The sequence below is a fragment of the Mesorhizobium sp. M0998 genome (genome assembly GCF_040318885.1).
GTDB lineage: Bacteria > Pseudomonadota > Alphaproteobacteria > Rhizobiales > Rhizobiaceae > Mesorhizobium.
The window spans coordinates 113681-210641 of sequence record NZ_JAMYND010000007.1 but is presented as its reverse complement, the minus strand read 5'-3'; the positions used below and the strand labels follow the sequence as shown (position 1 = coordinate 210641).

The 96961-nt window shown below is 62.9% G+C and carries 95 protein-coding genes and 3 tRNA genes (1 of these 98 only partly in view); 43 read left to right on the top strand and 55 right to left on the bottom strand.

Features of this window, described 5'->3' with window-relative positions; all coding sequences use genetic code 11:
• Nucleotides 1-599: 599 nt before the first annotated feature.
• The 10 genes from NKH59_RS09770 to NKH59_RS09725 all read left to right on the top strand — a co-directional run bounded on the left by NKH59_RS09770 (nt 600) and on the right by NKH59_RS09725 (nt 8371).
• Nucleotides 600-956 carry an SPW repeat protein gene (locus tag NKH59_RS09770; protein WP_352451366.1) on the top strand — a complete coding sequence of 119 codons (357 nt, stop codon included), beginning with the start codon at nt 600-602 and terminating at the stop codon, nt 954-956.
• A gap of 131 nt (nt 957-1087) precedes the next feature.
• Nucleotides 1088-1537, top strand: coding sequence for a DUF2231 domain-containing protein (locus tag NKH59_RS09765; RefSeq protein WP_353021636.1), 450 nt, complete (start codon nt 1088-1090; stop codon nt 1535-1537).
• Nucleotides 1537-2883 (top strand): PQQ-dependent sugar dehydrogenase, encoded by a 1347-nt coding sequence (locus tag NKH59_RS09760; RefSeq protein WP_352539755.1) that lies wholly within the window; start codon nt 1537-1539, stop codon nt 2881-2883. The genes NKH59_RS09765 and NKH59_RS09760 overlap by 1 nt, the downstream gene beginning before the upstream one ends.
• Nucleotides 2884-2976: 93 nt before the next feature.
• Nucleotides 2977-3165 (top strand): hypothetical protein, encoded by a 189-nt coding sequence (locus NKH59_RS09755; RefSeq protein WP_352539754.1) that lies wholly within the window; start codon nt 2977-2979, stop codon nt 3163-3165.
• Between the two features lie 59 nt (nt 3166-3224).
• A complete protein-coding gene (gene coxB / locus NKH59_RS09750; protein WP_352500857.1) occupies nt 3225-4040 on the top strand; it encodes a cytochrome c oxidase subunit II in 816 nt (271 codons plus the stop codon).
• A gap of 91 nt (nt 4041-4131) precedes the next feature.
• Nucleotides 4132-5901, top strand: a complete 1770-nt coding sequence (gene ctaD, locus NKH59_RS09745) for a cytochrome c oxidase subunit I (RefSeq protein WP_352470447.1) — start codon at nt 4132-4134, stop codon at nt 5899-5901.
• On the top strand, nt 5898-6602 hold the full coding sequence (locus NKH59_RS09740) for a cytochrome c oxidase subunit 3 (RefSeq protein ID WP_353021634.1): 705 nt from the start codon (nt 5898-5900) through the stop codon (nt 6600-6602). Before ctaD ends, NKH59_RS09740 begins: the two co-directional genes overlap by 4 nt.
• Before the next feature lie 13 nt (nt 6603-6615).
• Nucleotides 6616-7338 carry a heme-copper oxidase subunit III family protein gene (locus tag NKH59_RS09735; protein WP_023678903.1) on the top strand — a complete coding sequence of 241 codons (723 nt, stop codon included), beginning with the start codon at nt 6616-6618 and terminating at the stop codon, nt 7336-7338.
• Nucleotides 7339-7348: 10 nt separating this feature from the next.
• The gene (locus tag NKH59_RS09730) at nt 7349-7753 is read left to right on the top strand and encodes a cytochrome C oxidase subunit IV family protein (protein WP_352470444.1); all 405 of its coding nucleotides are present in this window, start codon (nt 7349-7351) and stop codon (nt 7751-7753) included.
• Between the two features lie 144 nt (nt 7754-7897).
• The gene (locus NKH59_RS09725; protein WP_352470443.1) at nt 7898-8371 is read left to right on the top strand and encodes an aminoacyl-tRNA deacylase; all 474 of its coding nucleotides are present in this window, start codon (nt 7898-7900) and stop codon (nt 8369-8371) included.
• A gap of 64 nt (nt 8372-8435) precedes the next feature.
• Here NKH59_RS09725 and NKH59_RS09720 read toward each other — a convergent pair whose 3' ends face one another.
• The 5 genes from NKH59_RS09720 to tig all read right to left on the bottom strand — a co-directional run bounded on the left by NKH59_RS09720 (nt 8436) and on the right by tig (nt 13368).
• A complete protein-coding gene (locus NKH59_RS09720; protein WP_352539752.1) occupies nt 8436-9248 on the bottom strand; it encodes a DUF2189 domain-containing protein in 813 nt (270 codons plus the stop codon).
• 316 nt (nt 9249-9564) lie between these two features.
• Nucleotides 9565-10497 carry a heme o synthase gene (locus NKH59_RS09715; RefSeq protein WP_352470441.1) on the bottom strand — a complete coding sequence of 311 codons (933 nt, stop codon included), beginning with the start codon at nt 10495-10497 and terminating at the stop codon, nt 9565-9567.
• Nucleotides 10498-10644: 147 nt separating this feature from the next.
• Entirely contained in the window at nt 10645-10998 is a 354-nt protein-coding gene (locus NKH59_RS09710) for a c-type cytochrome (protein WP_502899547.1), read from the bottom strand.
• Between the two features lie 212 nt (nt 10999-11210).
• Entirely contained in the window at nt 11211-11732 is a 522-nt protein-coding gene (locus tag NKH59_RS09705) for a hypothetical protein (protein ID WP_353021631.1), read from the bottom strand.
• A gap of 160 nt (nt 11733-11892) precedes the next feature.
• The gene (gene tig, locus NKH59_RS09700; RefSeq protein ID WP_352539768.1) at nt 11893-13368 is read right to left on the bottom strand and encodes a trigger factor; all 1476 of its coding nucleotides are present in this window, start codon (nt 13366-13368) and stop codon (nt 11893-11895) included.
• Nucleotides 13369-13711: 343 nt separating this feature from the next.
• Between tig and NKH59_RS09695 the strand changes: the two genes are divergently transcribed.
• A tRNA-Leu gene (locus NKH59_RS09695) sits at nt 13712-13796 on the top strand.
• A 91-nt stretch (nt 13797-13887) separates the two neighbouring features.
• On the opposite strand, the gene NKH59_RS09690 is transcribed toward NKH59_RS09695, so the two are convergent.
• A complete protein-coding gene (locus NKH59_RS09690; protein WP_352539750.1) occupies nt 13888-14472 on the bottom strand; it encodes a GDYXXLXY domain-containing protein in 585 nt (194 codons plus the stop codon).
• Complete coding sequence (locus tag NKH59_RS09685; RefSeq protein ID WP_352539749.1) at nt 14469-15587, bottom strand: DUF2157 domain-containing protein; 1119 nt, start codon at nt 15585-15587, stop codon at nt 14469-14471. Before NKH59_RS09685 ends, NKH59_RS09690 begins: the two co-directional genes overlap by 4 nt.
• A gap of 222 nt (nt 15588-15809) precedes the next feature.
• On the opposite strand from NKH59_RS09685, the gene NKH59_RS09680 reads away from it, so the two are divergent.
• The 3 genes from NKH59_RS09680 to trmFO all read left to right on the top strand — a co-directional run bounded on the left by NKH59_RS09680 (nt 15810) and on the right by trmFO (nt 17912).
• Entirely contained in the window at nt 15810-15950 is a 141-nt protein-coding gene (locus NKH59_RS09680) for a DUF1127 domain-containing protein (protein WP_091596947.1), read from the top strand.
• Nucleotides 15951-15998: 48 nt separating this feature from the next.
• Nucleotides 15999-16139 (top strand): DUF1127 domain-containing protein, encoded by a 141-nt coding sequence (locus tag NKH59_RS09675; protein WP_023678914.1) that lies wholly within the window; start codon nt 15999-16001, stop codon nt 16137-16139.
• Between the two features lie 363 nt (nt 16140-16502).
• Nucleotides 16503-17912 carry a methylenetetrahydrofolate--tRNA-(uracil(54)-C(5))-methyltransferase (FADH(2)-oxidizing) TrmFO gene (gene trmFO, locus NKH59_RS09670; protein WP_352539748.1) on the top strand — a complete coding sequence of 470 codons (1410 nt, stop codon included), beginning with the start codon at nt 16503-16505 and terminating at the stop codon, nt 17910-17912.
• Between the two features lie 26 nt (nt 17913-17938).
• On the opposite strand, the gene NKH59_RS09665 is transcribed toward trmFO, so the two are convergent.
• From NKH59_RS09665 to yajC, 4 genes are read right to left on the bottom strand one after another with little or no spacing between them, the layout of a single operon-like run.
• Nucleotides 17939-18766 (bottom strand): phytoene/squalene synthase family protein, encoded by an 828-nt coding sequence (locus tag NKH59_RS09665; RefSeq protein ID WP_502908686.1) that lies wholly within the window; start codon nt 18764-18766, stop codon nt 17939-17941.
• 25 nt (nt 18767-18791) lie between these two features.
• Nucleotides 18792-19181 carry an Mth938-like domain-containing protein gene (locus NKH59_RS09660; RefSeq protein WP_352539746.1) on the bottom strand — a complete coding sequence of 130 codons (390 nt, stop codon included), beginning with the start codon at nt 19179-19181 and terminating at the stop codon, nt 18792-18794.
• 15 nt (nt 19182-19196) lie between these two features.
• Nucleotides 19197-21749 (bottom strand): protein translocase subunit SecDF, encoded by a 2553-nt coding sequence (gene secDF / locus NKH59_RS09655; RefSeq protein ID WP_352470433.1) that lies wholly within the window; start codon nt 21747-21749, stop codon nt 19197-19199.
• Between the two features lie 52 nt (nt 21750-21801).
• Nucleotides 21802-22143 carry a preprotein translocase subunit YajC gene (gene yajC / locus NKH59_RS09650; protein WP_352451381.1) on the bottom strand — a complete coding sequence of 114 codons (342 nt, stop codon included), beginning with the start codon at nt 22141-22143 and terminating at the stop codon, nt 21802-21804.
• Nucleotides 22144-22436: 293 nt separating this feature from the next.
• On the opposite strand from yajC, the gene NKH59_RS09645 reads away from it, so the two are divergent.
• The gene (locus NKH59_RS09645; protein WP_352539745.1) at nt 22437-23312 is read left to right on the top strand and encodes an ATP-binding protein; all 876 of its coding nucleotides are present in this window, start codon (nt 22437-22439) and stop codon (nt 23310-23312) included.
• 96 nt (nt 23313-23408) lie between these two features.
• On the opposite strand, the gene NKH59_RS09640 is transcribed toward NKH59_RS09645, so the two are convergent.
• The 13 genes from NKH59_RS09640 to NKH59_RS09580 form a co-directional block, all read right to left on the bottom strand.
• The gene (locus NKH59_RS09640; protein WP_352539744.1) at nt 23409-24941 is read right to left on the bottom strand and encodes a peptidoglycan DD-metalloendopeptidase family protein; all 1533 of its coding nucleotides are present in this window, start codon (nt 24939-24941) and stop codon (nt 23409-23411) included.
• 189 nt (nt 24942-25130) lie between these two features.
• Entirely contained in the window at nt 25131-25796 is a 666-nt protein-coding gene (locus tag NKH59_RS09635; RefSeq protein WP_352500868.1) for a protein-L-isoaspartate(D-aspartate) O-methyltransferase, read from the bottom strand.
• A complete protein-coding gene (gene surE, locus NKH59_RS09630) occupies nt 25793-26551 on the bottom strand; it encodes a 5'/3'-nucleotidase SurE (RefSeq protein WP_352539743.1) in 759 nt (252 codons plus the stop codon). The genes NKH59_RS09635 and surE overlap by 4 nt, the downstream gene beginning before the upstream one ends.
• Nucleotides 26551-27855, bottom strand: coding sequence for a serine--tRNA ligase (gene serS / locus NKH59_RS09625; RefSeq protein WP_352539742.1), 1305 nt, complete (start codon nt 27853-27855; stop codon nt 26551-26553). The genes surE and serS overlap by 1 nt, the downstream gene beginning before the upstream one ends.
• A gap of 293 nt (nt 27856-28148) precedes the next feature.
• Nucleotides 28149-29012 carry a twin-arginine translocase subunit TatC gene (gene tatC / locus NKH59_RS09620; protein WP_352539741.1) on the bottom strand — a complete coding sequence of 288 codons (864 nt, stop codon included), beginning with the start codon at nt 29010-29012 and terminating at the stop codon, nt 28149-28151.
• Nucleotides 29009-29695, bottom strand: a complete 687-nt coding sequence (gene tatB, locus NKH59_RS09615; protein ID WP_352539740.1) for a Sec-independent protein translocase protein TatB — start codon at nt 29693-29695, stop codon at nt 29009-29011. The genes tatC and tatB overlap by 4 nt, the downstream gene beginning before the upstream one ends.
• A gap of 45 nt (nt 29696-29740) precedes the next feature.
• On the bottom strand, nt 29741-29962 hold the full coding sequence (locus NKH59_RS09610; protein WP_023678929.1) for a twin-arginine translocase TatA/TatE family subunit: 222 nt from the start codon (nt 29960-29962) through the stop codon (nt 29741-29743).
• A gap of 178 nt (nt 29963-30140) precedes the next feature.
• Entirely contained in the window at nt 30141-30920 is a 780-nt protein-coding gene (gene scpB, locus NKH59_RS09605; protein ID WP_352470421.1) for an SMC-Scp complex subunit ScpB, read from the bottom strand.
• Nucleotides 30917-31717 carry a segregation and condensation protein A gene (locus NKH59_RS09600; RefSeq protein WP_023678931.1) on the bottom strand — a complete coding sequence of 267 codons (801 nt, stop codon included), beginning with the start codon at nt 31715-31717 and terminating at the stop codon, nt 30917-30919. Before NKH59_RS09600 ends, scpB begins: the two co-directional genes overlap by 4 nt.
• 58 nt (nt 31718-31775) lie before the next feature.
• Nucleotides 31776-32795 carry a beta-N-acetylhexosaminidase gene (gene nagZ / locus NKH59_RS09595; protein WP_352539739.1) on the bottom strand — a complete coding sequence of 340 codons (1020 nt, stop codon included), beginning with the start codon at nt 32793-32795 and terminating at the stop codon, nt 31776-31778.
• A 116-nt stretch (nt 32796-32911) separates the two neighbouring features.
• Nucleotides 32912-36598: an SPOR domain-containing protein gene (locus NKH59_RS09590; RefSeq protein WP_352539738.1), complete on the bottom strand. Its 3687-nt coding sequence runs from the start codon at nt 36596-36598 to the stop codon at nt 32912-32914.
• A 103-nt stretch (nt 36599-36701) separates the two neighbouring features.
• The gene (gene argS, locus NKH59_RS09585) at nt 36702-38459 is read right to left on the bottom strand and encodes an arginine--tRNA ligase (RefSeq protein ID WP_352539737.1); all 1758 of its coding nucleotides are present in this window, start codon (nt 38457-38459) and stop codon (nt 36702-36704) included.
• A 61-nt stretch (nt 38460-38520) separates the two neighbouring features.
• A complete protein-coding gene (locus NKH59_RS09580) occupies nt 38521-39735 on the bottom strand; it encodes a deoxyguanosinetriphosphate triphosphohydrolase (RefSeq protein WP_352539736.1) in 1215 nt (404 codons plus the stop codon).
• Between the two features lie 73 nt (nt 39736-39808).
• On the opposite strand from NKH59_RS09580, the gene erpA reads away from it, so the two are divergent.
• The 5 genes from erpA to NKH59_RS09555 all read left to right on the top strand — a co-directional run bounded on the left by erpA (nt 39809) and on the right by NKH59_RS09555 (nt 42285).
• Nucleotides 39809-40156: an iron-sulfur cluster insertion protein ErpA gene (gene erpA / locus NKH59_RS09575; RefSeq protein WP_352539735.1), complete on the top strand. Its 348-nt coding sequence runs from the start codon at nt 39809-39811 to the stop codon at nt 40154-40156.
• A gap of 37 nt (nt 40157-40193) precedes the next feature.
• Nucleotides 40194-40673: a hypothetical protein gene (locus tag NKH59_RS09570; RefSeq protein ID WP_353021622.1), complete on the top strand. Its 480-nt coding sequence runs from the start codon at nt 40194-40196 to the stop codon at nt 40671-40673.
• 2 nt (nt 40674-40675) lie between these two features.
• Complete coding sequence (locus NKH59_RS09565) at nt 40676-41065, top strand: VOC family protein (RefSeq protein ID WP_352454660.1); 390 nt, start codon at nt 40676-40678, stop codon at nt 41063-41065.
• Between the two features lie 30 nt (nt 41066-41095).
• Nucleotides 41096-41890 carry an exodeoxyribonuclease III gene (gene xth / locus NKH59_RS09560; RefSeq protein WP_352500877.1) on the top strand — a complete coding sequence of 265 codons (795 nt, stop codon included), beginning with the start codon at nt 41096-41098 and terminating at the stop codon, nt 41888-41890.
• 77 nt (nt 41891-41967) lie between these two features.
• The gene (locus NKH59_RS09555) at nt 41968-42285 is read left to right on the top strand and encodes a hypothetical protein (protein WP_023678938.1); all 318 of its coding nucleotides are present in this window, start codon (nt 41968-41970) and stop codon (nt 42283-42285) included.
• Between the two features lie 25 nt (nt 42286-42310).
• On the opposite strand, the gene NKH59_RS09550 is transcribed toward NKH59_RS09555, so the two are convergent.
• The 9 genes from NKH59_RS09550 to NKH59_RS09510 form a co-directional block, all read right to left on the bottom strand.
• Entirely contained in the window at nt 42311-43147 is an 837-nt protein-coding gene (locus NKH59_RS09550; protein WP_023678939.1) for a tetratricopeptide repeat protein, read from the bottom strand.
• Nucleotides 43134-44858: a dihydroxy-acid dehydratase gene (gene ilvD, locus NKH59_RS09545; RefSeq protein ID WP_353021619.1), complete on the bottom strand. Its 1725-nt coding sequence runs from the start codon at nt 44856-44858 to the stop codon at nt 43134-43136. Before ilvD ends, NKH59_RS09550 begins: the two co-directional genes overlap by 14 nt.
• 280 nt (nt 44859-45138) lie before the next feature.
• Nucleotides 45139-46359, bottom strand: coding sequence for an OmpP1/FadL family transporter (locus NKH59_RS09540; protein WP_353021617.1), 1221 nt, complete (start codon nt 46357-46359; stop codon nt 45139-45141).
• Nucleotides 46360-46784: 425 nt separating this feature from the next.
• Entirely contained in the window at nt 46785-49568 is a 2784-nt protein-coding gene (locus NKH59_RS09535; protein WP_353021615.1) for a valine--tRNA ligase, read from the bottom strand.
• A gap of 321 nt (nt 49569-49889) precedes the next feature.
• Nucleotides 49890-50819, bottom strand: a complete 930-nt coding sequence (locus NKH59_RS09530; RefSeq protein ID WP_352903969.1) for an IS110 family RNA-guided transposase — start codon at nt 50817-50819, stop codon at nt 49890-49892.
• 261 nt (nt 50820-51080) lie between these two features.
• Nucleotides 51081-51941 (bottom strand): DUF2497 domain-containing protein, encoded by an 861-nt coding sequence (locus tag NKH59_RS09525; protein ID WP_353021612.1) that lies wholly within the window; start codon nt 51939-51941, stop codon nt 51081-51083.
• 199 nt (nt 51942-52140) lie between these two features.
• A complete protein-coding gene (locus NKH59_RS09520) occupies nt 52141-53532 on the bottom strand; it encodes a TolC family outer membrane protein (RefSeq protein WP_353021611.1) in 1392 nt (463 codons plus the stop codon).
• A gap of 187 nt (nt 53533-53719) precedes the next feature.
• Nucleotides 53720-54388, bottom strand: coding sequence for a protein-L-isoaspartate O-methyltransferase family protein (locus NKH59_RS09515; protein ID WP_352470404.1), 669 nt, complete (start codon nt 54386-54388; stop codon nt 53720-53722).
• Between the two features lie 89 nt (nt 54389-54477).
• Nucleotides 54478-54551, bottom strand: a tRNA-Cys gene (locus NKH59_RS09510).
• A gap of 217 nt (nt 54552-54768) precedes the next feature.
• Here NKH59_RS09510 and NKH59_RS09505 point away from each other — a divergent pair.
• Nucleotides 54769-54969, top strand: coding sequence for a hypothetical protein (locus NKH59_RS09505; protein ID WP_352816856.1), 201 nt, complete (start codon nt 54769-54771; stop codon nt 54967-54969).
• Between the two features lie 64 nt (nt 54970-55033).
• Here NKH59_RS09505 and NKH59_RS09500 read toward each other — a convergent pair whose 3' ends face one another.
• Nucleotides 55034-55294, bottom strand: a complete 261-nt coding sequence (locus tag NKH59_RS09500; RefSeq protein ID WP_023676401.1) for a hypothetical protein — start codon at nt 55292-55294, stop codon at nt 55034-55036.
• A 220-nt stretch (nt 55295-55514) separates the two neighbouring features.
• Between NKH59_RS09500 and NKH59_RS09495 the strand changes: the two genes are divergently transcribed.
• Nucleotides 55515-55589, top strand: a tRNA-Asn gene (locus tag NKH59_RS09495).
• 257 nt (nt 55590-55846) lie between these two features.
• Here NKH59_RS09495 and NKH59_RS09490 read toward each other — a convergent pair.
• Complete coding sequence (locus NKH59_RS09490; protein WP_352539727.1) at nt 55847-56752, bottom strand: LysR family transcriptional regulator; 906 nt, start codon at nt 56750-56752, stop codon at nt 55847-55849.
• A gap of 186 nt (nt 56753-56938) precedes the next feature.
• On the opposite strand from NKH59_RS09490, the gene NKH59_RS09485 reads away from it, so the two are divergent.
• The 6 genes from NKH59_RS09485 to NKH59_RS09460 all read left to right on the top strand — a co-directional run bounded on the left by NKH59_RS09485 (nt 56939) and on the right by NKH59_RS09460 (nt 63142).
• A complete protein-coding gene (locus NKH59_RS09485; RefSeq protein WP_352470377.1) occupies nt 56939-57166 on the top strand; it encodes a hypothetical protein in 228 nt (75 codons plus the stop codon).
• Between the two features lie 50 nt (nt 57167-57216).
• On the top strand, nt 57217-58263 hold the full coding sequence (locus tag NKH59_RS09480) for an alpha/beta hydrolase (RefSeq protein ID WP_352614028.1): 1047 nt from the start codon (nt 57217-57219) through the stop codon (nt 58261-58263).
• Between the two features lie 66 nt (nt 58264-58329).
• Nucleotides 58330-58533, top strand: a complete 204-nt coding sequence (locus tag NKH59_RS09475; protein WP_352470375.1) for a cyclophilin-like fold protein — start codon at nt 58330-58332, stop codon at nt 58531-58533.
• An 879-nt stretch (nt 58534-59412) separates the two neighbouring features.
• A complete protein-coding gene (locus tag NKH59_RS09470; protein ID WP_352539766.1) occupies nt 59413-59898 on the top strand; it encodes a (2Fe-2S)-binding protein in 486 nt (161 codons plus the stop codon).
• A complete protein-coding gene (locus NKH59_RS09465; RefSeq protein ID WP_352539725.1) occupies nt 59895-60884 on the top strand; it encodes an FAD binding domain-containing protein in 990 nt (329 codons plus the stop codon). Before NKH59_RS09470 ends, NKH59_RS09465 begins: the two co-directional genes overlap by 4 nt.
• The gene (locus NKH59_RS09460; protein WP_352470372.1) at nt 60881-63142 is read left to right on the top strand and encodes a xanthine dehydrogenase family protein molybdopterin-binding subunit; all 2262 of its coding nucleotides are present in this window, start codon (nt 60881-60883) and stop codon (nt 63140-63142) included. The genes NKH59_RS09465 and NKH59_RS09460 overlap by 4 nt, the downstream gene beginning before the upstream one ends.
• Here the strand turns inward: NKH59_RS09460 and NKH59_RS09455 are convergent.
• Nucleotides 63081-64280, bottom strand: a complete 1200-nt coding sequence (locus NKH59_RS09455) for an amidohydrolase (RefSeq protein ID WP_352539724.1) — start codon at nt 64278-64280, stop codon at nt 63081-63083. The genes NKH59_RS09460 and NKH59_RS09455 overlap by 62 nt on opposite strands.
• 89 nt (nt 64281-64369) lie before the next feature.
• Between NKH59_RS09455 and NKH59_RS09450 the strand changes: the two genes are divergently transcribed.
• Nucleotides 64370-65200: an AraC family transcriptional regulator gene (locus tag NKH59_RS09450; RefSeq protein WP_352539723.1), complete on the top strand. Its 831-nt coding sequence runs from the start codon at nt 64370-64372 to the stop codon at nt 65198-65200.
• Nucleotides 65201-65269: 69 nt separating this feature from the next.
• Complete coding sequence (locus NKH59_RS09445; RefSeq protein ID WP_352539722.1) at nt 65270-65701, top strand: cupin domain-containing protein; 432 nt, start codon at nt 65270-65272, stop codon at nt 65699-65701.
• Between the two features lie 55 nt (nt 65702-65756).
• Here the strand turns inward: NKH59_RS09445 and NKH59_RS09440 are convergent, their stop codons facing one another.
• From NKH59_RS09440 to NKH59_RS09430, 3 genes are all read right to left on the bottom strand, one after another.
• The gene (locus tag NKH59_RS09440) at nt 65757-66203 is read right to left on the bottom strand and encodes a nuclear transport factor 2 family protein (RefSeq protein ID WP_352539721.1); all 447 of its coding nucleotides are present in this window, start codon (nt 66201-66203) and stop codon (nt 65757-65759) included.
• 147 nt (nt 66204-66350) lie between these two features.
• Nucleotides 66351-66692: a nuclear transport factor 2 family protein gene (locus NKH59_RS09435; protein WP_352539720.1), complete on the bottom strand. Its 342-nt coding sequence runs from the start codon at nt 66690-66692 to the stop codon at nt 66351-66353.
• Nucleotides 66693-66830: 138 nt separating this feature from the next.
• Nucleotides 66831-67739: a LysR family transcriptional regulator gene (locus NKH59_RS09430; RefSeq protein WP_352539719.1), complete on the bottom strand. Its 909-nt coding sequence runs from the start codon at nt 67737-67739 to the stop codon at nt 66831-66833.
• 169 nt (nt 67740-67908) lie between these two features.
• On the opposite strand from NKH59_RS09430, the gene NKH59_RS09425 reads away from it, so the two are divergent.
• Complete coding sequence (locus NKH59_RS09425) at nt 67909-68607, top strand: type 1 glutamine amidotransferase domain-containing protein (RefSeq protein WP_352539718.1); 699 nt, start codon at nt 67909-67911, stop codon at nt 68605-68607.
• A gap of 237 nt (nt 68608-68844) precedes the next feature.
• On the opposite strand, the gene NKH59_RS09420 is transcribed toward NKH59_RS09425, so the two are convergent.
• The 3 genes from NKH59_RS09420 to NKH59_RS09410 are packed head-to-tail and all read right to left on the bottom strand — an operon-like array spanning nt 68845 to nt 70942.
• Complete coding sequence (locus NKH59_RS09420; RefSeq protein ID WP_352539717.1) at nt 68845-69399, bottom strand: nuclear transport factor 2 family protein; 555 nt, start codon at nt 69397-69399, stop codon at nt 68845-68847.
• Nucleotides 69396-70379: an alpha/beta hydrolase gene (locus NKH59_RS09415; RefSeq protein WP_352539716.1), complete on the bottom strand. Its 984-nt coding sequence runs from the start codon at nt 70377-70379 to the stop codon at nt 69396-69398. Before NKH59_RS09415 ends, NKH59_RS09420 begins: the two co-directional genes overlap by 4 nt.
• Nucleotides 70380-70438: 59 nt before the next feature.
• Nucleotides 70439-70942: a nuclear transport factor 2 family protein gene (locus tag NKH59_RS09410; RefSeq protein WP_352539715.1), complete on the bottom strand. Its 504-nt coding sequence runs from the start codon at nt 70940-70942 to the stop codon at nt 70439-70441.
• A gap of 128 nt (nt 70943-71070) precedes the next feature.
• Between NKH59_RS09410 and NKH59_RS09405 the strand changes: the two genes are divergently transcribed.
• Complete coding sequence (locus tag NKH59_RS09405; RefSeq protein ID WP_352539714.1) at nt 71071-71979, top strand: LysR family transcriptional regulator; 909 nt, start codon at nt 71071-71073, stop codon at nt 71977-71979.
• A 27-nt stretch (nt 71980-72006) separates the two neighbouring features.
• On the opposite strand, the gene NKH59_RS09400 is transcribed toward NKH59_RS09405, so the two are convergent.
• On the bottom strand, nt 72007-72462 hold the full coding sequence (locus NKH59_RS09400; protein ID WP_352470362.1) for a carboxymuconolactone decarboxylase family protein: 456 nt from the start codon (nt 72460-72462) through the stop codon (nt 72007-72009).
• A 241-nt stretch (nt 72463-72703) separates the two neighbouring features.
• Here NKH59_RS09400 and NKH59_RS09395 point away from each other — a divergent pair, with 241 nt between their 5' ends.
• Together NKH59_RS09395 and NKH59_RS09390 are read left to right on the top strand one after the other, a co-directional pair.
• Nucleotides 72704-73468, top strand: a complete 765-nt coding sequence (locus tag NKH59_RS09395; protein WP_352539713.1) for a copper homeostasis protein CutC — start codon at nt 72704-72706, stop codon at nt 73466-73468.
• Between the two features lie 19 nt (nt 73469-73487).
• Nucleotides 73488-73985, top strand: coding sequence for a GNAT family N-acetyltransferase (locus tag NKH59_RS09390; RefSeq protein ID WP_352470358.1), 498 nt, complete (start codon nt 73488-73490; stop codon nt 73983-73985).
• A 19-nt stretch (nt 73986-74004) separates the two neighbouring features.
• Here NKH59_RS09390 and NKH59_RS09385 read toward each other — a convergent pair whose 3' ends face one another.
• Complete coding sequence (locus NKH59_RS09385; protein WP_352470357.1) at nt 74005-75027, bottom strand: acyltransferase family protein; 1023 nt, start codon at nt 75025-75027, stop codon at nt 74005-74007.
• Between the two features lie 369 nt (nt 75028-75396).
• Here NKH59_RS09385 and NKH59_RS09380 point away from each other — a divergent pair, with 369 nt between their 5' ends.
• The 3 genes from NKH59_RS09380 to NKH59_RS09370 are packed head-to-tail and all read left to right on the top strand — an operon-like array spanning nt 75397 to nt 77828.
• Nucleotides 75397-76107, top strand: a complete 711-nt coding sequence (locus NKH59_RS09380) for a fumarylacetoacetate hydrolase family protein (RefSeq protein WP_352470356.1) — start codon at nt 75397-75399, stop codon at nt 76105-76107.
• On the top strand, nt 76104-76754 hold the full coding sequence (gene maiA, locus NKH59_RS09375; RefSeq protein WP_352500892.1) for a maleylacetoacetate isomerase: 651 nt from the start codon (nt 76104-76106) through the stop codon (nt 76752-76754). Before NKH59_RS09380 ends, maiA begins: the two co-directional genes overlap by 4 nt.
• 33 nt (nt 76755-76787) lie before the next feature.
• Nucleotides 76788-77828 carry a zinc-dependent alcohol dehydrogenase family protein gene (locus NKH59_RS09370; RefSeq protein ID WP_353021604.1) on the top strand — a complete coding sequence of 347 codons (1041 nt, stop codon included), beginning with the start codon at nt 76788-76790 and terminating at the stop codon, nt 77826-77828.
• Between the two features lie 19 nt (nt 77829-77847).
• Here NKH59_RS09370 and NKH59_RS09365 read toward each other — a convergent pair whose 3' ends face one another.
• The gene (locus NKH59_RS09365) at nt 77848-78741 is read right to left on the bottom strand and encodes a LysR family transcriptional regulator (protein ID WP_352470466.1); all 894 of its coding nucleotides are present in this window, start codon (nt 78739-78741) and stop codon (nt 77848-77850) included.
• A 139-nt stretch (nt 78742-78880) separates the two neighbouring features.
• Here NKH59_RS09365 and NKH59_RS09360 point away from each other — a divergent pair, with 139 nt between their 5' ends.
• Nucleotides 78881-80329 carry an MFS transporter gene (locus NKH59_RS09360; RefSeq protein WP_352539712.1) on the top strand — a complete coding sequence of 483 codons (1449 nt, stop codon included), beginning with the start codon at nt 78881-78883 and terminating at the stop codon, nt 80327-80329.
• Between the two features lie 43 nt (nt 80330-80372).
• Here the strand turns inward: NKH59_RS09360 and NKH59_RS09355 are convergent, their stop codons facing one another.
• Nucleotides 80373-81266 (bottom strand): DMT family transporter, encoded by an 894-nt coding sequence (locus NKH59_RS09355; protein WP_352539711.1) that lies wholly within the window; start codon nt 81264-81266, stop codon nt 80373-80375.
• 104 nt (nt 81267-81370) lie between these two features.
• Here NKH59_RS09355 and NKH59_RS09350 point away from each other — a divergent pair, with 104 nt between their 5' ends.
• The gene (locus NKH59_RS09350; protein WP_352539710.1) at nt 81371-82774 is read left to right on the top strand and encodes an aminotransferase-like domain-containing protein; all 1404 of its coding nucleotides are present in this window, start codon (nt 81371-81373) and stop codon (nt 82772-82774) included.
• Between the two features lie 30 nt (nt 82775-82804).
• Here NKH59_RS09350 and NKH59_RS09345 read toward each other — a convergent pair whose 3' ends face one another.
• The 3 genes from NKH59_RS09345 to NKH59_RS09335 all read right to left on the bottom strand — a co-directional run bounded on the left by NKH59_RS09345 (nt 82805) and on the right by NKH59_RS09335 (nt 85257).
• The gene (locus tag NKH59_RS09345; RefSeq protein ID WP_023676428.1) at nt 82805-83302 is read right to left on the bottom strand and encodes a MaoC family dehydratase; all 498 of its coding nucleotides are present in this window, start codon (nt 83300-83302) and stop codon (nt 82805-82807) included.
• Between the two features lie 138 nt (nt 83303-83440).
• Nucleotides 83441-83869: a phasin family protein gene (locus tag NKH59_RS09340; RefSeq protein WP_352500896.1), complete on the bottom strand. Its 429-nt coding sequence runs from the start codon at nt 83867-83869 to the stop codon at nt 83441-83443.
• An 83-nt stretch (nt 83870-83952) separates the two neighbouring features.
• Nucleotides 83953-85257: a DUF445 domain-containing protein gene (locus NKH59_RS09335; protein WP_352500897.1), complete on the bottom strand. Its 1305-nt coding sequence runs from the start codon at nt 85255-85257 to the stop codon at nt 83953-83955.
• 191 nt (nt 85258-85448) lie between these two features.
• On the opposite strand from NKH59_RS09335, the gene rirA reads away from it, so the two are divergent.
• On the top strand, nt 85449-85910 hold the full coding sequence (gene rirA, locus NKH59_RS09330; RefSeq protein ID WP_023676431.1) for an iron-responsive transcriptional regulator RirA: 462 nt from the start codon (nt 85449-85451) through the stop codon (nt 85908-85910).
• Between the two features lie 244 nt (nt 85911-86154).
• Here rirA and NKH59_RS09325 read toward each other — a convergent pair whose 3' ends face one another.
• Genes NKH59_RS09325 through hemP form a run of 5 tightly spaced genes read right to left on the bottom strand, consistent with a single transcriptional unit; the run spans nt 86155 to nt 90257 of the window.
• Complete coding sequence (locus NKH59_RS09325; protein ID WP_352539709.1) at nt 86155-86943, bottom strand: heme ABC transporter ATP-binding protein; 789 nt, start codon at nt 86941-86943, stop codon at nt 86155-86157.
• A gap of 10 nt (nt 86944-86953) precedes the next feature.
• Nucleotides 86954-88057: a FecCD family ABC transporter permease gene (locus NKH59_RS09320; protein WP_352539708.1), complete on the bottom strand. Its 1104-nt coding sequence runs from the start codon at nt 88055-88057 to the stop codon at nt 86954-86956.
• A gap of 5 nt (nt 88058-88062) precedes the next feature.
• Nucleotides 88063-88971: a heme/hemin ABC transporter substrate-binding protein gene (locus tag NKH59_RS09315; RefSeq protein WP_352539707.1), complete on the bottom strand. Its 909-nt coding sequence runs from the start codon at nt 88969-88971 to the stop codon at nt 88063-88065.
• Between the two features lie 11 nt (nt 88972-88982).
• The gene (locus NKH59_RS09310) at nt 88983-90041 is read right to left on the bottom strand and encodes a hemin-degrading factor (protein ID WP_352539706.1); all 1059 of its coding nucleotides are present in this window, start codon (nt 90039-90041) and stop codon (nt 88983-88985) included.
• Nucleotides 90042-90050: 9 nt separating this feature from the next.
• Nucleotides 90051-90257 carry a hemin uptake protein HemP gene (gene hemP / locus NKH59_RS09305; RefSeq protein WP_352451949.1) on the bottom strand — a complete coding sequence of 69 codons (207 nt, stop codon included), beginning with the start codon at nt 90255-90257 and terminating at the stop codon, nt 90051-90053.
• A gap of 201 nt (nt 90258-90458) precedes the next feature.
• Here hemP and NKH59_RS09300 point away from each other — a divergent pair, with 201 nt between their 5' ends.
• Genes NKH59_RS09300 through NKH59_RS09290 form a run of 3 tightly spaced genes read left to right on the top strand, consistent with a single transcriptional unit; the run spans nt 90459 to nt 94437 of the window.
• Nucleotides 90459-92672 (top strand): TonB-dependent hemoglobin/transferrin/lactoferrin family receptor, encoded by a 2214-nt coding sequence (locus NKH59_RS09300; protein WP_502904269.1) that lies wholly within the window; start codon nt 90459-90461, stop codon nt 92670-92672.
• A gap of 4 nt (nt 92673-92676) precedes the next feature.
• Nucleotides 92677-93108 carry a hypothetical protein gene (locus tag NKH59_RS09295; RefSeq protein WP_352451951.1) on the top strand — a complete coding sequence of 144 codons (432 nt, stop codon included), beginning with the start codon at nt 92677-92679 and terminating at the stop codon, nt 93106-93108.
• A gap of 36 nt (nt 93109-93144) precedes the next feature.
• Nucleotides 93145-94437 (top strand): TonB family protein, encoded by a 1293-nt coding sequence (locus tag NKH59_RS09290; protein WP_352539704.1) that lies wholly within the window; start codon nt 93145-93147, stop codon nt 94435-94437.
• A 69-nt stretch (nt 94438-94506) separates the two neighbouring features.
• On the opposite strand, the gene putA is transcribed toward NKH59_RS09290, so the two are convergent.
• Nucleotides 94507-96961: the 3' portion of a bifunctional proline dehydrogenase/L-glutamate gamma-semialdehyde dehydrogenase PutA gene (gene putA, locus NKH59_RS09285; RefSeq protein ID WP_353021596.1), read on the bottom strand. The gene runs 1157 nt beyond the window's last position; the window shows 2455 of its 3612 coding nt (coding positions 1158-3612); its start codon lies off the right edge, out of view; it ends in the stop codon at nt 94507-94509.

Here is a 96961-nt window from a genome sequence, read left to right as displayed (position 1 = left end):
CCTGTCGGACAAGTTCTTCGGTCAGATACGAAACAATTCGCTCGGTTCCACCGTAGGTTCGGGGCGGCACGGATTCGGTTAGCGGCGCGATCTGGGCTATTTTCATTTAGAAAATCTTTTCGGCGGCGACCGCCGTCTTTCAAACAAGCTTCGGCGGCAACCAAGACAAGCGAGAGCTTCTCGTTGCGAAGTATTCTATGCAGAGTGTATTTATAGTTGTGCCGTCCGTGCTCCTCCCGTGCAATCAGGTTTCCCTTATTCAACTCCTCTGCATCCAAGAACTGCGATCCACGAGAAATGTTTCACCGGCTCGATAAAAAGACAGAATGAGCTACGCGCCGCCGCCCCGCCGCCCCTGACAGGCAGCTTTGGATCGCTCGATCACCACCAATTGATCCAGGCGTGCCGGTGCCGAATGGAACATAAAGCCCGGAATTCAGTTAGATAGCTGGATTTGGCTGGAGTACCGCCAGATGCGGAATTCCAGCCGGGCAGGGCACTACCGTGACACGGAGTGAGCGGCTTCGGGCGCATCTCGCCGAACTCAGGCACCACCTTGCCGAACTCAGGAGCCATAAACGCTCCTTATGGAGGATGCCATGAACCAGTGGACAAACGCCAGGCTCTGTGACGTAGCCAACCTGATCCTTGGGGCAATTCTGTTCTTCTCCCCCTGGATCTTCACCTTTGCGGCAGGCCCGCAGACGCAGAACGCCCTCGGCAGCGGAATCTTGATTGTCGTGCTTTCGGTTGCCGCCCTCGCAGCATTTGCCGTGTGGGAAGAGTGGGTGAACCTGGTCGTCGGACTGTGGGTTCTCGCATCGCCCTGGGTGCTTGGATTCCAGGCGACCACGGCGATGACCGTGCATGTCGTGATCGGCATTCTGGTCGCCGTGCTGGCGGCGATCGAGCTCTGGATGATGTATCAGAACCCGCCGACCCAGTCCGCCGCCTAACAGGCGCAGCCAGCCAGCGCCCTTTTTTGGGCCTGACGGATCTATCGGTCGTCTGCCGGTCTCTCGGCAACAGCCGCCGGAGGCCGGGCACGCGGCGTTTGTTTGGACGAGAATAGGAAGGATGGCGCATTATGGTCGGTGGCAATCCGCGTTCGACGGCCAGGATTGCGGGACATCCTATTCATCCGATGCTCGTGCCATTTCCGATCGCCTGCTTCGTCGGCACCCTGCTGACGGATCTAGCCTATTGGCGAACAGCGGAGATGATGTGGGCTGACTTCTCCGCTTGGCTGGTTACCGTCGGCGTGATCATGGGCTGCCTAGCAGCGATCGCGGGGCTGATCGATTTCCTGGCCAATCCGCTGATAAGGGCACAGCCCCCCGCCTCGCCGCACGTGCTCGGCAATCTTCTGGCGCTGGCGTTATCCATCATCAACATGCTCGTGCACACCCGCGATGCATGGACCTCCATCGTTCCTACAGGCTTGATCCTCTCGGCGGTTGTCGTGCTCGTCCTCATCTTCACTGGTTGGCTGGGCTGGTCCATGGTGTACAGGCATCACGTCGGAGTGGCGGATTGATGCGCATAGCAAGCTCCATCGGTCATGCCAGGCGCATCGCGGTGTCCGTCCTCGTTTGCACTGCGGCGATCACTCTTGCAGCGTGCAGCGGCAACGACCCGGACCCCAGCAGTCAGATAGGGCCGAATCCAAAACTGCCGGACCCGATCCAATATTTCTTCCCGGCCATGCATCTCGCTTCCGTGGTCGGATGGAAGAGCGACGAGAAGCCGACAGTCGCGCAGGGGCTGCAGATCCAGGTTTTTGCCCACGGCTTGCAGCATCCGCGGTCGCTTTATGTGCTGCCCAATGGCGACGTGCTGGTGGTCGAGTCCAAGGCGCCGGGTGGCGAACCGATCAAACGGCCCAAGGATTTGGTGATGGGCTGGATCGAATCCTGGGTCACCTCGGGCGGCGACAGCGGCCCAAGCAACCGCATTACGCTGCTGCGCGACGCCGATGGCGATGGCAAGCCGGAGCTGACCAGCGTATTCCTCGACCACCTGAGCTCCCCCTTTGGCGTGGCGCTGGTGGGAAGCGATCTCTACGTCGCCAATACCGACTCCATCGTCCGCTATCCCTACAACACCGGTGACACAAAGATCACCGCGCCCGGGACGCCGCTAACCGCCCTGCCCGGCGGCCCGATCGACCACCATTGGACGAAGAGCCTGGTGGCAAGCCCCGACGGCTCGCTGCTCTATGTCGGCATCGGCTCGAACAGCAACGTCGCCGAAAACGGCATCGAGGCGGAGAAGAACCGCGCCGCCATCTGGCAGGTAGACAGGGCCACCGGCCGGTCGCGCATTTTCGCCAGCGGTTTGCGCAATCCAAACGGCCTGAGCTGGGAGCCGCAGACCGGGGCGCTCTGGGCAGTGATCAATGAGCGCGACGAGCTCGGCCCCAATCTCGTGCCGGATTATCTGACCTCGGTAAAGGATGGCGGCTTCTACGGATGGCCATACAGCTATTACGGCCAGCATCTCGATCCCCGCGTCATGCCGCAACGTCCGGACCTGGTCGCAAAAGCGATCGTTCCGGATTATGCACTGAGTTCCCACGTCGCCCCTCTGGGACTGGCCTTCTATACGGCAACCAGCCTTCCCGAGGCATATCGCGGCGGCGCCTTCGTTGGCGAGCATGGCAGCTGGAACCGCACGCGCTTCAATGGCTACAAGGTAGTGTTCGTACCATTCAGCGGCGGCCGTCCGAGCGGCGTCGCTACCGACGTGGTGACTGACTTCCTGGACAAGGACAACAAGGCGCGCGGCCGGCCGGTCGGCCTGGCTGTCGACAAAACCGGGGCCCTGCTCATCGCCGACGACGTCGGCAACACAGTTTGGCGGGTGACATCTGCCGGCCAATAAAGTGGCTCCACTCTCTTCGTCGAGCTGTCGGTCGAGCAGGTGGAGGGATCCCCGACGATCGCCGTTCCGGTGGTTCTGCTAGGCGCATTCGGCGTGCCCGCCATTGCCGGCTACTCCACGCTGACGATGTTTGCCGCGTGGCCGCATCGGGCGGGTGAGCTGGAAATAGATGAGGGCCTGCCGCTGATCACCGCCGAACCGAAGGACCGCCAGCGCGGCGAAATGGTATTTTTGCCCTTCCCACAGCCGGCTCTAGAATTTTCATCGCAAATCAAGTTATGATGCACTTGGTATTTCCCGGGACGGCTTGCGCCGCTTGGAATACCGGGAGGAACCGGGACATGGCCGTTGCGCTTGTACTCGTTCTGATAGTCGTGGGCTCGGTGTTGTTCCACTTCCTGAGCCCATGGTGGTGGACGCCGATTGCCTCGAACTGGGACTATATCGACAACACCATCATCATAACTTTCTGGATCACCGGTGTCGTCTTCGCCGCCGTGGTTCTTTTCATGGCCTATTGCGTCTTCCGCTTCCGTCATCGGGAAGGCAATCAGGCGGCATACGAACCTGAGAACAGGCGGCTCGAATCCTGGCTGACGGTCGTCACCGCGGTCGGTGTCACCGCTTTGCTCGTTCCAGGCCTGTTCGTCTGGAGCCGGTTCGTTACCGTTCCAAGCGACGCAACCGAGGTCGAAGTCGTCGGCCAGCAGTGGCAATGGAGTTTCCGCCTCCCCGGCAAGGACGGCAAGCTCGGCACATCCGACACTCGCGACGTCAACGCTGAAAATCCACTCGGCGTCATCGCCACCGATGCCAACGGTCAGGACGATGTCGTAGTGGAAGCGGCCGACCTGCACCTCCCGGTAGGCAAACCGGTCAAGATGCTGCTCCGCTCGATCGATGTGCTGCACGATTTCTACGTGCCGGAATTCCGCGCCAAGATGGACATGATCCCGGGCTCGGTCACCTATTTCTGGTTCACTCCGACCAAGACCGGAACCTTCCAGGTCCTGTGTGCCGAACTCTGCGGCCAGGGACATCCGATGATGCATGGCGTGGTCATGGTCGATACTCAGGAAGACTATCTGGCGTGGCTTGGCCAGCAGCAGACTTTTGCGCAGCTGTCCGCGCCCCAGCAGATGGGCTCGGCAGAGTAGGAAACCGGAACGACGGCCCGCCGTCGGGATTGAAGTTAATGCGGCAAGTCCGAACTGTCGGGCTGGCCGAGAAGGGCACGGAGGTGTTCCTATGGTCGATATCACACCTGCAGATGCGGTACCGCCGGCCGAAGTCGCGGAAATGGAACTCTACCATCCGCACAGCTGGTGGACGAAATACGTTTTCTCGCAGGACGCCAAGGTCATCGCCATCCAGTATTCGGCGACGGCGACAGCGATCGGCATGGTCGCGCTGGTGCTATCCTGGCTGATGCGGCTGCAACTCGGCTTCCCCGGCACATTCGACTTCATCACCCCGGAAGCCTACTACCAGTTCATCACCATGCACGGCATGATCATGGTGATCTACCTGCTCACGGCACTCTTCCTGGGCGGCTTCGGCAACTATCTGATCCCGTTGATGGTTGGTGCTCGCGACATGGTCTTTCCCTATGTCAACATGCTGAGCTACTGGATCTATCTGCTCGCCGTGCTGGTCCTGGTGTCGAGCTTCTTTGCGCCCGGCGGACCGACGGGTGCCGGCTGGACGCTCTATCCGCCGCAGGCGATCATGACCGGTACGCCAGGCGGCCAGGACTGGGGCATCATCCTGATGCTTGTCTCGCTGATCCTGTTCATCGTCGGCTTTACCATGGGCGGCTTGAACTATGTCGTGACGGTGCTGCAGGGGCGCACGCGCGGCATGACGCTGATGCGCCTTCCGCTTACTGTCTGGGGTATTTTCACCGCCACCGTCATGGCGCTGCTCGCCTTCCCGGCGCTGTTCGTTGCTTGCGTGATGATGCTGCTCGACCGGGCGCTCGGCACCAGCTTCTTCATGCCGGCGATTGTCGAGATGGGCGAACAGTTGCAGCACGGCGGCGGCAGCCCGATCCTGTTCCAGCATCTGTTCTGGTTCTTCGGCCATCCGGAAGTCTACATCGTGGCGCTTCCGGCCTTCGGCATCGTATCCGACCTGATCAGCACCCATGCGCGCAAGAACATCTTCGGCTACCGCATGATGGTCTGGGCCATCGTCGGCATCGGCGCGCTGAGCTTCGTGGTCTGGGCGCACCACATGTATGTCAGTGGCATGCATCCCTATTTCGGCTTTTTCTTCGCCACAACGACATTGATCATCGCTGTCCCAACAGCCATCAAGGTCTACAATTGGGTGCTGACGCTGTGGCGCGGCGACATCCACCTCACCATACCGATGCTTTTTGCCTTGGCCTTCATCGTCACCTTCGTCAATGGCGGGTTGACTGGGCTATTTCTTGGCAATGTCGTCGTCGACGTTCCGCTGTCGGACACGATGTTCGTCGTCGCCCATTTCCATATGGTCATGGGGGTTGCCCCGATCATCGTAATCTTCGGCGCGATCTATCACTGGTATCCGAAGGTCACCGGCCGGATGCTGAACGAGACACTGGGCCGGTTCCATTTCTGGGTCACCTTCCTCGGCGCCTATCTGATCTTCTTTCCCATGCACTATCTCGGCTTGATGGGCGTGCCGCGGCGGTACAACGAATTGACCGACATGACGATCATGACGGAATCGGCCCACCACCTGAACTCGTTTATCAGCATCATGGCTTTTATAGTCGGTTTTGCTCAGATTGTGTTTCTGTTCAATCTCATCTGGAGCATCCGCCATGGCCGTGAGGCTGGCGGCAATCCGTGGCGGGCAACGACGCTCGAGTGGCAGACGCCCGAAACACCGCCCGCCCACGGCAATTTCGGCAAGGATCTGCCGATCGTCTATCGCTGGGCCTATGACTACAGCGTACCGGGAGCCAAGGAGGACTTCATACCGCAAAACGTTCCGGGCTCCTTCGCGCCCTCCAGGGAGCCGGCATGAGCGTAATCCTGGTCTTCCTGCTCGTGATCGCCGGTATTGCCGGGTGGTGGCTTTCCCATCAGCGGCTAATGACGAAGCCGTGGCTCGAGCAAGGTATGACCGGGGATTTTGTCGCTCTGGACCGATCGGCGCTGCCGACCGCAAAGATCGGTCTCGGCGTCTTCCTTGCCGTCGTCGGCTGCCTGTTCGCGCTGTTCACCAGTGCTTACTTCATGCGCATGGCGCTGTCGGATTGGCGGCCGCTGCCCATCCCGCCCCTGCTCTGGCTTAACACCGGCGTACTGGTCTTGAGCAGCATCGCGATACAGTGCGCTTCGCTCGCGGCGCGCAAGGGTCAAGTGGACATGGTCAGGCTCGGCCTCGCCACCGCTGGACTCACGGCGCTCGTCTTCCTGATTGGACAGCTTGTGGCATGGCGGGAACTGAGTGCGGATGGCTATTTTCTGGCATCCAATCCGGCCAACAGCTTCTTCTACCTGCTAACGGGAATGCATGGCCTGCATATACTGGGAGGACTGGTCGGGCTGGGCAGAACGAGCGTCGGCGCCTGGAACGGAGCGCAGCCGCAGCGGCTTCGCCTCAGTGTCGAGCTGTGCGCCATGTACTGGCATTTCCTGCTTTTCGTCTGGCTCGCCATCTTTGCGCTTCTGGCCGGCTGGGCTTCGACTTTAATCTACATTTGCCGAGGGTTGCTGACCTAGGAGGAACGGGCGGATGGCAGAGACGACACTGGCCCACATCGGCCGAACAGAGCCGCGGCCCGCAGGCTGGCAAGGCATCGCCGCCGACTGGTCCTCGGATCAGCGGGCGTTCAAAAACGTGTCCTGGGGCAAGGCCATGATGTGGATCTTCCTGCTCAGCGACACGTTCATCTTCGGCTGCTTCCTGCTCTCCTACATGACCGCGCGTATCTCAACACGTGTGCCGTGGCCCAATCCGAGCGAGGTCTTCGCCCTGCGCATCGGTGGCTCCGACATTCCACTGATCCTTATCGCCATCATGACCTTCGTGCTGATCTCGAGCAGCGGAACGATGGCCATGGCGGTCAATTTCGGCTACCGCCGCGACCGCCGCAAAACGGCAGTGCTGATGCTCTTGACCGCAGCACTCGGCGCGACCTTTGTCGGCATGCAGGCCTTCGAATGGACCAAGCTGATCACCGAGGGCGTGCGGCCTTGGGGCAATCCCTGGGGCGCTGCCCAGTTCGGCGCATCCTTTTTCATGATCACCGGCTTCCACGGCACGCACGTGACGATCGGGGTGATCTTCCTGATCATCGTGGCGCGAAAGGTCTGGCGCGGGGATTACGATGTCGGACGGCCCGGCTTCTTCACCAGCCGAAGGGGCCGCTACGAGAACGTCGAAATCATGGGGCTTTACTGGCATTTCGTCGACCTGGTCTGGGTGTTCATTTTCGCATTTTTCTATCTTTGGTGAGAGGCAGGACATGGCTGAAGCAACCGCAAACGGCCTGGGACAACACGCACTGGACAGCGCCCGTACCCATGATGCGACGACGACCGGCGTTACCCCGGCGGAGGTTCATCAGGAGCACCCGATCAAGCTCTATCTGGTGGTCTGGGCGTGGTTGTTCATCCTCAGCACCTGCTCCTATCTGGTCGACTATTTCGGTCTCCACGGCTATCTCAGATGGTCGCTGATCCTGATCTTCATGATCCTCAAGGCAGGACTGATCGTCGCCATCTTCATGCACATGGCCTGGGAACGGCTGGCACTGGCATATGCAATTATTCTGCCGCCGGTGCTGGTTCTGGTGTTCGTGACGATGATGGTCTTCGAAGCGGACTACACGCTTCTCACCCGAATGGCGTTTTTCGGGGCCGGGCCCTGACATGCAATCCGGATCCGGGCCGTCCGGTCCTGGAGCCTTCGCCTTGAAACAATCCACGGCTGGTCCATTTCTGTTGGTATCGGAAACGACAGGCGATGCCGGCGTTTCCACATGCGTCGCGAACACCAGCAAGGGGCGCCCAAGATGACCATCGCAACCAGACTGAAGGACTTCATCGATAGGAAAGGAATTTCCTACGACACCGTCGAGCATCACCGCACGGCGACAAGCAGACAATCCGCCATTGCGGCACATGTGCCTGGCAGCATAATGGCCAAATCGGTGGTCGTTCACCACGACCGTGGCTACGCGCTCGCCGTGGTTCCAAGCACGCACAGGATAGAACTCGCGACATTGCAGGATGTCATGGAGAAGCCTCTTGGACTTGCCTCCGAAGACGAGGTGGTCTCGTTGTTCGGCGATTGCGATGTCGGCGCTGTGCCACCGATCGGCGCTGCCTATGATGTGCCAGTGGTCCTCGATGAAAGCCTCGGCGACGCTCCCGAAATCTATTTCGAGGGCGGTGATCATAGGACGCTGGTGCATGTGAGCGGCAGAGATTTTCGCGACCTGACAAAGGACGCGCGCCAGGCCCGTTTCAGCCACCCGGCCTATTGAAAGCTCTGCCCCACCTGCCCGCACCGGCACTTTCACCGGTGCGCGCAGGGCTGGTTTTTTCAGCTCACGGTCTGGAGGCCGGCGGCGATTCCACAACTTTCCGATAGACATGCCAGGTCGCATGACCAAGGATCGGCAGCACGACTGCCAACCCGGCGAACACTGGCAGCGAGCCGACGATCAGGGCGACGGCGACGATAAGGCCCCACACGGCCATCACGATCGGGTTGGCCAGGACAACGCGCACCGAGGTGTGGATGGCTTCGTAGGCGCCGACATCGCGGTCGAGCAACAACGGGAATGCGACGACCGTGGTGCACAACACAACCGCGGCGAACACGAAGCCGATGGCGTGACCCAGGATGATGAGCGTCCAGCCGCGTCCCGTGGCAAATATTTCACTGATGAAACTGGACAGCGATTGCGGCGGCGCCGGGCCGAACAGGGTCTGGTAGAATATCTGGGCCGTCAAAAGCCAGGCGATGAAGATCGCAAGCAGCATGACGCCGACCGCTGCAATAGCCGGCAGTGCTGGAGAACTCCTGACCTCAAAGGCGTGCCTCCACGAGGCGTCGAGCCCGGCTTCCCGTCGCCGGCTGATCTCATAGAGGCCGATCGCCGCGAACGGACCAATCAGTGCAAAGCCGGACACAAGCGGAAACAGCAATGGCAGCGTGTTGTTACCTGATGTCCAGACAGCAAGCACGACACCCGCAATCGGATAGATCAGGCAGAGAAAAACGATGTGCGACGGCTTGACCATGAAATCATCGACGCCACGCCTGAGCGCATCAAAAAGATCGGAGACACCGATTTTTCGAATTCTGGTGTGTTCCAGCGTCTCGCCGGCGCCTGCTATTACGTGAAAGCTTGCCATGACCATTCCTCCAGACCAGGTCCGGTAAGGTCGCGTTTTACGGTGCTGCCGTTCCGCATGATTGGCCCACGCAAACCGCGACCTGCACCATGATCAATATACTCTCATGCGGGGGACTTGTCGCGCTTTGTAGGAAGGCCCGGGAGTAAGAGGTCCCGGGTAGCCTGACTAGCTACGGACGCCGTTCTCCGATATGCTCTTCTAGTCGAAGGTGAAGGTCATGGACGGAAGGACAGTTCTCATACTCGGCCTTGGCGTCGTTATTCTGCTGTTGCTGGGATTTTGTGCTCTGCCAATGTGATATTTTGAGCCGGGGTCAATAGTCGGCTGAAGCGATCACTCGCATTACAATGGTGTCGGCAAGCAACGCTGCAAATATTGCGAAAAGATAGACAATCGAATACGCAAACAGCGCCTTTGCCGGCTTCATCTCCTTGTCGGCGACGAGAACCTTCCAGGCCTGCCAAATGAAACCTGCACCCAACGCGGCTGAAGCAGTGCCGTAATATCCGCTCGCGAAGCCGAAACCCCAAGGGAGCACGCCGATTGGCGCCAAGAGCAGTGAATAGGCGAAGATTTGTTTTCTGGTCGAGTGCTGGCCGGCCACATTCGGCATCATCGGGACCCCAGCCGCGGCATAGTCACCGACCTTGAAAAGGGCCAGCGCCCAGAAATGAGGCGGCGTCCAGAGGAAAATGATCAGAAACAGGATGAGACTTTCAATGCCGATTGCGCCGGTTGCAGCAACCCACCCGATCACCGGAGGAAGGGCGCCTGCCGCGCCGCCTATGACGATATTCTGTGGCGTCGAGCGCTTCAGCCACATCGTGTAGATAACGACATAGAAAAAGATGGTGAACGCCAACAACGATGCGGCGAGCCACCCCACCAGCACGCCGAGCGTCATGACCGACAGTGCGGAAAGCACCAGACCGAAGCTGAGAGCTTCGCCAGGCGTGACGCGACCGGACGGAATTGGTCGCTTGGACGTGCGAGACATCAAGGCGTCTATGTCTGCGTCGTACCACATATTGAGCGCGCCGGCGGCTCCCGCTCCAACCGCGATTGCGCCGATGGCAATTAAGGCGATAACTGGATTCATCACGCCGGGCGCCATCATCAGGCCGACGAAGGCAGTAAACACGGCGAGCGCCATGACGCGTGGTTTCAAAAGCGCAAAGAAATCACCCGCCGTCGCCTCCGAGAGGCGGATGCCGGTATCCTTGAGACGGCTTTCTTCAGTCGACATTCAGACGACCACCGATGGGAATGGCAGCCTAGCCGGCCAATGTCTTTTTTGCAACGAGTCGCCCTCCCCACCGACACTGCCGGCAGATTGCGGCCGAGGCTATGCCTCGACCTGTTTGCTATACCAAGATCCGGCGGAAGAGCCGGGCTATTTGGAGAATTGCTTCAGATAAGCAATGACATTGGCGACGTCCTCGTCCTTCTTGAGGCCGGGGAATGCCATCTTCGTTCCTTTGACCATCGCCTTGGGATCGTGAAGGTAGGTCGTCAGCGTGGCTTCGTCCCATTTAACGCCGGATTTGCCGGCCTCGGTCATAGCCTTGGAATAGCTGAACCCTGGATGCGTGCCGGCCGTTCGGCCGATGACGCCATTCAAGGACGGACCGATCTTGTTCTGATCCTTGTCCGCGATATGGCAGACCTTGCATTTGGCGAAGACCTTCTCACCCGCCGCGGCATCCTGTGCCCGCGAGGGGCCGGCAATGACGGTGGCGACGGACATGATGACAAAAAACACAAAGGCACGCATGGCATTTCCTCCCTGATCGCCAATTTGCCCTGGCTGACCTGCACAGGCCGACATTTAGTCCGCTGGCATGCGCTCTTGAATGGCAGAACGGATATCCACTGCCCGGGGTTGCGGCACCTACATACCACGGAACCCGGCCGGCAGATAGAGTTCGGCCGTGCCAAGGTTTAATGCGGACAATCTGCTCAAGGCAATTTGGTGTTGCAGCTGGCGGCGATCCGGCCGATCGCCTCTTCAACTCCGGTGAGGTCAAACTCGGCTTTGCCGCGCCCCGACAGCAGCCCGAACCGCCAGGACAGCAGCAGCCGGTCCGCGGTAATCAGTCGCCTGATGCCGTCGGCACCGTCGCGGACCAGCATCCTGCTGCGCGGGCCGACCGACCAGCTTTCGTTGAGCTTGCCGGATTGGCCGACAGTCACCGACATGGCGATGGTTCGGCTGGCGGAAACGGTGTCGCTCAGCTGCAGCCATTCGCTCCAACGCGGTTCGCCGGCGGTCCGGCACGCGATCGTCAAAACCGGGCTGTAGCTCAATGCGCCGCCGCCGGTGATGAGCTTGTTGGTCGCATAAAGCGAGGCGGTGACAAGGCCATCGCTGCTCTTGTCGAACCGCCAGTTGTCGAGAACCGTATCAGCCTGGGCAATGCCACAGACCGACGCAAGCAGGAACGCCGCCGCCACGCTTCCGATACCGAAGAACTGTCTCAACGATGCCTCCAACAACCGCTGCGGTCAGCAACCCAGCGCAGATAATCATCAAAGCTTCATATCGCTACCTCGACCGCCAGATGCGTGAAATCCGTTGCGTCTGTGCCACAACGAAAAAGGCCGCCTCGAGAAGGCGGCCTTTCGGAATTCAGCAGGGACGTTATTCAGCGTCCTTGGCGGCCTTCTTCTTCGGCGCGGCCTTTTTCTTCGGCTCTTCAGCGTCGTCGTCGGCCCTCTTGGTGTCCGCTTTTTTCGCAGCCGCCTTCTTCGCCGGCTTGGCCTTGGTTGTATCCGTATCCTCCTCGTCGGCCAGCAGCTCTTCCTTGCTGACCTTGACGTCGGTGACCGAAATCTGGCCGAGCAGATGGTCGACCACCTTCTCTTCGAACATCGGCGCGCGCAACGTGTTCAGCGCTTCGGGATTGTTGCGATAGAATTCGAAGGCCTCCTGCTGCTGGTTGGCCGGATAGCGACGCACCTGCTCGAACAGGCCGCGCTGCAATTCCTCGTCCGTCACCGTGACGCCGGCCTTCTCGCCGATTTCGGCGAGAACCAGACCGAGACGCACACGGCGCTCGGCAAGCCGCATATATTCTGCACGCGCTTCTTCTTCAGTCGTCTCTTCGTCGGCAAAGGTGCGCCCGGCAGCTTCGAGATCGCGATTGACCTGGTTCCAGATGTTATTGAACTCGGCCTCGACTAGCTTGGACGGCGCCTCGAACGAGTAGGCAGCGTCGAGCTGGTCGAGCAACTGCCGCTTGACTTTCTGGCGCGTTATCGAGCCGAACTGGTTCTCGATCTGACCGCGCACCACCTCGCGCAGGCGCTCCAGCGATTCAAGGCCGAGATTTTTGGCCATCTCGTCGTTGATCTCAAGCGCGCCGGGCTTCGACACTTCCTTGACCGTCACGTCAAAAGTGGCTTCCTTGCCGGCCAGATGCGCCCCCTGGTAGTTTTCCGGGAAGGTAACCGTGACCTGCTTCTCGTCGCCGGCCTTGCTGCCGACCAGCTGGTCCTCGAAGCCGGGGATGAATTCCTTCGAGCCGAGCACCAGCGGCTGATCGGTGCCGGCGCCGCCGCCGAAGGCTTCGCCGTCGATCTTGCCGACATAATCGATGGTCACACGGTCGCCCTCGGCGGCCTTGCCGGTCTTCGGCTCGTAAGTGCGGGCGGATTCAGCGACACGCTTGACCTGCTCGTCGATCTCTTCATCCGGCACGTCGAACACCTGGCGCGTCACCTTGATGTCGGAGAAATCCTTGATCTCGATCGGCGGAATAACCTCATAGTTCAGACGGAACTCGAAATCGGCACCGCCTGCCAGGATCTTCTCGGCTTCCTTCTCGTCCTCGGTCATGATCACTTCGGGCTGCATGGCGGCCTTTTCGCCGCGCCCGGTGATGATCGAACGGGTCGAATCATTGAGGATCTCGTTGACCACTTCGGCCATGAACGACTTGCCGTAGACCTTGCGCAGATGCTGCACCGGCACCTTGCCGGGGCGGAAGCCGTTGATGCGGACCTTGTTCCTGGCATCGGAGAGCCGCGCCATCAGCTTGGCTTCCATGTCACCGGCCGGCACGGTGATCTTGATCTCGCGCTTGAGACCGGAGTTGAGCGTTTCGGTGACCTGCATCATAAAACCTTTGTTTCCACCAATGAGGCCGTCAAACGGCCCCTGCCGTTTACAGCCTGCCGGTATGATCTTGCCGGGAATGGCTTTTGGTGCGGGACTTGGCGATCTGTCCGCTCAACGCGGCACAAATCCTCCAGAAATACGCTCCAAAATGTGAATAAGTCTTTGTTTTTCCTACTTCTTATCACATTCTGCAGAAGCGGATCGTCGCGTCCCGTCACATTCGACACGCCTTTTGTCACAGGCGACGCTGATTTTCAACCATCTTTGCATTCCGGCCAATGATGCCGATGTGGGCTCTGACATTGACAGAATGATGGCTACATGGGATTGGCCGGGCAATGCGGATGTGGCGGAATTGGTAGACGCCCTGGATTTAGGTTCCAGTGCCGAAAGGCGTGGGGGTTCGAGTCCCTTCATCCGCACCACCCTTCGCTCTTCGAGCTTCGGGTGGCAGGCCACTCGAAGCTCCTCCGAAGCCTTGGCGAAGGAGGATCATTGCCAAGGCCGTGGCGCGATCTAATAAAGCGGCTCCTCGAACAGTGTCTTGTCGCCATCCACCAGCGCCTTGATCTGCGCCGTGCCGTTGGCCGCAATCGCCACCCGGATGCCGAACGGCCGCACCCGCATATCGTTCTGGATCGCCATCCCCTCGCCTTCCGGCAGATAGAAGCGCTCGATGCCGTAATCCGGCGCGATCGTCGTTGCTCCCTGGCCGATATTCCAGCCCTCGGAGACGTGTCCGACGATATCGGCTTCATCGGATGCTGCCGGCGCCGGCGCTTGCCCGAACCAGGCCGCGGTCGGGCCCCAATAGCCATCGGCGCCCTGCTTCAGCCTGACCACGATCGACGTTTCCTCGCTGGAAAGCTTGCCGGCCGGAATGTTGCCGATCAGTTTCACCGGTATGCGTGAAATGTCGTAGCCGAGCAGAATGTAGTCACCGCGCAAGAGATCGCGCGGATCGATCGGCTCGACCTTGAGCAGGACCTGCTTGCCATCGCGCAGGATCGCCGCGCGTCCGGCGATGATCCAGCTCAGAAAGCCGATCTGGACGAGCGCCAGGACCAGCGCCGAGATGATCAGTCTTTTGCCGGTCATCATGCCGCCGCTCCTGTCATGTTCGAGGCGTTCATGCGCCTTTCTATGCGGATGATAATGAAAGCAAGAACGGCGAGCAGCACCGCCGCCGCAAGGAAGAAGCCTGCCGTGTCGAGCATTGATTGCAGCATCACCACATAGATGATGGCGAGTTCGAAGGCGAAGCCCGCATAGGCAACCCAGCGCAGTCCCCGGCTCTCGCGGCCGCCCAGCACGATCGCCGCGATGATGCCGGCCAGCGCAACAGCCGAGGCAATGGCAAAGCCGCCATTGTAGCTGCTTTCATCCGCCAGTTCGAATTGGATCATCGCCAGGCCGGTGAGAAAGCCGATCAGCGCGTGCAAGGGCAACCTGCCGCCGAGTTGCAAAACCCTCTCGACCGGCCCGGCAGCAAAGATCGCAGCGGTAAAAAGCAGCACCGACGCGGCAACGAGCGGGATGGCGACTTGCAGCGTGTCGTATTCCATGGCCAACAGCACGAGGTAGAAAAGGACCGACAGGATGATCAGGTGGCGCGCCGCCTGGCTGCGCGTCCAGAACGAAACGGCGAACAGTATTAGCGCCATGACCACGAAGAGATGCGGAAATTCCGTGCGCCGGAAGTAGTCGAACCCTCTCAGGAACAGCCAGGCATCGGCGATGCCGACGGCAGCGACGGTCAGTGGGTTTGAGCGCAGCGCCACCGCCGCCAGCGTCGTGCCGGCGCCCCAGGTGATCAAGGCCGAGGCCTCGTCGCCCGACAAATGATACATCTGGCCGATCAGCGCGATCGAACCGCCGAATGCCGCAGCCGCGACGATCCACAGTGCTTCGCCGATCGCCGCATGGTCGCGCATCTTCAACATCGCGCCGCCGACATAGCCGGCAAGGATAACGGCAAAAAGTGCCGCGACCCGCACCAGCCGCGGGATGACTTCCCAGTTGGCGGCGATGAAGATCAGGATAGCCGCGCCGAACAGCAGCGCCGCCATCATCGCCAGGATCGAGCCGAAACTCAGCGATTTGCGTTCGTTTGCCTCGACGTCGCGCGTTAGAGCCTCGGCTGTCGGCGCGTCGATCAGGCCGGCCTGCTGCCATCGCGCGATATCCGACCTGACCCGTGACGAATAGCTCGCCATGCCCCTCCCCCTTTCCTTGGTTCTTTTAGCTCGTCCGGCCAAGCGTTTGACCTAACGGCATTTTCCGATCTGGGCGGAAAACTGGACGCGCGTTAATGCTGCATTGCACAATTTGCATTGCTGCCATGCACCAATAGCGCTTTTAAATCGATATGACCCCACCTATTTTCACGGTGCACACAAAGACGGAATGATCCGAAAGAAAGACGAAACGAGACTACCATGAACCTGATCCGCAACTATCGCAACTGGCGCCGCTATAGGGACACCGTGTCCGAGCTGAGCCGCCTGAGCACCCGTGAACTGACCGATCTCGGCATCAGCCGCAGCGACATTCACTACGTCGCCCGCAAGGCGGTCTAATCCTTCGGGCCGCAAATGGCCCGAACCAGTTTTGAAAAGAGAACGACAATGAACCTGATCCGCAACTATCGTAACTGGCGCGTCTACCGCGAGACGGTTACCGAGCTGGGTCGCCTGTCGAACCGCCAGCTCAACGATCTCGGCATCGTCCGCGACGAGATCAAGATGGTCGCTCGCAGGGCGATCTAACCACAAGAATTTCGCCAGGGTCGACCTCCTCCCCGACCCTGACGGATACGGTCAGCCTTCACCTCCTCCCGAGGGTTGACCACAAAAACGGCGCCCGCCGGACCTCCTCCCCCGGCGGGCGCTGTTTCTAAAAAGGGTTTCGCACCCTTTCAAATGGCGAAAGGAATTTCGTCAAAGCCGACCTCCTCCCCGGCGATGACGAATACGGTCGATCTTCACCTCCTCCCGAGGATCGACCAACAAAACGACACCCGCCGGACCTCCTCCCCCGGCGGGTGTTGTTGTTTTGGGGCGGCTTCCCCCGTCAGCCATTCTCCCGCGTGGCAATTGCAATCCTTGCGCCAAGCGACTATTTCGGCGCTCATGGACAAGAACCCCATTCACGTTATCGGCGGCGGTCTCGCCGGCTCCGAAGCCGCCTGGCAGGCGGCCGAAGCCGGCATTCCCGTTGTCCTGCATGAAATGCGTCCCGTCCGCGGTACCGACGCGCACAAGACCGACGGGCTGGCCGAACTCGTCTGTTCCAACTCCTTCCGCTCCGACGATGCGCAAACCAATGCCGTCGGCCTGCTGCACGCCGAAATGCGGCTGGCCGGTTCGCTGATCATGAGCGCCGGCGACGCGCATCAGGTGCCGGCCGGCGGAGCGCTGGCCGTCGACCGCGACGGATTTTCCGAAGCGGTCACCAGAAAGCTCGAAGCGCACCCGCTCATCACCATTCGTCGCGAGGAAGTGCCCGGCCTGCCGTCGGCGGAGTGGGACCAGGCGATCGTTGCCACCGGCCCGCTGACGGCGCCTTCGCTCGCCCAATCGATCGCCGAAGTGACCGGCGCCGACGCGCTCGCCTTCTTCGATGCCATCGCGCCGATCGTCCATTTCGACACGATCGACATGGATATCTGCTGGTTCCAGTCGCGCTACGACAAGGTCGGTCCCGGCGGCACCGGCAAGGATTACATCAACTGCCCGATGGACAAGGAGCAGTACCTTGCCTTCGTGCAGGCGCTGGTCGACGGCCAGAAGACCGAATTCAAGCAATGGGAAGGCACGCCCTATTTCGACGGCTGCCTGCCGATTGAGGTGATGGCCGAGCGCGGCGTCGAGACATTGCGCTACGGGCCGATGAAGCCGATGGGGCTGACCAATGCGCATGATCCGTCTGTAAAGGCGTATGCCGTCGTCCAGCTCCGGCAGGACAACGCGCTGGGTACGCTCTACAATATGGTCGGCTTCCAGACCAAGCTGAAGCACGCCGAGCAGGTGCGCATATTCCGCACCATCCCCGGGCTGGAAAACGCCGAGTTCGCCCGCCTCGGCGGCCTGCACCGCAACACCTACATCAATTCGCCGACTCTGCTCGACGCGTCGCTGCAGTTGAAGTCGCGACCCGGCCTGCGCTTTGCCGGCCAGATCACTGGCTGCGAGGGCTACGTCGAGAGCGCCGCCATCGGCCTGCTCGCCGGGCGCTTTGCAGCCGCCGAAAGGCTTGGCCATGCGCCGTCGCTGCCGCCCTTGACCACCGCCTTCGGCGCCTTGCTCAACCACATCACCGGCGGCCATATTGTCTCCGACGATGAGCCGGGAAAGCGCTCCTTCCAGCCGATGAACGTCAATTTCGGCCTGTTCCCGCCGGTGGACGCGCCGAAGATCGAAGGCAAGCGTCTGCGTGGCAAGGACAAGACGGTCGCCAAGCGGCACGCGGTGACATCGCGCGCGCTCGCCGACTGCCGCGAATGGCTGGGGCTGCCTTTTCGGGCGGAAGCGGCGGAATAACGATCGGGTTGGCTACGCGGCAGCCTCTATGCGACTGGCCAGCCCCGCGTCACGCGCCGGAACAAGAGCCAATGCCGGCGCACGACAGAGAGCCGCGCCACCTCCTTGACAGGCGAGCGACGGGCGCGCTCCATCTTGTCGAGATAGGCGCCCGAAAGAGCCAGCGGCAGAAACGCCGGGCGCAATGAAACCGGCAAAACGGACGCCCCCTGCTCGAAGGCGGAAAGATGTTCCCGTGCCAGCGCGATCATCGCGGCAACGGCGCGTTCCGCGCCCGGGCCGCCGTCACCTGTAACAAACTCTTGCGGCGACGATCCCGCCGCCGCCAAAATATCGGCCGGGACAAAGCACTGTCCCCGCTTGCGATGCAGCGGCAGCAGAAGCAGGAGACCGGTCATCGCCTGCGCACAACCTGCCCTGCCGGCAAGTTCGGCAAAGCGTGGTGCTTGGACCGGATCGAGCACGATCGCCGCAAGCTGGATGAGCGCGGCGGCAGTCTCGCCGCAATAGCCTTCGAGGTCGGTGCGCGACGGCATCGGGTCGTCATAGAGATCGAAGATGCGCGTTTCGAGCATGTTGTCGAAAGCGGCCTTGGGCAGATGGTGGGCGGAAATAGTCGCCTTCAGCGCGTCCGCCACGGGATGGCCGACCTCAGCCCCATCCTCTTCGGCTGCGATAACGTCTCGCCACCATTGCAGCCGCACCTCGCCCGGCAGCGCCTCGTGGATGCGGTCGCGTATGCCGGCAATTTCGGCGTTGAAGGCATAGAGCGAAAACAGCGCGTCCCGCTTGTCTTCGGGCGCGTAGAGCGCGGTCAGGTAGCGGTCATGATCAGCGGCGCGCACCGTCTCCATGACGAGTTTGGTGTTTTCGGCCACGTCAGTCGACGGCGATGAGTGCTGCGGCCACCGCGCGGTCTTCAGCCAGCAGCACATTGTAGGTCCGCACAGCCGCCCCGGTCGACATCGGATCGGCGGAAATGCCGGCATCCTTCAGCGCGGCACGCAGCGCGGCCGGCAACGGCCTCAGATCCTTGCCGCTGCCGACCAGCAGGATCTCGACCTTGTCGGCCTCGTTGAACAGCTTGGCGAAATCCGCTGCCGTGAGCGCCAGCGGATCGGCCGGCTCCCAGCCATAGATGCCCGAAGGCAGGCACAGCAGCGAGCCGCGATGCGACATGTCGGCAAAACGGAAGCCGCCGTTGCCGTAAGCCTCGATCGGTGCGCGGCCGGGGAAATGCGCCTCGCGGATGACGATGCCCTTGACCACTTTTGAGGCAAGCCGTCAGGTGGCTATGGCTTTGCCGCCGCCCACCGGCTTTTCCTCGTCCGACGCTGTGGCCTGCGGTCGCAGCTTGAACAGGATAAGCAGTGGCGCGGCGATAAAGATCGACGAATAGGTGCCGAACACGACGCCGAACAGCATGGCCATGGTGAACGAGCGGATCACCTCGCCGCCGAACAGCACCAGCGCCAGCAGCGCCAGGATCGTCGTCACCGAGGTCAGCGTCGTCCTCGACAGCGTCTCGTTGATGGCGTTGTTCAGCAATTGCGGCAGCGGCATTCGCTTGTATTTTCGCAGATCCTCGCGAACGCGGTCATAGACGACAATCGTATCGTTGAGCGAATAACCGATGATGGTAAGGATCGCCGCCAGCGACGACTGGTTGAATTCGAGGCCGGTGAGGACGAAGAAGCCGATCGTCATGACCACGTCGTGAACGGTCGCAACGATGGCGCCGACCGCGAACTGCCATTCGAAGCGGAACCAGACATAGATCAGGATGCCGAGCAGCGCGACCAGCATGGCAATGGTGCCTTGCTTGGCAAGCTCGCCCGAGACCGTCGGCCCGACCACTTCGACGCGGCGAAAATCATACTGGTCCTGCAGCTCGCCGCGCACCTTGTCGATGACGGTCTGCTCGGCATTCTCGCCGCCCTCCTGGGTACCGACGCGGATCAGCACGTCGTTCGGCTCGCCGAATTGCTGAACCTGCACCTCGCCGATATTGAGTTCCGTCAGCCTGCCGCGGATGTCGGCCAGATCGGCATTGCCGGCCTTCGACTGCACCTCGATCAGCGAGCCGCCCTTGAAATCGATGCCGTAATTGATGTCGATGGTCATGAAGCCGATGACCGACAGCACCGAAAGCACGCTCGACAGTGTGAACGTCCAGCGGCGGATGCCCATGAACGGAATTTTCGTTCCCGGCGGAATGAAGGTCACCGGCGCGCGTGGCAACTCCTTCGGACGGGCCCGGCGAAGCCAGATCGACACCAGCAGGCGGGTGAAGGTGAAGGCGGTGAAGACCGTGGTCAGGATGCCGATGGCATAGGTGACGGCAAAACCCTTCACCGGCCCGGTGCCGAGGTAGAACAGGACCACGGTGGCAATCAGCGAAGTGACGTTGGAATCGACGATGGTCGCCAGCGCCTTGCTGAAGCCGGTATCGATCGCCTGGATCACCGAGCGGCCGGCACGTCGCTCCTCGCGAATACGCTCATAGATCAGCACGTTCGAATCGACCGCCATGCCGATGGTCAGCACGATACCGGCGATACCCGGCAAGGTCAGCGTCGCGCCAAGCAGCGACAGCAGCCCGACGATCATCGCGACATGCACCGCCAGCGCGATGTTGGCGAGGAAGCCGAGGAAACCGTAGGCGACGAACATGAACGCCACGACCAGGATCGAGCCGATGATGCCGGCGACCTTGCCGGCATGGATGGAGTCCTGGCCGAGGCCAGGGCCAACCGTGCGCTCCTCGATCACGGTGAGCGTCGCCGGCAAGGCGCCGGCGCGCAGCAGCACGGCGAGATCGTTGGCGCTCTCGGCAGTGAAATTCCCCGATATCTGACCGGAACCGCCAGGGATCGGTTCGTTGATCCGCGGCGCCGAAATCACCTGATTGTCGAGGATGATGGCAAACAGCTTGCCGACATTCTGCGCTGTCGCCTGGCCGAACCGCTGCGCCCCCTTGGAATCGAAGCGGAACGAAACCACCGGCTCATTGGTCTGCGAGTTGAACGTCGCCTGGGCATCGACGAGGTTTTCACCCGAAACGATGACGCGGTTCTCGATCAGATACGGAACCGGCGGATCGTCCTGCGAATACAGCACCGAGGATCCCGGCGGCGGACGGCCGTTCAGCGCATCCTGCACCGGCATCGATTGGTCGACCATCTGGAAGGTCAGCTTGGCGGTCTGGCCGAGAATTTCCTTCAGCCGTTGCGGGTCCTGCAAACCAGGCACCTGCACAAGGATGCGGTCGTCGCCTTGCCGCTGCACGATCGGCTCGGTCGTTCCCAGTTCGTTGACACGACGGCTGACAACCTCGATCGACTGGGTCAGCGCCGTCGACGTACGGTATTTGATGCCGGCATCGGTGACGGTGAATTTAAGCAGGCCGGCCTCGGAATCATCCAGGGTCATCTCCTGGATGGACCCGCCGCTGAACAGGCCGGCCGCCACCGGATTGGTCAACGGCTTCAGTGCGTTCTTGGCGGCGTCGATCTGTGCGGGATCGGTGATGCGGACCTGCACCGTGCGCCCCGACCCGGCAAGGCCGGTATAGCCGATCTTGGCATCGCGCAGCAGCGTCCTGATTTCGTCGCGCGTCGTCTCAAGCCGATCCTTGATCAGATCGTTCGGATCCATCCTGAGCAGGATGTGCGAGCCGCCCTGCAGGTCGAGGCCGAGCGTCATCTGCCGCTTCGGCACCCAACTGGGCAGTTGGGCCAACGTGCTTGCCGAGAAAAGATTGGGCGCAGCGAGGACCACCGTGGCGGCTACGGCCAGCCAGATCAGGATCATCTTGAAGCGCGAGAAATAGAGCATTGGTTATCGTCCGTTCAGGCGTACAAGCGGCTGCGTTCCGCCTTCAATTCGGTTATTTCTTGGCGTTCTGGTTTGCCACCGGCTCGCCCTTGACGCGCACGTCGGCGATCGTCGAGCGCAGCGCCGTCACCTTGGTGCCGCCGCCAAGGTCGATCTCCAGCTCGTTATCGTCGATCACCTTGGTCACCTTGCCGACCAAGCCGCCGCCGGTGACAACGGTATCGCCGCGACGAACCGCCGCCAGCATCTCGCCGCGCTTCTTCAGCTGCGTGCGCTGCGGCCGGATGATCAGAAAATACATGATCACGAAAATCAGAGCAAACGGCACGATCTGGATAAACATTGCGGACGAGTCCCCGCCGATGCCTTGGGCGTATGCCGGTGTCACGAACATCGAGGTACTCCTGAATTTTAAAAACAGCCGCCTTAACCGTTCTGGGAATTTGACGGCCCCGCCAAATTTGGCCGGAATATAGTCCGTAACGTTGCCAATGCAACTGCGCCGCCGGGCAAATCGGCTGCTTTTCCAGCCTGGTGAGCCGTGTTAGAGGGTGATCCCCAAAAGCGACGCTCGGTTTCCGCAAAAGATCATGCCCGAACAAATGCTTGGGACGAGTTTCGAAACCGCTGAAATCAGGTAGGTTGGCCTGCCGCACCATCCTGAACGCGAGACAAAAAAGACAAGAGATGACCGACAGCACCATCGATACCCTGAGCCAGAAGCTCGACCGCCTGATCGAGGCGGTCGCCCGCCTCGCCCCGCCGCCGGTGCCGCAAACCGACCTGGGCGAGGCCGATTGCTTCGTCTGGCAGGCCGATCCCGGCTATCTGGAGCCGGTGCTCAAGGTCAACCGCGTCGACATCGGCCTGATCCGCGGGGTCGACCGCGTCCGCGACATATTGGTCGACAACACCGAGCGCTTCGCGTCAGGCTATGCCGCCAACAACGTGCTGTTGTGGGGCGCGCGCGGCATGGGCAAATCGTCGCTGGTCAAGGCGGTGCACGCCGCGGTCAACGCTTCGGCCAAGCTCGATCTGCCGCTCAAGCTTATCGAGATCCATCGCGAAGACATCGACACGCTGCCGAAGCTGATGGGCCTGCTGAAGGCAGCACCCTTCCGCTTCATCCTGTTCTGCGACGACCTGTCATTCGACCATGACGACACGTCCTATAAATCGCTGAAGGCAGCGCTTGAGGGCGGCGTCGAGGGCCGCCCGGCCAACGTCATCTTCTACGCCACCTCGAACCGGCGGCATCTGTTGCCGCGCGACATGATCGACAATGAGCGCTCGACGGCGATCAATCCGTCCGAAGCGGTCGAGGAAAAGGTTTCGCTGTCGGACCGTTTCGGCCTGTGGCTTGGCTTCCACAAATGTTCGCAGGACGAATATCTCGATATGATCGACGGCTATGTCCGCCATCACGATCTCGCCATCGATCCCGAGATGCTGCGCGCCGAGGCGCTGGAATGGGCGACGACGCGCGGCAGCCGTTCGGGCCGCGTCGCCTGGCAGTTCACCCAGGATCTGGCAGGCCGGCTCGGCAAGCCGCTCAAGGATTAGCCGCTCAACGACTAACAACAGAAGAAGCCCGCACCTTGCGGAGCGGACTTCCTCGCCGGGCTGAAGGTCAGGTGGCCCGCAAATCGCTTTCGTCGTCTATTCGAGATAGGTCGAAGGATCGACCGGCGCCGAGTTCTTGCGCACTTCGAAATGCAGTTTCGGCGAGTCGGTGGTGCCGCTCATGCCGGACAGGGCGATTTCCTGGCCGCGCTTGACCTTCTGGCCGCGCTGCACCTCGATCGAGCTGGTGTGGCCGTAGACGGTGACCAGACCGTTTTCGTGCCGCACCAGCACCGTGTTGCCGAATTCCTTGAGGCCGTCACCGGCATAGATGACGACGCCGTTTTCAGCTGCCTTGACCGGCGTCCCCTCGGGCACGGCAATGTCGACGCCGTCCTTGCCGCCGCCGAAGCTTGAGATCACGCGACCGCGCACCGGCCAGCGCATCTTGCCGATGCCCGTTGCGTCCGGCGCCACCGCATCGTCGTCCTCGGCCTGCTGGATGACTTTCGCGTCCTTCTTTGGCGGCGTGTAGGAGGCGAGCGTCTGCGTCGGCGTGGCCTTGGCAGGCGGCTGGGTGGTGGCCGTCGTCACCGGATCGACCTTTGCCGGCTTCGCACCGGCGACAACAGCGGTTCCGCCTGCCGGCACTTTCAGGGTCTGGCCGATCTTGAGCAGTCCATCCTGCATGCCGTTCGCCTGCTTCAACGCGACGACGCCGACGCCGGTCTTTCTGGCGATGGCCGACAGCGTATCGCCTTGCTGAACCGTGTAGGTGCCGCCGGCACCGGCTGGCTTGGCCGTCGCCGAAGCCACTTTGGGCGCGGCCTTTCCATCCTTCGGCTGGCTCGCGGCAGCCGAGGCGTCCACCTGCGCGGCAGACTTGCCTTCCCTGAGCTTCGGTTGCTGCGGCAGCACGGCCACCTTCTCCGGCGCGTCGGCCGGCTGGTCGTGCCTGGTGCCGTTCGCGGGCTTGGCGTCGGCGACTTTCGGCGTGGCGCCGTTGCTCGAATACGCATAGGCCGGGATGACGAGCTTCTGGCCGGTCTTCAGCCCCTTGGTCGCGCTCAGCCCGTTGACTTTCATGATGGCATCGGCCGGCACGCCGTAGCGCCGAGACAGGCCGGAAATGGTCTCGCCGTCCTTGACGACGATCTCGGTTGCATGCGGTGCGCCGGCGGCCGTCGCCATGCGCGGCGCGTCGGGCTCGGCGTTCTTGAACGGCCTTGCCGCCGGAGCGACGGTGCCGGTTGCCGTCCTGTCGACACGAGGAGCGGCAGGCGCCATCGCCGGCGCGGCAGCGGTACGCACCGGGCGGGCGGCGGGTGCCAGGGCGGGAGCCGGCGGTGGCAACTGCTGCGCCGTAACCGGTTCGAGGCTTGAGCGGCTGACCGACTGGGTGTGGCTGCCGTCGACCGGCGCGGCCGCAACATCGCCCGGATAGGGCTGGGCAGCATCCTGCTTGTCGATGATGGCGCGCTGGTTGTTGGTCGAGGCGGTGAACACGTCATCGACGCTGTTGAACCGCGCCACCTGGGAACTACACCCCGTCGCAGCGCCTGCGATCATGAGGACGGCGCAGCCACGCGCCAGATTGCGTCCGTTTGCCTTCAAAACACTGAATTGCATCGCACTAACCCGCACAGACCCGGTACAACTGAGTGTGATTAAAGCGCGTTAATGTTACCGGTCGGTTAAACCTGTAGAATCAGACGCAAATTTTCTTAAAATATTCGAGGAAGGCTCTCAACTTCGTCGTCCTAGGATGACGAAACGACAGGCTTCGGCTGATCCCCAAGCGGCGCGATGTACCCGGAATCAGATCACCGCGGCGACACCGTGCAGGATCGGCTGCAGGCGCACCAGGCCGATATCCTCGCGTTCGAAGCGGCTGCCGACCTTGGTCAGCTTGGCCAGCACCTGCTCGCCTTCGTCGGGTCCGATCGGCGCGATGACGATGCCGCCGCTCGACAATTGGTCGAGCAGGAAGCGCGGTAGGCTGTCGAAGGCCGCCCAGGCGACGATGCGGTCGAACGGCGCTTCGTTGGCCAGCCCGTTGGAACCGTCCGCCTGGCGCACGATGACATTGCCGATGGCGAGCGCCTCGAGCCGCTGCCGGGCTTGTTCGGCCAGCGTCTTGTAACGGTCGATGGTGACGATCCGCGCGGCAAGCCGCGACATCACCGCCGCCGTGTAGCCGGACCCGGTGCCGATCTCGAGCACCCGGTTGCCCGGCTCGATGGCAAGTGCCGCGATCACCGCCGCCTGCAGGTCGGCGCCTTCGATGGCCTCGCCGCATTCGATCGGCAGCATACGGTCCGACCAGGCTATCGAGTGGAAATGCGGAGACAGAAAGCCGCGCCGCGGCGTCGCCTCGAAGGCGGCGATAAGCGCCTTCGGCACCGTCCCCCTGCCGCGCAGGCGAAGCAGGAAGGCAGCGAAACCTTCGCGCTCGTCGACCGTTGCAGCGTGGTTCAAGTTCATGCGAGCGCCTTGGCCAGTTGATCGCGGATTTCATGCGCGGTGAGATCGAGCTGCAGCGGCGTCACCGACACCAGCCGATTGCGCAAGGCATTGAGGTCGGTGCCTTGCTTGCCCTCGACTGGCTCGCGGCCGAAGCGCAGCCAGTAGTAAGGCAGGCCGCGCCCGTCGCGCCGCTCGTCGACCCACAGGCTGTGGACCAGCTTGCCCTGCGAAGTGACTACAGTTCCGGCGATCTCTTCCGGCGCACAGTTCGGAAAATTGACGTTGAGCAGCACGCCGTCCGGCAACGGCATGGCGACGAGCTTTTCGAGCAGGGCCGGCGCCAGCGCTTCGGTGGTCTCGTAGGGAACGACGCGGTCCTCGCCGACATAGGAATAGGCCTGGCTGATGGCGATCGATCGCACGCCGAGCAGCGCGCCTTCCATGGCGCCGGCGACCGTGCCCGAATAGGTGACGTCGTCGGCGATGTTGGCGCCGGAATTGACGCCGGACAGGATCAGGTCAGGCGCTGCGGGCAGGATCTTCTTCACGCCCATGATGACACAGTCGGTCGGCGTTCCGCGCACCGCAAAGTGCTTTTCGCCGATTTTCCTGAGCCGCAGCGGCTCCGAGATCGACAGCGAATGCGCATAGCCGGACTGATCCTGTTCCGGTGCCACCACCCAGACGTCGTCCGACAGCGTGCGCGCGATGCGTTCGAGTGATGCAAGGCCCTCGGCATGGATGCCGTCGTCGTTGGTCAGAAGGATGCGCATTATTTCGATTCGATCTTTTCCAGACCGCCCATGTAAGGCCGAAGCGCTTCAGGAATGGTTACGCTGCCGTCCTCGTTCTGATAATTTTCGATGACGGCAATGAGCGCACGGCCGACGGCGGTGCCCGAACCGTTCAGCGTGTGGACGAAGCGGTTGCCCTTGCCGTCCTTGTCCTTGTAGCGGGCGTCCATGCGCCGCGCCTGGAAATCGCCGCATACCGAGCACGACGATATCTCGCGATAGGCATTCTGGCCGGGCAGCCAGACCTCGATGTCGTAGGTCTTGCGCGCGCCAAAGCCCATGTCGCCGGTGCACAGCGTCATGGTGCGGAACGGCAGGCCGAGCCGCTTCAGCACCTCCTCGGCGCATTCGGTCATGCGCTCATGCTCGGCAACCGAAGTCTCCTGGTCGGTGATCGACACCAGCTCGACCTTGTAGAACTGGTGCTGGCGCAGCATGCCGCGCGTGTCGCGCCCGGCCGAGCCCGCCTCGGAGCGGAAGCACGGCGTCAGCGCCGTATAGCGCAGCGGCAGTTGTTCGTGCGGCGTGATCTCGTCGCGAACGAGATTGGTGAGCGGCACTTCGGCGGTTGGGATTAGGCCAAGCCTGCCGTCCCCGTGCCGAACGAAGAACAAATCCTCCTCGAATTTCGGCAGTTGCCCGGTCCCGAAAAGCACCTCGTCGCGCACCATCAACGGCGGCTGGATCTCTACATAGCCGTGCTCGGTGGTGTGCAGATCCAGCATGAACTGGCCGAGCGCGCGTTCCATCCGCGCCAGGCCGCTTTTGAGCACGATGAAGCGCGAGCCGGAAAGCCGTGCTGCCCGCTCGAAATCCATCATGCCGAGCGCTTCGCCGATCTCGAAATGCTCCTTCACCCAATTCGGCCGCGTCGGCACCTCGCCGACGACGCGTTTGACGACGTTGTCGTGCTCGTCCTTGCCGACCGGCACATCGTCGAACGGCACGTTTGGCAGCACTGCCAACGCATCGTTCAGCGCCTTGTCGAGCTCGCGCTCGCGCGCCTCGCCATTCTGGATGAAGGCCTTGATCTCGCCGACCTCGGCCTTCAGCCTTTCGGCAAGAGCTGCATCGCCCGAGCGCATGGCATTGCCGATCTCCTTCGATGCGGCGTTGCGGCGTTCCTGCCTGGTCTGCAGCTCGGTCAGATGCTCGCGCCGCGCCTCATCCGCGGCGATCAGGTCGTCGACCGTGGACTGCGCATCCCCGGCCGACCACGAGCGCTTCTGGAGCGCTTCGACAAGGGCCCTCGGGTTGTCGCGAATCCATTTGATGTCAAGCATGGTCTGTTCGTCCTCGGCACGGCGGTTTCGGGGCAAGGAAATGCCCAAAACAAAGACCAGAGGGCGTAAACCGCATCGATACAAGACGTCAAGGCAGAGTTCCTTCGCGCCGACCTCAGGTAGGCAGCACGCGCAACGTTCGATCGAAAGAACCCTGGAAACAAAAACCCGCCTCGAGAGGCGGGTTTTTGGAGCCAATTGGCACCATACCTAAATTAGTAGCATAGCTGCCGGCACAAAGCAAGAACAAAGTTGCTATGGCCGGCAAAAAATGCTGCCCGTTTCAACCGAACCTATGTCGAAGACGCGTCCGCCGGCTTTTCGGCCACCTCTTCGGTGGCGTCCTGCTTTTCGCGGGCCACACGGTCGCGCTCCTTGCTGCGTTCGATCAGCCGGGCCGACCAGATCGAGACCTCGTAGAGCAGGATCGTCGGAATGGCGAGGCCGATCTGGCTCATCGGGTCGGGCGGCGTCAGCACCGCCGCCACGACGAAGGCGATGACGATCGCCCATTTGCGCTTCTCGGCCAGGGCCGTGGACGACAGCATGCCGACCCGCGTCATCAGGCTTGTCACCACCGGCAGCTGGAACACCAGGCCGAAGGAGAAGATCAGCGTCATGATCAGGCTGAGATATTCGGACACTTTCGGCAGCAGCGAAATCTGCACCTGGTCGTTGGTGCCGGTCTGCTGCATGGCGAGGAAGAACCACATCACCATCGGCGTGAAGAAGAAATAGACCAGCGATGCGCCCATCAGGAACAGGATCGGCGAGGCGATCAGGAACGGCAGGAAGGCGTTGCGCTCGTTTTTGTAGAGGCCGGGCGCGATGAATTTGTAGATCTGCGTGGCGATCAGCGGAAAGGCGATGACCATACCGCCGAACATAGCGAGCTTGACCTGGGTAAAGAAGAACTCCTGTGGCGCCGTATAGATCAGCTCGACCTTGTGCGGGTCGAGCCCGGCCCATTGGGTCGCCCATCTGAACGGAACGACCAGAAGGTTGAACAGCCGCTTGGCGAAAAAGAAGCAGACCAGGAAGGCAACAAAAAAACCGCCGATCGACCAGATCAGCCGCCGGCGCAACTCGATCAGGTGCTCCATCAGCGGAGCCGACGATTTTTCTATCTCGTCCTTTTCCTTGTCCGAAACGCTCACTTGGCGGCTCCCGCCGTTTTCCTGGCGGCCGGCTTCTTCGCTGCTGACGCAGGCTTCTTCGCTGCTGACGACTGCGCTTTTTGCTCAGCTTTTGCGGCAGCCTTTGGCGCAGCAGTCTTTGCCGGCTTGGCCGGCGCGGCGGCCGCGGCTTTTGCGGGCGCTGGCTTCTTCTTTGCCGCAGGTGCTTTTTTCGGCACGGCCGCTGCAGCCGTTTGCGCCTGCACTGCCGGCGCTACGACGGACTCGTCCGTCATCGCCGGAAAGATCGGCGTGGCCGGCGTCGGCTCCGGCGGGCTGACGCCCGGCATCGTCGTTGCGCCGTTCTTAAGCGGCTCGGCCGCCTGCTCCGTCGAAGCGGCGGCATCGACGGCCGGCTTGGGTTTCATCACTGCGTCGACGCCGGAACGGACGTCGGCGGCGGCCTGCTCGAATGGATTGAGCTGCTTCCTGATCTCGGCTGCCGGATTGAGGCTTCTCAGCGAATCGACCGACTTCTTGACGTCGTCGAGCTCGGCTTCCTTCAACGCTTCGTTGAACTGCCGCTGGAAATCGGACGCCATGGCGCGCAGCTTCGCCGTCGTGCGGCCGAAGGTGCGCAGCATGTTGGGCAAATCCTTGGGCCCGACGACCACGATCATGACGATCGCGATCACCAGCATCTCGGTCCAGCCGACTTCGAACATGGCTATACGTTCCGACTCAAGTTTTGGCCGACTAAAGTTTTGGGCTCAGCTTTTGCTGGCCTTTTCCTTCGGTACCGAAACGGTTTCGTCGGAACGGTGTTCGACGGTACGCTTGTCCTCGGCAGTCTCGTCGTCCGCCATGCCCTTCTTGAAGCTCTTGATGCCCTTGGCCATGTCGCCCATCAACTCGGGGATCTTGCCGCGGCCGAACACCAGCAGCACGATCACCAGAACGATCATCCAGTGCCAAATCGAAAATGAACCCATAGCAAATCTCTCTCGAACGGTTTCCCAGACGCTGATCTATGCGCTTTCGGGTTCGGATTCAAACAGAACTGCGACAGAGTTCATGAATGAGTCGCCGAAGTCACGCACTTTCGGCACGGTGGCCCGCTACCAATCGGCGCAGTTCCATCCTGCCTGTGGCTTTAAGATGGCGCTCGGCTCAATCTTCCGTGACGCGCGGCGTCAAAAGGCCGAGTTCTTCGAGGTCGATGTCGGTCAGCGGATCCTCGTCGTCGGTAAGCGCATCGGGGTCGGCCGGCGGCAGCGGCACCGAGAAATTCGACGGCATGCGGCCGGACAGCAGCCCGGCACCCTTCAATTCCTCCATGCCGGGGAGATCGCGTATCTCCTCCAGTGCGAAATGGTCGAGGAAAATGTCGGTCGTGCCGTAAGTGACGGGACGGCCGGGCGTGCGACGCCGGCCGCGCATCCTCACCCATTCGGTCTCCATCAGCGTGTCGAGCGTCCCCTTTGACGTCTCGACGCCGCGGATGTCCTCGATCTCGGCGCGCGTTACCGGCTGGTGGTAGGCGATGATCGCCAGCACTTCGAGGGCGGCGCGGGACAGCTTGCGCTGCTGCACCGTGTCACGGCTCATCAGGAAGGCGAGGTCGCCGGCGGTGCGAAACGCCCAGGCATCGCCGACGCGCACCAGATTGACGCCGCGCCGCGCATAGATCTGCTGCAGTTCGGCCATTGCCGCGGCAATGTTGATGCCGTCGGGCAGTCGCGAAGTGAGCTGTTTTTCGCTGACCGGCTCGGCGCTGGCGAATACGATCGCCTCGGCCATCCGTACGGCCTCCGCCATATGCAGCCGCTCGCCGGGATTCCGCGACAAATTCTGCCCCTGATTTTGTGCCGGGTTTTCGGCGACCGCGCCTTGCTCGGCGTCGTCGTCGACCTTGAACGGAATGACCGAAGCGTTGGCGCGTTCGTTCATGGTGTTACCTCGACTATCTTGATGGCCTGGGCGCGGCCGCGCAGATAAAGCGGCGCGAACACCTGGTCCTGCCGCATTTCCATCTTGCCTTCGCGCACCAGTTCCAGCGTCGCCGCAAACGAGCTGGCAACCGCGGTGCGCCGCTCTTCCGGGCCGGCCAGATATTCGACCAGGAAACTGTCGAGCGCCGTCCAGTCGCGCAGCGACCCGATCAGCCTGGTCAGCACGTCGCGCGCATCCTTGAGCGACCACACGCCGCGCCTGGCGATCGTCACATTGGTTATTGCCTGCTTCTGGCGCTGCTGGGCATAGGCGGTCAACAGGTCGTAGAGCGAGGCCGAATAGGCATTGCGCTTCTCGACGATGACCATCTCCGGCATGCCGCGTGCAAACACGTCGCGTCCGAGCCGGTTGCGGTTGACCAGCCGTGCCGCCGCGTCGCGCATCGCCTCCAGCCGCTTCAGCCGGAACTGCAGCACCGCCGCCAGTTCCTCGCCGCTTTCGCCTTCGTCGCCGGGCTGCTTGGGGATCAGGAGCTTCGACTTGAGAAACGCCAGCCACGCCGCCATCACCAGATAGTCGGCGGCAAGCTCCAGTCTCAGCGCCCTCACCTTCTCGACGAAGGCCAGATACTGTTCGGCCAGCGCCAGGATCGAGATGCGCGACAGGTCGACCTTCTGATTGCGGGCAAGATGCAGCAGAAGATCGAGAGGACCTTCGAAGCCGGCCACATCGACGACCAACGCCGGATCGCCGGTCAGCCGGGAATCGTCGTTCTCGGCCCACAAGCGGTCCATCGGTGCGGCCTTGCCGGCCTTCAGGTCCAATGTTTCCGCCACTTCGCTTCCTTTGATGCTAGGCCACCGCGTCGAAATAACTGGCAAATTCGGTCCGAATCTCGGTCTCGTCCGCCACGTCACGGTTCCTGATATAGGTCAGCGCCCGCTCCGCGCGTTCAAACGACTTGCCTTCCAGCCCGGTCGTGCGCGATGCAATGCCGGCCATCTCCTCGAACACGCCGTTGCAGTGAAGGACCAGATCGCAGCCCGCCGCAAGGATAGCGGCCGCCTTTGACGGGAAATCCCCAGAAAGTGCCTTCATCGAGGTGTCGTCGCTCATCAACAGCCCGTCGAAGCCGATTTCGTCGCGGATGATCTTTTCGATGACCTTGCCGGATGTGGTGGCCGGGTTCTTCGGGTCGATCGCGCTATAGACGACATGCGCCGTCATCGCCATCGGCAAATGGTTGAGCTCCCTGAACGGGGCAAAATCATGCCGCTGCAAGTCGCCGATCGAGGCGTCGACGGTCGGCAGTTCGAAATGCGTATCGGCGAAGGCCCTTCCATGACCGGGAATATGCTTCATCACCGGCAGCACGCCGCCCGCCATCAGGCCTTCCGCCGCGGCGCGACCCAATTCGATGACGGCGCGCGGCTCCTTTCCATAGGCGCGCGCGCCGATGACGTCGCTGGCGCCCTCGATCGGCACGTCGAGCACCGGCAGGCAATCCGCCGTGATTCCGTAGCGCAGCAGGTCGAAGGCATGCAGCCGCGCCATCAGCCATGCGGCACGGGTGCCGGCGTCATGGTCGTCGCGCCACAAGGCGCCGAGTGCACCGGCAGCCGGATAGTTCGGCGCCAGCGGCGGCCGCAGGCGCTGCACCCGGCCGCCCTCCTGGTCGATGAACACCGGCGCATCCGCACGCCCGACGCAGTCGCGCATCGCGGCGACCAGATCGCGGATCTGCTCGGTCTCGCCGATATTGCGCGCAAACAGGATGAAGCCCCACGGGCATTCGTTGCGATAGAAACGGATCTCGTCGCGGGTCAGTGATTTCCCGGCGCAGCCGAGGATCATGGATTTTGATTCGGTCATGCGGAACAGTTTAGAGCTTCGCGCCGACAAAGGGAATCGCCCGCAATTGCCTTCAGAGGTTTCCGTTCACGCAAAAAAGCCGGCGCGGACGCCGGCTTTTCGAGAGGTTTTGGTGCCTAGTGGGACACGAAGCAATTGCCGCCGGCAGCCTTGTAGCTGGTGCACAGTTTGATCGCCTCGTTGCGAGACTGCGCCGGAACGCGGACGCGGTAGAAGGTGCCCTTGCCGGCAATCTCGGCCTTGACGATGTTGGCGGTGCGGCCGGAAAGCACGCTGCCGTAGCGGCGCTGCAGATCCTGGTAAGTCGCCTGGGCGCTTTCGACTGTCGGCTGCGAAGCGATCTGTATCGACCACGAACCAGCCCCGGCCGCGGCCGGATCGATGGAAGCGACCTGATCGGGCTTGACCTCGCCGACCACGTCGACCGGCTGGTCGGACGGGCGCTGCGGCGCCACCGGAACCGTGGCCGGGGTGCTGGCGGACTGCTTGCTGGCTGACGGCTTGGCTTCAGCCTTTGTGTCGGGCTTGGGCGCCGGCTGCAGCTTGGAGGTTTCGGCCTGATCGCCGCTCGCCTGATCGCCGCTCGCCTGATCGCCACTCGGCTGGTCGCCAATCTTCGGATCACTTGTGATTTGGTCGATCAGGGGCACGGTGCCGGTCTGCGCGGCGGCGTCGGCCTGGGCCGACGGAGCGACGTGCTGCGGCGCCGGATCGGCCGGCTCGGCAGCAGCCATCTGCGGGGCGGCAGGCGCCGGATCCTCGCGCGCCACCAGCGAACCGTCAGGTTTCACGACCATGGTCCGTACCTTGCGCGGCGCAACGGCGACGATCTCGGGGGTTGCACCCTTCTCGGCCTCCTGCAGAACCTGCGCGATGCGATCCTCGGACTTGGGCGCCGGTGCGGCGGCGGTTTCGGCAGCGCCAGCCGCACTGGCGCCAAGCGTGCTGGAGTCAGACGCGCTGGTGCCGGGCGCATTGGTGCCAGCCCCGTCGGTGTCGGACGCCGCGGTGCCGGGCGCGTCGATATCGTCCGCGGCATCGGGGTCATTGGGCGAAAGATCGACGACGCGGCTCTCCGGTTCGTTGGCCTTCAGGTCCACAGGCTCTTCGGTGTTGGTGACCAGCTTCTGCTGAACCGGCTCGGCGGGCTTGGTGCCCTTGACCACAGCGTCATAAACCTTGTTGTCCTGGTTCGGCACGACGGTGCCGCCTGGATTTTCCGGCTTGATCTTGATCGGCCTGTTGTCGGCCTTGACGATAACCGGCGCATCGCCGCCGCTCTTGCCGCCGAGGGTCAACGCAAAGGCGCCAAGGCCTCCGGCAATCGCCACGGCGCCGACCACCGCTCCTATCAGCAGCCCGCGCCTGCGCGGCTGCCTTTCGGCCCCGCGTTCGGCAAGGCCCGGAACCGACATCTCCTCGTCCAGTTCGGGATCGTAGTCGAGCTCATCGAAGGTGAAATCGTCGGCCTGCGAAACCGGCTGGCCACCGGGCAATGGGCCCAGATCGAAACCGTCCGCTGCATCGGCATAGGAAGCAGCCGCCGCGCTGACGGGGGCTTCCGCAGGCTTGGCGCCATAGGCGCGCGTCTCGCTACGATCTTGCTTGTAGCCAGACGCGAAGCCGGCATCGTATTCATCGTCATAGCCAGCACTGCGCACCGGGGCAGGCGCTATATCCGTTGCATTCATTTCGGTGAGAAGGCTGGCAAAATCGGCATCGAGATCGTCGTAGGCGGGCGCCACCGGCTCGTCATCGTCGAAGTTGAGCTCCGGAATGTCGAGATCGTCCGCCAGCGCCACGACGCGCTCGGGCACGTCGACCGTCTCGACATCGGGCATCTCGTCATAGGCGGAAGGCTGTTGACGCGAAGTTGGTGCAGCTTCCGTGTAGGCGGGCCGATCTTCATAGGACGGCCTCTCTTCACGGGATGCCTGGCTTTCATAGGACGGCCTCTCTTCGACCGGTGCGGCCCGATAGGACGGCGTTGCAGCCGGCTGCGGCGGTGGTGCCGAACGCGCCGAAGCCATCGGCTGGCTTGCAAAAGCGGGCTGAGGCTGTGCGACCGGTGTCACGCGGCTCCACGAGCGGGCCGGCTCGGGCGGTGTGGCGCGTGTCGTCAGCCAGTTCAGCGCATCGAGCGGGTCTTCCTCGGCAGCAGCTGCCGCACTCTTGTCGGCCGAGTCATGATCCAGGCCGATATTCCTGGCGAAGTCGGCATCGAGTGCATCGCTGTCGAGATCATCCGCGGGTCCGGCAGCGGCTTCAACAGCGAAATCCTCGCCTTCAAGCTCATCGAGGAGGACACTGCCAAGATCGGCGTCATCGGCGGCACTGGACTGCTGCGGCTCAGCGGGCTCGTGCTCGTCGAGTTCCCAATCCAGCTCGTCGACAGCATGCACCGGTTCGTTGGCGACGTCTTTGACCGCCGCCATTGGCTGTTCAGCGGCCACTGCTGGCTTCTGAATTACCGGCGCGATAGGCTGCTGAACAGCCATCACGGGCTTCTGGGCAGGCTGCTGGGCAGTCTGCGGGCTTGTCTGAGGTTCGTTGACCGCTTGTGCCGGCCGTGTGCTCATCGCACCGAGCAGCGCGTTCAGTTCGTCTTCCAGGCTGCGTTCCTCAGCCACTGGGGCCGTCGGGACGACAGCGGCCGGCGCCGCTGGTTCGGCCGCAACCTGCGCCACGGGTTCTTCGGCTTCCTCGGCAGGCGCATCGTCGAAGCTCAGATCGAAATCGTCGTCGAACGCCGCTTCAGCGGCCGTGCCGGAAAGCCGGGCGGCCTCTGGCTCTTCGATCGACTGCTCTTCGATAAACTCTGGTTCTTCGATTTCGGCAGGCCCGTCCGAGCGAACGTCGAAGTCCATGTCGACATCGGCCATGGCATCATCGAAATGGCCGGCAAGATCCTCATCGGCCGAAACCGCCTCAACCGGCGATGCCGGGGCGGCGACGTTTTCCGCCGGCTCATGCTCATCGAACATCAGCTCGTCTTCGAGCGAACTTGCCACGGCATCGTCGAACTCGTCATCGAACGCAGGCGCGGCCGCTTGCGCAGCGGTTTCAACGGCGACGGTCTGCTCCATCGGCTCATGCTCTTCGAGCATCATCTCGTCTTCGAGCGAGCTTGCAACGGCATCGTCGAACTCATCGTCGAAGGCGGGCTCGTCGACCGGCTCGATCGCCTCGGCTGCGGCCCTGGGTTCATCCTCACCGGTCACCGCGATCTTGGCCGTCACATCGTCGTCGTGCCGAAAATCCTGGTCGAGCGAGGCGGCAAGTTTGTCGTCACTCGAAAGGTCGTCCTCGAATGGCGACACGTCTTCGAGCGAGCCGGCGACGGCGTTATCGAAATCGTCGTCGAGCTCCGGCTCGACGGCGGGAGCGAACGCCCTTTCGGGGGCGGAGGCAATTTCGTCGGCGGCAACAGAAGTGGCTGCAACAGGAGCAGCATCATCCGCCGCACTGTCGTTGAACGCGAAATCCTGTTCGAACGAGGCAGCAAGCGCGTCCTCCATTTCGTCGGCGGCGGCCGGTTCGGGTGTCGGCTCGCGAAGCTTGGCAGGGGAAGCATTGTTATTGGCGTCGGCGCCGAATTCGCCCATCAACTCCTTCTCGAGATCGATCTCGAAATCGCCCTCGTCCAGCGACGGTTCGGCGGCAGCGGTTTTCGGCTGGGCCGGCGTTTGCGGTTTGACCGGCTGGCGCGGGTCGAACCCCATGATCCTGGTCAGTTCCGCGAACGGATCATCGTTGGCGATGTCGTTGTGGTCGGCTGCTCTCAGCTGGGTTCTGTCTGCCATTATTGTTCCCGAACTCGCACTCATTCGGACGCCATGGACGTCGCGTAGGGTTGGCCCTTACCAGCGCAATGTGGGCAAAAGGTGACAGGTTTTTTACTCAAACCTAACGCATTTCGGTGGGCGCATTGGCTCCGATCAGCGTCAGGCCGGACGTCAAAACGTCCGAAACAGCCTGCACCAGCCCTAGTCTGGCATGCGTCAATTGTCGGTCGTTAACCTTAACAAAACGTAAGTCGGGATTATCGGTGCCCCGGTTCCAGTGTCCGTGGAAGCTGGAAGCGAGTTCGTAAAGGTAAAATGCCAGCCGGTGGGGCTCGAGCGCGAGCGCCGCGGCTTCGATCAGCCGAGGATATTCGGCGAGCTTCCTGATCAGGCCGATCTCGCCCTCGTCGGTCAGCAAAGCCACTTCGGCGGCCAGCTGGTTGCGGTCGAACATGGCCTCGCCCAATTGCTCGCTCGCCTGCCGGAACACCGAATGGCAGCGCGCCGAGGCGTACTGCACGTAGAACACCGGATTGTCCTTCGACTGCTCGGTCACCTTGGCGAAATCGAAGTCGAGCGGCGCGTCGTTCTTGCGGTAGAGCATCATGAAGCGGATCGGGTCGCGGCCAACCTCCTCGACCACTTCGCGCAAGGTCACGAACTCGCCGGACCGCTTCGACATGCGCACCGGCTCGCCGGCGCGAAACAGCCTGACCAGCTGGCAAAGCAGCACGGTAAGCTTGACCTCGTCCCCGGCAATCGCCCGGGCAAGCGCTTCCAGCCGCTTCACGTAGCCGCCATGATCGGCGCCAAGCACATAGATCAGGTCGACGAAACCGCGATCGACCTTGTCCTTGAGGTAGGCGACATCGGCGGCGAAATAGGTAAAGGTGCCGTCCGACTTGACCAGCGCCCGGTCCATGTCGTCGCCGACCGCGGTCGAGCGGAACAGCGTCTGCTCGCGGTCCTCCCAGTCGTCCGGCTTCTCGCCCTTGGGCGGCGGCAGCTTGCCCTTGTAGATGTGGCCCTTCAGCGTCAGGTCGCTGATCGCCGAGCGGATCTTCTTGGCATTGTTGGCATGCAGCGTCCGCTCGGAGAAGAAGACGTCGTGATGCACGTTGAGCAGCGCCAGATCCTCGCGGATCATCGCCATCATCGCATCGATCGTCCTGTCCTTGACGATGGCAAGCGCCTCTTCGTCCGGCATCTGCAGCAGGGAGCGGCCGAATTCGCTGGCCAGCGCCTGACCAACGGGGATCAGATAGTCGCCTGGATAAAGCCCGGCCGGAATGTCGCCGATCTCATCGCCGAGCGCTTCGCGGTAGCGCAGCATGACTGAGCGTCCGAGCACGTCGATCTGCGAACCGGCATCGTTGATGACGTATTCCTTGGTCACGTCGTAACCGGCGAAGGCCATCAGATTGGCCAGCGCGTCGCCGACCACAGCACCCCGGCAATGGCCGACATGCATCGGGCCGGTCGGGTTGGCCGAGACATACTCGACATTGGTTTTCTTGCCGCCGCCGACAGTCGAGCGGCCGTAATTGCGGCCTTCGCCGAGCAGCGCCGTCAGATGCGCCTGCCAGAAGCCGTCCTTGAGCCTGAGATTGACGAAGCCCGGGCCGGCGATCTCGGCGGCCGCGATATCCTCGTCGGCGCGCAGCGCCTCGGCCAGCCTTTCGGCCAGCGCACGCGGGCTCTGGCCGGTCGGCTTGGCCAACACCATGGCAGCGTTGGTCGCGAGGTCGCCATGGCTGGCATCGCGCGGCGGCTCGACGGCGATGCGCGACAGGTCCGGCGACGCGCCATCCTTGTCTTTCAAATCAAGCGCTTCGACGGCCTTTATGATTCGCGCGTTGAAATCGGCGAAGATGTTCATTGCTATGGCTCTGACGGTTTTGCATGGATCCGGCGCGTTGGCCGGCAAAATCGCGCCCGCCCTAGCTCAAATCCGGCGTATGGTCAAACAAACGCCTGTGTTCCTTGAGCGCATAAGTGTCCGTCATGCCGGCCAGGAAATCGGCAACACTGCGCGCCTTGACGCGGTCCTCTGCCCGGTCGAGCCCTTCGCGCCAGCCATCCGGCATGGCGCGCGGATCGGCGAAATAGACGTCGAACAGGTCCCTGACGATCTGGTCGGCATCGGCGCGCACCCGCATGACCTCCGCATGCCGGTAGAGGTGCTTGTAGAGAAAGGCCTTCAGCTCCTTTTCCGATACGGCCGTCTCGGCGGAGAAGCTCACCATCGTCTCGCCGGCCGCCCTTACCGCTTCGGCGCTGTCGGGCTGGATGCGCGCCAGATTGGCCGTCGTCGAGACGATCACGTCCTCGACCATGATGGTGATCTGCCGGCGCATCAGCTCGTGGCCGGTGCGTACGTCATCGAGCGCCGGATAGCGCTGACGCACGCCCTTGAGGATCGACCCCGGCAGCGAGACGCCCTCCAGCATATCGAGCGTCAACAGCCCTGCCCTCAAGCCGTCATCGATGTCGTGGGTGTTGTAGGCAATGTCGTCGGCAATCGCCGCGCACTGCGCCTCGATACCGGCGAAGCGGTCGAGCTCGAGGTCGTGCAGTTCGGAATAGTCGCGGATAGCCTGCGGCACCGGCCCCTTCAGCCCTTTCCCCTTGGCATCGGTCAGCGGGCCATTGTGCTTGACCAGCCCCTCCAGCGTTTCCCAGGTGAGGTTCAGCCCATCGAACTCGGCATAGCGCCGCTCCAGCCGCGTCACCACACGCAGCGACTGCGCATTGTGGTCGAAGCCGCCCCAGGCGGCCATCTTCTCATTCAGCGCGTCCTCGCCGGTATGGCCGAAGGGCGTGTGGCCGAAGTCGTGCACCAGGGCCACCGCCTCGGCCAGGTCCTCGTCGCCGCGCAGCGCCCGCGCCAGAGCGCGTGCGATTTGCGCCACCTCGATCGAATGCGTCAGCCTCGTGCGGTAATGGTCGCCTTCGTGCGCGACGAACACTTGCGTCTTGTGCTTCAGCCGGCGGAACGCCGTCGAATGGATGATGCGGTCGCGGTCGCGCTGGAACGGCGTGCGCGTCGGGCTTTCCACCTCGTCGAACAGCCGCCCGCGCGACTTCGCCGGGTCGCTGGCATAGGCCGCGCGCGGCCGATAGCCGAATCCGATGTCGCCCAACTCGTTGGTCATAGCGTATGCCGCAGTTGACTTGCCCCGTCGCGCTTCATACCTATCATACAAAACCGAAAGCAAGGTGACGCCCATGGGCGCTGATGCCAAGACCGCCATGAAAGTCGAGATGACCGACGCCGCCGCCAGGCGGATCGCCAAGATTGTGGCGAGCGAAGCCGGCAAGACGGCGCTGCGCGTTTCGGTCGAGGGCGGCGGCTGTTCCGGCTTCTCCTACAAGTTCGACCTGGTCGATGGGCGCAATGACGACGACGTCGCCATCGAGAAGGACGGCGCCACCGTGCTGATCGACGACCTGTCGCTGGTCTATATGGGCGGCTCGGTGATCGATTTCGTCGACGATCTGATGGGCCAGTCGTTCCAGATCAGAAACCCCAATGCGGTCGCCTCCTGCGGCTGCGGCACCAGCTTCAGTATTTGAAAATATGAAGCCGCTCCTCGAGGGCCTTGAGGATCCGATGACGGTCCTTGTCGCCCGCGAGATAGAAGCAATTTCCGATGTCGATATCGTTGGTTGGGCCAACCGTCACAAGGCAGCTCGGGTCTACGCAGACGACGCTGACTATGTGCAGCTCGTGCGGTGCAATCCGCGGAATGCCGTTAATCTTGCGAAAGCTCACGGCCATTTGAGGTCGCTGATCGCACGGTGTTTTCCCGATTTCAACGACAAGTCCGATGAAGCCAAGGAAATAGCACGTAAGCTGTTCCTTCGACGCATTCGGACTTACCTTGACGGCGACCTGGAACCCTTTCAGGTCTGCGGTATGGTATCGCCGATTGAGGACAAATACGATTGTCCACACTGGCTTGGAGACCTTTACAACGGCTGTGATTGGATGGACGAGAATGCAACGCGCGAGCAGGCATCGCACCTGCGATGGATGATAGAGCAAATACTCGCGGAAAATGCCGAACCCCAACCTTTCGGGAGTGAATGAGCATGCGCCGTGTCGGCGCGGTCCGTCAGGTCGCGCTTTCCGCCGGGCGCGACCTCGATGCGACGCTGGCGTTCTGGCGCGAGGTGCTCGGCATGAACCTGCATGCGCGTTTCGATCCGCCGGGCATCGCCTTTATCATGGCCGGTGACGTGCGCCTGCTTTTCACCGACGGCCTGCCTGCCGGCACCGTCTATCTCGACATATCGGGCCTCGACGAGTTCCACGCTTCGGCAAGGGCCGCGGGTGTTCCCTTCACCGCGCCGCCGGCGCTCGTCCATCGCGACACCGAAGGCCTGTTCGGCCAGGCGGGGGAAAGCGAATGGATGGCCTTCCTAAAGGACCCGGCAGGCAATACGATCGGCCTTGTCGAACGTCATCCACCGGATCGCTAGTCTCCGGACCACCAGCCTATCGAGGCCGTCATGAAAATCGTCACCTGGAACATCAACGGCGTTCGCGCCCGCATCGGCAATTTGACCCATTGGCTGACGGAAAGCGCGCCCGACATCGCCTGCCTGCAGGAGATCAAGACGGTCGACGAGCAGTTTCCCCGCGCCGAGATCGAGGCGCTCGGCTACAATGTCGAGACTTACGGCCAAAAAGGCTTCAACGGCGTCGCCATCCTGTCGAAGCTGCGTTTCGACGAGGTCAATCGCGGTTTGCCGGGCGACGATGCCGACGAGCAGGCGCGTTTCATCGAGGGCGTGTTCTCGACCGACAAGGGCGCCTTGCGCGTTGCCTCGATCTATCTGCCGAACGGCAACCCGATCGACGACGAGAAGAAGTTCTCCTACAAGCTTTCCTGGATGGCGCGACTTGAGCGCTGGGCCGAGGAGCGGCTTGCTCTGGAAGAGCCGCTGGTCCTGGCCGGCGACTACAATGTCATTCCCGAGCCGATCGACGCGAAGTATCCGGAAAACTGGCTAAGCGATGCACTGTTCCAGCCCGCGACGCGGCAAGCGTTCCGGCGGCTGAAGAATCTCGGCTTCACCGAAGCCGTGCGTGCCGTCACCGACGCCTCGGACATTTTTACGTTCTGGGACTATCAGGCCGGCGCCTGGCAGAAGAACAACGGCATCCGCATTGACCACCTGCTTCTGTCGCCCGAAGCCGCCAACTGGTTTTCCTCGGCTTCGATCGAAAAACAGGTGCGCGCCTGGGAAAAACCCTCCGACCACGTGCCGGTGGCGATCGATCTGGCGCTGCAGCCGGCCTGACCGGAGCTGCTGTCCGGCGGCACATTGATAAGTTGACCTCTTATCGCCACAAATCGCGCGCTTAATGAGAAATCATCATGGTGGCTGGGGTTCCCATGACTACTCGATTTGCACTTTGCCCGATCGGCTGCGCGCTTGCGATGGCGGTGGCGACGCCGGCTTTTGCCGATGCAGAGTGCCTGGCTAACGGCAAATCATTCCAGATCGGCCGGGTCGCCTGCCTGACGCTTGCCGGCCAAAGCTACCTCGCCCGTTGCGAGATGGTGCTCAACAACACATCCTGGACAAAGCAGCGGGATGGCTGCCCGGAGAACACGCTGGCCCCACATCTGCAGGGCACGCCGATCTCAACACCGGCGCCCAGCGGCATGCCGGCGGAACCGACCGACAATTGATCTCAAAAACGGAAATTCTGCCGACCTATTGGTCGCCGCCACCCTTGGTGAGGATGTCGTCGGCCAGCGAGATCGCGGTGCGGCGGTCGGCTTCGCCGGCGGCCGCAAACGCTTCTTCCTGCATGCCGCGGATCCATGGCTGGTCGGCGGGTGAGGCCCGTTCGAGCGCCGCGGTCATCATCGCCAGCCCCCGCACGATCTTGCCGCTTTGGAAAAGCAGGTTGCCGAGCGTCGCCTGCGCGCCCGCATGGCCCTTTTCGGCCGCCAGCTGGAACCAGCGTCCGGCCTGCTTGACGCTGGCCTTGACGCCGCCCTCACCCTTGAGGAACATCTGGCCCATCTCGAACTGGGCGTTCGGGTTGCGGTAGTTGGCGGCGGCGCGCATGTAATATTCCTGGGCCGCCACCTCGTTCTCCTCGACGGGGCTGCCGGGAATGCCCTTCCTCAGATAGTCGCCAAGCGCCACCAGCGCGTCCGAAACATAGCTTTCCTCGGGCGAACCGGGCTCGACATCCTGGTCGACGATCTCGCTGAAGAACTTGAACGCCGCGTAGTCGTCTCGCGCCACGCCATCGCCTTCGGCATACATGCGCGCAAGCTTCCAGGTGGCGCCGATCTGGCCGTTCTCGGCGGCATATTTATAGGCTTCCGCGGCCTGCTCCTTATGGCCGTTCTTGTAGGCGGAAAAGCCGAACTGGAACACCGCCCACGGGCTCGACTGCGGCTTCACGCCGGTCTTGTCGTCGAACACCTTGTCGTCGAAGGCCATGGCCTGACCGACGGCGCCCAAGGTCGCGCCAAACGTGGCGAGCGCAACCAGTGCCGAAAGGACAGACGACCTCAACAACTCAGATGTCCGCATAGCAGTGTGTTTCTTTGGCACCGCCGGGATGGGTGACCGCGCCGTCGCGGGCAGATCCGACCGTCTGTGCGTATTTCCAGATCGCGCCCGACTGATAGTCGGTCGTGCGCGCCTTCCATGCCTTTGCCCTCGCAGCCAGTTCGGCTTTGGACAATGCAACCTCGATCGTGCCGTTCACCGCGTCGATCGAGATCAAGTCGCCGTCTTTCAGCAGCCCGATCGGGCCGCCGACAGCCGCTTCCGGCCCGACATGGCCGATGCAGAAACCGCGCGTTGCGCCCGAAAAACGCCCGTCGGTGATGAGCGCCACCTTGCCGCCCATGCCCTGGCCGTAGAGAGCCGCCGTCGTCGACAGCATTTCGCGCATGCCCGGGCCGCCGCGCGGACCCTCGTAACGGATGACGAGAACCTCGCCTTCGCTATAGTTACGGTGCGTAACAGCCTCGAAACATTCCTCTTCCGAATCGAAGCAGCGTGCCGGACCCGAGAATTTGAGTTCCGCCATGCCTGCGACCTTCACGATCGCGCCTTCGGGCGCAAGGTTACCCTTCAAGCCCACGACCCCGCCGGTCTGGGTAATCGGCCTATTGGCGGGACGGACCACATCCTGGCTGTCATTCCAGGAAACATGTTCCATATTTTCGGCCAAAGTGCGGCCGGTCACCGTCAGGCAATCGCCGTGAAGATAGCCATGGTCGAGCAGCGTCTTCATCAAGAGCGGAATGCCGCCGGCCTCGAACATGTCCTTGGCGACGTATTTGCCGCCCGGCTTGAGGTCGGCGATATAGGGTGTTTTCTCGAATATCCTGGCCACGTCGAAAAGATCGAACTTTATCCCGGCCTCGTGCGCGATCGCCGGCAGATGCAGCGCCGCGTTGGTCGAGCCGCCGGTGGCCGAGACCACGGTCGCGGCATTTTCCAACGCTTCTATAGTAACGATGTCGCGCGGGCGGATGTTCCTTGCGATCAGCTCCATGATCTTTTCGCCGGAAGCGAAATTGAAGCGGTCTCGCATCTCGTAGGGTGCCGGCGCGCCGCAGGAATAGGGCAGCGCCAGGCCGATCGCCTCAGCGACGGTGGCCATGGTATTGGCGGTGAACTGGGCGCCGCAGGAGCCGGCCGACGGACAGGCGGCTTGCTCGATCTCGAGCAGCTCGGCGTCGCCGATCGTGCCGACCGAATGCTGGCCGACCGCCTCGAACACGTCCTGCACGGTGATCTGCCGGCCACGGTAGCTGCCGGGCAGTATCGAGCCGCCATAGATGAAGATCGACGGTACGTTGAGGCGCACCATGGCCATCATCATGCCGGGCAGCGACTTGTCGCAACCGGCCAATCCAACCAGCGCATCGTAGCAATGGCCGCGCATGGTGAGCTCGACCGAGTCGGCGATGACCTCGCGCGACACCAGCGACGACTTCATGCCCTGATGACCCATGGCGATGCCGTCGGTGACGGTGATGGTGCAGAATTCGCGTGGCGTGCCGTTGGCGGCCGCCACGCCCTTCTTGACCACTTGCGCCTGGCGCATCAGCGAGATGTTGCAGGGCGCGGCCTCGTTCCAGCAGCTGGCGACACCGACCAGAGGCTGCGCGATCTCGGCCGCCGACAGCCCCATAGCATAAAGGTAGGAGCGATGCGGCGCCCGCTCGGGACCAACGGTCACGTGGCGGCTCGGCAGCTTGGCCTTGGAGATCGCTCTGGCGTCCATACTCGTCCTTGCCGCGGGCGGTGCGGCCTGCCTCTTCGCCTAGCCTTTTGGCGCATGTCCCGAGACAGGTTCGAGGTGCGCCGGGTTTATGGCGGGAAATAGGCAATGTTCCCGGGCGGCCGGGTGGCGCGAGGGTTGTTCAGAAACTGTTGCCAAAACGTCACAATTATCGGAGCGAACATCATGGGGGGCAATTTGTTGCATTGGCCGAATGCCGGATGACGCACCGAACAAAACGGCCGGGCAGCGCCCGGCCGTTTTGTCGTTTAAAATTCAATAGTTAGAACTTGATCTTGACGGAAGCCGAACCAGCGAGAAGCAGGTCGTTGCCGTAGGTGTAGGTAACGGCATTTGCCACGTCGCCGACACCGCTGAAAGTCGATGAGCCGCTCGTCAGCACACCGATCGAGCCGCCGAGCCTGACCTCGACCTGGTCGTTCGGCGAATAGGAGACGCCGCTGGCGACGGCCCAGGTATCCGACTGATAGCCGGAGGTCGTCGAGGTGCCGCGATCCCAGGTCAGCGAAACCACGCCCGACAATTGATCGGTGAACTTGTGCCCGATACCGCCCGTGACCGTCCAGCCGTCGCGATAAAGCAGGTCGAATGAAACGGGCGAGGGCAAACCGGTTACCGGACTGCGCACGCCATTGATGGCAATGACGCCAAGCTTGCTCCACTCCTGCCAGCGGATGGAACCAAAGGCCAGCCAGCCAGGAGCTATGCCGCTCTGCAGCTTGAATTCCAGAGCCTGAGGTATCTCAGCCGACGCCGAGACTGGGTACACGCCGGTAGAGCCGGGAATCAGATCCGCTGGAAAGGCGCCCCTGAAGCCGGTCGTGTCGACGGTTCCCGACAGCCCGTCATATTTGTAGCTCGAAGAGTACATCAGGCTGGCGCGCAGAGCGATCTCGGGGATCTCATAGGCTGCGCCCGCACGCCAACCCCATGCCTCGTCGGATAGCTTGAAGACACCGAGGCCGGTATTGCCGAAGGCGAGCAGTGTCTGACGGGAAAGAAACGCGTCTACCTGCTGGTAGGAGACACCGCCGATGAATCGTACGGAGCCCTTGCCGACGTTCACCTTATAGGAGCAGGTGAGACCGAAATCGTCTGTGTCGACGGCGTATTTGACCGCTGTCGGCGAATAGGCGTTGTTCATGCCGAAATTCGCGTCCGCACCATACGGTCTCGTATAGGTGGCAAGACAGTCTACGGGCTCAAAGATGTTGGCCTTGATGCCGACATGCGGCACCGCATAATCGCCACCAACGTCCACCGCCGATGTCGACAAACCCGAGCCATCGAGACGCTGCACATTCTTGAGTTTGCGCTGTGGCGAAACATAGGTGACGCCTGCGTCGAACGAATATGGCGCCGCGTCGAACAGCTGGTCGATATTGACGCCGCCCCGGTCAAAGCCCCCGGCTTGCACCGTCCCAGCCAAAGCCAGCCAAAAAGCCCCCGCGCCCAGCAGCACTTTCAGACGCGAATAACACATGAATCTCCTCCCCGAAATGTCCTTGCATCAAGCTAGAACCAATTCAGGTTAACGGCGCAACAACGAATTCGCCGTGCGTACATGTACAGCTTGGCTGAACGCATTTCCGACAAGGTGTCGGCCTTCTTACCGAGGCGGGAAAATGGCCGCCACAATACAGATCGACGAGAAAACTCGGGAAAAACCCCTAAATCACTACAAAACAGGGCATTTTGCGTGCCCAGTCAGCCATTGTTACATTACGGCAACAATGGGGCAAAAACATTCAGTTTGCCTCAAGATTTACGCTGCGGAATGCCCGTTTTCGTGGCAGGCGGCCTGTCTGGAAGGCAGATTCGTGACCGGCGAATCTATTGCGGCCAGCAGGCCCAATTTGTTTGATCAGCCGGCCCAATCTGTTCGATCAACCGGCCCAATCTATTCGATCAACCGGCATCGCGCACCCGCGCCAATGCCACCGAAAGCTTCTCTTGCGCCTCGCGATATTCGGCGAGTTTTTCACGCTCGGCCTCCACCACCTCTTCCGGCGCGTTGGCGACGAATTTCTCGTTGGACAGCTTCTTGTAGAGCCGCGCTATTTCCTCGGTCACCTTCGCAAGCTCCTTGTGCAGGCGCGCTGCCTCGGCGGCAAGGTCGATCAGGCTGCCGAGCGGCAGGCAGATCGTCGCCTCGTTGACGACGATCTGGGCGGATCCCCTGGGTGGCGCCTCGGCGAGCGAGATGTCGCCGACCCGCGCCAGACGCTTGATAGCCGAGCCCTGACGCTCGAGCCTTTCGTGTGTCGCGTCGTTGGCGCCGATCACCACGAGCGGTGCGATAGCCGCCGGCGGCACGTTCATCTCCGAACGCACCGAGCGGATGCCGGAGACAAGGTCGATCAGCCAGTTGATATCGGCGGCGGCCGCCTCGTCCTCGAAGTCGGGCGACGGCCATGCCGCATGACAAAGCAGCGATTGCCGTTGCCTGCCCTCGCCGGCGGTTTCGGCCCACAGTTCCTCGGTCATGAACGGCATCATCGGATGCAGCAGCTTGTAGATCTCGTCGAGTACGAAGGCGACGCATGCCCTGCTCTCGGCCTTGGCGGCCTCGTCGGCGCCCATGAACACCGGCTTCAGCAGTTCCAGGTACCAGTCGCAGAACTGGTTCCAGACGAACCGGTAGGCGGCACCCGCCGCCTCGTTGAAGCGGTATGAGGTGATGCCGTCCGTTATGTCGCGCGCGGCTCGCGTCAGCTCCGTCAGGATCCAGCGGTTGACCGCCAGCTTGGCGTCCCGCAGCCAGAAATCGTCGTCGCGCGCCACTTCGTTCATCTCGGCGAAGCGCGTCGCGTTCCATAGCTTGGTGCCGAAATTGCGATAACCGGCAATGCGCGCCGGATCGAGCTTAACGTCGCGCCCTTGCGCTGCCATCACCGTCAAGGTGAAGCGCAGCGCATCGGCGCCGTATTCGTCGATGAGCTCGAGCGGATCGATGACGTTGCCTTTCGACTTCGACATCTTCTGCCCGTTCTTATCGCGAACCAGCGCGTGGACATAGACCGTATGGAACGGCTCCTGGTCCATGAAATGCAAGCCCATCATCATCATGCGGGCGACCCAGAAGAAGATGATGTCGAAACCGGTCACCAGCACGTCGGTCGGGTAATAGGTCTTCAGCTCCGGCGTCTGGTCCGGCCAGCCAAGCGTCGAGAACGGCCACAGCGCCGACGAGAACCATGTATCGAGCACGTCCTCGTCGCGGGTCAGGATCTCGCCAGGCTGGAAATTCTCAAGCTTGTCCTCGACCCAGGCCTTCCACGGCCCTTCCAGCGCCAGATAGTATTCGACGGCGGCACCGAGCGCCTCTTCCTCGGTCTTTTCGACAAAGACATGCCCGTCCGGCCCGTACCAGGCCGGGATCTGGTGGCCCCACCAGAGCTGGCGCGAAATGCACCAGGGCTGGATGTTCTCCATCCAGTCGAAATAGGTCTTTTCCCAGTTTTTGGGCACGAAATTGGTGCGGCCATCGCGCACCGACGCGATCGCCGGCTTGGCCAGTTCCGCCGCATTGACATACCACTGGTCGGTCAGAAACGGCTCGATCGGCACGCCGCCGCGGTCGCCGTGCGGCACCGTGTGGCGATGCGGCTCGACCTTTTCGAGAAAGCCGCCCGCCTGCATCAGCTCGACGATCTTCCTGCGCGCATCGAAACGGTCGAGGCCGTCGAGGCCGTCCCAGACGGCCTGGCGCTCGGGCGTCACTTCCAGTCCGGCGAGAAAGTCCTCATTGTCCTTGAGGCTCACCGCCGCATTGACGGTGAGGATGTTGACCGCCGGCAGCCGGTGGCGCTTGCCGACCTCGAAATCATTGAAGTCATGCGCCGGCGTGATCTTGACCGCACCACTGCCTTTTTCGGGATCGGAATACTCGTCCGCCACCACCGGGATCCTGCGGCCGACGATCGGCAGGATGAGGTTCTTGCCGACAAGATGCCGGAAACGCTCGTCGTCGGGGTGGACGGCGACAGCCGTATCACCCAGCATCGTCTCCGGGCGGGTCGTCGCAACGGTAATGAAGGTCTTCGGATTTTCCGGATCGAAGGTCATGCCTTCGACCGGATAGCGGAAGTGCCAGAGGTTGCCGTTGACTTCCTGCTGCTCGACCTCGAGATCCGAGATGGCGGTCAACAGCTTCGGGTCCCAGTTCACAAGGCGCTTGTCCTTGTAGATCAGCCCTTCCTTGTAGAGCGTCACGAACACTTCGAGCACGGCCTTGGACAGGCCCTCGTCCATGGTGAAGCGCTCCCGGCTCCAGTCGGCCGAGGCCCCGAGCCGCTTCAGCTGGTTGAGGATGGCGCCGCCGGATTCGGCCTTCCATTCCCACACCTTGTCGATGAACTCATCGCGGGTCAGGTCGCGGCGGTGAATCTGCTTTTCTATCAGCTGGCGCTCGACCACCATCTGCGTGGCGATGCCGGCATGGTCCATGCCTGGTTGCCAAAGAACGTTCTTGCCGCGCATGCGCTCGAAGCGCACCAGAATGTCCTGCAGCGTGTTGTTGAGCGCATGACCCATATGCAGCGAGCCGGTGACATTCGGCGGCGGGATGACGATGGTGAAGGCTTCAGCCCCCTCCTCGGCCCCGGCACCGGCCCGAAACGCGTCGGCCTCTTCCCAGATCCTGGCAATCTTCGGCTCGACGGCTTTGGCGTCGTAGGTCTTTTCGAGCATGGGAAAACGGTCCGCGCTGTCCGGAATTTGTGGTCCGGTGTAAATCGGAAGGTTGTTGCCAAGTCAACCGCAAGGGCGGCATGGCCAATAGATAGCGCCGGGATGGTTCGGTGCAACTCGCGGGACTGAATGTTGCAAGGCAATCGCTTCAGGTTTGCGCTGCCCCTCATTGCCCTGCCGGGCATTTCTCCCCGTATAGTGACGGGGAGAAAAACGCCTGACTGAAGCTTTCGCCAGTCACGAACGTTGCGGAAAAGGCGCCTAAATTGCGGTCAACCCCTTCTCCCCGTCACTATACGGGGAGAGCGACTGTCTTGGCTGTCAAGTTGTTTGCCACGGTTTTTGATCCCGGACGATAGCGTTGAGAATGGTGAGAAGCTTGCGCATTGTGGCGACGACGGCGACGATCTTCGGCTTGCCGGCCTCGACCAGGCGGTCGCGGAAAGCCTTGAGCACGGGGTTGTGCCTGATGGCGACGAGGGCGGCCATGAAGAGGGCGGCGCGCACGTGGCTCCTGCCACCGCCGATGAAGCTCTTGCCACGCCATTTTCCGGACTGCCTCGTCCATGGCGCAAGGCCGGCGAGCGCGGCGATCTGGCGGCGGTCGAGGCTGCCCAGTTCCGGCATTTCGGCGATCAGGCTGCGGGCAACGACAGGACCGACACCCGGCACGGAGGAAAGCAGCTTTTCGTTGACCCGCCAGACTGGGGACTTGCGGATATGATCGTCCATGCCCGCATCGAGGCTTGCCAGCTCACGCCGAAGCGCGACGAGCAGCCGGTGGATGCTCTTTTGCGCCTGTTTCGCGATGACCGTGCGAGCACGGTTCTCCTCCGCCACGATCATCTGCACGATCTGACGCCGGCGGGCGACGAGCTCGGCCAGGGCCTCGGTTTCGGCGTCGCGCAATGGCCGCAATTGCGGCTTGGTCGCAGCGATGAAAGCGGCAATGACGGCGGCATCGATCGGGTCGGTCTTGGCCCGCTTGCCGAGTGCATTGGCATAGGCGCGCACCTGCGCCGGATTGACCACGACAATCGCCAGGCCGGCGCCTGCCAAGGCGGCGACCGCCAGTCTCTCGAAGCTGCCTGTCGACTCCAATCCGACAACGGCCGGCGAAAGGGCTGCCAGCCGCCGAACCAGATCCTCCACCCCGGCGTGGTCATTCTCCACCGAGAACGCCTCGCCCGACGGCAAAACATGCACGTCGAGCCGATCCTTGGAAACGTCGATGCCAACAATGATTTCCATCCTGTCCCATCCTTGCCTAATCGGGCTTCGCTTGCGGCCCAGGCGACTGTTCGGGTTCGATGGAACGGCGGACGAAGACCCTTGCTCTCCCACGGGCTCGATCACCCAAAGATGCTCCGGTCTCCCGTCCGCCACCGCACCTGCCTTCATAGCAGAGTCGGCAAGAAACAAGTTACAAAGGTGCCGGCAGGCGGATGAGGGGCAGCGCCGACTTCGACAATTCGCCGGTCGAGCGCCGCCCATTGGCGGCTCTCCGAATTGCTACTGCGCGCCGCGCGCGACGCGCTCGATTTCCCCGCGCACCAGCCGCTCGACCAGCGTCGGCAGGTTGTTGTCCAGCCAGTCCTGCAGCATGGGCCGCAGCATCTCCTCGGCCATCTCGTCGAAAGTCTTCTTGCTGCGGCTGGCAAACGCGTCTGAAAGCTCACCGAAGGCGGCGGCAACCTGCCGGCCCGTATGCTCCGAAAGGATCGCCGGCCGAAGGGACGGCGCCTCGCTGGCCGCCGGACGCGCCAATCCGATTCTAGAAGATTCCGGGCCGATTTTAGAACGTTCCGGGCCGCTTTCCGAAGGCTCCGGCCCAATTTCCGAAGGCTCCGGCACAGGTTCAGCAGTCGCCTCGTTCTCGAAAACCTCGGCTTTCGGCTCGGCGTCCGGCGTCCGGCGTGGCTCGGCGCGCTCCGGCTTGGCCATCGCGTCGCCGACCGCCGCGATCTCGCGCCGCCAATCGGCGATGATGGTGTCGGTCGTCTCGGCAGCCTTGGCTGTCGCAGGCCGATCCGGCTTTGCGGGAGCGGTGTTCACCTCAGCCAGCGTCACCGCTGCCTTTTCCGGGCCGGCGCGCAGCGGCGTTTCCAGGGGCTCAATGACCGGCGCGGCCGTTGGCTGCACCTCGGCGCGCGTGGCCGGCTTGGCGATCTCCAGTCCGCCGCGCAGTTCGGAGCGGAACGCATCCCCCTCCGCTGCCAGTCCGGCTGCCGGCGCCGGTTGCAGATCCTGGCGCAGCTCGTCGGCGTCGCCCGGCTGCTTGCGGCCGGTATCGCTGTCCTCGATGATCCTTCTGATGGAAGCTAGTATTTCTTCCATGGAAGGTTCGCGCTGTACGCTGCTTGCCGTCGCCATCGTCACATCCGCCGCCCTTGTGACTCGTTCTCAGATTTCCTGTCCGGCAATGCCGGATTCGAATCATGGCAACAGCGTAACCGACGGAACGGCTTGCGAGAATCCCCAATCTGGCGACATCTCGGATTTCAACAGATTAGGGTCGGGAGTTGAAAGCCCGCGCGTCGTTCGAGCGCGGGCTGAAAACACGGCCTGGCGATCAGCGGCCGTCCGGCGTGCGCAGACCGATCCACTTGTCCTTGACGGCGTTGTAATGCTCTTCGGGCCTGTACTTCGTCACGTTGAGCGCAAGGCGGTCTGCCGACAAATGGCCAACCGCCGAGAGGATGGCATAGCTCGCCACCACCACGTCGCGTTCGGCGCTGACAAGATTGATCTTGGCGGTGATGAGGGTCGCCTGCGCGTTGAGCACGTCGAGCGTGGTGCGCTGGCCGACATTGCGCTCTTCGATGACGCCGTTCAGGGCAAGCTGCGCGGCGGCGACCACCTGCCGGTTGGCCGTGACGCTTTGCTGCGCGGCGGTGTATTGCGACCATGCCGAGGTCACCGCCTGGCGCACGGTGTCGCGGCTGACATCGACCTCGATACGGGCCTGGCTAAGTGATTCCTTTGATTGGCGAACCAATGCCGAGGTCCGGCCGCCGGAATAGATCGGTATCGTCAATGTCGCGCCGATGTTCGCCGAATTGGTTACGCCATCCTGTGTCGAGGAGAGCGAGCCGGGCGCGGTGCCGCGATAGGCGCTCGAAACACCCGCCGACGCCGAGAGTTGCGGCAGCAGCGCGCCTTCGGCAGACTTCACCGAAAACGCCGCCGCGTCGACCAGATGCGCGGTGGCGAGGATGGCCGGATGCTCGGCCGATGCGATCGCGATCGCTGCATCGAGGCTCGACGGCAACAGCTTCGACACCGGCGAAGCCGGCCTGAGCCTGCCCGGCTCGTCGCCGACGATCTGGCGATAGGTCGCGGCGCTTGCCAGCGCCGGGGCGCGGGCGGCGCTCAACTGCGCCACCGCGGAGGCACGCTGGGCGTCGGCTTGCGCGACGTCGGTGCGGGTACCTTCGCCGACCTCGAAGCGCGAACGCGCCGCACGCGCCTGCTCGGTCAGGAATTGCAGGTTCTGTTCGGTCAGCACGGCGACCTGACGGTCGCGGATGACGTCCATATAGGCGCTTGCCGCGTTGAAAAGAGTGTTTTCTTCGGCGTTGCGCAGGCTTTCGAACGAAGCGCGGACCCGCGATTCGGCGGCCGCCACATTGTTCCTGGTCTGAAAACCGTCAAACAGCGTCTGGTCGATCTCGACGCCAAAGTTGCCGGTGGTCAACGAGATGTTTCGGTGCAACAGGTTGCTGTGGCTGGCGGTATAATCAATACTTCCGGAACCGGTGATGGTCGGGCGCCAGCCGGACTTGGCGATGGCAACGCCCTCGTCGGTGACGCGAACGCCGGCGCGTGAAGAATTGAGAGAGGAATTGTTCTGATAGGCCTTTGAAAGTGCCCCGAGAATGGTTTCGGCCGAGGCGGCCATTGGAGAAAGCGCGGTCGCCGAAACGAGGACAGCGGTAAAAAGCAACTTGCGTACAGACGGCACGTTATATTCCCTCATTCGTTTTGCACGGGAACTGCGCCACGCTGGCTTCTCCTTCTGATCAGCCGGCGCCGCGTTTTTTATCGTTCCCCCGCTGAAAGCCCCCAAGAAACACCCGGTTATGCAGATCAGCAACGATTGTTCAAACGCAAGCGATCATGACAGCGCCTTCGCTGCAAGGCAAAATCACTCAGAATTCGAAGGCGGGAATGCGTTCGAATCCCGGTAGTGGCTTAATTGCCGCATTAAATGCGCGTCTTCCCGTTACAACCCCTCCAGTCTTAAAAAAAAGCCGGGCTACGCCCGAATTGCCCTGCCCTTCAACGGCGACGAGTCGGCCGCCTTCGGCAAGCTGGTCGAACAGCGCCGCTGGCACCTCGCCGACGCTGCCGCCGATCAGGATGACGTCGTAAGGCGACTTCTCTGCGTGGCCTTGCGGCAGCGGCCCGTGGACCACCGTGACATTGCCGCAACCCAGCGCCGCAAGCGTCGAAGTGGCGGTCTCGGCCAGCGCCGGATCGCTTTCCAGCGCCACCACGGACCTTGCCAGCCGCGACAGGATCGCCGCCGCATAGCCGGTGCCGCAGCCGACATCGAGTGCCGAATCGCTTGGGCCGATATCGGCCAGCTGCATCAGCTTGGCCAATGGCGACGGTTCCATCAGATAGCGCGGACCGTCGGCCGTATCGGCGATGCGGATGTCCTCGTCGATATAGGCAAGGTCACGCTGGCCGGCGCCGACAAAGGCCTCGCGCGGCACGACAAGCATCGCCTCGAGCAGCGGTGCGCTGGTCACGTCGGTGGTGCGGATCTGGCCGTCGACCATCTTCACCCGGCGTTCGGCAAAATCAGCGCTCATGTTCCAACCATCCGCTTGCCGCGCAAAGGCCGCGGCTGTTTCGACCGGAACTGAAGCCCCCTGGCGCTGACGCGCGGGAGCTCGGGCATTGGAGGCCTCGCCCGGAATCGAACCGGGGTGCAAGGATTTGCAGTCCTCTGCGTAACCACTCCGCCACGAGGCCTCATTGCTCCCGGCGTTCCACCCGGCTCCAATAGGTTGCGGCGAAAATGCCGTCAAGCGGCCACCATGCATTCCCAACGGTTCCTCGACCTTCCATGCCCTGCCTTATCAACGCAATGCCCATCTTAGCAATAACATATTAGCTTATCGTTAAGCATGATTCTGGGCGACGGGAACCCGAAACCGGCGGCCACGTTGGGCAAAGAGGAGGCTCCGCCATGCGTCGAGCAGCTACGAAGGACAGCACGTCGCGCGGATTGTCGCAGTCTGCAGAGCTTGTGCGCTATGCCATCGACCGCCTCAGCATAGAAGGCGCAAACACCCTGCCGCCGCGCGACCGGGCGCGGCTGGCATCGGCTACCGCCGTTCTCAAGGAGCTTTGCGAACGTCTGGAGAGCTGCTTCGACCAACCTCGGTAAACGTATGGGCGGACGACGCCGCTCGCCGACATATGGCAGGCTGGCGGCCGTCAGCGGGGCAATCTCAGTCAGGCCGGCGCCGTCGCTCCCACCAGACGACGAAGCGGCGCCGATGACGACGCACCAGGGCAAATTCGTAGGAGAGCACCAGCAGTCCGATCGGTACCATCCAGAAACCCAGGATCGGCAGGAAGCCGAGAATGCCGCCGATGATCAGCACAACGCCGATCGCAATCCTGAGGCCGCGCGAGCGCGGCATGGTGAACTGGCGGCCGAAGACCGAGATTTTCCGGGCCGGTGGCTGTTCGTCGCTCATTGCCGTCATGTGAAATGTCGATCCGTTTGCATCAGTAGCACCATCAGCCGGAGAAAGCCGCAACGGCCTTTTCTGTTCCTTGACATGCGAGAGACAGCTCATATGAGGGCGCTCGCCGGCCATTGCCAGCAAGCCTCGCGCCAAAAAGCATCGAAAAAATGCGAAATGCTTCTTTGCAAAGCCGAAACGGGTTTGCTATAGGCTGCCCCACTCACGCAAGAGCCTCTGTTCCCCGGTAGCTCAGTGGTAGAGCAACCGGCTGTTAACCGGTTGGTCGCTGGTTCGAATCCGGCCCGGGGAGCCAACATCTACGCTGCGGTGCGATGCGGCCGCGGACCTATTCAATTTCCCTGTAGGATCATGCGCTTCGCTCCAGCCGGCGCGATGGGGAAGAAAGTTGTGGCCAACCTTCGCGCAAGCATCGACGCGATGTTCTGGTTATAACTAACGCTTCGAGTTGGATACCGGACCTCGACCTATGCCTTTCCTGCTGCGCCTATCGAGATTCAGGAATGAGCCGCTATCGACCACGCCCCTGAGTACAATATGACGAAGGGAACATCACGATCCCGACGGATCCCGATGCCGCAACGCGTCGACAATGATCTTGAACGCAGGAAGGTTTTGGCGGCGGCTCGGATAATAGAGAAAATAGCCATCGAAGAAGGGTGACCAGTTGTCGAGGACCTTCACCAGCAATCCTGAGACGACGTGCCGCTCCACGATGTTCTCGGGAACATAGGCGATGCCATAGCCACTCACTGCAGCGTCGATCATGGCGTAGGAGTTGTTGAAGGTAAGTTGACCGTCCACACGGACACGCAGCGCCTGTCCATCCTTCTCGAACTCCCATGCGTACAGACCACCGGCGGTTTCGTGACGCATGTTGATGCAGACGTGCCGGACCAGATCCTGCGGATGCACAGGCACGCTGTGCGCCGCGAAGTATCGCGGCGAAGCCACGGCGACTAAGCGCCAGTCCGGGCCGATGCGGACCGCGATCATGTCTTTCTCGACGCTCTCTCCAAGCCGGACACCGGCATCAAAACCTTCCTCGACAATGTTGCGGAAGGTGCTGTCCAGGATCAGTTCGACGCCGATGTCGGGATAGCCGCTGAGGACCGGCTTAAGCTTCGGCCAGACGACGCTTTCGAGCGCGTGGTCGGACAGGGTCAACCTGATCGAGCCTGACGGCTTTTCGCGGAGCGCCATCAGCGCTGTGATCTCGTCTTCGATTTCACCAATGCGCGGGGTGATCGTCTGTAGCAGCCTTTCGCCCGCAAAGGTCGTCGCGACATTACGCGTCGTGCGGGTCAGAAGGCGTATGCCCATGCGTGTTTCGAGCTGCTTGATCGTGTGACTGAGCGTCGATTGCGCGACGCCGAGCTTTGCCGCCGCCTTGGTGAAGCTGCGCTCTTCTGCGACAGCCTGAAACCACGTCAATTGGTTGAGATCGGTTCTGGCCATGACGTTTCTCTCTCCGTCGCTTGCAGCGGATTATTCGATATGGTCGATAGGTTCATGCCGATTTATAGGGGTAATCGCTTTATGGCAAAACCATTAGGTTTGCACTGCAACAATGCATTACCGCGATGTCGGTGATTTGGATGACATGGATGTCGCAAAATGCGGCCGAGGCCGCCGGCAGGCCTGATGGTCGCGGCGATCCAGGCTTCGATCCTTCTGGGCGCGGTAGTCGGAGGGGTGCTGCTGTATGGTCTGACGATCTCCGCGATCTTCATCGGCAGCTTGGTTCTGGCCGGCTTCGCAATCGCGCTGATCGGCAACGGTCGGCGTCTGCTCAAACTCGAAGAGGACTGGCCAAAGTGGCGAGTGGTTCAATTCCAACCCAAACTTACAGGAGATCGGAAATGCCTTTGAATACCCCTGATACGAAAATACCAGCGCGTGAAATCCACCGGCGGGAGCTTTTGAAGCTGACCGGCTCCGGCATCGCCGCCTTCAGTGGGGCGTCACTCTTCAACTTTCCCTTCGCAAAGGCTCAAGACATGTCAAACGGTGCAAACAATTTCTATACAAGCGGTCAGGTGACGCTGGAGAAAGTGACCTTCAAAAGCCAATACCAGATGAATATTGCGGGAAATCTGCTCGTTCCCAAGAACCTCGACCGCAATGCACGTCATCCGGCCATCGTCGTCGGCCATCCAATGGGCGCGGTGAAAGAGCAAAGCGCGACCCTCTATGCCACCAAGATGGCCGAGCAGGGCTTCATCGCCATGGCGATCGACCTGCCATTCTGGGGCGAGAGCGGGGGCGAAGCCCGACAGATCGTTTCGCCGGATGTCTATGCCGAGGCGTTCAGCGCGGCGGTGGACTTCCTCGGGACACACGCGTTCGTGGACCGCAACCGCATTGGCGCGATTGGTGTCTGCGGCAGCGGCAGCTTCGTCATCAGCGCCGCCAAGATCGACCCGCGCATGCGCGCCATCGCCACGGTCAGCATGTATGACATGGGCGCGGCGAACCGAAACGCACTCAATCACTCGCTAAGCGTCGAGCAACGGAAGCAGATCATCGCGGCGGCCGCCGAACAGCGCTACTCCGAGTTCGAAGGCGGCCAAATCCAGTATACGGGCGGCACTGATCTCGAACTGACCGCGTCGACGCATCCCATCCAGCGCGAGTTCTACGATTTCTATCGGACACCCCGCGGAGAGTTTACCCCGGCGGGTGTCTCCGACCAGATAACGACTAAGCCGACGCTGACCAGCAACGTCAAATTCATGAACTTCTACCCGTTCAATGACATCGAGACGATCTCGCCGCGCCCAATGCTGTTCATCAGCGGCGATCAGGCGCATTCGAGGGAATTCAGCGAGGAAGCCTACAGACTGGCAGCCGAGCCCAAGGAACTGGTTTGGGTCCAGGGCGCCGGTCACGTCGATCTCTACGACCGTGTGGACCTGATTCCGTTCGACAGGCTTACCAGCTTCTTCAATCAGCACCTCTCCGCGTGACTGACGAGATGGAGCCTGTGTTTGCTGGGGCGGGCTCCATCTGCCTAGAAAACGGAGGAATGACCCGTGCTGAAATCACTGCTGAGCGCTGGCGTTATCGCATTTGGAATGGTTGGACCCAGGATGGCTCAAGAACGTATTCGCATTTCATCAGACTGGGGCGAGGTCACGGCCGATCTTGCCGATAACGAAGCCGCAAAATCTCTTGCTCAGATGTTGCCGCTTACCATTGAGATGAGCGACCACCTTCGCCAGGAAGAAGACCGGTAAATCTACCGGCTCCATTTCCGGAACAGACACGGCAGCGCGACTTCTCGGTCGGCACGCTCGGGCTGTGGAGTTCCGATCATTTCGTGATCTGCTATCGGAATGGTCGCGTCCCGTCGCCCGGCATCGTGTGCTCGGGAAGGTCGCCGGCGATGTTTCGAGCTTTGATCGTCCCGGTTCCGTCACGGTGAGAATTGAACGTGCTGGCTGAGGCGTGTGCAGCGCGGTGGCATCACGGGAAACAGCGGCATAAGCCGGGTGCGGATTTCGACAGCGCCTGCCCTGCGGTCACAGACGCCATGACCGGCATGGAGCACCTCCTTGCCACCGCGGCGATCCGCTCCCTGATTTCCCTCGTGATCGTACTGATCCCCAGGCCGCGTTCAACACTGCCGCGCGATACCGTCCCTAGCCGACCTTCACGAGCAATCCTCCTCGGCCCGCCGGCAACGAGTAGCGCCTCAGTGCGATCACGGTCACGTTTCGTTTCCTGTGCGCTTGCGGCGAATCCTGGCGTCGTCCGATCGCGAACTCGTAGTTCTCAGCTTCATCTTTCATTTGCCGGACGACATTGCCAGTCGCAAGGCCGCCCTGCCCTGGAAAGCCGCCTGCCCTAGATTGGACAGCGGCGCGGCAATGTTCCCAATGTAGGCCGCCCAAGCCAACCTGAATGACGGGAATTACGGAATTACGGTGACACTTTTTGCGGCGGCATTCAGGGCGTTTCCGCCGCAAATCTCAAATGCGCGTTTTTTAGCCTTCCCTGACCGGCAGCGCCTTTTCACCGGAATTGACCGCCCTATTTCGCCTCGACAGGTGGGTGGCTGCTTGCTGGACGAGTCCCTTGCGGCGAGTACGGCATGTGCTTCGAGGTACCCCCACATGAACTTCCACGATCGGCACCTATTGAGGTTGCGGGTGAACGGAGAGGATCACAGCCTTTCCGATCTCGATCCCCGCGTCACGCTGCTCGACCTGCTGCGCGAGCGGCTTCATCTGACCGGAACGAAAAAGGGATGCAATTTCGGCGAGTGCGGCGCCTGCACCGTGCATCTCGACGAACGGCGTGTGAATGCCTGCATGATACTTGCCGTGTCCTGCGAGGGACGCGAGGTCACGACGATCGAAGGGCTGGCAGACGGCGACGCGCTTCATCCCGTGCAGCAGGCGTTCATCGATCATGATGGTTTCCAGTGCGGATTCTGCACGCCCGGCCAGGTGATGTCGGCGGCGGCGCTGATCGAGGAGGGACATACCGGCTCCGATGCCGAGATCCGCGAATGGATGAGCGGCAATCTGTGCCGCTGCTCCGCCTATCCGCAAATCGCCGAGGCGGTGCGCGCGGCGGCCGGGAGGGTGAGCCAATGACCCCATTCGTCTACGCGCGCGCCGACAGCCTGGGCGACACGATCGCGGCCGGTGCCGCGCCGGACAGCGCCTTTCTCGCCGGCGGCACCGAATTGCTCAATTGGCTGCGCCTTGGAATTGCCGGGCCGGCGCGGATCATCGATATCTCCCGCCTCGATGGGCTGGATCAGATCGAGGCACTGCCCGGCGGCGGCTTGACGATCGGCGCGCTGACGCATCTCAACGATGTCGCGCAGCATCCGCTGGTGATGCGCGATTATCCCGTATTGAGCCAGGCGATCCTCAACGCGGCGTCGCCGCAACTGAGAAATCTCGCAACGATAGGCGGCAATCTGCTGCAGAAGACGCGCTGCGCCTATTTCCGTGCCGAAGAGCAGCTGCCATGCAACAAGCGTCAGCTCGGCTCCGGCTGCTCGGCATTGCATGGCATCAACGACAATCACGCAATCTTCGGCTGGACCGAGGATTGCGTCGCCACCCAGCCATCCGACCCGGCGGTGGCGCTGGCAGCACTTGATGCGGTCATCGTCACCGCGCACCGCAGCGGCGGCCGGCGCATTCCGGCAACGGAATTCCACCTGCTTCCCGACACGCGGCCCGAGGCGGACAATGTGTTGCAGCAAGGCGAACTGATTACGGCAATCGAGCTGCCGGCGCCGGCGCCGCGATCTGCCTACCTCAAGGTGCGCGAGCGCGAATCCTACGAATACGCCATCGTCTCCGCCGCCGCTGTACTGGAGATGGACGGCCAAACCATTCGTCGGGCTGCCCTGGCGCTGGGGTCCGTCGCGCTGCGGCCGTGGCGGCTGAGCGCCGCCGAGGAGCAGCTCGCCGGCGCCGAAATCGGCGATCGCGAGGCGTTGAGCACCGCTATCGAGCAATCCTTCGCCGAAGCGCGTCCCTTGTCGCAGAACGCCTACAAGATCGAACTGGCCAAGACCGCCGCTTTGCGGGCGATCGAAAGAGCAGCGAGGATGCCGTCATGATGATCAGCCAGCCTGTTGCCCGCCCTGACGGCGGCGCCAAGGTGACCGGCCGCGCCCGCTATGCGGCCGACTATTTCGCCCCCGACCTGCTCTATGCGGTACTCGTGACCGCGCCCGTTCCGGCCGGCCGCGTGACGTCGATCATGGTCGACGACGCGCTCGCCGAGAAGGGCGTCGTGCGTGTGCTCACGCATGAGGACATGCCCAAATTCGGCCGGTTCGCATCGCCGAGGGCCGAGCCCGATACGCAGATGCAGCAGGCCGAAGGCCCGCCGGCCGCGCAGAGCTTCATGCCCATGCAGGGCGACGAGATACGTCACGAGGGTCAGCCGCTTGCCATTGTGCTGGGCGAGACGCTGGAGGCGGCGGAGGCCGGCGCCCGCCGCGTCGCATTGCGCTACGAGTTCGCCGAGCCGGAATTGCCGGCACCGCCGGAGTGGACCGCCATCGACAAGGCTGCGGTCGTGCCGAGGGAGAGCGGCTTCCTGTTCCTGGAGCCGACGTTTACGAAGGGCGAGGTCGACCGCGGGCTTAGCGACGCCGCCGCCACGGTCGAAGCCGTCTATTTGCAGCCGTCGCGCCATCACAACGCCATGGAGCCCTCGGCGACGCTCGCTGAGTGGAATGACGGAGAGCTGACGCTGCACGATGCCACGCAGCACGTCTACGGTGTCCGCCAGGTGCTTGCCGCCCGCATGAATGTCCCGGCCGAGAAGGTCCGCGTGATTTCCCGCCATACCGGCGGCGGCTTCGGCGGCAAGGGCTGGATCTGGCCGCATCAGGTGCTGGCCGCCGCCGCCGCGCGCATCATGCAGCGCCCGGTCAGGCTGGCGCTAAGCCGCGCCAACGCCTATTCCTGTCTCGGCTATCAGCCGCGCATGGCGCAGAAGATCGTGCTGGCGGCGGACAGCTCGGGCAAGCTGACCGCCGTGCAACAGGACGTGATCAACCTGACCACCGTGAGCGACGATTTCGTCGAGTTCGCCACCGAAGCCTCGAAGGGTCTCTACGCCACGCCGGCGATGCGTCTCAGCCAGCGCGTCGAGCGCGCGAACGTCGCCATGCCGACGGCGCTGCGCGCGCCGGTCGAGGGTCCAGGCACGTGGGCCCTCGAAAGCGCGATGGACGAGCTCGCCCACCGCCTGGGCGTCGATCCGCTCGACCTGCGTCTGATCAACCATGCGGACACGGATCCGGCCACCGGCCAGCCCTGGTCATCGAAGAAGCTGCGCGAGGCCTATGAGGAAGGCGCCCGCCTGTTCGGCTGGCGCGAGCGCCCGCGCAAGCCGCAACGCGACGGCGATTGGCTGATCGGCTACGGCATGGCGACCTGTACCATGGGTTGTTTCCGCCACCCGACGCCTGCAGCCGAGGTCAGGCTGCACAGGGACGGCACGGTGCTCATCCGCACCGGCACGCAGGACATAGGGACCGGAACACTCACCATCTTTCCGCAGATCGCAGCCGACGTGCTGGGCCTGCCGATGGAGAAGATCGAGTTGGAAATGGGCGATACGCAGCTGCCGGAGGCGGGACCGACCTATGGCTCGTCATCGACCATGGGGGTGGGCGCGGCGGTGCTTGCCGCAGCCGAAGATGCGCGTTCGCAGCTTGCCCGTCTTGCCAATCTGCTGCCGGACGAGGTGGAGATGCAGGACGGCAAGATTCGCCGCAGGGGCGCTGCCGGCGGTCAGACGATCGCCGATGTGATGAGCCATACCGACATCGGCGAGATCGTCGGCTCCGGCTCGTTCGATCCGGCGCAGCATGGCAAAGGCCTCGCCATGCGCACTTTCGGCGCGATTTTCATGGAGGTCGGCGTCGATCCGGGGCTCGGCCTGCTCAGGCTCCGTCGCGCCGTCGGCAGCTACAGCGCCGGCCGCATCGTCAATCCCCGCACCGCACGCAGCCAGATGACGGGCGGCATCATCTGGGGCTGGGGCATGGCGGCCATGGAGCAGAGCAGGCACGAACCGGTGCTTGGGCGGTTCCTGTCGAAGAACCTTTCCGGGGTCGCCATTCCGGTCAACGCCGACATTCCCGGCGACATCATAATCCACTTCGTCGATGAGGTGGACGAGCATGCCAGCCCGATCGGCGGCAAAGGCATCGGCGAACTCGGCGCCACCGGCGTTGCCGCTGCTGTTGCCAACGCCGTCTTCGACGCCACAGGCAAGCGGATCCGGGAGTTGCCGATCACGCCGGAAAAACTGCTGTCGAAGGATCGGCCCGCGGAAGCGTCTGCTCGACCAGGTTGACGTAATAGCGCATCACCGTCGGCACGATCTCGTCGTTGAAAACGTAGCGGTCGCCATGCAGGCCTTTGCCCGGGCCAGCCTCGCCGGCGCCGATCCAGGCATAGCAGCCGCCGGCGTCGCGGATCATGAAAGCGAAATCCTCGCAGCCGAGACTGGGGCTGAACTCGGTCAAGACATTCTCCCGGCCGACGACGGGGGCGGCGGCCTCGACGGCGCGGGCCGTCGCATCCGCCGTATTGATCAGCGGCGGATAGCCCTTCCTGTAGTCGAGCCTGGCCTTGAGCGAATGCGCGGCGGCAATACCTTGTGCGATCTCGCCGATCAGCCTCTCGCAATGGTCGGAAAGGCCTTGCTCGAAGAAGCGGCAGGTGCCTTGCAGCCAGACCTTGCCCGGCACGATGTTGCCGACATTGCCGCCATGGATCTGCGTGATGCTGACGACAAGCGCGCTCTGCGGGTCGACCGAGCGGCTGACGATGCGCTGGACGGCTTGCACGAAGGCGCTGGCGGCCAGGATCGGGTCGTCGCCGAGCTGCGGCATCGCGGCATGCGCGCCAAGACCCTCGAAGGTCAGCTCGAAATTATCGACGGCCGCCATTTGCGGCCCGACGCGGGCGGCGATCGTCCCCAGCCTGAAGCCCGGCCAGTTGTGGACCGCATAGACCGCCTTGACCGGAAAGCGCTTGAACAGGCCGTCCTCGATCATGCGCATGCTGCCTCCCTCGTTTTCCTCGGCTGGCTGGAAGATGAAAGTGACGGCGCCGTCGAAGGCGCGCGACTCGCTAAGCAATTTGGCGGCGCCGAGCAGCATCGCGGCGTGGCCGTCATGGCCGCAGGCGTGCATCACGCCCTCTTGCCTCGAAGCATAGGACAGGCCGGTTTTCTCCAGCACCGGAAGCGCGTCGAGCTCGGCGCGAAGGCCGATAGCGCACGTTCCAGCGCCGCTGCGCAGGACACCGACGACGCCGGTGCCGCCGATCCCTTCATGCACCTCATCGACGCCGAAGGAGCGCAGCTTCTCTGCAACGAAACGCGCCGTTTCGTATTCATTGAATCCGAGCTCCGGATTGGCATGGATATGGTGCCGCCAGCCTATGACCTCTGGTGTCAGCGCGGCGATGGGGTCATTATGCAGCATGATGCCTCCTTTCACGCCGGCAAGGCGGCGCGGTTTGATCCTGCCAGCCATAGAAGGCCGGACGAGAAGCGTCTTGAACCGGATTGACCATGGCAAGGACAAACGAAGCGGCAGAGACCGGGAAATTCTGGCGCCATCCGTGCTTCCCCGACCTTGGTCTGTTTAAGGCGCGCTTCACCCGGCACCGTTACGACCTGCACACGCACCCGACCTATGTGGTCGCCCTGATCACCTCCGGCTGCGAACGCATTCGCATCGGCCGCCAAAGCGTTCTCGCTCCGGCAGGCACCATTGCCGTCGTCAATCCCGAGGAGTGGCATGACGGCGAACGCGGCGCGGACGAAGGCTGGGCTTACCGGACGTTTTATCCTTCGGTGCCGCTGATGACCGCGCTTGCCCGCGAACTCGGCCGGGACGGCGCTCCAATGTTTTCGCGCGCGACGATCGAAGACAGCAGTCTCGCCGCGGCATTGATGGCAGCACACCAGGGCTCGACATCCCCGGAAACAATGACGGCCGAGACGTCCCTGCTCGTGGCGCTGCGACGGCTGATCGTTCGGCATGGCGGCTCGAGCGGACAGGCCGAAGAGATCGAAAGCTCAGGATCGCAGCGGAGGTTTTCGCTCTGTCGCGACCTTATCGAAAGCGAACTTGGCTCGCAGCTCGACCTCAAGCGGCTTGCCGGCGTGGCAGGCGTGACCCGGTTCCAGGTCATCCGCGACTTCAACAAGGCGATCGGCCTGACGCCGGCGGCCTATATCCGGGACCGGCGATTGCGCCGGGCGAGCGCGCTGATCGAACAGGGATCTGGCCTCGCCGACGCCGCTATCGCAGCAGGTTTCGCGGACCAGAGCCATCTGTCCCGTACATTCCGGGCTATGCATGGCATGACGCCAGGCATGTTCAGAAGAGCGGGATAAGGCGCTCCCCAACAGACAAGCTTGCGCACCAATGCGTGCTGCGCGATGCTGACGCAGCCTGGGGGAATCATGCGAAAAATCTTGGCGCCGACGCTGCTGCTCGCGGCTGCACTGTTTGCAAACAACGCCCAGGCGCTGGATGCCGGCGGGACGCCGGTTGTCGTGACCCCGCTTGCCTCTCGCACCGAGACCGCGTCCGGCCAGCCGATCACGCTGCCGCAGAACAACGTCCAGGTCCTGGTCTCGGCCTATCAGATCGCGCCGGGCGCGACCTTGCCGGTCCACAAGCATCCGTTTCCGCGCTATGCCTATGTCGAGGCCGGCACGCTTCAGGTCACCAATGTCGAGACCGGCAAGAGCAACACCTATCAAACAGGTGATTTCATCATCGAGATGATCGGGCAATGGCATCAGGCGACCAATGTCGGCGCCGACCCGGTCAAGCTGCTGGTCATCGACCAGGTCGAAGAAGGCACCAAGAACACCGTGTTGCGCCAGTAGCTGCCAGGTCTGAGAACGGCGTCCGGGGCGGATCCAGCACAGCGCGTAACAGACGTCAGAACGCGAACCCCTCCGGCAAATTGTGATTCCAATAGCCTTCCTCGACCAGTTCACTTATGCGCCAGCCCTCGGACGTGCGTACGACGCGGTCTCGATACCAAAGCCCCTGGAAGAAGACCTGCCTTTTGCCTTCGCCGAGGTCTACCACCATCGGGCATGAACAATGCACGCGCGCGCTGGCCTCGTCCCCTCGGAGATCCAGAAGGATTGTCGAAATGGCGTGCTGCGAGATCAATATCTTGGAAAGGGCGCCTTTCATGTAAGCAACATGCTCATCCACACCGCTCCTGATTCCACCTGTTACAGTGTCGTCAAGCAAGGCATCGGGTGTGAATATTTTGCGATAGGCTTCCCAGTCGCGATCGTCCACCGCATAGCAATAGCGAACAAGCAGCTGTTCGATCTCAAGCCTATCGGAAACCTCCTGCAATGAAAGGGTCATGTCCTGTCTCCGCGGTTGGCGGCACTAATGCCGCATGCGCCAAGCCTGCCCCGACATTTCGATCAATATTCACGTTGCCGATGCTCCGAGCAACCTCGCCGCGCGATTGGGCCTGCGCAAACCCGAACACTCATTTGGCCTTCGCCTTTACCCGGTCGGCCGCAGCGGCCAGAACGGCGCGATCCCCCTCTTCGTACAAGCGGCGGATGGAGATTGCCTTGACGCGCCAGCCTTCCGGCGTCCGCACCAGCCGGTGGAGATACTGCCGCCGACCGTCCAGAACCTGGCACCGATCCAGTGGGCTGCGCGGACATGGCTGCGTGCAACCGCGTCATTGCCCGCGCCTTCGACAATGATGTTGGTGATGAGGTGCTGGGTGGCGTCGAAGCCCGGCAGCAGCCCTTGCCACTGCGCGATCAGCGCGTCGCTGCCGCTGGTCGCGGCTTCGCCGCCGAAGAGGCTGGTATAGTCGGTCGTGACGGACAGCACTTAGTTGGCGGCATGGTGCGACCCTAGCTGCCGCTTGCTGATAGCTCGGGCAAGTCCGGATCTGGTGCTCGGCATACGGCACGATGAATGGCCCGGTTTGGCCTTTGCGGACATCAACGCGAATACAAGAAAGCCGTCTTAGGTCTCCGACGTCATTTCTTTTGCCAATTCGCCGATCATCGAACGCAACCACATGTGGGCTGGGTCGTGGCGGTAGCGAATGTGCCAAGCCATCTGCACTGGAAAAGTGCCGAGGTCGACGGGCGCCGGTAGTATCTTCAGGCGCGGATCCCTCTCAAGGCTGCGGCAGATCAGTCTCGGCAGCGTTGCGCAGTAATCCGTGACGGCAAGCATCTCTGGTACGGCCAGGAAGTGCGTGACAGAAAGGGCAATCTCTCGCTTGAGGTTTTGTTGCTCCAATGCCTGGAAGAGGCCCGCCCGCAGCCGGCCCGGCGGGAGCACGTTCACGTGCTTGAGCCTTTCATACTGTTCTCGGGAAATATGGTCTCGAACGTCGGGATGATCCTTGCGCACCGCGCAGGCGAGCCCATCGTCCATAAGATGCTGGACGACAAGATTGCCCGGCGGATCGACGATCCGGCCAATCACCATGGCCGTGGTACCGGAAATGACGCCGGTCTCGGCGAGATCGTTGCCAAATGCTGTCATGCGGAGCTTGATACCAGGCGCCAGCTCACGCGTCCTCGCGACGAGGGCCGGCATCAACACAAGCTCCACGTAACTGTTGGGGGCAAGCGTGAACAGCCGTTCGGCCTTTGCTGGCTGAAACTCCTGCTGGTTCAAAATGAGATCGTCCAGTTGCGCCAGCGCTGCTTCGATCGTCGGAGCGATCTCCTCGGCCAATTGCGTCGGCTTTATGCCATACCTTTCCCGGATGAATAGCGGATCCCGGAGGGTGTCGCGCAGGCGGTTCAACGAATTGGACAGCGCCGGCTGGGTGATGCCCAGTCGCGCTGCTGCCCGTGTCACGCTCCGCTCTTCCATCAGGGCCAAGAAAACCGGGAGCAGGTTCAGATCGTATCTCATCGAGATATAATCTCGACATGAATATATAAAATAAATGAAATAAATTTCTGAAATACATGGGCAGGTGCCATTATCCGTGCATCGACAGGCCGACGCGGCCGATTGAGCTCCAAATCAACCAACTACGACGCCTCATCGGCGCGGCATCACCTGAGAAAAGGATCCGACAATGAAAGTCCTGATGGTACTCACCTCCCACGACACTCTCGGTAACACCGGCAAGAAGACCGGCTTCTGGCTCGAGGAACTGGCAGCCCCCTACTACGTCTTCAAGGACGCCGGCGCCGAGATCACCCTCGCCTCGCCGAAGGGCGGCCAGCCGCCTCTCGATCCGAAAAGCGACGAGCCTATGTTCCAGACCGACCTTACACGGCGCTTCAGTGCTGACGAGGTTGCCAGGGCGCAGCTCGCAGAAACCGTGCGCCTGGACAGTGTCGACCAGAAGGACTTCGACACGGTCTTCTACCCCGGCGGCCACGGCCCGCTGTGGGATTTGGCCGAAGATCCGAATTCGATCAAGCTGATCGGATCCTTCATCGCGGCCGGCAAGCCGATCGCCCTCGTTTGCCACGCACCGGGCGTTCTGCATCGCGTGACCAGTCCCGACGGCACGCCGTTTGTGCAGGGACGCTACGTCACCGGCTTCACCAATAGCGAGGAGGAGACCGTAGGTCTCACGAATGTCGTGCCGTTCTTGGTCGAGGACGAGCTGATCAGCCTCGGCGCGGTTTTCTCCAAGGTCAAGGACTGGGGCGTCCACACAGTCGTCGATGGCCAGCTTATCACGGGTCAGAACCCAGCATCATCGAGCGAGGCAGCTGAGGCGCTGCTAGGCGCTTTGAGCCAGAGGAAGAGCAAGACCGCCTGAGCGGTCTGGAACAACCGTGATCTGCCGACGGCTCGCGTCGGCGGATCAACTTCAGAACCCGCTACAGTCTCAAGCCTATCGGAAACCTCCTGCAATGAAAGGGTCATGTCCTGTCTCCGCGGTTGGCGGCACTAATGCCGCATGCGCCAAGCCTGCCCCGACATTTCGATCAATATTCACGTTGCCGATGCTCCGAGCAACCTCGCCGCGCGACTGGGCCTGCGCAAACCCGAACACTCATTTGGCCTCCGCCTTTACCCGGCCGGCAGCGGCGGCCAGAACGGCGCGATCCCCCTCTTCGTACAAGCGGCGGATGGAGATTGCCTTGACGCGCCAACCTTCCGGCGTCCGCACCAGCCGGTGGAGGTAGCTGCCACCGACCGTCCAGAACCGCCCGCCGATCCAGTGGGTTGCGCGGACATGGCTGCGTGCGACCGCGTCATTGCCCGCGCCCTCGACGGTGATGTTGGTTATGAGGTGCTGGGTGGCGTCGAAGCCCGGCAGCAGCCCTTGCCACTGCGCGATCAACGCGTCGCGGCCGCTAGTCGTGACCTTGCCGCCGAAGAGGCTGGTGTAGTCGGTCGTGACACGGGCTGCGAGATAGGATCTGACCCGGTTCCATTCACGCAGATCGGCATAGAGGCCGATCCCGGCAATCGCCTCGGCGATTGCGATCCTGTCTTTGACCGTCAGCGCATCTCCCGGAGCGCTCGAGGCGGGCGCCGAGACGGCGGAAATCATCGCAGCGGAAACCGCCGAGGCCAGGACATGCCGGCGCGTGACGAGGCTCATTGTCCCGCCTCCCCCGCACTGCCCAGCGTCGCGCGGAAGTGCGCGGCGACGGCATCGCTTGCGGCCTCCACCGGCGCGGCACGATCGTAGAAATCGAATTGGGTGACGTTGTCGAGCCACAGCTCCCGCCTGGAACTGTTCAGCCGCGTGTAGAATTTGTGCGCCCCCTGCGGAATGGCAGCCGCCTCGCTGTGCACCATCAAAAAAGGCTGGCGCAGGCGCGGAGCAGCCTGGATGGCGTCGAACGTCAGCCAGCCGCGCCAGAACGCCGGATCGGCCTCGTTGCGCCAGGCCGGGATCATGCCGCGATCGGGTTCGGTGTAGTAAGGCACCTTGAACATGATCGCGCGCTCGTCGGTCAGGCTCGCGGCCGGAAGGAATGCCTGTCTGCCGGTGCGGCGATATTCCGCCTCTGCCGCATCGCTCGTGGCTTCAAGCCTGGCGACGCCATGCCTGCCGCCATAGGCCTGCTCGACCACTTCGGCATCCTGTAACCAGGGCGCAACGAGGGCGACCGATTTGATCGCCGCGTTTTCGGCGGCGGCGGTGACCATATAGCCGGAGCTGGCGCAAATGCCGAGCCCGCCGATGCGGTCCTGATCGGCTTCGGGCCGGCTCGAGAGATAGGCGACCGCCGCTTCGATGTCGGCGATCTTGGCCCTAGGATCCTCGTACTGGCGGCGTAGGCCGCCGCTTTCGCCCCAACCGCGAAAATCGAAGGTCAAGGCGACGAAGCCACGATCGGCCATCTCGCGGGCGTAGCGGGCCGGCATCTGTTCCTTCACCGTCATCCAGGCGCCGGTCACGACCAGCGCCGGCCGAGGTTTTGCCGCGTCCATATCCTCCGGCAGATAGAGCTCGCCGACAAGCTGCTCACCATGCGAGGAGAATGTGACGTGCTCGACGCGCGGTGCGGCGACGGCATTGGTGACGGCGAGCGCGGCGGTGGTTGCTACGGCAAGTGTCAGGGTTTTAAACATCGCAAGTCTCCTTTGGCTTGGAGTGAGAAGCGCTGCGCGTTGCGAGAAAGACCGCCGTCTCAGCGCTCGCCAGCCAGTCGGCCGGGCAGCGGCTTCAGCGGGTAATGCGCCCAGTAGAAAGCGTCCGACTGGTACATGTCGGTCAAAAAATTCTGTGCCTCGGCGATCTTGCCGTCCTTGATGCGGAACATCAGCGCGTAGAACTGGTCGATCTCGGGACCTGAGCCGACATTCGACCAGCCGCGATGGACGTCGACAACGAGGTCGCCTTGCGCCTGGAAGAAGATCGGCTCGGCCTTGAACTTGCCATCGGCCAGGCCGCGGAAGAAGGCGACCACCTCGTCCGGCCCGCGCTTGTCGCCGGCGAGCGGATGATGGCCGGGAATGCGCCACACGATGTTGGGCGCGAGGAAGGGCCGCACGGCCTCGGGATTACCGGTCGCGTAAGCTGCGTAATAGCCTTTGATGAGCTGGATATTGCGGTCTTCCAGTGGTCCGCTGTGCGCCGGGGCGGCAGACACCGCCAGAAGAGTGCCGGCGGCGAGTAAAGCAAGCCTGGTCATCGGTCCTGTCTCCTTGCCTGTTCGAGCCGTTCCCAACACCGAGGCCCGTTCGTCAGACCCAACATGACGCCTTTCGTTCGCCGGAAAAACCGGTAGAATTCGACAGGGCTATTTGGAAAATCCTTACAATGCGCCTCGACCAGTTCAGCGGCATCGTCGCCTTCGTCAAAGTCGCCGAGGCCAAAAGCTTCACCCGCGCCGCCGCCGAGCTCGGCGTCGCTCCGGCCTCGTTAAGCGAGGCGATCAAGGGGCTCGAGGAGCGCCTGGGGGTGCGGCTGCTCAACCGGACGACCCGCAGCGTTGGCTTGACCGAAGCTGGCGCTGAATACCTCGACCACGTGCGCCCGGCAGCCGAAGATATCTGGGCGGCTGGCGCGGCACTGCGCGAAGCTCGCGACCGTCCCGCCGGCACGCTGCGCCTCAGCCTGCCGTGGATCGCCGCGCCGCTGCTGATAGAGCCACTGATGCGGCCGTTCATGGATGCTTATCCCGAAGTGCGGCTTAGTCTGATTTTCGACGACAGCTTCGTCGACATCGCCGCCGAGGGCTTCGATGCCGGCCTGCGCATCGGCGAGCTTCTCGAGAAAGACATGATCGGCGCGCGTCTGGGCGGGCCACTGCAGATGGTCGTGGTGGGTAGCCCCGATTATCTGGCGCGCAAAGGCACACCGAAGCGGCCGGCCGACCTCGCCGCCCATCGCTGCATCGCATTCGCCCTCACCCGCACGCGCGCGATTTCGCCCTGGGAGTTCACCGTGGATGGACGCGAAGTCGCATTCACGCCGGACGCATGTCTGGTCGTGAACACACTTCCGCTGTGCATTACCGCCGCCGCGCAAGGGCTGGGCCTCGCCTTCGCCGTCGAGGGCCTCGCCGCGCCGCTTCTCGCCTCAGGCGCGCTGGTCAAGGTGCTGGAGCCTTTCTGTCCCGCTTACGAGCCGCTCCACCTCTATTATCCGAGCCGCCGCCTGGTACCGCCGAAGCTGCGGGCCTTCATCGACTTCGTCCGCGCGAATTCGTACAAGCTGCGGATCTGAAGTGGCTTTTCGAGAACCCGGCCCCGTTCAGCCCCAGGCGCCGACCATCTGCCTGGTGGTTGCGTTGAGCCGGTTGAATGCGTTGATCAGGGCAATCTGGACGACCAGGGCGGCAAGCGCCTTTTCGTCATAGTGCCGGGCGGCCTCGTCCCAGACTGCATCCGGCACCGGATCCGGCCGATCGGCCAACCGGGTTGCCGCCTCGGTCAGTGCCAGCGCGGCGCGTTCGGCGTCGGTGAAGTAGGGTGTCTCCCGCCATGCGGACACGGCAAAGATGCGCTCGTCCTTCTCGCCGGCCTTCTTCAATTCGCGCGCATGCATATCGACGCAGAGGCTGCATCCGTTGATCTGGCTGGCGCGTAAATGGACGAGCTTGCGCGTCACATATGACAGGTCGGCCGTCTCCGTCGACTTGTCCAGCGCGAGCAGTGCCTGCAAGGCGCCGGGAATGAGCATCACCGGGTTTTTCAACCGTGCTTGCATGGTGGTCTCCTTAGGCGTGTTTCTGCCGGCCGCACATTTAGCTTTCGGTCGGCTGTGCTGTTAATCAATCAATAACTCGCTAGCTATGAATCGACATATAGCTGAACGGTTATGGATATGTCAAGCGGCAAAATTGGAGCACCGCCGGCCGCCCTGTCGCGTGTTGAGCCAACAGTTCCGGCTTTCATCGCACCATGCCCGATGCTACCGCTGGGCAGCTGAAATCATCGACGGATCGCCTATGATCGAGACCGAACGCCCTCGCCTGCCGCTGATCGAGATCTGCGTCGAAGGCATAGACGGCCTGCTGGCCGCGCAAGCCGCAGGCGCCGACCGTGTCGAGCTCTGTGCCAGCCTGATCGAGGGCGGCATCACACCGAGCTTCGGCACGGTGCACACGGCGCTCGAGCTGGCGACGATCCCCTTCCACGTCATCGTGCGGCCGCGCGGCGGCGATTTTCTCTATGGCGAAGCCGAATATCGTTCGATGCTCGCCGATGTCGGCGCGCTTGCCGAGCTCGGCGTCGCCGGTGTCGTCGTTGGTTGCCTCACTGCCGACGGCACCATCGACGAACAGCGCATGAGCGAATTGGTTAAGGCGGCGGGAAACTTGAACGTCACCTGCCACCGCGCCTTCGACATGACCCGCAATCCGACAGAGGCGCTGGAAGCGCTGATCCGCTGCAAGGTCGGCCGCGTGCTGACCAGCGGCCAGCGCGACACGGCGCTCGAGGGCGCTGACCTGCTCGCCGATCTTGTCAGGCAGGCCGGCGACCGCATCATCATCCTCGGCTGCGGCGGGCTTGATCCCGAGAACATCGGCAAGGTGCGGAGGAAAACCGGGTTGAGCGAAATGCACTTCGCCGCGCTCAAGGACGTGCCGAGTGCCATGCGTTACCGCAACCCGAAAGTCGGCATGGGCGGCACCGACCTCGACCGCGAATACCGCAACACCGTGACCGACGAGGCGCTGGTGGCGGCGACCATCGCAGCCGCCCGGCTGTGATCCTGGAAGATCGAACAACATGATCGAAGTGCGTTTGCCGATCGAACGGGTTTCGCCGCGTGATGAGTCCGCAATCCTCGCGCTCAACAACGAGCATGCCGCCGAATTGTCGTGGCTCGAACCCGAGCGCCTGTCCTTCCTGCTCGCCGAAGCGTTTTACACGCGCCGCATCGGTACGCTCGAAGCCTTCATCATGACCTTCGACCAGGACGCCAGCTACGACAGCCCGAACTTCCTGTGGTTTCGCCAGCGTTACCCGCGGTTCGTCTATGTCGATCGCGTCGTGGTCGCCGCCGCAGCGCGCGGGCGCGGCCATGCCCGCCGGCTGTACGAGGATCTGTTCGAGCAGGCGTCACGCGCGGGCCAGGCGATCGTCACCTGCGAAGTCAATGCCGAGCCACCCAATCCGGCTTCGGACGCCTTCCATGCCGCACTCGGCTTTGCGGAAGTGGGCGACGCGGTAATCCACGGCGGCAGGAAAGCCGTGCGGTATTATGCAAGACGGATCGCCGGCTGAACGGCGGGCGCCGTACGCCCTACCAATTGCGGTTCAGCCAGGAGCGGGCCGGCTTTTCGATGATGTAGTAGCTGCACAGCGCGCAAGCGAACGCCGCCGCAAGCATCAACCACGGCGAACTGCCTTTTATGTCGACGAATTGATAAAAGGGCTGCTGCCAAAGATAGAGCGAATACGACCACAGCCCCAGCATCGTCATCGGCAGGGACGATAGAAACCCGGTCAGATACCGGCTGCCGAAGTCGAGCGAATTGACGGCGAGTGCCAGCAGCGGCACCGCGACCAGATAGTGGATCGGGGTTGGCACGGCAGCCATGAAAAGGAGCACAGCCAGTACTGAGGCCGCCAGGGCGACATGCGGCCCCTTGAACAGCGCCGGCAGCCTGTCGTCGGCCTTGAGCAGGCATATCACCGCCGACAGCAGGATCGAGGCGATGTGCACGTCGGTGCGCCAATAGGTGCCCTCGTAGCCTATTGCGAGCACCCAGTAGGAGATGGCGCCGTTTGCCATGGCCAGCACCGACAATGCACCGAGCAACATGATGACCCGGGACCGCCCCGAGACGACGACGCTGATCAGCGCCAGGATGATATAGGCGTGCTCTTCGACGCAGAGCGACCAGATATGGTCGAGCGCGCCGGCGCGGGTGACGAGAATTCCGGCATAGTTGTAGGTGAACGTCAGCGCCGTCAGCGCCGCCTTCCACTTGAAGGCGATGAATGTGCCGGACAGGGCAACCATCGCGGCGACGACAAAAATCAGCAGTGCCGGGTAGATGCGGGAGAACCGGCGCTTGAAGAATTTCTTCAGCGGATAGTATTCGACAAACAGGATCTCGGCCATCAGCCGGCCGCTGAGCACGAAGAAGAATTCGACGCCCAGGACGCCGAGATTGATGCCGGGAACGGGGAAGAAATGGCCGATCAGCACCAGCGCGATCGACAGGCCGCGCCAGCCGTCGAGATAGGCAAGCCTGGTTCTTGCCGAGCTATCGGCGACAGGCCTGGACACGACAAGACGCGTCGCGGAGATGTCCGTCATGCCGGTCCCTTCATTGAACCTGCGAAAGGCGGGCTGGAGGCCGCATTCCTCCAGCTATATTGCAGCGCACCAGAGCTTTGTGCAAGTGCGAGATAACGACACGCCCGAAGTACGGGGGCGGACCGAAAGGGGGCTGTCACGTCCGTTCCCCGAAACGGTCGACAGTCTCAGGCGTTGGCGGCAGGCGCTGCGCGCCATGGCCAGCCTAACGGCAAATGGTACATCTCCATCTTGGCCGGCAGAGCAAAATGTACCGGTGATTTCCGCGGCACCGTGCGGCAGGCCTGCTCTTCCGCCATCCAATGCCTTGCCCGTTTGCCCAAATCGGCCGAATGTGCCGGCGACATATCCACTGAACTGAGACAGTGCATGACAGACTTCGTCCTTCCCCTGCCCGCAACCCCGTCGGTGGCCGTGGCCGGCTCGCCGGAGCGTTTTGCCGTGCGCCGGATCTTCTGCGTCGGCCGCAACTACGCCGCTCATGCCCGCGAGCTCGGCAATGACGAGCGCGACCCGCCCTTCTTCTTCACCAAGCCAGGCGACGCAGTGGTCGATGCGGCGGTCGGTTCGGGCACGATTATCCCCTACCCGCCGCTGACCCAAAACCTGCATCACGAAATCGAGCTGGTCGTCGCGATCGGCGGAGCCGGCTTCCGCATCCGGCGCGAGCGCGCGCTGGACCATGTCTGGGGCTACGGCGTCGGCGTCGACCTGACTCGCCGCGACCTTCAGGACGAGGCAAAAAAGGCGGCAAGGCCGTGGGACTGGTCGAAAGCCTTCGACCGTTCAGCGCCCTGCGGCCCGCTGGTTCCGGCGCAAAAATCCGGTCATCCCGACAAGGGCCGCATCTGGCTCGCGGTCGACGGCGAGATCAGGCAGGACGGCGACCTCGCCGAACTGATCTGGCCGGTTCCCGACATCGTCTCGATTTGCAGCGAGGCGCTAGAGCTTAAGCCCGGCGACCTGATCTTCACCGGAACACCGGCTGGCGTCGGCGCCGTCGGGCCGGGCGAAAAGATCACCGGTGGCGTCGACGGCATCGGCGAAATCGAACTGACCATCGGCCAACCGATCCGATGAGCGACATCGTCCTCCATAACTACTACCGCTCCTCGACCTCTTACCGGGTGCGGATCGCGCTGGAGATGAAGGGCCTGTCCTACGACTACGTGCCGCATCATTTGCGCCACGGCGAGCATCTCGAACCCGCCTACCTCGCGGTCAATCCGCAAGGGCTGGTGCCGGCACTGGTCCTGGACGACGGCAGGCTACTGACGCAATCGCTGGCGATCATCGAATATCTCGACGAGACCACGCCTGAGCCACCGCTGCTGCCCACGGATGCGCCTGGCCGCGCCCGCGTCAGGATGCTGGCGCAGATGATCGCCTGCGACATCCATCCGGTGAACAATCTGCGCGTGCTGACCTCGCTGCGCACACTGTTCGGCGCCGGCGACCAGGATGTCGTCAACTGGTTCCGGCACTGGGTCAACGAAGGCTTCCAGCCGCTTGAAAAGATTCTGGCTTCCTCGCCCGAGACCAAGACATTCTGCCATGGCGACACGCCGGGGCTGGCCGACATCTGCCTGGTCGCACAGGTCACCAGCAATGCCCGCTTCGGCGTCGACATGACGCCCTACCCGACAATCTCGCGCATCAATGCCGCCTGCACGGCGCTGCCGGCGTTCCAGAAGGCCGCGCCTGAGAACCAGATCGATGCCGAATAGACCGCAAATCGCAGAAGTCATGAGGAACAGCCGATGAAAGCCGTCGTCTTCGAAAAATTCGGCGAGGCGCCGACGATCCAGACCGTGCCGGATCCGACGCCGGCGCCGGAAGGCGTCGTCATCAAGGTTGAGCCCACCGGCCTCTGCCGCAGCGACTGGCATGGCTGGATGGGGCACGACGACGGTATCCGCCTGCCGCATGTGCCTGGCCACGAGCTTGCCGGCGTCGTGGCCGCGGTGGGCAACCAGGTGACCCGCTGGAAGGGCGGCGAGCGCGTCACTGTGCCGTTTGCCGTCGGCTGCGGCCGCTGCTTCGAATGCACGTCGGGCAACCACCAGGTCTGCGAACATCAGTTCCAGCCCGGCTTCAGCGCCTGGGGTTCGTTCGCCGAATATGTCGCCATCGACCATGCCGACACCAATCTCGTACGCTTGCCCGACGAGATGGAATTCGCCACCGCCGCTAGCCTCGGCTGCCGCTTCGTCACCTCGTTCCGCGCCATCGTCGATCAGGGCCGGGTGACGCCCGGCGAATGGGTTGCCGTGCATGGCTGCGGCGGCGTCGGCCTGTCGGCGATCATGATCGCCAGCGCCATGGGCGCCAATGTCGTCGCCATCGACCTCACGGACGAGAAGCTGGACTTTGCCAAAAAGATCGGCGCGGTGGCGACGATCAACGCGGCAAAGACGCCGAACGTGGTCAAGGCGGTCAAGCAGATCACCAATGGCGGCGCGCATATGTCGATGGACGCGCTCGGCCACCCCACAACCTCTTTCAACTCGATCGCGAACCTGCGCCGTCGCGGCCGCCACGTGCAGGTCGGCCTGATGCTCGGCGACCATGCCAGGCCGCAGATACCGATGGACAAGGTGATCGCATTCGAGCTCGAAATCCGCGGCAGCCACGGCATGCAGGCGTTTCGCTACCAGGCGATGATGGAGATGATCCGTACCGGCAAGCTGAAACCCGAACTGCTGGTCGGCAAGAAGATCAGCCTCGAAGAGGCGCCGGCCGCATTGATGGCGATGGGCGGCTTCGAAGGCATAGGCATCGGCGTGGTGACCAGATTCTAGATCACGCCCTGAGCCTGGATCAGCGAAACGACGCGCAGACCTCCCGCACGCAGGCTCGCAGCCAGCGTTGTGCTGGATCGGCATCGAGTCGCGGATGCCACAGCATCGAAATGGTGACCTCCTCGATATCGACCGGCAACGGGAAGCTGTACATGCCCGTGCGCGCGCCCAGCGTGTGCCGTTCGGGGACGCTGGCGATCAGATCGGAGGCGCGCGCCATGGCGAGCGTGGCCGAGAAGCTGGAAACCATGCACACGATCGTCCGCTGGAGACCGAGCAGTTTCAAGGCCTCGTCGATCGGGCCCTTTTCGCGGCCACGCCGCGAAACGCTGATGTGGCGGCCGGCCGCATAGCGTTCCGGCGTCATTGGGCCCTCGCCCAGGCTGTGACCCGTTCGCACCGCACCGATGAAGCGGTCGCGAAACAGCGCCTGAATGCGCATTTCAGGGTTCGTTTCACTGGCAACCCCGATTTCGAGGTCAACCGCCGCGTCACGCAACGACATGTCGTTCTTGTCGGATTTCGGCGCAAAACGCAGCCGCACGCCAGGTGCATCCGCTTCGACACGGGTCAGAAGACGCGGGGCGAACTCCTCGACGAAACTTTCGTTGGCGCGCAGTGTGAAGACCTTGTCGAGAGCAGGGAGGTCGAGGAGCTTGGCCGGGCGCAGCAGCGCTTCCGCATCCTGAACGACGCGGCCTACCTGTTGCTGCAACTCGAGCGCGCGCGGCGTCGCAACCAGGCCACGGCCGGCCCGGACCAACAATGGGTCGCCTGTCGCCTGGCGCAACCGCGCCAACGTCCGGCTCATCGCCGAGGGACTGAGGCGCAGCCGCCCGGCCGCGCGCGCCACACTGCCCTCGCTCAGCAGCACATCGAGGGCGACAAGCAGATTGAGATCGGGTGACGACATGGAAGGACCGTAGCACAGCTCGGCCGCGATGTGGCGTTTCATGCACGAATAAGATGCAAATACTGCGCCTTCCGCCACATCATGCGAGGGAATAGCGTCCGACAGCTCCGATTGGGGGCTGCCGGCAAAGGAGTTCACCTTGGCATCGACCGCTGAAAAGACCTGGGACGAAGTTGCCCCGGTGAGCGCACGCTCGATCCGATGGGCATTGGCAAGCCTGTCGCTTTCAACGCTGCTGTCGTCGCTCGCCACCAGCATCGCCAGCGTCGGGCTGCCATCGCTGATGCAGGCGTTCGACGCATCGTTCCAGCTCGTGCAATGGGTCGTCCTGGCCTATCTGCTCGCCATCACCACCTTGATCGTCAGCGTCGGGCGGCTCGCCGACATATTCGGCCGCCGACCGCTGTTGCTCGGCGGCATTGCCCTGTTCACCTTCGCATCGGTGCTTTGCGGGCTCGCGCCGACGCTCTGGCTGCTGATCGCCGCACGGGCGGCACAGGGGCTCGGCGCGGCCGTCATGATGGCTCTGACGCTGGCCTTTGTTGCCGACGCGGTTCCCCGGGATAAAACCGGCAGCGCCATGGGCCTGCTCGGCGCCATGTCGGCGATCGGCACCACGCTTGGCCCCTCGCTTGGCGGACTGTTGATTGCCGGCCTCGGCTGGCGCGCGATCTTCCTCATCAATCTGCCGTTGGGGGTGCTGGCCTTTGCGCTTGCCTGGCGCTTCCTGCCGGCCGGAAAAAAGACGCCAGGTCGGCGCGGTTTCGACGGGATCGGCACGGCTTTGCTCGCGCTGACGCTAGCCGCCTATGCGCTTGCCATGACCCTTGGGCGTGGCAGTTTTGGTTCTCTCAATGTCGGCTTGCTGATTGCCGCCACCGTGGCTGGCCTGCTGTTTGTCATTGCGCAGACAAGGGTCCAGAACCCTTTGATCCAGCCTGCGAGGTTCCGCGACCACGCGTTGAACGCAAGCCTCGCCATGAACCTGATCGTCGCCACGGTGATGATGGCGACGCTGGTGGTCGCACCATTCTATCTGTCGCGCGCGCTTGGGCTAGACGCGGCCATGGTCGGGCTGGTTCTGTCGACCGGCCCTCTGGTTACCGCATTGGCGGCGCTGCCGGCCGGACGCCTGGTCGATCGTTTCGGGGCGAGCCGGATGATGATCGTCGGCCTGTTCGATCTCGCTATTGGCACCTTTGGTCTGTCGCGGGCGGAATTCGGTATTGCCGGCTATGTCGTACCAATCATCATCGTCTGCACCGGCTACAGCCTGTTTCAGACCTCCAACAATTCGGCCGTGATGACGGGCGTCGCATCCGACCAGCGTGGCGTCGTCTCCGGCCTGCTCAATCTGTCGCGCAATCTCGGCCTGATCACCGGTGCGTCGGTGATGGGCGCGGTGTTCGCCTTCGCATCGGCTGGGGAAGGCACTGGCTTGGCAGTGTTGGCACCTGCGGCAGCGGCACGAGGGATGCAGGTCACTTTCCAGCTGGCGACGGGCCTGGTGCTGATGGCGCTGATCCTTGCGGTATTTTCAGCCCGCGCCACGGCCGGGCGAACTGATATCGTTGCCAAGCATCCTTGAGGGTTTCCACCCCGTTCGCATGCAACTCCGGCAGCTGGCGCACCTATCTCGCATATCTCTTGGCACCGACGACGCAAAGTACGACGGCGGCGGTGACGGCGATCATGGCGGGACTGACCTGCTCATGCAGCAGCGCTGCCGCCAGCCCGAGGCCGAAGAAGGGCTGCAGCAGTTGCAACTGCCCGACGGCGGCGATGCCGCCTTGCGCCAGGCCGCGATACCAGAACACGAAACCGATCAGCATGCTGAACAGCGAAACATAGGCCAAACCGATCCAGGCGCCCCTGCCGGCACTTTCGAGCGACGGCGGCAAAGTGATGAACGTCAGCGCCAGCATGAGGGGCAGCGACAGCACCAGCGCCCACGAAATCACCTGCCAACCGCCGAGTTTGCGCGACAGCGCCGCTCCTTCGGCATAGCCCAATCCACACACGATGATGGCGGCCAGCATCAAGATGTCGCCGAGCGGCGAGACCGACAGGCCTTGGGTGACTGCGAAACCGGCGACAAGGGCGCTGCCGAGGCACGAGAACAGCCAGAACGCCGGCCTCGGGCGATCACCGCCTCGAACCACACCGAAGATCGCGGTCGCCAACGGCAACAGGCCGACGAAGATGATGGAGTGAGCCGACGTGATGTGCTTGAGCGCCAGCGCCGTCAGCAGGGGAAAGCCGACCACGACGCCAAGCGCCACGATCGCCAGCGGGAACAGATCTCGCCGCTCCGGACGCTTCTGACGAAAAATGAGCAGCAGCGCCAGGCCGAGGATGCCCGCCGAAGCCGCACGGGCGACCGTTACGAACACCGGATCGAAATCCATCACCGCCACGCGCGTCGCCGGAAGCGAACCGCTGAAGATCAGCACGCCTATGAACCCGTTAACCCAGCCACTCGCCGCCCAACTACTCGCCGCCCAACGACTCGCCGCCTTGTTCATTGATGCCCCGCTGATTTCGCCCTCTATCGGGCCGGGCGTATGGCTCCGCCAGAGACAATCAGGTACAGTTTGACAAAACCGTTATGGTAGGGCGAGCAGTACGGATGGATGAGCAGACGACAACAGATGAGGGCAGCCGGACGCTTGTCGAAAGCGTCATGGCGACGATCAGGCACAGGATCGCCGCGCGCAGCCTCACACCGGGAATGCGGCTGCCTTCGATCCGGGCGTTCGCCAAGGCCATGCAGGTTTCCAAATCCACCGTGGTCGAAGCCTATGAGCGTCTTGCGGCGGAAGGCATGATCCGCTCGCGGCCGGGCTCGGGCTTCTATGCCGCCGGACCGCTGGCTCCGCTGTCGCTGGCCGAGATCGGCCCCAGGCTTGACCGTGCTGTCGACCCGCTCTGGGTCTCGCGCCAATCGCTGGAAGCCGGCGACGGCGTCCTGAAACCGGGTTGCGGCTGGTTGCCGGCGTCATGGATGCCCGAGGCCGGATTGCGTCGCGCGCTGCGGACGATGGCCCGCGCCGACGACGCAGCGCTGACCGATTACGGCACGCCGCTCGGCTTGCCGGCGCTACGCCATCTGCTGGCGCGGCGCATGGCCGAGCACGGTATCGAAGCCTCCCCGGACCAGATCATGCTGGCGGAATCGGGCACTCAGGCGATCGACCTGCTGTGCCGGTTCCTGCTCGAACCGGGTGACACGGTGTTGGTCGACGATCCCTGCTACTTCAACTTCCATGCCCTGTTGCGCGCCCATCGGGCCAAGGTGATCAGCGTCCCCTACACGCGCTCGGGTCCGGACATCGAGCTGTTCGCGCAGGCACTGAACGAGCATCGGCCGCGCCTCTACATCACCAATTCGGCGCTCCACAATCCGACCGGCGCCATATTGTCCCCGGTCGTTGCCCATCGGGTGCTGAAGCTCGCCGACCAGTCAGGGCTGACCATCATCGAGGACGATATCTTCGCCGATTTCGAACACACGCCCGCGCCCCGGCTGGCTGCCTTCGACGGCCTCAGCCGGGTCATCCACATCGGAAGCTTTTCCAAGACGCTGTCGGCATCGGTGCGCTGCGGCTTCATCGCCGCTCCTCGCGACTGGATGGAAGGATTGACCGATCTCAAGATCGCCACGTCGTTCGGCAGCGGTCGGCTTGCATCCGAACTGGTACTGACGCTGCTGAAGGATGGCCTCTATCGCAAGCACGTGGACCTGCTGCGCGCGCGGCTTTCGCGCGCAATGGAGGAAACCAGCACCCGCCTGAGGGCGATCGGCATCGTGCCATGGATAGATCAGCCGGCCGGCATGTTTCTGTGGTGCAGGCTGCCGGAGGGGATAGATGCCGCGGATGTCGCCCGCCATGCCCTGTCGGCCAACGTCGTGCTCGCGCCCGGCAATGCGTTCAGCCTGTCCCGGTCGGCCAGCCGTTACATGCGCTTCAACGTCGCCCAATCGGGAGACGACCGGGTTTTCAGGGCGCTTGAACAGGCGATGTCGCGTTGATTGCGCTGCCGCAAAACTGAGGCTGAACTCTCAGGCCCCTGCCCGCTTGCGGCGTGCATAAAGCATGACGAGCGTCTCGGCGGTCAGCGCCGGCCTCTGCTCGCCTTCGATCTCGACCGTATTGGCGGCCTTCATCAGATATTGCCCCGGACCTTTGTCTTCCATCGACAACAGCGTGGTGCGCAGCCTGATTCGCGAGCCGACCCTGACCGGCGCCACGAAGCGCACTTTGTCGAAACCGTAGTTGAACGCGGCCTGCGTGTTTTCGGGTACGATCCCCATCTCGAGCGCCAGCGCGCCGATGATGGACAGAGTCAGATAGCCATGCGCGATCGTGGTGCGGAACGGGCTTTGCCGCTTCGCCCGCTCGGGATCGACATGGATCCATTGATGATCGCCCGTGCATTCGGCAAACTGGTCGATGCGGTGCTGATCGACCAGCGTCCAGTCCGAAACGCCCAACTCCTGCCCGGCCATCGCCCTGAGTTGCTCGAAGGTCGGCGGCGTCCTCGGCCGTATCTGCGTCATTCCTGCTTTCCCGATCGCTTGCCTGTTCCGGACCACGACGGGCCGCCCCTGTCAATTCGCCAGTGCGATTCCAGCCCATAATCTTCGGCCGCGAACCGCCGGTCTTCGCCGCCGGCAAGCGTGCTGCCGGGGAACAGCTTACCTCTTGTCGTGGCCGGCGCGGATCTCCTCCATCGCCTCCTTGATGCGGCTGCGCAGGATTTCGATCGATTCGGTGCCGGACGCCCTCGCCAGTTCGGTCATCTCGCCGGCATTCTTCAGCGCGGTCTCGAAGGATTTCCTGGCGAACGCCGCCTGCTTCTGCATCATTTCCTGCGGATTGCCGGGCGCTCTGTAGCTTTGTGCCATGTCGGTGATTTCGCGCAGTGTGTCCTGCAGCATCTCGCGTTGCCTTGACAACAGCGCCGACGCTCCGGCGGCACTCGCCCGTGCCGACTTCTCCAGCGCTTCCAAGTTCCTGGCGTGGTGGGCGAGGATCGCCTCGACATCGACATTCGGCAGCTTCAGGTCGCGGCCGAACTTGCCGAATATGTCGATGAAGGACTCGGACTCCGGTCGTTTTGCCATGCTGGTTCTCTCCCCCTGTTGCCGCCAACGCCGCCACTGCACGGAAGATAGTGCAGCGAAGCTCAGCGGTCCATTCGGACGAGTCAGCCGACAAGAAACAGCCGTTCGGCAGTGTAGAGCACGAGGCCGGCAAGGCCACCGATGATCATGCCGTTGAAGCGGATATATTGCAGGTCCTTGCCGATGTTCATTTCGATAAGCCTTGTCAGTTGCGCGAGGTCCCAGCGCTTGACCTGGTCGGCGATGAACTTCGACACGCCGCTCTTCTGGCTTTCGACGAAGGAGGCCAGCGCCACGATGAAGCCCTGGTTCATGTCGGCCCTGATCTGCGCGTCGTCGGCAAGATGGCGGCCGACCTCGACGAACATGGTGGCGAGATGGTCGCGGATCATCGAATTGGGCGCCTTGGCGTCCTGTTCGATGAACAGCCGCAGGCTGTCCCACATATCGCCGGCCAGCGCACTGAGCTCCGGCCGGGCAAGGAAATCGCGCTTCAGCTTTTCGGCGCGCCTGGCATATTGTTTGGATGTCCTCAACCGCTCGACGAAGGTTTCGACGAAAAGGTCGAATTCGGCTCGCATCGGGTGGTGCGGATCGGCGCGCACCTCATCGAGCAGCGAGCCGGCCGACGCAACGATCTTCTTCAACAGATAGGCGTCGGCGCGAAACAGGTTGAACAGCGACGGCAGTTCCTCGCGGATCTTCTCGCGCATCGTCGCCAGCGCCTGCTCGTCGCTCAGGAAGCGGCCGACCACCTTGGTGAACTCGTCGAATAATTTCTGGTGGCGACGATCATCAGTCAGCGCCGACAGCAGCTCGGCGGCGAGCGGCGCCAGCGGCACCTTTTCGATCTGCTCCAGCATACGGCTGGTGACGAAGCCGCGCAGTCCGGATTGCTCGACCGCCGCCAGCGTCTGCGGCACCAGCCGGCCGACGAAGCGCGACAAATCGGCGGCGCGGTTCGGGTCGGCCAGCCAGTCCGCGACCAGCGCGGAAAAGTCGACCTCGGCGAGCTTTTCGCGCACCGGTTCCGGCGCCAGGAAATTCACCTCGATGAAGCGGCCGAGATTGTCGGCGATGCGATTCTGGTTTTCCGGGATGATGGCCGTATGCGGGATCGGCAGGCCAAGCGGCCGCCGAAACAGCGCCACCACCGCATACCAGTCGGCCAGCCCGCCGATCGTCGCCGCCTCGGCGAAAGCGGCGACGAAGCCCAGCCATGCATGCCGGCTCTCGAGCGATTTCGCCACCGCGAAGATCAGCACGCAAAACGCGAGTGCTGCGGCGGCGACGAACTTGGTGCGCCTGAGCGCCGAAAGCTTGGCGTCGGCATCGGCGTCGAACCGGACGGACGCGACGGATGCAAATGCCGGGGCTGGTCGTGACATGATGGGCCGCTCCTGATCGTGTATGCGAACTTATCTAGTGCCGCCTGCCCTAGAAAGCGCGCCGCTGGTTCCGGTGCGCGCAATCGTGCACGCAAACTTGACGCCGGAATTCATCTATTATGCAGCGCCAGTCTGGAATTGTTCCAAACTATAGGCCATATTGACGCCAACCACTGTTATGTGAGGACACAATGCGGCTTACCCGTCAGACCAACTACGCCATGCGCATTCTGATGTATTGCGCCGCCAACACAGAGCGGTTGAGCCGCATCCCCGAGATCGCCGCCGCCTATTCGGTATCGGAACTTTTCCTGTTCAAGATCCTGCAGCCGCTGGTCGAAAACGGCCTGATCGAAACGGTGCGCGGCAGGAATGGCGGCGTCAGGCTCGGCCGCGCGGCCGAATCAATCAGCCTGTTCGATGTCGTGCGGGTAACGGAGGAAAGCTTTGCCATGGCCGAGTGCTTCGAGAACGACGCCGCCGAATGTCCGCTGGTTGACAGCTGCGCGCTGAATTCGGCATTGCGCGAAGCGCTCAACGCCTTCTTCGCCGTGCTGTCGCGCTACACGATCGCTGACCTAGTGGCGGCGCGCCCGAATGTGCGCCACCTGCTCGGCATCGACATGCTGGTGCAAAGGGCGCCGGCCGCCTGATTCTGGTCGCATCTCAGTTGGTGAGGTCTGTTGAGAGTCAGGTCAGGCCGAGCCGGAGTCGAAGACGGGCGCGAAGCGACCAAAATGGCGGGTTCCGAGAACCGGAACGGAGCGTACGTTTGGGTACGTGAGTACCGGCCTGCGCCGGCCATAGCGTTAACTGCCGCACCTCTCATGAATGCTTCGGCCGGCGAAGGCCGGAAGCGCAGGAAACCGCCATTTGCAGGCCGGCATCACCTGGATATCAACAGACCGACTGCGGCAATACGAACGGCATGTTTGCGGCCGGCAACACGCCGACCTTCAGCCGGCAATCGAAGACCTTTTCGATCAGCTCGTCGCTGAGCACCTGTTGCGGCGAACCTGTCGCGGCGAGCCTGCCGCGATGCATGACGAAAATCCGGTCGGCATACATCGCCGTCAAATTGAGGTCGTGCAGGATGGCGACCACGCCGCCTCCCCGTCTGGCGAAATCGCGCGCGATGTCCATGATGATCAGCTGGTGCTTGATATCGAGGCTGGACACCGGCTCATCGAGGAACAAATAGCGCGGCTTGCCATCGAGCACCGGCGCCCAGACCTGGCAGAGTACGCGGGCAAGCTGCACGCGCTGCTGCTCGCCGCCGGACAGCTCCTGGTAGAAGCGGCCGGCAAAACCGTCGAGGTCGACGCGAGCCAGCGCCCGTTCGGGCAGGCGCTGGTCCTCGCCGGGCAACGCGCCGGAGCGCCCGCCGACCAGGCCTAGCCTGACGATCTCACGCACGGTGAACGGAAACGACAGCGTCGTCGCCTGCGGCAGCACCGCACGGACCGTCGCCGCATCGACCGGCTTCATCGCCGATAGATTGCGGCCGTTGACGGTGACCTCTCCCGAATAGCCAAGATCGCCGGACAGTGCTCTGAGGAAGGTCGTCTTGCCCGAACCGTTGGGGCCGACGATGGCCGCGATTTCGCCGGGCCGCGCCTCGAAATCGACATTGGCGACAATGCGCTTGCCGCCAATCGCCACCGAGACATCGCGCGCTTCGATCATAGGCAAAGTCTCACAAGTCGATGACGCCGCGCTTGCGCAGCAGGATCCACAGGAAGAACGGCGCACCGGCGACCGCGGTGACGATGCCGATCGGCAATTCGGCCGGGGCAACGATGGTGCGGGCGACGGCGTCGGCCAACAGCAGCAGCGCGGCACCAAGCAGTGCCGATGCCGGCAGCAAATAGCGGTTGTCGGGGCCGATCAGCAGGCGCAGCAAATGCGGCACGACGATGCCGACGAAGCCGATGCCGCCGCTGACGGCGACCGACGCGCCGACCGCTGCCGAGACGCCGACAATCGCGGAGTATTTCAGCCGCTGCACCGGAATGCCGAGATGGCCGGCCGTGGCCTCGCCGAGCGCCAGCGCGTTGAGGCCGCGCGCCAGGAACGGCATTGCCGCCAGCGCCAGCACGATGACCGGCCCGACCGAGCCGATCTTCTGCCACGTTGCGCCGCCCAGCGAGCCGAGCTGCCAGAAGGTCAGGTCGCGCAATTGCCGGTCGTCGGCCATGAAGATCAGGATGCCGGTCAGCGCCATGGCAAGCGCGGCCAGCGCGATGCCGGCGAGCAGCATGGTGGCGACGGAGGTCTGGCCTTGCCGTGTCGCGACCCGATAGAGCAGCAATGTCGTAGCCAGCCCGCCGCAGAACGCAGCCAGCGGCAAAGCCATCGTGCCGAGCGCCGAAGTCAGCGGCGCCAGCATGGTCGAGCCAAGCACGATGACGGCGACCGCACCGAGGCTCGATCCGGCCGAAACGCCGATCAGGCCGGGGTCGGCCAGCGGATTGCGGAACAACCCCTGCATGACGGCACCGGAGACTGCAAGCGATGCGCCGATCAGCACGCCCAGAACAACGCGCGGCAGACGGATGTCATGGATGATCAGGCGGTCGCGGGCGCTCAATGCCGCGTCGCCGGGCAACGCGCCGAACAGCCAATCATGCATGACGCCGATGGCCGAGGCATCGGATGCGCCGGAGGTCAGCGACAACAGCACGGCGATAGCCAGCCCGACGCAGAGCAGCACGATGACGAGGCGGGCGCGCCGCGAACGATCACCCTCGGCTGCCGTCGCCATAATGCCCGCCGCACCGGCGATCGAATGATCGGCCATCGCGCTCAATCCGTGACCTGGCCGCCATAGAGCGAGACGGCGAGGTCGTGGATGGCGTCGGCCGTGCGCGGGCCGAAGCCGAGCAGGTAGCCGCCGTCCATGCGGATCAGCCTGCGGGCGGCACCCGCCGGCGTCGAAGCCACGGCAGGGTTCGAAAACAATTCGTCATCCGCGGTGCCCGGTCCGGCATTGTTCATCATCAGGATCACGTCGGGCCTGGCGGTGATGACTGCCTCGTCCGACAATTGCTTGTAGCCGGCAAAGCCGTCGATGGCGTTGATGCCGCCCGAAAGCTTGATGATGCCGTCGGCGGCGGTGTCGCTGCCGGCGGCAAGCAGCTTGCCGCCCTGCATCGACAGCACGAACAGGACGCGCTTGCGATCCTTGATCGAGGCGGTCTGCTTTTCGGCTGCCTTCAGCTTGGCGTCTATCTGGGCCGCCAGCGCATCGGCCTTGGCCTCGGTGCCAAGCGCCTTGCCGACGATGTGGATCTTTTCGAGAATGCCTTGATTATCATAGCGCTCGGTCACCTCGATGAACGGGATGCTTGATTTCTTCAAGACGTCGACGGCTTCCTTCGGTCCGCTGCCGCCCAGGGCCAATATGCCCGACGGCTTGACCGACAGCACACCCTCCGGCGACAGCTGGCGCATGTAGCCGACATCCGGCAGTTCCACCGCCGCTTGCGGATAGCGGCTGGTCGAATCGCGTGCGACAAGACGATCCTGTTCACCGAGCGCGTAGACGATCTCGGTGATCGAGCCACCAATAGCCACGATCCTCGAGCGATCGGCGAAAGTCGCGATGCCCTCAGCGGTTTGAGCCGTTATCAGCGCGGCGAAGGCCAGGAAAACGGCGGCCGCAGGACCAAGCGCCGACCTGGAGACCGATGCCAGCCTGGAGACAAGAACCATCGTCGTTTTCCTCAGGCTGCGGTCGGGCTTGGGATACGCGGCAGGTTTTCGGCCAGAAAGCGCCAGTCGTCGCGCTCGCTTTCGCCTTCATGCCGCTTACCGAAGAACTGGATGATCATCTTGCCGTCGGCGCCATAGACTTCGAGCGACGTGACATGGCCGTCCCTGGTCGGCTTGCGCACGGCCCAGACCTCATCGATGTGGTCGGTCCGCAGGTGCAGATGGAAGGTCTCGTCGAGCACGTTGAGCCATGGTCCCATCGGCTTGATCGAGGCGACGGGGCCGGAATGGATCTGGATGCAGCCGCGATTGCCGACAAAGCACATGATCGGCATGGCGCCGGCAGCGGCGTGGTTGAACATGGCGTTCACTGCATCCTTGTCGACCAGCCAGGCGTAGTCCTGGCCGACCATGCGCACCGCCTGTCGGCGGCTGATCTTCAGTGTCTTCAGCATGCCGAAGAACTGGTGCACGTCGGTCAGCCGGCTCCAGCGGTCGCGCAGATCGTCGATGCTCGCCGAATTGTCCGCAGTCTCGGTCTCGTCAGCCGTGCCCGCTGAAATCGCCACCGTCGGCTCCTGGTTCGGCGATTCCAGCCCGGCCACCAGTTTCTGATAGGCGTAGAGGTTGGAGGCTGGCCTGAGATGCACCTTGTGTACCGCCTCGCCTGCGGTGTCGAAGAACTGCAGGCTGCGGCGGATGTCGGCGCCGTCGCGCTTTTCCACGGCAAAGCCGTGTGCCCAGACTTTTGGGAAAATGCGCAGGTCGATATTGTCACCGAGCACCATGGCATTGTGATTGCCGGTGACGACCTTGTCGTAGACGCCGATCTTCTCGTGCACCGCGCTTTCGTTGCGGGTCAGCGCCATCACCTCACCGACAGCTTCGAGGCCAGTCAAAAGGTCGTTGACACGCGGCTCGACGCGCACGACGCCGTCGCCGCAATGCGCGGCGACCAGTTCGGCCTCCGAAATACCGAGCTGGGCGGCGAGGTCGCGCTCGCGCATTTTCGGATTGTCTGCCCGTGCCCGCCGGATCTCGTGCGGGGCGGGTTTTACGCGCTGGTCCATTTCTGCCACCTACTTGTTGAGGATGAGCTTGCCCTGCCGGGTGATCTTCAGCCGGTACAGCGCACCATGATGCTCGATGCCGATCTCGTGCTCGCCCTGGAACAGCGTGTTGCTGGACAGCGTTCTCACGGCCGATTGGACCCGGTCGAAACGGACGGAATTTTCGTCGGAACGGCGGACGCGATAGCGAAAGTCGCTGGGATTGTGCGTGTTCATGGGTTCGATCCCTTTCCTGTGCCTGGCATCTGGCTCGGGGCCTGCGTGAAATGCCGATTCAATTCTTGACTCGAATGATCATGTTATCTAGCTGTGCAATACCGGAGTAAATGAGTCAACATTTGAGACGCCGGACGCGATGAAAAATGCCAGCGAGCCCCAAGCCAGCCAGCATCGAACATGGATTCTTGGAGTTGCAGCATGGGGTTGGCGAATTGGGGACGGCTGGCGGGCAGCGGCCTGACACATTGTTCTATGACAAGCAAAATGGCCGCGTTGCTGGCCGGCGCGGCGGCGATCCCGCTGCTCGCCACACCGGCCGGCGCCCAGCAGGCCGCCCAAGCGGCAGCCGACCAGCAGCAGACTGACCCGTCTCAACAGCCCGAAAAGGTAAAGCCGGCCCCGGCGGGTACCACACTGCTCGACAAGATCCTGATCCTCAGCCGTACCGGCGAGACGGCGATCGAGTCGCTTGCTTCAGCCAGCCATGTCGACGAGGAACAGCTCGAGCGCCGCATGGCGACGACGCCCAACGAAATGCTGTTCGGTGTGCCGGGTGTCGCCGTCCAGGCCGACACAAGGCGTGTCAGTTCCAGCATCAACATCCGCGGCCTGCAGGACTTCGGCCGCGTCTCCGTCATCGTCGACGGCGCCCGCCAGAATTTCCAGCGCTCGGATCATGGCACGCAATCGACCTTCTACATCGATCCCGAATTGATCAAATCCGTCGATGTGATCCGCGGTCCGGTCGCCAACACCTATGGCTCCGGGGCGATCGGCGGCGTCGTATTTTTCGACACCAAGGATGCGCAGGATTTCCTCAAGCCCGACGAGACCTGGGCGGCATCCGCGACCGGGCGCTACCAAACCAACGGCGAAGGCTGGACCACCAGCGCCACCGGCGCCTATCGGATCAACGAGAACTGGGACGTGCTCGGCAATATCGTCTACCGCGACTATGACGACTACAAGCATGGCGGCGGCGACACTGTGGCGGGCACTGGCTTCGACGTCTTGAGCGGCCTCCTCAAGACGACCATCCGCCCCAGCGAAAACAGCGAGCTGAAGCTGGGCTGGATCGGCTCGAACGACGGATGGACCGAGACCAGCGGAAGCGTGCCGGTGAACGACGCCGACCTGAAGGCGAATACGTTCACGGCCCGCTACAACATCACCGACGAAGACAAGAGCTGGCTCGACCTCCACATCAACGCATCCTACAACAAGACCAAGCTCGATCTGACGACCCTTGTGGCGCAAAACCGGTTTGATCCGGTCACCGGTCTGCCCGTGGTTTTGCCGGCGGGTTCGAAATCGACGTTCGACATCGGCACCTCCGGCATCGACATTTGGAACACGTCGAGATTCGAGACCGTCGGCATTGCGCATGAGCTGACCTATGGCGGTGACTGGGTTGGCGACGATGTCGAGACAGGCGGCACGGCGGGCGGCGACAGCTTCTATACGCCCTCGGGCAACAGGAACGTCTCCGGCGCTTACGTTCAGGACAAGCTCACCTGGGACCGGCTCGAGATCATCGCCGGGCTGCGCTACGACAGCTACAAGCTTGACAGCGATGTCGGCGAAACCTCTGGCGACCGGCTGTCGCCACGCATCACAGTGGGCATTTCGCCCTTCGAGAGCGCCAGCCTTTCCGGGCTGCAATTCTACGGCACCTACGCTGAAGGCTATCGTTCTCCGTCGCTGTCGGAGACCCTGATCAGCGGCAACCATCCAGCCGGCGTCAGCTTCCCGTTCCTCCCCAATCCCAATCTCAAGCCCGAAACCGGCAAGACCGTGGAGTTTGGCGTCAATTACAGCACCAACGGCGTCATTGAGGCTGATGACGCGCTGCGGCTGAAGGCGGCCTATTTCAACAACAACGTCGACGATTACATAGACGGCGTGACGCTCTCGCCGTTCGACCCGACCAGCGGCTGCCCGTTCGGCCCGGGCATCCCGATCTGCTTCCAGTATCAGAACTTCGCCAAGGCCAATATCCACGGTTTCGAGATGGAGGGCGTCTATGATGCCGCCTGGGGCTTTGCCGGGCTTTCGGCGTCGTTCACCGACGGCCATACGATTTCCTATGAAGGCGAACGGGCGGACCTTGTCACCGTCCCTTCCTCCCAGGTCACCGGGCAACTCGGCTTTCGCTTCCTCGAGGACAGGCTGACCGTCGGCGGCGAGGTGCAATACAACGGCAAGCCGCAAGGCAACGCCGTCGCCAAGGACTACACGCTGGTCAATGCCTTCGCCAGCTACCAGGCAACCGACAATTTCAAGGTCGATTTCCGCGCCGACAATCTGTTCGACGTCAAATACGCCAACCCGCTGAACGCATCGACCACCAGTGTTGTCTACGAGCCAGGCGTCACCCTGAAGCTGGCGGCGACCATGAGGTTTGGAGGCTGAGACAATGAAAGGCATGACGGCATCCCTTCGTCTGTTCGCCGCGGTGCTGGCAATATTGCTTGCGGCGGCTCCAGCGTGGACACAACAGCAAGCACCGGCGCTGATCCTCGAGCTCAACGGCGCGCAGCCCTCCGACAAGGGCTGCCGCCTGACCTTCGTGGTCACCAACAATCTCGGCGCCGACCTTTCCAAGGCGGCATTCGAGATCGCATTGTTCAACGAGGCCGGCGTCGTCGAGCGGCTGACCGTGCTCGACTTCAAGGAGCTGCCGGCAGGCAAGACCAAGGTGACGCGTTTCGATCTTGCCGGCACGGATTGCGGCAAGGTCAGCCGCGTGTTGATCAACAGCGCCACGGAATGCGCCGGCGCCGAGCCGAATGCCTGCATGCGCGGGCTGAAGACGCAGACCAGGACCGGCATCGCCTTCGGGGTCTGAATTTTGGGACCGGAACCCGCATTCGCACGAAACGCCGTGGCGTGGCCACTAGCCGGTTTCCTGCCGCCGGAGCCGGACGATCCGGACTTCGCCATCCCGCGCGAGGCGCTGCGTGTTTCGCTGCGCGACAGGCCGGAAGACAGTTACATCGCCGATGCCGACGGCGACTTGCCGACGGTGCCTGCGGAGCCATTGCGGCAGGCACGACAGACGCGGCGCCGCCGCAACTGGACGGTGGCGATCGCCTGCTCTTGCGCATTCCACGTAGCCGTGGCGCTGGCCTTTCTCACGCTGCCGGACGACCGGCCAAGCATCGAAGGTGCCGACCAGCAAGGCGAAATGCTGCTCGGCGCCGACCCGCAGCAGGCGGCCGGCGATGTCGGAGACGATCCGGAAGTGGCCAACGTGACGATGGTGACCATGCTGGACGCCAAGCCGGTCGAAACGGTCGAGGCGCAGGCGGCCGCGGCAGAGGAGACGCTCCAGCCGGTCACTGACGCGGCCGAAGCATCGGGAACAGAAGTGGTCGAGCCGGTCAGCGAGGCCGCCACGGAAATCGCTGCCGTTGCCGACCGGGCCGAGCCTGCGCAACCTGTCCAGCCCGCGCGCCAGGACCCGTCGCCCGACGTTCTTGCAACCGACAGGCTGGTGCCTGCCGACGACAATGCCGTGCCGCCGCCAGTCAGCGCGGTCGAAACGGCCGAACCTGCCGAGACGAGTGCGCCGGCACCAACCGACCCGGCGCCGGCGGAAACAGTTCAGACGACCGAGACAGTCGGCGCGGCGGAAGAACCGAAGCCGGACAGGCCGGAGCCCAGGCAGCCGAAGAAGGCAACCGCAAAGAACAAGCCGGCCAGGAAGGCCGAACCAAACGAGCCTGAAAAGCCGGCCCTGCGCAAGAAGGCGGGCAAGGCTGCGGCCAAAGCCGACACCAAGAAGAAAAAAGCCGGCTCCGGCGGCCGTGACGAAACGGATGTCGCGCGCGGCATGGCCGACGGGAGGAAGGACGGCAAGATCCTGACCGCCAGCAGAGGCGGCAAATCAGGCATCGGCAATGCAGCCGTCACGAACTATCCCGGCAAGATCAGGTCAAAACTGGTGCGGGCCTTCAATTCGACACGCACACGCGCCACCGGCACAGCAACCGTTGCCTTTACCGTCGGCTCGAATGGCAGCGTCCGGTCAGCCAGGCTGACGGGCAGTTCGGGTGTTGCCGCGCTGGACAAAGCCGCACTCGACGCAGTCCGCCGGGCTTCTCCGTTTCCTCCCATTCCGGAAGGAGCCGGTCGCTCGGCTTGGCAGTTCGAAGTGCCGCTCGCTATCAGGTAATGATCGTCCTCATGCGGATACCAAAGTCGGCGCCACCCCTGCCCCGCGATGCGCGAACCCTGGCGAAACCTACGCAGCGGCCAGCAGGCTGGCATTGCCGCCCGCCGCCGTGGTGTCGACGCAGACGGCGCGCTCGTGGGCGTAGGCGGCCGGATAATAGACTTCGCTGATCAGCGGCACGATCGGGCCGGCGCGCTCGGCGATGACCTTGCGCACGATGCGCGCGGCCTCGGGCGTGCCGGAAAAGGCCACGACATCGACCCGCAGCGAGCGCGCTTCGACCGGGTCCGGCCGGCCGTCGATGGCCGCCAGCGGCAGGCCCTTGCCGGTCAGCGCCGACAGCGCTGCCGGCGCGCCGGGTGCGACGGCGAGCACGGCATTGCCGGCGGCCAGCGCCTGGATCGTCTGCGCAAGCAGCGTATCCGCGTCGGGACCCAGACACAGCACGCGCCCGCGCGGCGACAGCGACAGCGTGTTGGCCTCGCCGGTCGGCCCGGGCAGGTCGACCTGGCCGAAATCGATGGCGGCGGCAGTGCCGATAGCCGCGGCACCCTTGCCGCGTAGATGTTTCCTCAGGATGGCGACGCGATCCGGCCGCGTCGACCAGCCGCCAAAGGCCGGGTCCGGCAGATTGTCGGCGAGCTCGGTCGCAGTCACCTTGCGGCCTTCGGCAAGATGGGTGCCGGCCTCCGGTCCCTTGCGGAAGCGCCGGAGATAATGTGGCCCGCCGGCCTTCGGCCCGGTGCCGGAAAGGCTCTCGCCGCCGAACGGCTGCGCGCCGACGACGGCGCCGATCTGGTTGCGGTTGACGTAGATGTTGCCGGCATGGATGCCATCGACGAAATGCTGGGCGCGGCCTTCGATGCGGGTGTGCAGGCCGAAGGTCAGGCCATAGCCCTTGCGGTTGATCGCCGCGATCACCGCATCAATCTCGTCGGCATCGAAGGTGGCGACATGCAGCACCGGCCCGAACACCTCGCGCTCCAACTCCTCGATGCCCTTGACCCGAAAGACGTGCGGCGCAACGAAGCGGCCGTCCTTCGGCGCTTCGAGCTTGGCGATCAGCCGGCCCTGCAGGCCCATTTTGGTGCAATAGTCACGGATCGACGCTTGCGCCTCGTCATCGATGACCGGACCGATATCGGTCGATATCCGCCACGGGTCGCCGAGGCTGAGCGCTTCCATCGCGCCTTTCAGCATCTCAAGCATCTTCTTCTCGACGTCCTTCTGCACATAGAGAATGCGCAATGCCGAGCAGCGCTGGCCGGCGCTCTGGAAGGCGGAGGCCAGGATGTCGCGCACCGCCTGTTCGGGCAGCGCAGTGGAATCGACAATCATGGCGTTCAGGCCGCCGGTCTCGGCGATCAGCATGGCGTCGGGCGCGGCGGTGTCGGCGAGCTGCTTTTCGATCAGCTTGGCGACCTCGGTCGAGCCGGTGAAGCAGACGCCGGCAATGCGCGGGTCAGCGGTCAGCGGGCCGCCGACCGAGGGGCCGTCGCCGGGCAGAAGCTGGATGACATCCTCCGGCACGCCGGCCTCGCGCAGCAACTGGACAGCGCGGAAAGCGATCAGCGGCGTCTGTTCGGCCGGCTTGGCGATCACCGAATTACCGGTGACGAGTGCCGCCGCGATCTGCCCGGTGAAGATGGCGAGCGGAAAATTCCACGGCGAGATGCAGGCGATGGCGCCGCGCGCCTCGGTGCCCGCCTCGGCATTGGCGGCCTCAGCCGCATAGTAGCGCAGGAAATCGACCGCCTCGCGCACTTCGGCGACGCCGTCGGCGAGCGATTTGCCGGCCTCGCGGGCGGCGAGTGCAAAGAACTCGACGGCGTTTGCTTCGTAGAGATCGGCCGCCCGGTTGAGGATGGCAGCGCGCTCGGCGACCGGCCGTCTTGCCCATGCCGGTTGTGCCTCGACGGCGATGCGCACGGCGGTCTCGACCTGCTTGGCGCCGGCCTCGCTGACCGTGCCGACCACTTCCGAAGGTTTTGCCGGATTGACGACCGGACGCTGCTTGCCGTAGCCGGCCGCGCGGCTGACCGGCTTGGCGTGCCAGCGCTCCGGCCCGGCGAACTCGGCCCTCGCCTTGTCGATCGCAGCCAGCGTCAGCGTGTCGGTGATATCGAAGCCCTTGGAGTTGCGCCGGCCGGGACCGAAGATCGCCGACGGCGGCACGATCGCTGGATTGGCGGCGGGACCTTGTTTCTCCACCGTTTCGAGCGGGTCGCGGGCAATGTCCTCGGGCTCGACTTCCTCGTCGGTGAGCTGGTGGACAAAGGAGGAATTGGCGCCGTTTTCGAGCAGCCGGCGGACCAGATAGGCGAGCAGGTCGGAATGAGCACCGACCGGCGCATAGATGCGGCAGCGCGTGCCTTCGGCCCGCCGCACCGTCTCATGCAGCGCCTCGCCCATGCCATGCAGCCGCTGGAACTCGAACGTATCGCGCTCCGTCGTCATCGACAGAATCGCGGCGACGGTGTGGGCGTTGTGGGTGGCGAATTGCGGATAGATGCGGTCGGTCATC

What these genes read in the sequence shown, in the direction of transcription:
- NKH59_RS09550 (WP_023678939.1), bottom strand. Translation starts at nt 43,147, where the DNA reads ATGCGGACATCTGAGTTGTTGAGGTCGTCTGTCCTTTCGGCACTGGTT.
- coxB (WP_352500857.1), top strand. Translation starts at nt 3,225, where the DNA reads ATGGCCGTTGCGCTTGTACTCGTTCTGATAGTCGTGGGCTCGGTGTTG.
- NKH59_RS09580 (WP_352539736.1), bottom strand. Translation starts at nt 39,735, where the DNA reads ATGACCAACGAGTTGGGCGACATCGGATTCGGCTATCGGCCGCGCGCG.
- NKH59_RS09720 (WP_352539752.1), bottom strand. Translation starts at nt 9,248, where the DNA reads ATGGCAAGCTTTCACGTAATAGCAGGCGCCGGCGAGACGCTGGAACAC.
- NKH59_RS09505 (WP_352816856.1), top strand. Translation starts at nt 54,769, where the DNA reads ATGCGTCGAGCAGCTACGAAGGACAGCACGTCGCGCGGATTGTCGCAG.
- NKH59_RS09590 (WP_352539738.1), bottom strand. Translation starts at nt 36,598, where the DNA reads ATGGCAGACAGAACCCAGCTGAGAGCAGCCGACCACAACGACATCGCC.
- NKH59_RS09715 (WP_352470441.1), bottom strand. Translation starts at nt 10,497, where the DNA reads ATGTCGACTGAAGAAAGCCGTCTCAAGGATACCGGCATCCGCCTCTCG.
- NKH59_RS09555 (WP_023678938.1), top strand. Translation starts at nt 41,968, where the DNA reads ATGGTGGCTGGGGTTCCCATGACTACTCGATTTGCACTTTGCCCGATC.
- NKH59_RS09690 (WP_352539750.1), bottom strand. Translation starts at nt 14,472, where the DNA reads ATGATGACCGGCAAAAGACTGATCATCTCGGCGCTGGTCCTGGCGCTC.
- maiA (WP_352500892.1), top strand. Translation starts at nt 76,104, where the DNA reads ATGAGCGACATCGTCCTCCATAACTACTACCGCTCCTCGACCTCTTAC.
- xth (WP_352500877.1), top strand. Translation starts at nt 41,096, where the DNA reads ATGAAAATCGTCACCTGGAACATCAACGGCGTTCGCGCCCGCATCGGC.
- NKH59_RS09490 (WP_352539727.1), bottom strand. Translation starts at nt 56,752, where the DNA reads ATGGCCAGAACCGATCTCAACCAATTGACGTGGTTTCAGGCTGTCGCA.
- NKH59_RS09645 (WP_352539745.1), top strand. Translation starts at nt 22,437, where the DNA reads ATGACCGACAGCACCATCGATACCCTGAGCCAGAAGCTCGACCGCCTG.
- NKH59_RS09535 (WP_353021615.1), bottom strand. Translation starts at nt 49,568, where the DNA reads ATGCTCGAAAAGACCTACGACGCCAAAGCCGTCGAGCCGAAGATTGCC.
- erpA (WP_352539735.1), top strand. Translation starts at nt 39,809, where the DNA reads ATGGGCGCTGATGCCAAGACCGCCATGAAAGTCGAGATGACCGACGCC.
- NKH59_RS09450 (WP_352539723.1), top strand. Translation starts at nt 64,370, where the DNA reads ATGGCAAGGACAAACGAAGCGGCAGAGACCGGGAAATTCTGGCGCCAT.
- NKH59_RS09425 (WP_352539718.1), top strand. Translation starts at nt 67,909, where the DNA reads ATGAAAGTCCTGATGGTACTCACCTCCCACGACACTCTCGGTAACACC.
- NKH59_RS09735 (WP_023678903.1), top strand. Translation starts at nt 6,616, where the DNA reads ATGGCAGAGACGACACTGGCCCACATCGGCCGAACAGAGCCGCGGCCC.
- yajC (WP_352451381.1), bottom strand. Translation starts at nt 22,143, where the DNA reads ATGTTCGTGACACCGGCATACGCCCAAGGCATCGGCGGGGACTCGTCC.
- NKH59_RS09635 (WP_352500868.1), bottom strand. Translation starts at nt 25,796, where the DNA reads ATGAACTTGAACCACGCTGCAACGGTCGACGAGCGCGAAGGTTTCGCT.
- NKH59_RS09455 (WP_352539724.1), bottom strand. Translation starts at nt 64,280, where the DNA reads ATGCTGCATAATGACCCCATCGCCGCGCTGACACCAGAGGTCATAGGC.
- ctaD (WP_352470447.1), top strand. Translation starts at nt 4,132, where the DNA reads ATGGTCGATATCACACCTGCAGATGCGGTACCGCCGGCCGAAGTCGCG.
- NKH59_RS09640 (WP_352539744.1), bottom strand. Translation starts at nt 24,941, where the DNA reads ATGCAATTCAGTGTTTTGAAGGCAAACGGACGCAATCTGGCGCGTGGC.
- surE (WP_352539743.1), bottom strand. Translation starts at nt 26,551, where the DNA reads ATGCGCATCCTTCTGACCAACGACGACGGCATCCATGCCGAGGGCCTT.
- NKH59_RS09465 (WP_352539725.1), top strand. Translation starts at nt 59,895, where the DNA reads ATGACCCCATTCGTCTACGCGCGCGCCGACAGCCTGGGCGACACGATC.
- tatB (WP_352539740.1), bottom strand. Translation starts at nt 29,695, where the DNA reads ATGTTCGAAGTCGGCTGGACCGAGATGCTGGTGATCGCGATCGTCATG.
- NKH59_RS09665 (WP_502908686.1), bottom strand. Translation starts at nt 18,766, where the DNA reads ATGGAGACGGTGCGCGCCGCTGATCATGACCGCTACCTGACCGCGCTC.
- NKH59_RS09570 (WP_353021622.1), top strand. Translation starts at nt 40,194, where the DNA reads ATGACGGTCCTTGTCGCCCGCGAGATAGAAGCAATTTCCGATGTCGAT.
- NKH59_RS09710 (WP_502899547.1), bottom strand. Translation starts at nt 10,998, where the DNA reads ATGTCCGTCGCCACCGTCATTGCCGGCCCCTCGCGGGCACAGGATGCC.
- trmFO (WP_352539748.1), top strand. Translation starts at nt 16,503, where the DNA reads ATGGACAAGAACCCCATTCACGTTATCGGCGGCGGTCTCGCCGGCTCC.
- NKH59_RS09485 (WP_352470377.1), top strand. Translation starts at nt 56,939, where the DNA reads ATGGTCGCGGCGATCCAGGCTTCGATCCTTCTGGGCGCGGTAGTCGGA.
- NKH59_RS09300 (WP_502904269.1), top strand. Translation starts at nt 90,459, where the DNA reads ATGGGGTTGGCGAATTGGGGACGGCTGGCGGGCAGCGGCCTGACACAT.
- NKH59_RS09725 (WP_352470443.1), top strand. Translation starts at nt 7,898, where the DNA reads ATGACCATCGCAACCAGACTGAAGGACTTCATCGATAGGAAAGGAATT.
- NKH59_RS09400 (WP_352470362.1), bottom strand. Translation starts at nt 72,462, where the DNA reads ATGCAAGCACGGTTGAAAAACCCGGTGATGCTCATTCCCGGCGCCTTG.
- NKH59_RS09770 (WP_352451366.1), top strand. Translation starts at nt 600, where the DNA reads ATGAACCAGTGGACAAACGCCAGGCTCTGTGACGTAGCCAACCTGATC.
- ilvD (WP_353021619.1), bottom strand. Translation starts at nt 44,858, where the DNA reads ATGGACGCCAGAGCGATCTCCAAGGCCAAGCTGCCGAGCCGCCACGTG.
- hemP (WP_352451949.1), bottom strand. Translation starts at nt 90,257, where the DNA reads ATGAACACGCACAATCCCAGCGACTTTCGCTATCGCGTCCGCCGTTCC.
- secDF (WP_352470433.1), bottom strand. Translation starts at nt 21,749, where the DNA reads ATGCTCTATTTCTCGCGCTTCAAGATGATCCTGATCTGGCTGGCCGTA.
- NKH59_RS09685 (WP_352539749.1), bottom strand. Translation starts at nt 15,587, where the DNA reads ATGGCGAGCTATTCGTCACGGGTCAGGTCGGATATCGCGCGATGGCAG.
- NKH59_RS09340 (WP_352500896.1), bottom strand. Translation starts at nt 83,869, where the DNA reads ATGGCAAAACGACCGGAGTCCGAGTCCTTCATCGACATATTCGGCAAG.
- NKH59_RS09295 (WP_352451951.1), top strand. Translation starts at nt 92,677, where the DNA reads ATGAAAGGCATGACGGCATCCCTTCGTCTGTTCGCCGCGGTGCTGGCA.
- NKH59_RS09380 (WP_352470356.1), top strand. Translation starts at nt 75,397, where the DNA reads ATGACAGACTTCGTCCTTCCCCTGCCCGCAACCCCGTCGGTGGCCGTG.
- tig (WP_352539768.1), bottom strand. Translation starts at nt 13,368, where the DNA reads ATGCAGGTCACCGAAACGCTCAACTCCGGTCTCAAGCGCGAGATCAAG.
- NKH59_RS09470 (WP_352539766.1), top strand. Translation starts at nt 59,413, where the DNA reads ATGAACTTCCACGATCGGCACCTATTGAGGTTGCGGGTGAACGGAGAG.
- NKH59_RS09675 (WP_023678914.1), top strand. Translation starts at nt 15,999, where the DNA reads ATGAACCTGATCCGCAACTATCGTAACTGGCGCGTCTACCGCGAGACG.
- NKH59_RS09420 (WP_352539717.1), bottom strand. Translation starts at nt 69,399, where the DNA reads ATGAGCCTCGTCACGCGCCGGCATGTCCTGGCCTCGGCGGTTTCCGCT.
- NKH59_RS09355 (WP_352539711.1), bottom strand. Translation starts at nt 81,266, where the DNA reads ATGAACAAGGCGGCGAGTCGTTGGGCGGCGAGTAGTTGGGCGGCGAGT.
- NKH59_RS09310 (WP_352539706.1), bottom strand. Translation starts at nt 90,041, where the DNA reads ATGGACCAGCGCGTAAAACCCGCCCCGCACGAGATCCGGCGGGCACGG.
- nagZ (WP_352539739.1), bottom strand. Translation starts at nt 32,795, where the DNA reads ATGACCGAATCAAAATCCATGATCCTCGGCTGCGCCGGGAAATCACTG.
- NKH59_RS09350 (WP_352539710.1), top strand. Translation starts at nt 81,371, where the DNA reads ATGGATGAGCAGACGACAACAGATGAGGGCAGCCGGACGCTTGTCGAA.
- NKH59_RS09600 (WP_023678931.1), bottom strand. Translation starts at nt 31,717, where the DNA reads ATGGACCGCTTGTGGGCCGAGAACGACGATTCCCGGCTGACCGGCGAT.
- NKH59_RS09460 (WP_352470372.1), top strand. Translation starts at nt 60,881, where the DNA reads ATGATGATCAGCCAGCCTGTTGCCCGCCCTGACGGCGGCGCCAAGGTG.
- NKH59_RS09390 (WP_352470358.1), top strand. Translation starts at nt 73,488, where the DNA reads ATGATCGAAGTGCGTTTGCCGATCGAACGGGTTTCGCCGCGTGATGAG.
- NKH59_RS09445 (WP_352539722.1), top strand. Translation starts at nt 65,270, where the DNA reads ATGCGAAAAATCTTGGCGCCGACGCTGCTGCTCGCGGCTGCACTGTTT.
- NKH59_RS09415 (WP_352539716.1), bottom strand. Translation starts at nt 70,379, where the DNA reads ATGTTTAAAACCCTGACACTTGCCGTAGCAACCACCGCCGCGCTCGCC.
- NKH59_RS09440 (WP_352539721.1), bottom strand. Translation starts at nt 66,203, where the DNA reads ATGACCCTTTCATTGCAGGAGGTTTCCGATAGGCTTGAGATCGAACAG.
- scpB (WP_352470421.1), bottom strand. Translation starts at nt 30,920, where the DNA reads ATGAACGAACGCGCCAACGCTTCGGTCATTCCGTTCAAGGTCGACGAC.
- NKH59_RS09500 (WP_023676401.1), bottom strand. Translation starts at nt 55,294, where the DNA reads ATGACGGCAATGAGCGACGAACAGCCACCGGCCCGGAAAATCTCGGTC.
- NKH59_RS09365 (WP_352470466.1), bottom strand. Translation starts at nt 78,741, where the DNA reads ATGTCGTCACCCGATCTCAATCTGCTTGTCGCCCTCGATGTGCTGCTG.
- NKH59_RS09385 (WP_352470357.1), bottom strand. Translation starts at nt 75,027, where the DNA reads ATGACGGACATCTCCGCGACGCGTCTTGTCGTGTCCAGGCCTGTCGCC.
- NKH59_RS09405 (WP_352539714.1), top strand. Translation starts at nt 71,071, where the DNA reads ATGCGCCTCGACCAGTTCAGCGGCATCGTCGCCTTCGTCAAAGTCGCC.
- NKH59_RS09610 (WP_023678929.1), bottom strand. Translation starts at nt 29,962, where the DNA reads ATGGGTTCATTTTCGATTTGGCACTGGATGATCGTTCTGGTGATCGTG.
- NKH59_RS09325 (WP_352539709.1), bottom strand. Translation starts at nt 86,943, where the DNA reads ATGATCGAAGCGCGCGATGTCTCGGTGGCGATTGGCGGCAAGCGCATT.
- NKH59_RS09530 (WP_352903969.1), bottom strand. Translation starts at nt 50,819, where the DNA reads ATGGAAATCATTGTTGGCATCGACGTTTCCAAGGATCGGCTCGACGTG.
- NKH59_RS09335 (WP_352500897.1), bottom strand. Translation starts at nt 85,257, where the DNA reads ATGTCACGACCAGCCCCGGCATTTGCATCCGTCGCGTCCGTCCGGTTC.
- NKH59_RS09760 (WP_352539755.1), top strand. Translation starts at nt 1,537, where the DNA reads ATGCGCATAGCAAGCTCCATCGGTCATGCCAGGCGCATCGCGGTGTCC.
- NKH59_RS09315 (WP_352539707.1), bottom strand. Translation starts at nt 88,971, where the DNA reads ATGGTTCTTGTCTCCAGGCTGGCATCGGTCTCCAGGTCGGCGCTTGGT.
- NKH59_RS09345 (WP_023676428.1), bottom strand. Translation starts at nt 83,302, where the DNA reads ATGACGCAGATACGGCCGAGGACGCCGCCGACCTTCGAGCAACTCAGG.
- rirA (WP_023676431.1), top strand. Translation starts at nt 85,449, where the DNA reads ATGCGGCTTACCCGTCAGACCAACTACGCCATGCGCATTCTGATGTAT.
- serS (WP_352539742.1), bottom strand. Translation starts at nt 27,855, where the DNA reads ATGCTTGACATCAAATGGATTCGCGACAACCCGAGGGCCCTTGTCGAA.
- NKH59_RS09370 (WP_353021604.1), top strand. Translation starts at nt 76,788, where the DNA reads ATGAAAGCCGTCGTCTTCGAAAAATTCGGCGAGGCGCCGACGATCCAG.
- NKH59_RS09395 (WP_352539713.1), top strand. Translation starts at nt 72,704, where the DNA reads ATGATCGAGACCGAACGCCCTCGCCTGCCGCTGATCGAGATCTGCGTC.
- NKH59_RS09680 (WP_091596947.1), top strand. Translation starts at nt 15,810, where the DNA reads ATGAACCTGATCCGCAACTATCGCAACTGGCGCCGCTATAGGGACACC.
- NKH59_RS09430 (WP_352539719.1), bottom strand. Translation starts at nt 67,739, where the DNA reads ATGAGATACGATCTGAACCTGCTCCCGGTTTTCTTGGCCCTGATGGAA.
- NKH59_RS09525 (WP_353021612.1), bottom strand. Translation starts at nt 51,941, where the DNA reads ATGGCGACGGCAAGCAGCGTACAGCGCGAACCTTCCATGGAAGAAATA.
- NKH59_RS09765 (WP_353021636.1), top strand. Translation starts at nt 1,088, where the DNA reads ATGGTCGGTGGCAATCCGCGTTCGACGGCCAGGATTGCGGGACATCCT.
- NKH59_RS09540 (WP_353021617.1), bottom strand. Translation starts at nt 46,359, where the DNA reads ATGTGTTATTCGCGTCTGAAAGTGCTGCTGGGCGCGGGGGCTTTTTGG.
- argS (WP_352539737.1), bottom strand. Translation starts at nt 38,459, where the DNA reads ATGAACATCTTCGCCGATTTCAACGCGCGAATCATAAAGGCCGTCGAA.
- NKH59_RS09515 (WP_352470404.1), bottom strand. Translation starts at nt 54,388, where the DNA reads ATGAGCGCTGATTTTGCCGAACGCCGGGTGAAGATGGTCGACGGCCAG.
- NKH59_RS09410 (WP_352539715.1), bottom strand. Translation starts at nt 70,942, where the DNA reads ATGACCAGGCTTGCTTTACTCGCCGCCGGCACTCTTCTGGCGGTGTCT.
- NKH59_RS09320 (WP_352539708.1), bottom strand. Translation starts at nt 88,057, where the DNA reads ATGGCCGATCATTCGATCGCCGGTGCGGCGGGCATTATGGCGACGGCA.
- NKH59_RS09565 (WP_352454660.1), top strand. Translation starts at nt 40,676, where the DNA reads ATGCGCCGTGTCGGCGCGGTCCGTCAGGTCGCGCTTTCCGCCGGGCGC.
- NKH59_RS09730 (WP_352470444.1), top strand. Translation starts at nt 7,349, where the DNA reads ATGGCTGAAGCAACCGCAAACGGCCTGGGACAACACGCACTGGACAGC.
- NKH59_RS09740 (WP_353021634.1), top strand. Translation starts at nt 5,898, where the DNA reads ATGAGCGTAATCCTGGTCTTCCTGCTCGTGATCGCCGGTATTGCCGGG.